This window comes from Variovorax sp. Soil_C_19, from assembly GCF_057657255.1.
The window spans coordinates 1-109,701 of the sequence record NZ_JBDGIV010000016.1 but is presented as its reverse complement, the minus strand read 5'-3'; the positions used below and the strand labels follow the sequence as shown (position 1 = coordinate 109,701).

Sequence of the window (109,701 nt, the reverse complement as noted above, 5' to 3'; positions counted from 1 at the left end):
CAAGGCGCCAAGCGCAAGCTGGACTGATGTCCAGCGAGCATTGGCAACGCCGCATGCGCCCTGTCTCGCGCAACCCTCCGGGCCGCTGCCTGGGACTGCCATGCTGCGTTGCGGGCTCGTTGTGTGGCTCGCCACACGGCCTCGCCCGCGCCTTGCGTGGCAGTCCCAGGCAGCGGCGCGGGGCCATGCCCAAGCCCGGCAGCCTCCTAGGTGAACCCCGCATTCTTGGTCGGGTGCGGGGCTTTGACAATTGCATAGTCCATTGACAGACTGTCAAAGAATTTTTGACAAAATCGGCGCCATGGACCTTCAATCGCTGTCCCTGCTGGTCGAAATCATCGACGCGGGCAACCTCAGCGCCGCGGCGCGGCGGCTCAAGATGAGCCGCGCCAACGTCAGCTACCACCTCAACCAGCTCGAGCGGTCGGTCGGCGCGCAGCTCGTGCGCCGCACCACGCGCCGGGCCGAGCCGACCGAGATCGGGCTGCGGCTCTACCAGCACGGCATCGTGATCCAGGGCGAGCTGCTGGCCGCGCGCGAATCGGTCACCACGCTCGGCCAGGGGCTGCAGGGCCGCGTGCGGCTCAGCGTGCCGAGCGGCTACGGCCAGCTCGTGATGGCCGGCTGGCTGATCGACTTCAAGCGGCAGTACCCGGGCATCGTGCTCGACGTGGTGTTCGAGAACCGCATCGAGGACCTGCTGCGCGACGAGGTCGACATCGCGATCCGCGTGGTGCCCGAGCCGCCGCAGAACCTGGTGGCGCGCGACCTGGGCGCGGTGCGCTACGTGGCCTGCGCCTCGCGCGGCTATGCGGCGGAACATGCGCTGCCGCAGCAGCTCGACGAACTGCAGAGCGCCCCCGTGGTGACGGCAGCCGTCGTCGGGCGGCAGCTGCGCGTGTCGGCCTACCAGAGCCAGGAGCTGGGCGAAGTGCGGCGCGAAGTGGTGCTCGAGCCGACGCTGATCTCGGAAAACTTCCTGTTCCTGCGCCAGGCCATCCTGGCGGGCCTCGGCATCGGGCTGGTTCCCGACTACGTGGTGGCCGACGACATGCGCCGCGGCGACGTGGTCACCACGCTCGACGACTGGCGCCTGTCGCTCTTCGGCACGCAGATGTTCATGCTCTACATGCCGAACCGGCAGCACACGCGCGCGATCCGGACCTTCATCGACTTCATCCTCGCGTGCGTGCGGGTGCCAGGCGAGGAGGCGCCGGCTCAGTCGCAGCGATAGGTCACCTCGGCGCCCGGCGCGCGGGCCGCCGCCTCGGGGTCGAGGTAGCGCATGGGCGCGCCGAAGTTGCGGCAATAGGCCTCGGCGTCCTGGGTGGAGGGCGACTTGAAAACGCCGTCGGCGAGGAAGACCACGCGCGGCGCGGTGCGCGGGGAGGCGCATCCCGCGGCAAGCAGCGCGGCAGCCAGTGCGAGCACGGAGAAGGAAGAGAGGCGGCGCATCGGACACGGCGCATCGCTGCGCATCGGGTGGAAAGAGCCCTGGACTGTAGCGGGCCGCGTGGCGAGCGACCCTGCGCGCAGCCGGTCTTTGTCAACGCCGGCGCCTCGGTGCTGTATATTCATACAGTCTTTTGACGCCCCAAGCCGCCGTGGAACTTCAGCGCAAACTCGCCATCCTTGCCGATGCCGCCAAATACGACGCCTCCTGCGCGTCGAGCGGTTCGCAGCCGCGCGACTCGGTCGGCGGACGCGGCATCGGCTCGACAGAGGGCATGGGCATCTGCCACAGCTACGCGCCCGACGGCCGCTGCATCTCGCTGCTCAAGGTGCTGCTGACCAACCACTGCCAGTACGACTGCCTCTACTGCGTCAACCGCGCCTCGAGCAACGTGCCTCGCGCGCGCTTTCGCATCGACGAGGTGGTGCAGCTCACGCTCGACTTCTACCGGCGCAACTGCATCGAGGGCCTTTTTCTGTCGAGCGGCATCGTCAAGTCGCCCGACCACACGATGGAGCAGGTGGTCGAGGTGGCGCGGGCGCTGCGCGAGGACCACGACTTTCGCGGCTACATCCACCTGAAGACCATTCCCGACGCAAGCGACGAACTTATCGCGCGGGCCGGCCGCTATGCCGACCGGCTCAGCATCAACGTGGAAATGCCGACCACCGAGGGGCTTCAGGCGCTCGCACCCGAGAAGGACGAGAGCGCCATCCGCCGCTCGATGGCGCGGCTGCGGCTTGCGATCGACCACACGCGCGAAGAAGCGCGCCGCGTGGTGCCGATCCGCGTGCTGCCCGGCGCCGCCCCCGTGGCCGCCAAGCCGCCGCCCTTCGCGCCCGCGGGGCAGAGCACCCAGATGATCGTGGGCGCCGATGCCACAGACGACCGCGGCATCCTCGCGACCAGCGCCACGCTGTACGGCGCCTACCGGCTGCGCCGCGTCTACTACTCGGCCTTCAGCCCCATTCCCGATGCGGCGCGCGCGCTGCCGCTCACCGCTCCACCGCTCTTGCGCGAGCACCGGCTCTACCAGGCCGACTGGCTGATGCGCTTCTACGGCTTCGGCCACGAGGAGATCGTGGCGGCGCCCGACGGCCTGCTGCGGCTCGACGTCGATCCCAAGATGGCCTGGGCGCTCGCGCATGCCGAGTGCTTCCCGGTCGACCTGAACCAGGCACCGCGCGAGATGCTGCTGCGCGTGCCCGGGCTCGGCGTCAAGGCCGTCGACCGATTGATGCAGGCACGTCGGGTGCGACGCGTGCGTGCCGAAGACCTGCGGCGGCTCCATGTGCCCGCGCGCAAGGTGCTGCCGTTCGTGGTGGCCGACGGGCATCGGCCGGCGCGCGGCGCTCTCGCGGCGCCGCCGCGCACCGCGGTGCAGGCATCGCTGTTCTAGGGGCCGTGCGATGCAGGCGCTGCTCGACGATCCGGTCGACCTCGACGCATTCCGCCGCAGCGCCCGGCAACTGCTGGCCGCTGGCGTGCCGCCGGGCGAAGTCGAATGGCGTGTGCGCGACGCGGCCGGCGGCGATGGCGGCGGCGGCGCAAGCCAAGGCCTGTTCGGCGAGGCAGACACCATGCTGCCCGCGCCGCCCGCCGTGCCTTCGCATCCCGTGCCGGCCGCCTTCGTCGCGCTCTGCGCCGACGTGGTCCTGCACCGCGACGACCAGCGCTTTGCCTTGCTCTACCGCCTGCTCTGGCGCCTCGCGCACGAACCCGCGCTGCGGCACGATCCACTCGACGCCGACATGATGCGAGCCCAGCGCATGGCCCGGTCGGTGCGGCGCGACATCCACAAGATGCGCGCCTTCGTGCGCTTCACGCGCGTGGCCGACGAGGCCGACGGGCTCGACCGGCATGTGGCGTGGTTCGAGCCCGAGCACCGCATCGTCGAGGCCAATGCGCCGTTCTTCGCGCGCCGCTTCGCGCAGATGCGCTGGGCCATCCTCACGCCCGACCGCTGCGTCGCGTGGGACGGTGCCGCGCTGGCCTTCCGGCCCGGCGCCGACCGGCGCGAAAAGCCCGCGCCCGACGCCGGCGAGCAGCTCTGGCTCACCTACTACGCGCACATCTTCAACCCCGCGCGGCTCAAGCTCGCGGCCATGCGCAACGAGATGCCGCGCCGCTACTGGCACAACCTGCCCGAGGCCGCGCTGATCCAGCCGCTGGCCGACGCCGCCGCGGCGCGCAGCCAGGCCATGATCGATGCACCGGCCACGCCCGTGCGTCGCATCCGCGCGCCCATCGCGCTGCACCTGCGCCCCGCGGAAGGCGTGGCGCCCGCGAGCCTGGCCGAACTGCAGGCCGCCGCGCACGGCTGCCGCGCCTGTCCGATCGGCGCGCTCGCCACGCAGGCCGTGTGCGGTGAAGGCCCGCTCGCGCCGCACCACATGCTGGTCGGCGAGCAGCCCGGCGACCAGGAAGACTTGGCGGGCCGGCCGTTCGTCGGGCCGGCCGGGCAGCTGCTCGACCGCGCGATGGCGCAGATCGGCTGGCCGCGCGACAGCGTGTACCTGGCCAATGCGGTGAAGCACTTCAAGTACGAACTGCGCGGCAAGCGCCGCATCCACAAGACCGCCGGCCAGCGCGAGGCCGAAGCCTGCGCCCATTGGCTCGACCACGAGATCGCGCTGGTGAAGCCGCAGGCACTGGTCGCGCTCGGCGCCACCGCGGCGCGCGCGCTGCTCGGGCGCCCGGTGGCGGTGCAGGCCGAACGCGGCATGTGGCTGCACGAACGCGCCGACGGCCGGCCGGTGTTCGTCACGCTGCATCCCTCGGCACTGCTGCGGCTCGCGGACGGCGAACGCGCCGCCGCCTATGCACGCTGGCGCGACGAATTGGCCGCCGCGCGCGGCACGGTTTCTGCTGCAATGGCGGCATGACGCCTGCCCATGCTTTGCTCGCCATCCGGCCGCTGACCGCCGACGCCTTCTCGCCCTTCGGCACGGTGATCGCCGCGCCGCCCGGCGAAGGCCGGCCCATCAACGGCGGCAGCGCGCAGCGCTTCGACCTCGTGGACGACCTGCAGCTCGACGCCGGCGGCGGCCGGCCGATGCTCGCGCTGTTCCGCGCGCAGGCACGGCGCTTTCCGCACGAGGTCGTTGAACTGGAGCGCCATGCGCTCGGCAGCCAGGCCTTCGTGCCGCTCGGCATGCGGCGCTTCGTGATCGTGGTCGCACGTGCAGGTGCGGCGCCCACGTCGGCGGCCGATCTTTCGGCCTTCGTGACCGATGGGCTGCAGGGCGTGCTGCTCGCACCCGGCACCTGGCACCACGCGCTGCTGGCGCTGGACGCGGGCGACTTCGTGGTGCTGGAGCGCGGCGCCGATGTGCCCGACTGCGACGTCTGCCGCCTGGCCGCGCCGGTGGCGGTTCAGCCGGGCTGAGACGCCGCCGCGATGCGCTCGGCCAGCGCGACCAGCGAGCGGTCCGAGCCTGCGGGGCCGAGCAGCGAAAGGCCCAGCGGCGCGCCGTCGCGCTGCGCGAACGGCATCGACAGCTGCGGAAAGCCGCTGAGGCCCGCGATGCAGAGCATCCGGATCGAGCGGTCGCGGTAGTCCTCCAGGCCGGCCTCGGCCTCGCTGCGCAGTGGCGCGATGTCGGGCATCGTCGGCATCAGCAGCACGCCGTCATGGCCGAGCAGCTCGGCGAGGTGGCTGCGGAAGGCGCTGCGAAACGCACGGCCGGCGACGATCTGCGCATCGGTCACGCCGCGCGACCAGGCAAAGCGCTCCGCCACGCCGGGGCCGAGTGGCGGCGCATGGCGCTCGATCAGCGGCCCGTCGGTGAGCCAGGCCTCATGGCCCTGCACGTAGCGAAAGTTCCAGTACATCGCATCGAAGGAGTCGAGCGCCACGTCGACATGCCGCGCCTCGCCGAGCACGGCCTGCACGCGCGCGGCGGCATCGGCCAGCGCCGCGGCCGCGGCCGGCACCGCGAGCGACCAGACATCGTCGGGACGCAGCAGCCGCACGCGCGCCGGCAGGGCCACCGCATCGGCGCCCAGCAGCACGTCGGCCACGCGCGCGAAGGTGGCGGCGTCGCGCGCGAACCAGCCGCAGGTGTCCAGGCTCGGCGCGAGGTCCATCACCCCCTCGAGGCTCACGCGCCCGTGCGTCGGCCGCAGGCCGTAGAGGCCGCAGTGGTTGGCCGGCGCGCGCACCGAACCGCCGGTGTCGGTGCCCAGCGCGAAGTCGCACAGGCCCCACGACACCGCCGAGGCCGAGCCTGACGACGAGCCGCCCGTGATGCGGTCCTTCGCGGCGCCGTTGATCGGCGCACCGAAATGCGCGTTGTTGCCGTTCATCGAGAACGCGAGCTCGTCGGTCACGGTCTTGCCGACGAAGCGCGCGCCCGCGTCGAGCAGCTTTTGCACCGCGGGCGCGGTGCGTGTCTTGATGCCCGACATCGCGAGCACGATCGGGCTGCCGCCGCCGGTGGGATGGCCGGCCACGTCGAACAGGTCCTTGGCCGCGAAGCTCAGGTCGGCGAGCGCGCCGGTGGCCGCATGCGGCACCGGAACGTCGGGGTAGGGAACGAAGGCGTGGGCGGGGTCGTGCAATGGCATGGTGGTGCAGGTCGGCAGGGTCAGGCTACCAGGGTGGGGGCGATGGCGGCGGCAGCCTCGGTGCGGATGCAGCGCGCGCGGTGGTTCGGTGCCAGCTCGATGGCGGGCGGCTGTGCAATGCGGCAGGCCTCGGCGGCGAGGCTGCAGCGCTCGGCAAAGGCGCAGCCAGGCGGTAGCGCGGAAAGGTCGGGCGGGGCGCCGCCGATGGTCTCGAGCCGCGCGCCGCGCGCGAGCGCGCCATGGGCCCGGCTCTTGAGCAGCGCGATGGTGTACGGGTGGCGCGGCGTGCGGATCAACGCGCGCGCGCTGCCTTCCTCGACGATGCGGCCTGCATACATCACGGCGATGCGGTCGGCCACCTCGACCGCCGCGCCGATGTCGTGCGTGACGAAGATCACCGACAGGCCGAGGTCGCGCTGCAGCTCGCGCAGCAGCAGCAGGATCTGGATCTGCACCGTGGCGTCGAGCGCGGTGGTCGGCTCGTCGGCCAGCAGCAGCTGCGGGTTGCAGGCGAGCGCCAGCGCGATCATCGCGCGCTGGCGCATGCCGCCGGACATCTCGTGCGGATAGGCCGCCAGGCGGCGCTCGGGGCTCGGGATGCGCACGCGCTCGAACAGCGCGAGCGCGCGCCGCTGCGCTTCGGCCGCGGTGACGCCCTTCTCGTGGCGCCGGATCGATTCGACGATCTGCGCACCGACCGAATACACCGGGTCGAGCGCCAGCAGCGGCTCCTGGAAGATCATCGACGCGACCTTGCCGCGGAAATTGTCGAGCTCGCGCGTGGACATCGCGAGCACGTCGCGCCCGGCCACCTGCACCTGGCCGCCGATGCGCGTGCGGCGCTCGGGGTGCAGCCGCAGCAGCGTGCGCAGCGTCACGCTCTTGCCCGAGCCCGATTCGCCGATCAGCGCGACCACTTCGCCGCGGCCCACGTCCAGGCTCACGCCACTCGCGGCATGCACGGGCTTGCGCCCGCCGGTGAAGGTGACGCTGAGGTCACGCAGGCGGACCATCGGCTCGGTGACGGGTGGCGCGGCGTGGTTCATGCGGCCTGCCTTTCTTCGCTTTGTTGCTTCTGAGCCGGCTGCGCCATCGGGTGCCCGCTGCCTGGTTCGTGGACCAGGCAGCTCACTGCATGCCGTGCGCCGGTGGCGATGCGCTCGGGCACCACCTGGCTGCACACCGGCGCCGCGAGTGCGCAGCGCGGATGGAAGCGGCAGCCGCTTGGCGGATCGATCGGGTTCGGCGGGTCGCCCGCGAGCGCGGCGGTCTCGGTGCGGTGGTCGGGGTCCATCGACGGCATCGACGACAGCAGCGCGCGCGTGTAGGGGTGCGCCGGCGCATCGTAGAGCGTCTCGGACGGACCGATCTCGGCGACCTGGCCGAGGTACATCACCATCACGCGGTCGCTCACGTAGCGCACCACGTTCAGGTCGTGGCTGATGAAGACGTAAGTCAGGCCGAACTCGGCCTTCAGGTCGAGCAGCAGGTTGATGACCTGGGCCTCGACCGACTTGTCGAGCGCCGAGACCGCCTCGTCGAGGATCACCATGCGCGGCTGCAGCGCCAGCGCACGCGCGATGTTGACGCGCTGGCGCTGGCCGCCCGACAGCTCGTGCGGATAGCGCTCGGCAAAGCGCCGCGAATCGAGCCCGACGCGCGCGAGCAGGTCGCGTGCGCGCGCCACCGCTTCGCGCCGCGGCAGGCCGTGCACCTGCGGCCCGAAGGCGACGGAGTCCTCGATGGTGAGGCGCGGATTGAGCGAGGCATAGCTGTCCTGGAACACCATCTGCACCTGGCGCCTGAATTCCTTCAGCGGCAGGTCGCGGCCACCGACCTCGCGGCCGTCGAACACCACCTCGCCGCGCGTCGGCGCGATGAGCTGCATCAGCAGGCGCGCCGTGGTCGACTTGCCGCAGCCCGATTCGCCGACCACGCCCAGCGTCTCGCCCTTGTGCACCTCGAAGTCCACGCCGTCCACGGCGCGCACCACGCCGCCGCCGCGGCCGAGCGCGTCCTTCTTGAGCGGGAAGTGCTTGACCAGGCCCGAGATGCTGAGCAGCGGCTGCGCCGGGCCGCCGACGTCGTTCAATGGATTCATGCTCACCCCTTGTTGTCCATCGCCGAGCGCAATCCGTCGGACAGCAGGTTGAAGGAGATCGAGGTGACGAAGATCATCAGACCGGGCAGGGCCGCCACCCACGGCTGCACGTAGATCGCGGTGCGCAGCGTGTTGAGCATCAGCCCCCACTCGGGCTCGGGCGGCTTCACGCCCAGGCCCAGGAACGACAGGCCCGAGGCCAGGATCATCGACACGGCGATCAGGCTCGTGGCGTAGACGAAGATCGGTCCGAGCACATTGCCGAGCACGTGCACCCGCACGATGGTGAAGGGGTTCGCGCCCGAGGCGCGCGCCGCCTCCACGTAGTCGCGCGTGCGCACCTGCGTCGTCACGCTCTCGGCCACGCGCGCGATCTGCGGAATGAACACCACCGTCAGCGAGATCAGCGAATTGACCACGCCCGCGCCCAGCGTGCCCGACAGCGCGATCGCGAGCAGCACCGACGGGAAGGCGTAGAACACGTCGATCGTGCGCATGATCAGCGTGTTGGTGAGACCGCCCGCGTAGCCCGCGACGATGCCGATCACCGTGCCGAGCACGAAGGCGCAGAACACCGGCGTGATGCCGATGAACAGCGACAGCCGGGCGCCCACGATCAGGCGCGAGAGCATGTCGCGCCCCTGTTCGTCGCTGCCGAGCAGCAGCCCCTCGGTGCCGATCGGCTTGAGCCGCTTGAGCATCGAGGAGGCATACGGGTCGGCCGGCGCGAGCCAGGGGCCGAACACCGCCAGCCCGATCAGCAGCAGCACCACCAGCGCGGCACCCATGGCGACCGGATCGCGCACGAAGCGCAGCACCACCGAAGTCCAATAGCCGCGCGAGCGCTGCGGCGGCAGGGGCTCGGCGGCGATGAGGGGAGCGAGAAGGGCGGACATGGCGATGGGTCTTCAGGCCCGCGCAATGCGCGGATCGAGCAGGGTCTGCAGCACGTCGACCAGCAGGTTGAGCACCACGAAGAACAGCGCGAGCACCAGGATGGTTCCCTGCAGCAGCGGCAGGTCGCGCTGGAAGATGGCGGAGTTCAGCAGAAAACCGGTGCCGGGCCAGGAGAACACCGTCTCGATGAGGATCGAGCCGCCGAGCAGGTAGCCGAGCTGCAGGCCCATCACCGCCAGCGCGGTAGGCGCGGCGTTCTTGACCATGTGGCGGAACACGCCGAAGTGCGTGAGGCCCTTGGCGCGCAGGCCGATGATGAACTCCTGGTCGAGGATCTCGGCCACCAGCGCGCGCACCGTGCGCGCGATGATGCCCATCGGGATCACCGACATCGTGAGCGCCGGCAGCACCAGAAACTGCAGGTGCGCCCAGTCCCAGGCCCAGTCGCTCGAGCCGCCCGGGCCGGCGCCCGTGGCGGGCAGCCACATGAGCTGCGACGAGAACACGATGACCATCACCATGCCGAGCCAGTAGTGGGGCACGCTCACGCCGAGCACCGAGAACATCGAGGCTGCGCGGTCGATCCACGAGCCGCGGAAGTAGCCCGCCACGAAGCCGAAGAGCGAACCCAGCACGAAGCCGATGAAGGTGGCCACCACCGCGAGGCGCAGCGTGTTGCCGACGGCGGTGAACACCTCGCCGGCCACCGCGCGGTTGCTCGCGATCGACATGCCCAGGTCGCCGTGCAGCGCGCGCCAGAGCCACATCGCGAACTGCTCGGGCAGCGAGCGGTTGAAGCCGTAGAGCTCGCGCAACTGCGCCTGCAGCTCGGCCGACGCGTCGGGCGGCAGAATCGACACCAGCGGGTCGCCCGGCGCGATGTGCACCAGCAGGAAGCACACCAGCGCCACGCCGACCATGATCGGCAGGGCGTAGACGATGCGGCGCAGCAGGTAGGCGAGCATCGCGCGCTCAGTCCATGGTCATCGTGGCGATGTCGATGAACCAGCTTTTCGGCTGCACCACGTTCTTGACCTTCGCCGACATGGCGCGCGGGCCCACGTCGTGCGCGATCCAGACGAAGGGCGCGTCGTCGACCACGTGCGCATGCAGCTTTGCCAGTGCCGCGTCGCGCGCCTTGTCGTCGAAGCTGGTGCGCGCATCGGCCACGAGCTTGTCGACTTCGGCATTGCCGTAGTAGCCCCAGTTGTTCGACACCGGGGGGAACGCCTTGGTGCTCACGAAGCGCACCATCGCGAAGAACGGGTCCATGGCGGCGAAGCTCACGTTGGTGGCATTGGCGCCGTTGGCCGACGGGTCCTTAGCGCCCTTGCGCCAGTTGGTGAAGAGCGTGTTCCATTCGATCACGTCGAATTCCACGTCGAAGAAGCACTGCTTGAGCGACTGCTGCGCGTACTCGTTCATCGGCAGCGGCTGCATCTGGCCCGAGCCCGAGGCCGAGATCTGCACCTTCACCTTGATCGGCTTGGCGGCCGAGTAGCCGGCCTGCGTCATCAGGGCCTGCGCGGCCTTCACGTCGTAGCGGATGTCGAACTTGGGGTTGCCCCACCACGGATGGCCGGGCGGCACGGTGCCCTTGGGCTCGGCCATCATGCCGCCGAGCAGCTGTTTCATGCCGCCGCGGTCGACGCACAGGTTGGCCGCCTGGCGCACGCGCTTGTCGAGCCAGGGCGAGCCTTCGGCGAACGACAGCTGCCAGGGCCACACGTGCGGCTGCGCATTCGAATAGATCTTGAAGCCGCGCTGCGTGATCTGCGGCATCGCGTCGGGCGCGGGCGCTTCGATCCAGTCGACCTGCCCGCCCAGCAGCGCGGCAGTGCGCGCGTTGGCCTCGGGCATCGGCAGCATGACGACCTTGTCGATCTTGGGCACGCGCTTCGCGTCCCAGTAGGACTTGTTGGCGGCCAGTTCGAGCCGCTCGCGCGCCACGAAGCGCGTGACCCGGAACGGGCCCGAGCCGGCGGGATCGGCGGCGAAGGCCGTCCACGCGGCCCTGGCCTTGTCGGCCGGCGCGGCGCCGCTGGCGGCGTCGAACTTCTTCTGCCAATGGGCCGGGGAGGCCATGAACAGGTTCGACAGGTTGATCGGCAGGAAGGCATCGGGTTCGCTGGTGGTCAGCTCGACCGTCATGTCGTCGATCTTGCGTGCGGTGCGCAGCGTCGGCATGCGAGAAGCGGTCACGCCGACCTGGCTCGCGTCGAACTGCGGCGCGTCCTTGTCGAGCACCTTCTGCACGTTCCAGACCACGGCATCGGCGTTGAAGGCCGAGCCGTCGTGGAACTTGACGCCGGGGCGGAGCTTGAAGACCCAGCGCGTCTTGTCCTTCGCGTCGACGGCCCACGATGTGGCCAGGCCGGGGATCAGCACGCTCGGCGCATCGGCCTTCGACAGGTCCCAGTGCGTGAGCGCGTCGTAGATCGGGATGCCGGTGAATCGGTTGCCCTCGAAGCCCTGGTCGGGCTGGCCCAGCGTGCGCGGAATGTCGGCCGCGGTCATCGCGATGCGCAAGGTCTTCTCCTGCGCCAGCGCCGGCGCGGCGGTGAGGGCCAAGACGGCGAGCGCCGCGCAGGCGACGAGGGACTTCGACGGGATGATCGGGGCGGGGGCGGCACGCTTCACATGGAACTCCGTGGGGTGGGGACGGACATCACAAGCACGACGTGTGCCAGCACGTGCCGCGGGCGGGCCGATGCGACAATTGCCCTCCCATGACCGACACCCTCACCATCACCCGTCCCGACGACTGGCATCTCCACGTGCGCGACGGCGCCGCCCTCGAAGCCGTGGTGCCGCACAGCGCGCGCCAAGTCGGCCGCGCGCTGATCATGCCGAACCTGCGCCCGCCCGTGACGACCGCCGCGCAGGCCGTGGCATACCGCGACCGCATCCGCGCGGCCGTGCCCGCGGGCGCCGCCTTCGAGCCCGTGATGTCGCTCTACCTGACCGACAAGCTGCCGCCCGAAGAGATCGCCCAGGCCGCCGCGGCCGGCGTGCGCGCGCTCAAGCTCTACCCGGCCGGCGCCACCACCAACAGCGATGCCGGCGTGACCGACATTCGCCACACCACCAAGACGCTCGAAGCGATGCAGAAGCACGGCCTGCTGCTGCTGGTGCACGGCGAAGTGACCGACCCGGCGGTCGACCTGTTCGACCGCGAAGCCGTCTTCATCGACCGCGTGATGATCCCGCTCAGGCGCGACTTTCCCGAGCTCAAGGTGGTGTTCGAGCACCTCACCACGAAGGAGGGCGCGCACTACGTGCGCGATGCGGGGCGCTTCACGGCGGCCACGATCACGGCGCACCACCTGCTCTACAACCGCAACGCGATCTTCACCGGCGGCATCCGCCCGCACTACTACTGCCTGCCGGTGCTCAAGCGCGAGACGCACCGCGTCGCGCTGGTCGAAGCCGCTACCAGCGGCAGCGACCGCTTCTTCCTCGGCACCGACAGCGCACCGCATCCGGCGCACCTGAAGGAGCATGCGCTCGGCTGCGCCGGCTGCTACACCGCGCTGACCGCCATCGAGCTCTATGCCGAGGCCTTCGACAACGCGGGCGCGCTCGACAAGCTCGAGGGTTTCGCAAGCTTCCACGGCGCCGACTTCTACGGCCTGCCGCGCAACAGCGACACCATCACGCTGAAGCGCGAAAGCTGGACCGTGCCCGAGACCGTGCCCTACGGCGAGGCCACCCTGAAGCCGCTGCGCGGCGGCGAGACCGTGGCTTGGAGGCTCGCATGACGCCCCCGCTGCGGGTGATGCTGCTGATCGATGCCGACAACGTCTCGGCAGACGTCATCGAGCAGGCCGTGCAGCGCACGCTGGCCGAGTACGGCGCGGTGCATGTGCGCCGCGCCTACTGCAATGCCGAGACGGCACTCAAGCAGCAGGCGCTCTTCAAGCGGCTGTCGGTGCGCCCGATGGTCAATCTCTCGGCCGGCAAGAACAGCACCGACATCGCACTCGCGGTCGACGCGATCGACCTTGCGATGGCCGAGCGGCCCGACGTGGCGGTGCTGGTGTCGTCCGATTCCGATTTCGCGCCGCTCGTGATCCGGCTGCGCGAGAAGGGCTGCCGCGTCTGCGGCCTCGGCCAGCAGGGCAAGACGGGCGACGAGACAGTGGCGGTCTACGACGACTTCACCGACCTGCGGCACCAGGGTGCACCGGTCGCGCCGCGCGCCGCACCGGCGCGCAAGGCGGCGGCGAAGCGTGCGCCCGCAGCCAAGTCCGCCGCCGCGCCGGCAGCAGCGAAGACCGCCGCGGCCAAGGCGCCGGCCAAGACAGCGGCGCGCAAGGTCGCCAAGGCCGCCGCCGCGAAGCCCGCTGCGAAGCAGTCCGCGCAGAAACAGTCCGCGCCGAGGCCGCCGGTGTCCGAAGCCGCCGAGTTCATCCTGCGGGCCGCGCCGGCGTTGCGCAGCGGCGCCGACGTGCCGCTCAACGACGTGGCCCAGGCGCTGCGCGCCGCCGGGCTGCTCGGCAAGCATGGCAGCTCGCTCAAGCTGTTCGACAAGCTCCCCGCAGAGTTCGCCGTTCTGCAGCACCCCGACCGCATCCGCTGGACCGGAGCCGCCGCGCCTTGATGAGCCTGGCGGCGATCGACTGGTCGCAGCCCTGGCTGGCGCCCTATCGCGCCGTCGGCGAGGCAGCGGCGCAGACCGCCGCGGCCGGCGCACCGGTTGCTGACGCACTGCAGCAGTTCGCCACGCCGGGGCGCACGCCCGCCTTCGTCGCGCAGTCGGCGCTGCCGTCGGGCCAGGCGTACGAAGCCCACATCTTCGAAACCCGCACCGTTCCCACGCGCGACAACCTCCACGACTTCTTCAATGGGCTGGTCTGGCTGGCTTTTCCGGAGACCAAGCGCCGCCTCAACGAATTGCAGGCGGCCGAGATCGCCCGCGCCGGCATCGGCGCCACGCGCGGCCCGCTGCGCGACGCGCTGACGCTGTTCGACGAGAACGGTGCGCTGCTCGATGCGCCCAAGCCGCTCTGGGACGCGCTGCTGTCTCGCGACTGGCCCACGCTTTTCGTCGCGCGGCGCGCGCTGTGGTCCGAGGCGCGGCTCGTGGTGTTCGGCCATGCGCTGCTCGAGAAGCTCGTGGCGCCGCGCAAGGCGGCCACGGCGCATGTGCTGTGCGTGCCTCCGGGGCTGGCCGCACACGCCGGGCCGGTGCAGGACGCGGCGCTTGCGTGCAGCCTCGATGCGCAGTGGCTGGCGCGCAAGCCGTTCGCGCCGCTGCCGGTGCTGGGTGTCCCGGGCTGGTGTGCCGATAACGCGGCCGCCGATTTCTACGACGATCCGAAGGTCTTCCGGCAGGGTCCGTAGAACTTTTGCTCCTATCATCGCTCTACCCGCAGCCCGCGGTGCACGCCGTCCGCCAGAACAACCACAAGAATTCGACGGCCGATCCTGCATGGCTTGAAGAGGGCCGCGGGGCCCTCATCTAGGCGGTAGCGTTCCCCCACGGAGAATCCAACTTGAAACGTATTGTTCTGTTCGTCCTGACCAACGTGATGGTCGTTGCGGTGCTCGGCATCGTCGCGAGCCTGCTCGGCGTCAACCGCTATCTCACGGCCAACGGGCTCAATCTGACGGCGCTGCTCGGCTTCGCGCTGATCATGGGCTTTGGCGGCGCGATCATCTCGCTCCTGATCAGCAAGCCCATGGCCAAGTGGACGACCAAGCTGCACATGATCGACAACCCCCAGACGCCCGACGAGGCCTGGATCGTCGGCACGGTGCGCAAGTTCGCCGACAAGGCCGGCATCGGCATGCCCGAGGTCGGCATCTTCGAGGGCGAGCCCAACGCCTTCGCCACCGGCGCGTTCAAGAACTCGTCGCTGGTCGCGGTGTCCACCGGCCTGCTACAGGGCATGACGCGTGAAGAGGTCGAGGCCGTGATCGGCCACGAGGTGGCGCACATCGCCAACGGCGACATGGTCACGATGACGCTGATCCAGGGCGTGATGAACACCTTCGTGGTGTTCCTCTCGCGCGTGATCGGCTACGCGGTCGACAGCTTCCTGCGCCGCGGCGACGACCGTTCGTCGGGCCCCGGCATCGGCTACTACGTGAGCACCATCGTGCTCGACATCTTGCTGGGCTTCGCCGCCGCCATCGTGGTGGCCTGGTTCTCGCGCCAGCGCGAGTTCCGCGCCGACGCCGGCGCCGCCGCGCTCATGGGCAACCGCCAGCCGATGATGAATGCGCTCGCGCGCCTGGGCGGCCTGCCGGCCGGCGAACTGCCCAAGGCCGTCGAGGCCATGGGCATCACGGGCAGCATGGGCAAGCTGTTCGCCACGCACCCGCCAATCGAGGAGCGCATCGCGGCGCTGCAGAACGCGCGCTGAGCGTCCGAGCCTGCAGAAGCCAAAGAAAAGCCGCCACGGGCACACCGTGGCGGCTTTTTTGCTTCTGCGCTGCCGCAGCAGCCTCGATCGAATGCGATCAGCTGGCGACTGCAGGCGCCGCCGGCTGCCGCTCGGTGCGTGCGCGTGCGAGCGTGGCGGTCACTTCCTTGGCGTCCATGCCGTACATCTCGGCGAAGGCCTGCTCGCTGTCGCGTCCACTCGACTCGAAGGCGCGCAGCAGCGCCTCGCGCTTGGCGGCCTGGCGCGCCAGTTCGGCCAGCGCTTCGTCGAGCACGGCATTGGTGTCCTCGTCGCGCGAGCGCACCAGCACGGCATAGGCTTCGCGGTCGAGGCCCGAGGCTTCCACCGCGCGGGCGATGCGGGTCACCAGCTGCGGGCGCAGGTCTTCGCCGGGGTTGCGCTGCGCGCGGCGGCGGTGCAGCTCGAGGATGGCGTGGTGCACATGCTCGGGCGCGACCGGCTCCACCACGTTGCCGTCGAGGTCGTGGCGCGGGTGGCCCGCGGCCACGGCCTCGAGATAGCGCGTGGAGCGCGCATGCAGGCCGAGCCCGACCTTCAACTCGTCCTTCTTGAACACGTCGGCATGCTTGTCGAGCAGGTCCTGGAACACGCCGAGCTTGAGCGGCAGGAAGCGCGCGCCGAACAGGTTCGGATAGAGCTCGAACAGCTTCTCGAGCGCCGGATGCACCTTGCGGCCGCGCGACGCTTGCTGCTGCTGCGGTGGCTGCTGCTTCTGCTGCTGGTTTTGCGGCTGCCCGGACTGCCCGGGGCTGCGTTTCTTTCTCTGCTGCTGGCGCGGCTGCTTCTGCGCCGCGCCGCCGTCGGCTTCCGCCGGCTGCTGGACTTCCTGGATCTGTTCTTCTTGGGGCGTGGCGGTGTCGGTCATCGGTCGGTGGTCAGGTTGTCGGCGGCACAAAAAATAGGGTTCCGCGCATTCAGCGCGGGCGGAACATCTTGAAGAGATTGTCGGCGCTGATCTCGAAATAGTCGGCCGGCCCGCCGCCGCGCAAGATCGGCTGGGCCGCGGCGGTGTCGTAGATGCCGTTCTTCAGCAGGTGCCGTGCGATGTGCACGCCCACCACTTCGCCGAGGACGAGCCAGGTGGGCACCGGCACGCCGTCGGCGCCTTCGAGCTGCAGCAGCTGGGTGAGCCTGCATTCGAACGACACCGGGCTTTCAGCGACGCGCGGCACCGCGATGGTGCGCGATGCCGTGGGCGTGAGGCCGGCGAGCTCGAATTCGTTCACTTCGGGCGGCACGGCGGCGCAGGAGCGGTTCATCTGCTCGGCCAGCGGCCGCGTGGCCAGGTTCCAGCCGAACTCGCGCGTCTGGCGGATGTTGTGCAGGCTGTCCTTGGCGCCGATGCTCGCGAAGCCCACGATCGGCGGCGTGTAGTTGAAGGCGTTGAAGAAGCTGTAGGGCGCGAGGTTGAGCACGCCGTGCTCGTCCTGCGACGAGATCCATCCGATCGGCCGCGGACCGACCATGGCATTGAACGGGTCGTGCGGCAGGCCGTGGCCCTTGGCCGGCTCGTAGAAGTGGAAGTCGTCGCGCGTCATGGTGGCGGTGGTGCTCAGGTTCCGGTCGCGCTGCGCGCCACCGCTTCGGCCACCTTGATGCCGTCGACGCCGGCCGAGAGGATGCCGCCGGCGTAGCTCGCGCCTTCGCCAGCCGGGTAGAGGCCGCGCACGTTGAGGCTCTGGAAGTCGTCGCCGCGCGTGATGCGGATCGGAGACGAGGTGCGCGTCTCGACGCCCGTGAGCACCGCATCGTGCAGGTCGAAGCCCTTGATCTTGCGGCCGAAGGCGGGAAAGGCCTCGCGCATCGCCTCGATGGCATAGGCCGGCAGCGCCTGGTGCAGGTCGGTGGGCGTGACGCCGGGTTTGTACGACGGGGTCACGCTGCCGAGCGCGGTCGACGGCCGGCCGGCGACGAAGTCACCCACCAGCTGGCCTGGTGCGCGGTAGTCGCCGCCGCCGAGCACGAAGGCATTCGATTCGAGTTCGCGCTGCAGTGCGATGCCGGCGAGCGCATCGCCGGGCGCCTCGGGCGTCCAGCCCGGGAAGTCGCGCGGCTCGATGCCGACCACGATGCCCGCGTTGGCATTGCGCTCGTTGCGCGAATACTGGCTCATGCCGTTGGTGACCACGCGGCCCGGCTCGCTCGTGGCGGCCACCACGGTGCCGCCGGGGCACATGCAGAAGCTATAGACCGAGCGGCCGTTGCTGGCGTGGTGCACCAGCTTGTAGTCGGCCGCGCCGAGCAGCGGATGTCCCGCATGGCGGCCCCAGCGCGCGCGGTCGATCAGGCCCTGCGGATGCTCGACGCGAAAGCCGATCGAGAACGGCTTGGCATCGATGTGCACGCCGCGCGCGTGCAGCATTTCGAAGGTGTCGCGCGAACTGTGGCCGAGCGCCATCACCACATGGTCGGCGCGCAGTTCGCTGCGCTGGCCGGTCGTCTGGTCGAGCACGGTCAGGCCGCGAAGCTGCCCGCTCTCGATGTGCACGTCGGTCACGCGCTGTTCGAAGCGGATCTCGCCGCCGAGCGCCACGATCTGCTCGCGGATGTTCTCGACCACCTTCACGAGCTTGAAGGTGCCGATGTGCGGATGCGCGACGTAGAGGATCTCGGGCGGCGCACCGGCCTTCACGAACTCTTCCATCACCTTGCGCCCGAGGAAGCGCGGGTCCTTGATCTGGCTGTAGAGCTTGCCGTCCGAAAAGGTGCCGGCGCCCCCTTCGCCGAACTGCACGTTCGACTCGGGGTTCAGCACGCTCTTGCGCCACAGGCCCCAGGTGTCGCGGGTGCGCTGGCGCACCGTCTTGCCGCGCTCGAGCACGATCGGGCGAAAGCCCATCTTCGCGAGCATCAGCGCGGCAAAAATGCCGCAGGGGCCGAAGCCGATCACCACCGGCCGCGGGGCGCCCTCGGGCGCATGCACCGGCGGCGTGTAGCGCATGTCGGGCGCGCTCTGGATGTGCGGGTTGCCGGCGTGGCGCGCGAGCAGGGCGGCTTCGCCTGCCGCATCGGCCAGCTGCACGTCGCAGATGTAGACCGTGCGCAGGTCGGCCTTGCGTGCATCGAAGCTGCGCTTGTAGACCGTGTGCGAGGCAATGGCTGCGGGTTCGACGCCGAGCGTGCTGGCGACCAGCGCGGGCAGGGCGTCGTCGGCATGGCCGAGCGGGAGTTTGAGTTCGGAGATTCTCAGCATGGCGTGGGGCTTGTGTTTATCAAGCAGACCGCGGATTTTAGAGGGTCGCGCCCCGGCGGGCGTCGACGGGGAATCAAGCCGGGAGAAAACCCTCCACTGAAAGGTAGCGCTCGCCCGTGTCGTAGTTGAAGCCCAGCACCACCGCATCGGGCGCGAGCGAAGGCAGCTTCTGCGCGATGGCCGCGAGCGTCGCGCCCGAGGAGATGCCCACCAGCATGCCTTCCTCGACCGCGCAGCGGCGCGCCATTTCGCGTGCCGGCTCGGCATCGACCTGCAGCACGCCGTCGAGCACCGAGGTGTCGAGGTTCTGCGGGATGAAGCCCGCGCCGATGCCCTGGATCGGATGCGGCGAGGGCTGGCCGCCCGAGATCACCGGCGATGCCACGGGCTCGACCGCGAACACCTGCAGCTTCGGCCACTTCTTCTTGAGCACCTTTGCCACGCCGGTGATGTGGCCACCCGTGCCCACGCCGGTGATCAGCACGTCGATGCCCTCGGGGAAGTCGGCCGCGATCTCTTCGGCCGTGGTGCGCATGTGCACCTCGACATTGGCAGGATTGTTGAACTGCTGCGGCATCCAGGCGCCGGGCGTGCCGGCGACGATTTCCTCGGCCCGCGCGATCGAGGCCTTCATGCCGCCCGCGCGCGGCGTCAGGTCGAAGGTGGCGCCGTAGGCCAGCATCAGGCGGCGGCGCTCCAGCGACATGCTGTCGGGCATCACGAGCACCAGCTTGTAGCCCTTGACAGCCGCGACCATCGCAAGGCCGATGCCGGTGTTGCCCGAGGTCGGCTCGACGATCGTGCCGCCGGGCTTCAGCGCGCCGGATTTCTCGGCTTCTTCCACCATCGCGAGCGCGATGCGGTCCTTGATCGAGCCGCCGGGATTGGCGCGCTCGGACTTGATCCACACCTGCTGCTTCGCCTCGCCGAACAGGCGCTGGATGCGGATGTGCGGCGTGTTGCCGATGGTCTGGAGGATGTTCTGGGCCTTCATTGCTGGATCTCCTTGGAGTAGGACCTGGTGTCGGTTTGGGGACGGTCGACCGCCATTGTGGAACGGTCGGCGGGCGCTGCGAAGGCATGGAGCGATAATCCTTGTGTGAAGCACGCCAGACCGCCGCTGGTGCAAGTGCCGAAAGGCCGCACTGGAGGAACGTCCGGACTGCACAGGACAGCGCAGGAGTTAACGACTCTCCACCGTGAGGTGAGGATCAGAGCAACAGAGACGAGCCGATTCAGTTCGGGTGAAACGGGCAATCTCTGCGCGCAGCAACACCAAGTAGGCCAGTATCGAGGTGGTTCCGCTGAGCTGGCGGGTAGGTGGCATCGAGCCGTCTGGTGACAGGCGGCCCAGAGTAATGGCGGTCACGCCGAGGGCTTCGCAAGAGGCCTTCGGCGCACAGAATCCGGCTTATCGGCGGGCTTCACACTTTCTTTCGCACGGGCGCTCCGAAACGGCGCCCGCGCCCCCTCAGCGGGTGAAGAGCCAGCCGCCCTTGGGCTGGCGCGCCAGTTCGTGGCGCCGCACGGCGCGCTCCTCGCTGTCGTCGCCCACGTAGACGACCTCGAAGCGCAGCCGCTTCGGCGACACCATCTTCCAGTTCTGCATCCGCTTGACGGTCACGCAGGCCGTCCTGTCGTGGTATTGCATGCCCGCCATCGGCCCGCCCTGGAAGCCGGTGCCGTCGAACAGCCGGCCGGGCGCAGCAAAGGGGTTGAGCACGGCGCCGTTGCGCGCGGTGATGCAGCCTTCGGTGCGCACGAACGATTCGATGGTCGGTGCGGCGCTGCGCACCACGCGGGCCACCGCCGGGCTCGGCGGGCTGGCGGCGATCACCTCGCGGATGCGTTCGACCTGCGCCTCGGTGATCGGCGCCAGGCCGCTGGGCGACACCACCGGCGGCGGGGCGGACGACGGCGGATCGCTCGGCGGCAGCAGCGGTGCCACCAGCGGGGCCAGGTAGCTGCAGCCCGCCAACGCCAGCGGCACGGTGCAGGCAAGTGCGGCGCGTCCGGAACCGAACTTCATCCTTGTCTCCTTGGTTGAACGTGTCCTGTCGTCGATGGCGCGCGCGGCCCGCCTTCAGAAGCGCTCGTGCGGCGTGAGATAGCGCCACTGGCCCGGCAGCAGCCCCGCCAGCGGCACACGGCCGATGCGGATGCGCCGCATCGCGAGGATGCGCAGCCCGGCCTGGTCGCACAGGTGCGCGATCTGCCCGGGCTGCGGGCCCTTGATGGCAAAGCGCAGGCCGGTCTGGTCGGGTGCCTGGCGGCCGATGCTCACGCGCGCGGTCGAGCGCTCGAAGCGCGCGAGCTGCTCGGGCGAGACCGCGCCCGCCACGTCGACCATCACCTCGTGCTCGAGGATGCCGGCGTCCTCTTGCAGCTTGCGCTCGATGCGCCATTCCTGCGTGTAGACCACGAGCCCGCTCGCGCCGCTTTCGAGCGGCGTCATGCAGCGCTGCGCGCGCGCGTGCGCGGGCAGGAAGCGCAGGCCCGCGCGCTCGGGCTCGTGGTGGTTGGCCGCCACGAGCAACTGGTGTGCGTTGTCGGTCGGCATGCCCGCGGGCTTGTGCAGCAGCAGCGTGACCGCCACCACCGGCTCGGGCTTGGCGCCGGCTTCGATCTCGACCTGCTGGTGCGGCTGCACGCGCGACTGCGGCAGCAGCGCCGGCACGCCGTCGACGCGCACCGCGCCGTTCTCGATCAAGAGCTCGGCCTCGCGGCGCGAGCAGCCCGCGAGCGCGGCCACGCGCTTGGCAAGGCGGATGCCTTCGTCTTCGTTGCGAGCACCCTTCATGGTGCTGCCGCCGCCGTGCGTTGGCGGATGCGCGCCACATGCGCGGCCAGCGAGCGGGCCGCCACCGGCCACAGGCGTTCGGGCACGTCGTCGTAGGCCAGCGGCAGCCAGTCGTCGGGCGTGCCGTCGGGCAGCTTCTCCATGGCCTGCGCGATCTTGGCCTCGCGCTTCAGCCGGTGCGCCTTGAGCTGCGCGATGGCGCGGCGCGCGCTGCCGATCACGTAGCCGTGCGCGGGCAGGATGAAGTCGATGCCGCCGGCCTCGCAGGCTGCGTCGAGCCGGTCGAGCGAGTCGAGGTAGGCGTTCATGTCGCCGTCGGGCGGATCGACCACCGTGGTGCTGCCGTTGAGGATGTGGTCGCCCGAGAACAGCAGCCCGTCTTCTTCGAGCACCAGGCACAGGTGGTTCGCGGCATGGCCCGGCGTGTGGACCGCGCGCAGCGTATGGGTCACGGCCTCGCCCGTGGCCGAGCTGCCCGACAGCACCAGGCGTTCGCCGTCGGCCAGTTCGCGTTCGGCCACGAAACGCGCCGAGGCGCGCGCGGTGGCTGCCGACGACAGGCCGACGATCGGCGGCCGGGCCTGGCACAGCGCCTGCAGCGGCGCGGCGCCCGGCGAGTGGTCGGCATGCGAATGGGTGCAGACGATCATGCGCACGTCGCCGTGCGTGGCGCGCCACAGGCGCTCGATGTGCGCCGCATCGTTCGGGCCGGGGTCGATCACGATGTAGCCCGTGGCCGCGTCGCCGACGATGTAGCTGTTGGTGCCCGGCCCGGTCATCGCGCTCGGGTTGCCAGCGGTCAGGCGCTGCACGTTGGCGAGCAGCGGCACCGGTCGCTCGTTCTGCCAGTCGAGCGCGTGCAGCAGCTGGCCGTCGGGGCACACCAGCGCGAGTTCGCCGTAGGGCGATTCGTGTTCCATGTAGCGCGTGTCCAGACCGCCGAGCAGGCCGGCGCGCGGGCAGCTGGTCCACAGCGGCCGCTCGGTGCCGCCCTGTGGACCGCAGGCTTCGAGCACCGCATCGACGCTCGCGTAGGCCGCCAGCCGCTGCAGCGTGCGCACGGTCGGAAAGATCATGAAGAAGCTGCCGGCGTCGTGCCGCGCGAGCGCGTCGGCCGGGCGCACCCAGCAGGGCTCGAACTGCTCGCTCTCGTCGGCAGAGGGCGTCTGGCCCTCGGGCATGCGGGCGACCAGGAAAGGCACATCGAAGCGCCGCGGCAGGTCGCGGTCGGTAACCCAGTGCGCCAACGTGAACACCTGGTCGCTCGCGAGCACCAGGCCCCGCTCGGCGCATTGTGCGACGAAGGAAATCGGAGAGGTGGTGCTGCGGTCCATGGCGGCGATGTCCGCGGCGTTTGCGGGCCGGCCGTCGGCATGGCGCGCGAGCAGCACGCCGAGCTCCTCGAAGCCTTCGCGGATGGCCGCGACGGCCTGGGTGAGCTGCAGGTCGGTCTGCGTCGGGCGCCGCGAGGCGATGAGCCCGGCGGCCGCGTCGGCCGGGTCGATCTGCCCGCCCGGGAACACATAGGCTCCCGGTGCGAAGCTGGCGGTGGCGGAGCGGCGTGTCATCAGCACTTCGATGCCGGCCTCGGAATCGCGCAGCAGCAGCACGGTGGCGGCGGCGCGCACGGGCGCGGGCTCGCGTGCGGGGTGGAGTTGTTGTGTGGGGCGAACCATGCGGCGATTATGGAGAGATGCCGCAGCGCGCGTGCGGAGTGCATAAGCTCATGCCGCATCCGGCATGAGCCGCGCGCCACAATTCCGCTTTGCACCGCCCGCCTCGAGGAAAGACAGCCATGATCCATTTTCCCTTCTCGCGCCTGTTGTCCATCGCCCTGTTCGCCACCGCATCGGCCCCCGCGCTGGCCCAGGCCCCCACCGACTGGCCGCAGCAGCCGGTGACGCTGATCATGGGCTTCCCGGCCGGTTCGGGCGTCGACGTGGTGGCCCGCGCGATCCAGGAACCGCTGGCCAGGCAGCTGGGCAAGCAGGTCGTCATCGACTACAAGTCGGGCGCGGCCGGCAACATCGCGAGCGAGTACGTCGCCCATGCCAAGCCCGACGGCTACACGCTCTCGTTCGGCACCGCGGCCACGCACGGCAGCAATGCCGCGCTCTACAAGAAGCTGCCGTTCGACGTGGAGGCCGACTTCGTGCCGGTGGCGCCGGTGCTCGACGTGTCGAACGTGCTCACCATCAATGCCGACGTGATGAACGTGCGCACGTTGAAGGAGTTCGTCGACCTCGTCAAGGCCAACCCCGGCAAGTACAACTATGCGTCCACGGGCAACGGCGCGGGCACGCACATGGCCTTTGCCGAGTTCAATTCGCGCCTCGGCCTGCACATGGTGCACGTGCCCTACAAGGGCGGGCCCGAGGCCATCACCTCGGTGGTGCGCGGCGAGACCTGCTGCATCATGAACCAGGTGCAGACGGTGCTGCCGCACTACAAGGCCGGCAAGGTGCGCCTCCTGGGCGTGACCACGGCCAAGCCGGTGACGGCAGTGAAAGAGGTGCCCACCATCGCTTCCAGCGGCCTCCCGGGCACCCGGGGCTTCGACAGCTCGATCTGGTTCGGCATCTTCGCACCCAAGGGCACCGAGGCGCGCATCGTCGACAAGCTCAATGCCGCGGTGAAGGCCGTGCTCGAGCAGCCCGAGATCCGCGAGCGCTTCGAGGCCCAGGGCAACACGGTGCGCATCGAGTCGCCCGCGCAGTTCAAGAAGACGGTGCACGACAACCGCGTGAAGTGGGCCGAGGTGGCCAAGGCGGCGAACATCAGCATCGATTGAGGCGGGGCTCGGCGGCGGGGCGGTTGCGCCGCGCGGGCAGCGTCATCGCCATGACGCCGGCCACGGTGCAGGCCAGCCCGAGCCATGCGGTGGGCGCGAGCCGCTCGCCCAGGAAGACGACACCGATCGCCACGCCGACCGGCACCCGCAGATAGGCCTGCGCGGCCGTGGCCATCGGCCCCAGCGTGCGGATGAGCCGGAAATAGATCGTGAAGGCCACGGCCGTCGACAGCACCGCCAGTGCGAGCACCGCGAGCACCGACGCGGCGGACGGCACCAGCGTCCAGGGGCGATCGATCGCCAGGCTGGCGGGCAGCAGCATCACCGAGCCGCACAGCAGCGAGCCCGCCGCGGGCACCATCGGGTCGAAGCCCTTGAACACGCGGCCGAACATGGCCGCGCCGCCGTAGCAGATGGCGGCCACCACCAATGCGACCTGCGCGAGCAGCGCGCGCCCGATCCCGCCCAGGGCCTCCGCACCCACGACCAAGCAGATGCCTGCGAGCCCGGCGCCCACGCCCAGCAGACGGCGCAGCGTCGGCGGTTCGGTGCCGCGCAGGCCGAGGCCCAGCAGGAAGATGAAGATCGGCGAGGTCGAGTTGAGGATGGTCGCAAGCCCCGCGTCGACGCTGCGCTCGGCCCAGGCGATGAGCGTGAAGGGCAGCACGCTGTTCAGCACGGCCTGCAGCATGAAGCGGCGCCAGATGGCGGCGTCGCGCGGCAGCCGCACCCCGCGCAGCCGCAGCACCGCGAGCAGCAGCAGCCCCGCCACCAGCGTGCGCGCGGCGATCAGCGTGATGGGCGGGATCGTGGCCACGCCGACCTTGATGAAGGTGTACGAGGCGCCCCAGAGCACGGCAAGCAGCGCGAGAAGCGCCCATTCGGTGGGCAGGTGGGTCAGTGTCTTTTTCATGGTGCACCGATGGTCGCCACCCGGCGCGGCGCACGCTTCGCTCCAGGCCGAAGCGTGCGCGCCGCATGCACCGGGTTGCGCGCGGGTATCCTCGAATTCCCTTGGATGCCGTGAAAGAACCGATCGCCATGCCCTCGCTCCTGCTGCGCCGCGCGCGTCCCGTCGGCCTTGCGCCCGATGTTCCCGTCGATGTGCTCGTGCAGGATGGCCGCATCGCGGCGGTGGGCCCAGCCCTGGCCGCGCCGGCCGGCACGCCCGTCGAGGACGGCGGCGGCGCCTTGCTGCTGCCCGGCCTCGTCGAAAGCCACACCCACCTCGACAAGACGCTCTGGGGCATGGACTGGTACCGCAACGAAGTGGGGTCCCAGCTCACCGACCGGATCGAGAACGAGCGCGCCTTCCGGCATGCGAGCGGGCACGACGCCGCCGTGCAGTCTATGGTGCTGGCCAAGGCCTTTCTCGCGCTCGGCACCACGCGGCTGCGCACGCACGTCGACATCGACACGCAGGCCGGCCTGCGCCACCTCGACGGCACGCTGCGCACGCGCGAGGCGATGCGCGCGGTGCAGCAGATCCAGGTGGTCGCGTTTCCGCAGTCGGGCCTGCTCGGGCGGCCGGGCACGGCCGAACTGCTCGACCAGGCGCTGGCGCGCGGTGCCGACGTGCTCGGCGGGCTCGACCCGTGCGCCATCGATGGCGACCCGGTGCGTTCGCTCGACTTGTTGTTCGGCCTGGCCGAGAAGCACCAGCGCCCGCTCGACATCCACCTGCACGAGCCCGGCGCCATGGGTGCGTTCTCGCTCGACCTGATCCTGCAGCGCACGGCCGCGCTCGGCATGCAGGGCAGGGTGGCGATCAGCCACGGCTTCTGCCTGGGCGACATCGCCGAGCGCGAGCGCGACGCGTTGCTCGCGCGCATGGCCGCGCTGGGCGTGGTGCTGATCACCAGCGCGTCGCCGTCGCGCACCGTGCCGCCGCTCATCGCCTGCCGGCAGGCCGGCGTGACGGTTTGTGGCGGCAACGACGGCATCCGCGACACCTGGTCGCCCTACGGCAGCCCCGACATGCTGGAGCGCGCGATGTTCATCGGCATGCGCTACAACCTGCGCCGCGACGACGAGATCGATGTCGCGCTCGACACCGTCACGCATGCCGGCGCGCGCGGCTGCGGCTTTGCGCACTACGGCCTCGAAGCCGGCTGCCGCGCCGACCTGGTGCTGGTCGATGCCCAGACCGCCGCGCACGCGGTGGTCGCGCGGCCGCTGCGCAGGCTCGTGGTGGCGGGCGGGCGCATCGTGGCGCGCGATGGCGTGCTCGAGGCCGGCGTGGCCGCGCTCTGACCCTCACGGCGGCATGCGCGACGGACTGACCGCCTTCCATTGGTGCGGCGATGCGATCCGCAGCCGCAGCGTGAGCGACGCCGTGCATGTCGGCACGCTCGACGTGCCCGCCCCGCCCGCGCGACTCGTGGCCGACTGGGAACGCGAGATCGCGACGCGCCTCTTTCTCGAGCCCGGCGACGTCGAGCCCCTGCCGCTGGCGCGCGCGCGCATGCGCTGGCCCGACCATGGCCGCTCGGTGCAGGCGATGGCCGACTGGCTCGCCGCGCTCGGCATGCCCGGCGTGCTCGACGGCAGCGCGCTGGCGCTCATGGCCTGCCGCGGCGCCCGGTACCACCACGACGCCGAGCAGTACGGCAGCGCCGTCTTCTGCAACCTCTTCATGAGCGACGACAAGGGGCTCGACGTGCACTTTCCCGACGTCGGCCTGCGCGTGCCGCTGGCCAGGGGCACCGCGCTGGTCTTCGACACCGCGCAGCCCCACGCCGTGGTCCGGCGCGGCAGCAGCGGCTTCGATGCTGCGCACTTCGCGGCGGGGAGTGACGTGACGCAGTGCTTTCTGAGCTGGGAGCTGCCCGTGGCGAACCCCGATGTCGCGCGCGCGCTGCGCATCGCGTTCGACTCCGATCCTGCGGCCGCGGCGCAGTTCGACGAAGCGCAGGTCCGGCAGAACGGCGCCCGCGTTCGCGTGTGCCCGGCCACGGGCCGCTGGCTCACAGCAGCGGGCTGAACCACGCGTGCGGGCGCAGGCATTGACCCCTGCCGAGGCGGGTGAACTAAGGCATGCACTCGATGCGTTCGATGATGCTGTCGCGTGAGCACGGCGCGACGCGGACGACTACCTTTGTTGCAGATCTTGCGCGCCGCGCGGCACGGCCCAGTACATCGATGGATTGAACGGGATTCCACGCGTAGACGCTCCCAGGGCGCCGCCAGAGACTCCGCTTCCCTGAGTGGGGGAGCCATTTTCAAAGGAGTTGACACATGGAAAAAGACAAGCAGTTCACCATCCTCTCGTTCGTCGGCGGCGGCATACGAGGCTTGATGTCGGTCACGATTCTCGAGAAGCTCTACAAGCGATTTCCGGGTCTTATCGAGCACACCGACCTGATTGCCGGATGCTCGACCGGCTCGATCATCACGAGCGAGCTTCTCGCGGGAAAGAAGCCGCAGGACCTGATCGATTTCTTCACCGATCCCAAGGGCGAACTCGGCTTCTACAACGCCATGAGCACCAATCCCAAAGCGCCCGCCTATTCGATCCAGAAGGTCTACGACTCGCAGTTCCTGCTGCACGGCCCGCTGAAGGTGGACGAACTGCAGCGTAAGAAGGCATTGTTCGTGACCTTCAATGTCGGCAAGCTCGAAACCTCCTCCGAGGGCGTCATGACGCCCGTTCCCTGGCAGCCCGTGATGTACACCAACATGATCCCGGGCCACGGCGACGTGGAGATCGCCAAGGCCGCGACCTCGAGCGGCGCCATGCCGGGGCAGCTCGGCTCGTACGAGGGCAACGTCGACGGCGCCTTCTTCAACCACGATCCGACGGTCGCGGCCATCTCGCTGGCCGTGCGCGCCGGGCACAAGCTCGAGAACATCGTGGCGATCACCATCGGCACCGGGCTGATGTACGACTGGATCGCAAGCGACACCGGCGACTGGGGCGCCGACCAGTGGATGAACGGCGTCGCCGATCCGTTCAACAGCACGCCACCCTTTCTCATGAACCAGTCCAAGCCCGGGCCGATCCTCGACATGTGCCTCAACGGCACCTCGACCGAGCTCATGCCGATGCTGGCCGGCATGCTGCTTGGCGACCGCTATGTGAACATCAACCCGCGGCTGCCGTTCTTCATTCCCGAGAACACGACCTACCAGCAGGCCATCGACCTGCTGCAGGAAAAGGGCCGAACCGCCGACACGGCGCGCGCCGAGGCATTGATCGAAGCGTACTGGTGGGACCACCTGCCCGACGGCCCCGTCGAGCAGGTGGCCAGCTCCGGCACCGGGAAGAAGGGCGCTGCTGCTGCAGCAGCAACGGCTGTGCCCCGGGCGGCGTCGGCCGGCAGCTCGGCGAGCACGCTGAACCTCGGGCCGTACTGCATCCAGCACATGAGCGGCAACCAGTACGTACTCGACGTCGACAATGGCAGCACCGACAAGGGCACGCCAGTGATCGGCTTCGGCGCCAAGCCCACGGGAACCGAGAACCAGCAATGGCGCTTCGTTCCGGCAGGGCCCGAGGCACCGGGCTGGTGGTACCTGCAGACGATGATGGGCACCGACTACGTCATGACGCTGCAGCCGCACGCCACGAGCGGGTCGGGGCCCATCGTGATGCAGCCCATCTCGGCGGCCGACGCCGACACGCAGCTGTGGAGCCTGCAGCCGACCGAAGAGCTGGGCTACTGGTACATCCAGAGCAAGTACGGCGCGAGCAACAAGCAGGCGTCCGCGGTCATTGAGCTCGATGGCGATGCCTCGGCCGCGCCGGCGCTCGCCAATCCGATCAGCTTCACCGGATTCGAGACGCAGGCCTGGGGCTTCAAGCCGGTCTAGCGGCAGCCGTCAGGCGGCACAGCGCCGGCGCGCGCCCCTTCAATCCCACGCCGGCGACAGCCCGGCCGGATCGGTCAGGCGCTCGCCGCGCTCGAGCGCCGCGATCTGCGCCATCTCCGGGTCCGTCAGGCGAAGCTGCCGCGCCGCGAGGTTGCTTTCGAGGTTCGCGCGCTTCGTCGACGACGGGATCACCGCATGGCCGAGCTGCATCGCCCACGCCAGCACCACCTGCGCGGTGGTGGCATTGCCGTGCGCCTTCGCGATCGCCCCGATCACCGGGTCGCCGAGCACCTTGCCGTAGGCCAGCGTCATGTACGAGGTGATGTGGATGCCCTGGCTCTGGGCGAAAGCGGCCACCCTGCGGTTCTGCAGGTAGGGATGCAGTTCGATCTGGTTGGTGGCGATCTCCTTGGCGCCCACGGCCGCAATGGCTTCCTTCATGAGCGCGATGTTGAAGTTCGACACGCCGATCAGCCGCGTGAGTCCCTGCGCCCTGGCCTCGGCCAGCGCGCCCATGAACTCGGCGACGGGCACCGCATGGCCCGGAGAGGGCCAGTGGATCAGCGTGAGGTCGACCTGCTCGGTGCGCAGCTTCGCGAGGCTCTGCTTCAGGCTCGGGATCAGCTTGTCGTTGGCGTAGTTGTCGGTCCAGATCTTGGTGGTGATGAAGAGGTCGCCGCGCGGCACGCCGCTTTCCGCGATGGCCTGTCCCACCTCGGCTTCGTTGCCGTAGATCTGCGCGGTGTCGATCGCGCGGTAGCCCAGGTCGAGCCCGTTCTTCACCGAGTCGATCACCACCTGTCCCTTGAGGCGGAAGGTGCCGAGGCCGAAGGCGGGAACCGACGTGCTGTCGGCGGGGTTGGAGGTCTTGGGGTTGGTGGTCGTCATGGTCGCGTTCCTTTGTGCGTTGGAATCAATCAGGAAAGAAAAAAGAAGAAAAGGAATCAGTGGCCCACCGCCACCGGGCCTGCTGCTGCGCGCACCGGAATGCCGGCACGGCGGTCGAGCGTTCCGCTCCACTGCGTGAGCGCCAGCGACACCAGCACCACCAGTGCGCCGATCCATGGCGTGTGCATCAGCCCCAGGTGGGTCACGATCAGCCCGCCGGCCCAGGCCGCACCCGCAATGCCCAGGTTGAAGGCCGCGATGTTCAGTCCCGAGGCCACGTCCACCGCCTGCGGCGTGAAGCGTTCGGCCTGCTTCACCACGTACACCTGCAGCCCCGGCACGTTGCCGAACGCGACCGCGCCCCACATCAGCACCGCGGCCAGCGCGAGCCACTTGTGCGGCGCCGCGAAGTTGAAGACCAGCAGCACCGCGGCGAGCAGCGCGAAGATGATCTTCAGCGCCGGGATCGGCCCCATGCGGTCGGCCAGCCGGCCGCCCCAGATGTTGCCCAGCGCCACCGACACACCGTACACCAGCATCACCCAGCCGACCGCGCCGGCGCTGAATCCCGACACCTCGGTAAGGATCGGCGCGAGGAACGTGAACGGAATGAACGAGCCGCCATAGCCGATCGCCGTCTTGGCATACACCAGCAGCAGCCGCGGCTCCGCCAGCACCCTGGCCTGCTGCGCCAGCGAAGCCGGTGGCGTGTGGCGGATGTTGCCGGGCACGAAGATCCAGCTGCCCACGAAGGCGAGCACGCCGAGCGCCGAGACCGCCAGGAAGGTTTCGCGCCAGCCGAAGTGCTGCCCGATGAAGGTGCCCAGCGGCACGCCCGTGACCAGCGCCACCGTGAGGCCCGTGAACATGACGGCGATCGCGCTCGCGGCCTTGTCCTTCGGCACCAGGCCGGTCGCGATGGTCGAGCCGATCGAGAAGAAGACCCCATGCGCCAGGCCCGTGAGCACGCGCGCAGCGATCAGCGATTCATACCCCGGCGCCTGCCACGCAAGCAGGTTGCCCACGGTGAACAGCGCCATCAGCCCGAGCAGCAGCGCCTTGCGCGGCAGCCGGCCCGTGAGCGCGGTGAGCACCGGCGCGCCGATGGCCACGCCCAGTGCATAGAGGCTGACCAGCAGGCCGGCCGACGGAAGGCCGATGCCGAGGTCGGCAGCGACGGTGGGGAGCAGGCCGACGATGACGAACTCGGTCGTCCCGATGGCGAAGGCGCTCAGGGTGAGCGCGAAAAGGGCAATGGGCATGAGGCACTCCTTCTGTGACAAGGAGGAGTGTGTGACGTTTGTCTTTGCAGAATAAGTAGGTTCCAGGCAGAAGATACTTGCCTGGTGCGCAAGAATTGCGTCGCGCTACGATGCCGTTGCACTCGCAGACACGAAAGAAGGGCAGGCCCATGCAGAACACCCGACAGCAACCACCCACTGGTTTCCTCTCCGACAGCGGGCGCCGCACGGCGAAGTCCCTGGCCGGCGCGGCGCTCCTCGCTGCAGCCGTGTTCCTCGCAGCCTGCCAGACCCAACCCGAATTCCGCCCGCTCACCTCCGAAGTCCCGCCGCCGCCGACCTTCGTGACCGTGCCCGCCGACCCCGGATGCCAGGCCGCCCAGGCGAGTTACGCGCTCGGCCGTCCGGTCGCTCAGCCGCTGCTCGAGGAACTGCTCGCGCGCACCGGGTCGAGCATCGTGCGAACGTCCGCCGCCGGCGAGCCACTGCCGGCGCCGGCCGATCCGAAGCGCCTCAATGTCGATGTCGATGCCCAGGGCCGCATCGCCGCCGCGCGCTGCGGCTGAATCGATAATGCCGCGATGACCTCCAAGACCTCCATCGCGCTCGACTGCTACTACAGCCTTTCGTCCCCGTGGGCCTACCTCGGCGGCCCGCAACTGCAGGACATCGTGCGCCGCCACCATGTGCGGCTCGCGCTCAAGCCCTACGACTTCCAGGTGGTGGTGCCGCAGACCGGCGGCATTCCGCTGAAGACGCGGCCCGAGCCGCGCCGCACGTACCACGCGCTCGAACTGGCGCGCTGGCGCGATTTCCTCGGCATGCCGCTCAACCTCGAGCCGGCCTACTACCCGAAGGGCGCCGCGGTCGACCCGAACTGGAACAAGTACCCGGGCTGGATGGTGATCGCCGCCCAGCTGCAGGGACTCGATGCGCAGCCGCTCTCGCACGCGCTGCTGCGCGCGTTGTGGGCCGAGGAGCGCGACACCTCGCAGGCCGAGGTGCGCATCGCGGTGGCGAACGAAAACGGCTACGACGGCGCCTCGCTGCAGGCGCAGGAGCAGTCGGCCGAAGTGCTCGCGGTGTACCGCGCGAACAGTGCCGAAGCGATCGAGGCGGGCGTGTTTGGCGCGCCGACCTTCATCCTGAACGGCGAGCGCTTCTGGGGGCAGGATCGCCTGGCGTTCCTCGACCGGGCGCTTGACCGCCTGCGCGCGCAGCAGCGGGGCTGATCAGCCCGCCAGCACCGACCGCGGCAGCAGCGCGGGCACGAGCGTGCGGTTCAGCCGCTCGCGCCACCAGCGCAGCGCCTGCCCTTCGGCGCCGGTCTTCCATGCGAGCCAGAACGCCTCGGGTGCGCGCGGTTCCTCGGTCGGCAGCTCGACCAGCGTGCCGCGCGCCAGTTCGCCCGCGATGCAGGCACGCGGAAGGAAGCCGTGGCCCAGGCCGGCGGCCTGGCAGGCGATCTTCGCGGCCATGGTGGGCACGGTGATGCGCGGCTGCCCGGCGAGCAGGCCGACGGTGCGGTCCGACAGCGTGCGCGCGCTGTCGCCCACGACGATCGCATTGCACTCGATCAGGTCGCCGCGCTGCAGCGGGCGCTTGAGCCGCGTGAGCGGATGGCTTGGTGCCACGCAGAACGCAAACTCGAGGCTTCCCACCATCGCCGCCTGGTAGCCGCCGCCCGCGGGGCCCTCGCCCGCGGCGATGACGAGGTCGGCGCGGCCTTCGCGCAGCGCCTCCCAGGTGCCGGTCAGGGCCTCGCAGCCGACGCGCAGCCGCGTGCCGCAGCGCAGCGCCTCGAAGGCGTGGATGTCGCCGATGAGCGATGGCGTGGGAATGATCGAATCGTGCACCAGCCGCAGCTCCGACTCGAAGCCGGTGGCGATCTGCCGCATGCGCGATTCGAGGTCGCTCGCGGCATTGAGCAGCCAGCGGCCCTCCTTGAGCATCTCTTCGCCCGCGGCCGTGAGATGGACGCGCGGGCCGTGGCGCTCGAACAGCCGCATGCCGAGCTGCTCTTCGAGCTTGCCCACGGCGTACGAGATGGTGGACGGCACCTTGTTGAGCCGCGCGGCGGCGGCGGCGAAGGAGCCATGGCGCGCAATGGCGTCGACGACTTCGATGGCTTCGAGGCTGAGCTTGAGCACGCGGGTTCTTTCGAAAAAACCGATGTTCGAAAAATTCGAACAATGACGCAGAAAAATTTCGCCAATCGCCGGCAAAAAGGCATCGATGATCGATTCAACGCCAAGGGAAATGTCTCCCGAAGCGCATTGTGAATCGAATCGAACCTTTGTCCAACTTTTGGAGTATTTGCATGCCGTCCATCCAAGCCACCCCCACCGCCGGCGCCACACTGCTGACCCCCGACGATCACACGCTGGTGATGATCGACTTCCAGTCGCAGATGGCCTTTGCCACGCATTCGATCGACGCGGTGACGCTGCGCAACAACGCGGCGCTGGTGGCGCAGGCGGCGGCGGGCTTCAAGGTGCCGACCATCCTCACGACCGTGGCCGAGAAGAGCTTCTCGGGCCCGATGTTCGGCGAGATCGGCGCCGCCTTCCCCGGCCAGAAGATGCTCGACCGCACCTCGATGAACACCTGGGAAGACGCGGTCGTGATCGACCGCGTGAACGAGATCGGCAAGCCGCGCATCGTGCTGGCGGGCCTGTGGACCAGCGTGTGCATCGTGGGCCCGGCGCTGTCGGCGCTGGACCAGGGCTTCGAGGTGTACGTGATCGCCGACGCCTGCGGCGACGTCTCGGCCGAGGCGCACAACCGCGCGATGGACCGCATGGTGCAGGCTGGTGCACGGCCGATGACCTCGCTGCAATACCTGCTCGAACTGCAGCGCGACTGGGCGCGCGGCGAGACCTACGAGCTCACGACCGGCATCGCCAAAAAGGTGGGCGGCGCCTACGGCATCGGCATCGACTACGCCAAGGCCATGTTCGGCGCCCACGAAGGCTGAATGCGGCGAAGCACATCCAAACGAAAGCACCGGCCATGAAGCCCTACATCGTCTCCCTTGCGCTTGGCCTCCTGGTCGGCGTGATCTACGCGCTGTTCCAGGTGCGCTCGCCGGCGCCGCCGGTGATCGCGCTGGTCGGCCTGCTCGGCATCCTCGTGGGCGAGCAGCTGCCGCCGCTGGTGCGCAGCCTGATGGCCCCGCCGTCCGCGGCCAGTTCGTGGCTGCACCACCAGGTCAAGCCGCACGTGTTCGGCGAGCTGCCCCAGTGCCTGCCGACCGACCCCGCACAGAACGCGAAGGACACCCGCCATGGCTGATGAGAACGCCGCGCCCGACCTGATCCTGCACAACGGCCGCTTCACCACGCTCGACCGTTCCAACCCGGGCGCCGACGCGGTGGCCATCCAGGACGGCCGCTTCGTCCGCGTGGGCCGCGCCGAAGACGTGCTGCCGCTTGCGGCGAGCCGCACCCGCGTGATCGACCTCCAGGGCCGGCGCGTGCTGCCGGGCCTGATCGACAACCACCTGCACATCATCCGTGGTGGCCTCAACTACAACATGGAGCTGCGCTGGGACGGCGTGAAGAGCCTGGCCGATGCGATGGGCATGCTGCGGCGCCAGGTGGCGGTCACGCCGGCACCGCAATGGGTGCGCGTGGTGGGCGGCTTCACCGAGCACCAGTTCGCCGAGAAGCGGCTGCCGACCATCGCCGAACTGAACGCGGTGGCGCCCGACACGCCGGTGTTCATCCTGCACCTGTACGACCGCGCGCTGCTCAATGCGGCGGCACTGCGCGCCGTGGGCTACACCCGGGACACGCCCGCGCCGCCCGGCGGCGAGATCGTGCGCGACGGCCACGGCAACCCGACCGGCCTGCTGCTGGCCAAGCCGAACGCGGCCATCCTCTATGCCACGCTCGCCAAGGGGCCGAAGCTGCCCTTCGACTACCAGCTCAATTCCACGCGCCACTTCATGCGCGAACTCAACCGCCTGGGCGTGACCGGCGCGATCGACGCGGGCGGCGGCAACCAGAACTATCCCGACGACTACGCAGTGATCCAGAAGCTGGCCGACGACGGCCAGCTCACCATCCGCCTGGCCTACAACCTGTTCACGCAGAAGGCCAAGGCAGAGAAGCAGGATTTCCTGAACTGGACCGCGAAGGCCACGTACAAGCAGGGCGACGACTACTTCCGCCACAACGGCGCGGGCGAGATGCTGGTGTTCTCGGCGGCCGACTTCGAGGACTTCCGCGAGCCGCGCCCCGAGCTGGCGCCCGAGATGGAAGGCGAACTCGAAGGCGTGGTGCGCATCCTCGCGCAGAACCGCTGGCCGTGGCGCATGCACGCCACCTACGACGAGACGATCGAGCGCGCGCTCGACGTGTTCGAGAAGGTCGACAAGGACACGCCGCTCGCGGGCCTGAACTGGTTCTTCGACCATGCCGAGACCATCTCCGAGAAGTCGATGGACCGCATCGCCGCGCTCGGCGGCGGCGTGGCGGTGCAGCACCGCATGGCCTACCAGGGCGAATACTTCGTCGAGCGCTACGGCGCCGGCGCGGCCGAGGCGACGCCACCGGTCAAGAAGATGCTCGAGCGCGGCCTCAAGGTCTCGGCCGGCACCGATGCCACGCGCGTCGCCTCGTACAACCCGTGGGTGTCGCTGTCGTGGCTGGTCACGGGCAAGACCGTGGGCGGCATGCAGCTGTACCCGCAGCGCAACTGCCTCGACCGCGAGCAGGCGCTGCGCATGTGGACCGAGAACGTCACCTGGTTCTCCAACGAGGAGGGCAAAAAGGGCCGCATCGAGGCCGGCCAGCTCGCCGACCTCGTGGTGCCCGACCGCGATTTCTTCGCCTGCGCCGAATCGGACATTGCCGACACAACGGCGCTGCTCACGATGGTGGGCGGCAAGGTGGTCTATGGCGCGGGGCCCTTCGCCGCGCTCGACGAAGGCGCACCGCCGCCCGCCATGCCCGACTGGTCGCCCGCGCGGACCTTCGGCGGCTATGCGGGCTGGGCCGATGCGGCCGAGGGCGCGCCGCTGCAGAACGCACTGCACAGGGCGGCCATGGCCTGCGCCTGCGCCAACGACTGCAACGTGCACGGCCACCGGCATGCGACGGCCTGGAGCAGCAAGCTGCCGATCGCCGACCTCAAGAGCTTCTGGGGCGCGCTCGGCTGCGCCTGCTGGGCGGTGTGATGGCCGAAACTCAAAAAGGCGCCTTCGCGCCACTGCGCCAACCCGTCTTCGCAGTGCTCTGGGCCGCCACGGTGCTCGGCAACATCGGCAGCTTCATGCGCGACGTGGCGAGTTCGTGGCTCGTCACCGACCTGTCGGCGAGCCCGACGGCGGTGGCGCTGATCCAGACGGCGGCGACGCTGCCGGTGTTCCTGCTCGCGATCCCGGCGGGCGTGCTCTCGGACATCCTCGACCGCCGGCGCTTCCTGATCTTCGTGCAGCTCGTGCTCGCGGCGGTCAGCGGCACCTTGCTGGTGCTGTCGCACACCGGCGGGCTCACGGTCGAATACCTGATCGCGCTCACGTTCGTGGGCGGCATCGGCGCCGCGCTGATGGGGCCGACCTGGCAGTCGATCGTGCCCGAGCTGGTGCCGCGCGCCGACCTCAAGGGCGCGGTGGCGCTGAACTCGCTGGGCATCAACATCGCGCGCTCGATCGGGCCGGCCGCGGGCGGGCTGATCCTCGCGAGCTTCGGCGCAGCCGCGACCTACGGGCTCGACGTGCTGAGCTATGTGTTCGTGATCGCGGCGCTTCTCTGGTGGAAGCGGCCGGCGGCGGTGGACAGCGGACTGTCCGAGAACTTCCTCGGCGCCTTCCGCGCCGGCCTGCGCTACACGCGCGCCAGCAAGGAACTGCACGTGGTGCTGCTGCGCGCGGCGGTGTTCTTCGTCTTCGCGAGCTCGGTGTGGGCGCTGCTGCCGCTGGTGGCGCGCCAGATGCTCGGCGGCAGCGCGGGCTTCTATGGCGTGCTGCTCGGCGCCGTGGGCGCGGGCGCGATTGGCGGTGCGCTCGTGATGCCGCGGCTGCGGGCCCGGCTCGATGCCGACGGCATGCTGCTGCTGGCGGCACTGCTCGCCGCCGCGGTGATGGGCAGCCTGGTGTTCGCGCCGCCGAAGTGGCTCGCGGTGCTGCTCCTGCTGCTGCTGGGCCTGGGCTGGATCATCGCGCTCACCACCCTCAATGGCGTGGCGCAGTCGATCCTGCCGAACTGGGTGCGCGGGCGCGGGCTCGCGGTGTACCTCACGGTGTTCAATGGGGCGATGGCCGCGGGCAGCCTGGGCTGGGGCCTGGTGGCGCAGCAGGTCGGCGTGCCCGCCACGCTGGTGGCGGGGGCGGTCGGGCTGGTGATCGCAGGGCTGGTGTTCCACCGCGTGAAGCTGCCCACCGGCGAGGCGGACCTGCAGGCGTCGAACCACTGGCCCGAGCCGCTCCTGGCCGAGCCCGTGGCGCATGACCGCGGGCCGGTGATGGTGCAGGTCGAGTACCGCATCCGCAAGGACGACCGCGCGGCGTTCATGGCCGCCATGAAGCGCCTGTCGCTCGAACGCCGCCGCGACGGCGCCTATGCCTGGGGGCTGCACGAACACACGGGCGATCCCGAGCGGATCATGGAATGGTTCCTCGTGGAGTCGTGGGCAGAGCACCTGCGCCAGCACCACCGCGTGTCGCAGGCCGATGCCGACCTGCAGGCCGAGGCGCTGCGCTTCCACATCGGACCGGGGCGGCCCGAGGTGCATCACTTCCTGGCGCTCTGAAAAAACGACGCGCTTCCCGCTTCACCTTTCTTTCATTCTTCTCTCGTATCTTTCATCCACTCCCAAAGGAAAAAACCATGACAACACTGACCCTTCGCGACGGCACCGAGCTCTACTACAAGGACTGGGGCACCGGCCAGCCGATCGTCTTCAGCCACGGCTGGCCGCTGAGCGCCGACATGTGGGACGCGCAGATGCTGTTCTTCGCCGAGCGCGGCTACCGCGCCATCGCGTTCGACCGCCGCGGTTTCGGCCGTTCGAGCCAGCCCTGGACCGGCTACGACTACGACACCTTCGCCGACGACATCGCCGAACTGATCGAGAAGCTCGACCTGAACGACGTGATCCTTGCGGGCTTCTCGATGGGCGGCGGCGACGTCACGCGCTACATCGCGCGCAAGGGCAGCGCGCGCGTGGCGAAGCTCGCGCTGATCAGCGCGGTGACGCCGCTCTTCATGAAGACCGCCGACCATCCGGTGGGCCCCGATGCCTTGCTGTTCGCGGGTATCCGCGCCGGGCTGGCCGCCGACCGGCCGCAGTTCCTCGATGACTTCAGCACGCTGTTCTATGGCACCAACCGTCCCGGCGCAACGGTGTCGCAGGGCGTGTTCAAGCAGACGCTGCAGATCGCGCTGCAGGCGTCGATCAAGGCCACGATCGACTGCGTGACGGCGTTTTCCGAAACCGACTTCCGCCCCGACATGGCGAAGATCGACGTGCCCACGCTCGTGATCCACGGCGACGACGACCAGGTGGTGCCGTTCGAGGCCACCGGCAAGCTGGCGGCCGAGATGATCGCGGGCAGCCAGCTCAAGGTGTATGCCGGCGCGCCGCACGCCACCTGCACCACGCATGCGGCGCAGGTCAACGCCGACCTGCTGGCCTTCATCAAGGGCTGAGCCCGCTCCGCTCGGCCCTTGCGGCGCGAGGGGCGGCGCCGATGGCGATAATCCGCCCATGCGAATCCGCTTTACCAAGATGCAGGGGGCCGGCAACGATTTCGTCGTGCTCGACGAGACGCGCGGCACGCTGGGCCTCAGCGCCGCGCAGTACCGCTTTCTGGCCGACCGCCATTTCGGTGTGGGCGCCGACCAGATCCTGACGGTACGCCCGCCGCCGCAGGGTGCCGAGGGCATCGACTTCGAGTACGTGATCCACAACGCCGACGGCGGCGAGGTGGAGCAGTGCGGCAATGGCGCGCGCTGCTTCATGCGCTTCGTGCGCGAACACCAGCTCACCGACAAGGACGAGGTCCGCGTGCTGACGCTGGCCGGCGTGATTGCGCCGCGCATGGGTGCCGACGGCCGCGTCACGGTCGACATGGGCGCGCCGGTGTTCGAGCCCGAGCGCGTGCCCTTCGATATCGCCGGCCTCGATGCGCAGCCCGACGGCGGCTGGCATACCTGGCACCTGGCGCTCGGCACCCATGCCGACAGCGCCATTGTCCCGGTCGCGGTGCTGTCGATGGGCAACCCGCATGCGGTGCAACTGGTCGACGACGTCGACACCGCACCCGTCGCCGTGCAAGGGCCGCAGATCGAGCACCATCCGCGCTTTCCGCAGCGCGTGAATGCCGGCTTCATGCAGGTGCTGGCCCGCACGCACATCAGGCTGCGCGTGTTCGAGCGCGGCGCCGGCGAGACGCTGGCCTGCGGCACCGGGGCCTGCGCGGCCGTGGTGGCGGGCATCAGGCTCGGACGGCTCGACGCCCGCGTCGACGTGCAGACGCACGGCGGCATCCTCACCATCGAATGGCACGGCGAGGGCCAGCCGGTCCTCATGACCGGGCCGGCCACCACCGTCTTCGAGGGCGACATCGACGTGCCCGAACTGCCATGACCCAGACCACGAACATCGACAACGCCATGAACCCGATCACCGAAGACGACATCGCGAACTACCTGGCGAACACGCCCGACTTCTTCGAGCGGCATGCGCAGCTGCTGGCGCAGGTGCAACTCACCAGCCCGCACGGCAACCGCGCGGTGAGCCTGCAGGAACGCCAGGCCGAGATGCTGCGCGAGAAGATCAAGGCGCTCGAGCATCGGTTGATGGACATGGTGCGCCACGGCACCGAGAACGTGGTGATCGCCGACCGGCTGCAGCGCTGGACCACCGGCCTCCTGACCACGCGAGAGCCGCGCAGCCTGCCCTACCGCATCGCGGTCGACCTGCAGTCGCTGTTCCTGGTGCCGCAGACCGCCATCAAGGTGTGGGATTGCGGTGCCGACTACCTCAACGAAGCCTATGCGCAGTGGGTGAGCGACGACGTGAAGGCGCTCGCCACCTCGCTCACCTCGCCCTATTGCGGGCTCAACTCGGGTTTCGAGGCCGCCAACTGGCTGCCCGAGCCGACCGGGGCGGCCTCGATCGCGCTGATCCCGCTGCGGGCGGACGCCGAGTCGCCGGCCTTCGGGCTGCTGGTGCTGGCCTCGCCCGACGCCCAGCGCTTCAATGCCGAGATGGGCACCGACTTCCTCGAGCGCATCGCCCAGCTGGCCTCGGGCGCGCTGTCGCGGCTGCGGCCTTGAGCGGCCGGCGGCGGTCCTGGCGGGCCGCACGGGCGGTGCTGGCCGCCGCGCTGCTTGCCGGATTGCTGGCCTATCTCGCGATCGCGGGCGCCATCTGGCGGCGCGCCGCCGTGGCGCTCGACCATCCGCCCGCGCAAACGGCCGATGCCGCGCTCGTGCTCGGCAACCGCGCCTACCTGCGCGGCAAGCCCAATCCCTGCCTCACCGGCCGCGTCGATGCCGCCATCGCGCTCGCGCGCGAAGGCCGGGTGCGGCAACTGGTGTTCTCGGGCGGCATCGACAAGGAAGACGGGCGCGTCGAGGCCGAAGTGATGGCGCAGCATGCCCAGGCCCAGGGCCATGCCGGGCCGGTGCTGCTGGAGCCGGCCTCGACCTCGACGCGGCTGAACCTTGCGCTCTCTCGTCCGCTGCTGCGGGACGCGGGCGTGCGCAGCGTGATCGTGGTGTCGGAGCCGTACCACCTCTGGCGCGCCGAGCGGCTGGTGCGCGCGAGCGGCTTCGACCGCGAATTCGACGTGCAGTACGCGGCGGCACGCACGCGCTGCTGGCAGCGCTGGGGCATGCTTTTCAAGGGCGCGTTGCGCGAGCCGCTGGCGGTCGTGAACAATGCACTCCATGGCTACCTCCACTGACCTTGCCGACGTACCCGAAAGCGCCGCAACGCGCTGGACCGAGAAGTACCTCGAACATGTGCGCGTGGAGCGCCGACTGGCGGCGCGCACCGTCGAGCTGTACGCCATTCACCTGCAGGCGCTGAAGGCCAACGCCGCCGAAGCCGGCCTCGCCCTCGACGGGGTGCAGACCGCGCACGTGCGGCGCTGGATGGCGCAGCTGCACGGATCGGGGCGCGAGCCGCGCGGCATCGCGCTGGTGCTCTCGTGCTGGCGCAGCTTCTACCGCTGGCTCGGCAACGAAGGGCTGGTGGGTTTCAACCCGGTCAAGGACGTGCATGCACCCAAGGCCGCGCGGCCGCTGCCCAAGGCGCTGGGGGTCGACGATGCGGTGCAGCTCGCCGAACTCTACGACGCCGAGGCCGATCCGTGGACCGAGGCGCGCGACAGCGCCATCGTCGAGGTGCTCTACGGCTGCGGCCTGCGCGTGAGCGAGCTGACGGGCCTCGACGCACGGGCGAGTGCTACCGCGCGTGGCTGGATCGATCTCGAATCGCGCGAAGCCAATGTGCTCGGCAAGGGCGGCAAGCGGCGGCTGGTGCCGATCGGCGCCAAGGCGGCCGAGGCGGTCGGCGAATGGCTCGCGGTGCGCGGCGACTGCCCGGCGCTCGGGGCTTCGGCGCAGCGCGATCCGGACAGTGCCGCGGCGCTCTTCATCAACAGCCGTGGGGCGCGCATGTCCTCGCAGGCCGTGTGGAAGCTGCTGCGCCAGCGCAGCCTGAAGGCGGGGCTCGCGGCGCCGGTGCATCCGCACATGCTGCGGCATTCGTTCGCAAGCCATGTGCTCCAGTCGAGCAGCGACCTGCGCGCCGTGCAGGAACTGCTGGGCCACGCCAACATCTCGACCACCCAGATCTACACGCGGCTGGATTTCCAGCACCTGGCCAAGGCCTACGACGCGGCGCATCCGCGGGCCCGGGCCAGGGACGACAAAGACGACAACAAGAAAAAACCATGAAAACCCTGCGCCTCAAACCCGGCAAGGAACGCTCGCTGCAGCGCCGCCATCCCTGGATCTTCGAATCGGCGATTGCGCGCGGCGGTGCCGACGCGGGCGAGACGGTGCGCGTCGAATCGCACGAGGGCGCCTTCCTGGCGTGGGCAGCGTTCAGCCCGGTGTCGAAGATCCGCGCGCGGGCCTGGAGCTTCGTGGAAACGCAGCGCATCGATGCGGCCTTCCTGGCGTCGGTGTGCGCACGCGCGGTGGCCGCACGCGGGCTCTTCGACCTGCAGAGCGACGGCGTGCGGCTGGTGCACGGCGAGGCAGATGGCCTGCCGGGCCTGATCGTCGACCGCTACGGCGACACGCTGGTGGCGCAGTTCCTCTCGGCCGGGGTCGAGCGCTGGAAAGCGGCACTGGCCGACGCGCTGCTCGCGGCGACCGGCCTCTCGAAGCTCTACGAACGCTCCGACGCCAGCGGCCGCGAACGCGAGGGCCTGAAGCCCGTCACGGGCTGGCTGCGCGGGGAGGGCGGCACCGAACTCACGATCCGTGAGCATGGCTGGACGCTGTCGCTCGACATCGCAACCGGCCACAAGACCGGCTTCTACCTCGACCAGCGCGACAGCCGGCAGCGCTTTGCCGAACTCGCGCAGCATCGGCGCTTTCGGCGCGTGCTCAATTGCTTTTGCTACACCGGCGGCTTCACGGTGGCGGCGCTCGCGGGGCTGCGCGCGGCCGGCGCGCTCGAGGGCGCCGAACTGGTGTCGGTCGATTCGTCGCTGCCGGCGCTCGACCGGGCGCGCGCGCACCTGGCGCTCAACGGCTTCGGCGACGATGGCGAAGCGCCGGGGCTGAAGGCCGAGTTCCTCGACGCCGACGTGAACAAGGCGCTGCGCGAGTTCATCGAACAGGGGCGCAGCTTCGACGCCATCGTGCTCGATCCGCCCAAGTTCGCACCCACGGTCGCCCATGCCGAGCGCGCGGCGCGCGCCTACAAGGACATCAATCGGCTCGCGCTCAAGCTGCTCGAGCCGGGCGGCGTGCTGCTCACGTTTTCTTGTTCGGGCGGCATCAGTGCCGATCTGTTCCACAAGATCGTGGCTTCCGCCGGCATCGATGCGCAAGTCGATGGCTACATCAGCGAGCGGCTCGGCGCGGCGCCCGACCACCCGATGACCATCGAATTCCCTGAAGGCGAGTACCTCAAGGGGCTGGTGGTGGTGAGAAAGCGCAACTGAGTGGCATTGGCTAAACTGCCGGCCAGTTCTTCCTTCCCCGTTTTTTCCCGCTTTCGGAGCACACCATGGCCCTCATTCCCGCCACCATCCTCACCGGCTTCCTCGGCTCGGGCAAGACCACGCTGCTCAAGCGCATCCTGACCGAAGCCCACGGCCAGAAGATCGCGGTCATCGAGAACGAGTTCGGCGAGGAGAACATCGACAGCGACATCCTGGTGACCGAATCGAAAGAGCAGATCATTCAGATGAGCAACGGCTGCGTCTGCTGCACGATCCGCGAAGACCTGCGCGAGGCGCTGCAGCTGCTGGCCGCCAAGAAGCGCAAGGGCCTGCTCGACTTCGACCGCGTGGTGATCGAGACCACGGGCCTTGCCGACCCCGGACCGGTGGCGCAGACCTTCTTCATGGACGACGAGATCGCCGAGAGCTACCTGCTCGACTCGATTCTGACGCTGGTCGATGCCAAGCATGCGCCGCAGCAGCTCAACGACCGCCAGGAAGCGCGGCGCCAGGTCGGCTTTGCCGACCAGATCTTCATCAGCAAGAGCGACCTCGTGAGCGCCGAGGAAACCGATGCGCTGATCCACCGCCTGAAGCACATGAACCCGCGCGCGCCGCAGAAGAAGGTGCATTTCGGCGAGGTGCCGCTGGCCGACGTGTTCGACCTGCGCGGCTTCAACCTGAACGCCAAGCTCGACATTGACCCCGATTTCCTCAGCGCCGACGAGCACGACCACGACCACCACGATCACGACCACGCGCATGGCGAGCACTGCGACCATCCCTCGCACAAGCACGAGGGACACGGCCATCACCACCATGTGGACGACGACGTGAAGAGCTTCGTCTACAGGTCCGACCGGGCCTTCGATCCGGCCCGGCTCGAGGACTTCCTGGGCGCCATCGTCAACATCTACGGCCCGCGCATGCTGCGCTACAAGGGCGTGCTGCACATGAAGGGCACCGAGCGCAAGGTGATCTTCCAGGGCGTGCACCAGCTGATGGGCAGCGATCTCGGCCCCGAATGGGGCAAGGACGAGGCGCGCCAGAGCCGCATGGTGTTCATCGGCATCGAGCTGCCGCGCGAGATCCTCGAGCAGGGTCTCGAGCAGTGCCTCGTGTGACGGGGCTCAGTTCCCCGGGCGGGCGCCCATCGGCTTGCCGTTGAGCTTCAGGCTGCCTTCGCTGAACTCGATGCGGCCCGTGACGTCGGCGCCGTCGCGCTGAACGAAGCCCTTTTCCTCGCCCTGTGCGACCAGCCCGGCCACCAGCTCGGGCGGCGGCATCTGGCCGCTTCCGGCGCCGGTGGCGGCCACCTGCTCGATCCACTGCATGGGCAGCCGCGCACTGGCCTTGAGCACGCCGCGCTTCATCAGCAGCATCTGGCCTGGTGCCGCAAGGTCTTCGTCGGTGACGCCGGCGAGGCCCACCGAATAGCTGAGTTCGCCGCGCTGGCCGTCGATCTCGACGCGCAGTGTGTCGAGCCCGAATTCGGGCCCGTGCCGGGCCATGGCCTTGAGGTCCGGGCCCAGCTGGTCGACGAGCGCCTTCATCGCAGCCTGCGAAGCCTTGGCGCCGCCCTTGCCGCAGCCGTTGACGGCGGCCGACTGCATCCAGGCGTCGGCCAGTTTCCTGTAGCCCGCGGCGTGGATGCGGCGCGCGCCGCTCGCCATCTCGAAGCCGGTGATCTTCGTGTCGCCGACCTGGCCGGTGCCCTTGAGGCTGCCGTTCGAGGCGTAGAGGCCGTCCTGGAGGGTGGCTTCGCCGGCGAGCGCGATGTCCTGCAGCAACACGGCCGGCAGCGCCTTGCCGGCCGCGCCGAGGCCCTTGGGCGCGGCGAACTCGAGGCGTTCGAGGCGGCCCTCGGTCTTGCCGGTGGCGAGCATCCAGCCCGCGCTCGGGTCCATGTCGGCCTTGCCGGTCAGCCTGCCCATCTTGAGGGTCGCGCCGGTGCGGGCATCGACCACGTCCATGCCCGGCATCGCGAGTTCGTAGCGCACATGGGTGCGCGCGCCGTTCACCTCGATGCGCGCTTGCGCGCCCTGCCAGGCGACGCTGGCCTTGCCTTGCTCGTTCAGCGTGACGGGCGCCACGGTCAGGTCGCTGGTGTAGGCGCCATCGAACGCGACGCGGGTGTGCGCCGTCAGCGGCTTGGCCTTGCCGAAGATCTTCTCGGCCTGGGCCTGGCCCTTCACATCGAACACCAGTTCGCTGTCGATGGTCGCGGCCGCCAGCGTGCCACCGGCCAGCGGGCCATGGCGGATGGTGTCGCGAAAGGTGATGCGCATCGCCTTGAGGGGCATCGGGCCGGCATCTTCTGCGGCCTCCTCGTCGGCCGGCTCGGCAGCGGCCACCGCGGGCACTTGCGCCGCGGCATCGGCGGCGCAGCCGATCTCGAGCGTGACGGTGCTCACGGCGCCCAGGAAACCGCGCTCGTAGCTGCGATCGACCACGCGGACCAGCGCGGTCTGCTTCGGCAGTTCGTCCAGGGCGGCGTCGTAGCGCGACCTGATCGTCGAACCGGCCCACCAGGTGGTTCCTCCGTAGGCGAGGGCGATGGCGGCAGCCAGCATGCCCAGAACTGCTTTTTTGCTCAAGATGGCTTCTCTTTTGTAGGAATGACGGGTCGACCGCCCCGACCTTTTTTGTGGTTGGCGGTCTTTGTTGCCCCTCCGGCAACGCCGCGGATGCTACCGGAGCGAGCGGACGTGCATATCCCACTTCCGTTCTAGTTCTCTATACAATCGCGCGCCTGCTCCGGGAGCCGCCTTCGTCCGATCGACGAATCGTGGCGGCCGGTACGGGGCGCCGCAGGTTGACGGCGGGCTTTAGGGGGTATAACCCCGGGGTTCGTCACTGCGGGCACTCCGACGACGGAGCCCACGCGGCCTGAATGAAAGGCCGCAGCCGCTCCCCTCGGGAGAGCACCCAGTGAAAGCGCGTTCCAGTTCGTTCAAGGAGCCAGTCACCGTGAAGAATCCCGCCGCCAAGGCCACGCCAGCAACCAAGCCCGCCGTCAAGAAAGCGGTGGCTGCCAAGGCGGCTGTACCTGCGGCAAAGAAGGTTTCTTCCGCTGCGAAAGCTCCAGCCACCAAACCGGAAAGCGCTCCCAAGAAGCGAGCAACGCCAGCGGCCGAAGCCGCCACCGTTGCAAAGAAGTCTGCCAAGTCCGCGAGTCCCGCCCCCGCCAAGAGCGCGGCAAAGACCCGGGCCGCGGAACCATCGCCATCCAAAACCGTCGGCCGCTCTGCTGCCGCTCCTTCTGCCTCTTCGATCCCCATGAAAAAAACGGCCGCCGCCTCCGCTTCCTCGTCCGCCACGGCGACTCCTTCGATGCCCACCCAGGCCGCAGCACCCGCACCCGCCAAGGGTGGCCGCGTGTCCCGGCTGTCGCAGCTCACCGTGCCCTCCATGCCGCAATCGGTGGCTTCCACCGCGGCCAAGTCCTCTTTCTCCCAGGCGCCATCGACCGCGCTGGTGCCGCCGCCGCCCGTGTCCGTCAAGAAAGACCCGAAGCTCGCGAACAACTGGAAGACCAAGACGGCCGCCGAACTGACCGACGCCGAAGTGATCGCGATGCCCGACGCCGAGTACATGAACGACAAGCAGATGGCGTTCTTCCGCCTGAAGCTGGTCGAGCTCAAGCGCGGCATCCTCGAGAACGCAGGCGAGACCACCGAGCACCTGCGTGAAGACACGGTGGTTGTGCCCGACCCGGCCGACCGCGCGACGATCGAGGAAGAGCATGCGCTCGAACTGCGCACGCGCGACCGCGAGCGCAAGCTGCTCAAGAAGATCGAGCAGTCGATCCAGCGCATCGACGCCGGCGACTACGGCTATTGCGACGAGACCGGCGAGCCCATCGGCGTCGGTCGGCTGCTGGCGCGGCCGACGGCCACGCTGTCTCTCGAGGCGCAGCAGCGCCGCGAACTCAAGCAGAAGATGTTCGGGGACTGAGCAGCAAGCTGCTCGCCCCGGAACGCCCGCCGATGCCAAAGGAAGAGTCGGGCCGCCTTTTCTCGAAGGTGGCGAAGTTCGTCCGCAACCCGCTCAAGGACTGGTCGGAACTGGACTCGACCGCCACGGCCGATTCCACGCTGCCCGATGCGGCCTACAGCCGCGAAATGCTCAAGGAGATGATCGAGCGGCGCCAGCGCAACGACTTCGTGCGCCGGCGCGAGTTCGACATGCTGCGCAAGCTGCGCCAGCGCGAAGCGGCCGCCCATGCCTTCGAAGGCACGGTCACGCCGTCGTCCTTCAACATCAACAGCACCACCACGGAGAAGTCCGAGGGGCGCGCGCTCACGCTCAAGAAGATCGACGAGATCGAAGAGCAGATGTCGCAGCAGTGGTGGAAGGGCCGCGGCCCCAATGGCGAGGTGCTGGTCAATCCGCCGCCCGACGGCGGCGCCGAGACCCTGCCGCCGCCGCAGGATCCGGCCGAGCTGGCGAGGCTGCTCGCGCCCACGGTGCCTGCGCCGCCGCCCGAGGCTGCGCCTGTTGCCTTGCCCCCGGTCGTGGCACCGCCGCCGTCCGCGCTGCCGGCGCACGACGACGCGCTCAAGGAGGCCGTGATTCGCTTCTCGCACGGCGACGACGCGGGCGCCGAAGCCATCCTGCTGCAGGCGCTGTCCGCCGACAGCGCCGCGGGCGACGGCAGCCATGCCCAGGCGGCATTCGAGCGCGACGATGCGCGCTGGCGGGCGCTGTTCGACCTGTACCGTGCCACCGGCGAGGCCGCGCGCTTTGCCGCGGCCCGCATGCGCTACGCGCAGCGCATGAAGCGCATGGGCCCCGACTGGGTGCCGCTCGACGAACTGGCGCGCAACGTCAGGGCCGTGGCCGCGAGCGAGTTTGCCGAACTGGCGCCCGCGGGCGCCGACTGGGTCTGCCCGGCGCGCCTGGCGCGTGAAGGGCTGATGCAGCTCACGCGGGCCTTGTCGCAGGCCGGTGCGGTCTGGACGCTCGACTGGCGGGCGTTGAGCGCCATCGAGGCCGATGCCGCCGCGCCACTGCGCGTGCTGTTCAATCACTGGGCCGATTCTCCGGTGCAGCTGCGTTTCGTCGGTGCGGCGAAGCTGCAGGCCGTGCTCGCCGAGGCCGCACCCGGCAACGAGCGCCGGACGTCTGACCTCTGGTGGCAACTGCACATGGCCGCGCTGCGCATGATGAACATGCCCGACGACTTCGAGCTGGTGGCGCTCAACTACTGCATCACCTATGAAGTCTCGCCACCGGCGTGGCAAGACCCGAAGGGCACCTGCGTGCTGCTGGCCCCGCCGGCCGTGACGTCGCCGAGTTCGGTGTGGTCGCTGCTTTCCAGCGGCGAATCCGAGAGCTTTCCGTCGACCGACAGCGGCTTTGCGGCGCTGGCCGGCGACCTGCGCGGCGAGGCGCATTCGAGCCTCCAGCGGCTCGATGCGGAACTGCACGGCAGCACCGCGCCCACGATCTCGTGCGCCGCCCTGCTGCGCATGGACCTGAGCGCGGCCGGCACGCTGCTGGCCTGGGTGCGGGCGCGCGATGCACGCGGCGAGCGGGTCCAGTTCGTAGACGCCCACCGGCTCGTCGCGGGCCTGTTCGACCTGGTCGGGATCGCCGACCACGCCACCGTCGCCATCCGCAAAAACTGAGTTCCGGGCCTGAAGCGGTGCGGGGCTTGCATTGGTCGGCCGCGTCCCCAGATGGCTTCGATGGAACAGTTTCACGGCACCACCATCGTGAGCGTGCGCCGCAAGACTCCCCAGGGCGACCAGGTCGCCATTGGCGGGGACGGGCAGGTCACACTCGGCAACATCGTCATCAAGGGCACCGCGCGCAAAGTGCGGCGGCTCTACCACGGCAAGGTGCTCGCGGGCTTTGCCGGCGCCACGGCCGACGCCTTCACGCTCTTCGAGCGCTTCGAGGCCAAGCTCGAGAAGCACCAGGGACACCTGACGCGCGCCGCGGTCGAGCTCACCAAAGACTGGCGCACCGACCGCGTGCTGCGCAAGCTCGAGGCCATGCTGGCCGTCGCCGACGCCACCACCTCGCTGATCATCACCGGCAACGGCGACGTGCTGGAGCCGCAGGACGGCGTGATCGCCATCGGCTCAGGCGGCGCGTTCGCGCAGTCGGCCGCCAAGGCGCTGATCGAGAACACCGAGCTCACGGCAGAGCAAATTGTTAAGAAATCGCTGGAGATCGCCGGCGAAATCTGCATTTACACGAACATGAACCACACGGTGGAAGCGCTCTGACCATGTCCATGACGCCCCAGGAAATCGTCTCCGAGCTCGACAACCACATCGTCGGCCAGCCGGCGGCCAAGCGCGCCGTCGCGATTGCGCTGCGCAACCGCTGGCGCCGCCAGCAGGTCGAGGAGAAGCTGCGCGTGGAGATCACGCCCAAGAACATCCTCATGATCGGCCCCACCGGCGTGGGCAAGACCGAGATCGCACGCCGCCTCGCGCGTCTCGCGGATGCGCCCTTCATCAAGGTGGAGGCCACCAAGTTCACCGAGGTGGGCTATGTCGGCAAGGACGTCGACTCGATCATCCGCGACCTGGCCGAGATCGCAGTAAAACAGACGCGCGAAGCCGAGAGCGCCAAGGTGCGCGCGCGCGCCGAGGACGCGGCCGAGGAGCGCATCCTCGACGTGCTGCTGCCGCCCGCGCGCGGCGCCGACGGTGCCACGCCGCAGCTGGAGGGCCCGAACCCCACGCGCCAGGCCTTCCGCAAGAAGCTGCGCGAGCACCAGCTCGACGACAAGGAGATCGAGATCGACCTGGCCGAGGCGCGCGCGCCGCTCGAGATCATGGGCCCGGCGGGCATGGAGGAAATGACCGAGCAGCTGCGCGGCATGTTCGGCCAGCTCGGGGGCGGCAAGCGCAAGACGCGCAAGCTCAAGATCGCCGAGGCGATGCGCCTGCTGATCGACGAGGAAGCCGCCAAGCTCGTCAACGAGGACGAGATCCGCGCGCAGGCCATCACCAACGCCGAGCAGAACGGCATCGTCTTCATCGACGAGATCGACAAGGTCGCCACGCGCAGCGAGGCGCAGGGCTCCGACGTGTCGCGCCAGGGCGTGCAGCGCGACCTGCTGCCGCTGGTCGAAGGCACGGCCGTAACCACCAAGTACGGCGTTGTGCGCACCGATCACATGCTGTTCATCGCGAGCGGCGCGTTCCACCTGAGCAAGCCGAGCGACCTGATCCCCGAACTGCAGGGGCGCTTCCCGATCCGCGTGGAACTGCAGTCGCTTTCGGTGGCCGATTTCGAGAGCATCCTCACGCAGACCCGCGCCTCGCTCGTGAAGCAGTACCAGGCGCTGCTCGCGACCGAAGGCGTGACGCTCGACTTCACGACCGAAGGCGTGACCCGGCTCGCGACCATCGCTTTCGAGGTCAACGAGCGCACCGAGAACATCGGCGCGCGCCGCCTTTCGACCGTGATGGAGCGGCTGCTGGATGAGGTAAGCTTCGACGCGGCCCGCATCGAAGGTCAGACGATCCACATCGATGCCGCCTATGTCGACCAGCGCCTGGCTGCGCTGAGCCAAGACGAAGATCTTTCCCGCTTCATTCTCTGAAGCCGCCTCGCGGCCCTGTAACGGGGCCGCGCTTCACGCATCACATTCACTGCGTGAGCTAAGTGCTTAATTTTCAACGAAATTCACCGGTTTCCCTGTTTGGAAACCGGTGCTAAGTCGTTGATTCCATTACAAAAAAAGCCTCGACCGCCCGTTGCGCCTGAAGTGTTTCCTGCTACAGTGCAAAAAAGTGCAGTTAAGTGGGAAAAAGTGCGGGTGGTGCCTCTTCCAGGTGCCACGGTGCTCCCAAACAGGGGTTCTCGGTCGTGTTTCAAGGCGCTTCATCGCTCAGTCTGGATGCCAAGGGGCGGCTCTCCGTGCCGACCCGGCATCGTGACGTCCTGAGCGCCACGGCGAGCGGCCAGCTCACGATAACCAAGCACCCGCACGGCTGCCTCATGGTGTTCCCCCGTCCCGAATGGGAGAAGTTCCGCGAGCGCATCGCCGCGCTGCCGATGTCGGCGCAGTGGTGGAAGCGCGTCTTCCTCGGCAACGCGATGGACGTCGAGATGGACGGCACCGGCCGCATCCTCGTCTCGCCCGAACTGCGCGCGGCCACCGGCATCACGCGCGAGACGCTGCTGCTGGGCATGGGCAACCACTTCGAGCTCTGGGACAAGGCCACGTACGAGGCCAAGGAGGCCGAGGCCACCCAGGGCGATATGCCCGATGTGTTCCAGGACTTCGCGTTCTGAGGGCTCCCGTGAACACGCCATGGACCCATACGACCGTCTTGCTGGACGAAGCGGTGCAAGCCCTTCTTTCAGGGGCCGCTGCGGCCACAGGCACCTACGTGGATGCGACCTTCGGGCGCGGAGGGCATGCGCGCGCGATCCTCGCGCGGCTCGCGCCGGAAGGCAGGCTGATCGCATTCGACAAGGATGCAGAAGCGGTGGCCGAAGCAGCGCGCATCTCCGATGCGCGTTTTTCCATCCGCCACCAGGGATTCCGCGCGCTGGGCGAATTGCCCGAGGCCAGCATCGCGGGTGTGCTGATGGACCTGGGCGTGAGTTCGCCGCAAATCGACAACCCGGTGCGCGGCTTCAGTTTTCGTTTCGACGGCCCGCTCGACATGCGCATGGACACCACGCGCGGCGAGAGCGTGGCCGAATGGCTGGCAACGGCCGAACTTCAGCAGATTGCAGAGGTGATCCGTGACTATGGCGAAGAACGGTTTGCTGTTCAGATTGCAAAGGCGATTGTTGCTCGCCGACAAGAACGGGGCGCAATTTCAACCACCACCGAACTGGCCGAGCTCGTGGCTGGCACGGTCAAAACCCGCGAGCAGGGCCAGAACCCTGCAACGCGCACATTTCAGGCTTTTCGGATTTTCATCAACGCCGAGCTTGAAGAGCTGCAACAGGCGCTAGAGGCGAGCCTCTCGGTGCTGCAGCCCGGTGGCCGGCTCGCGGTGATCAGCTTCCATTCGCTCGAAGACCGCATCGTGAAGCAGTTCATCGCGCGGCATTCGAAGGAGGTCTACGACCGCCGTGCGCCGTTTGCCGCACCCCGGGCGATGAAGCTGCGCGCGCTCGAGCGCATCAAGCCCTCGGCCGAAGAGGTGAGCGGCAACCCGCGCTCGCGCAGCGCGATCCTGCGCGTGGCCGAACGCACCGAGCTCCCATGACGCGCCCCCACGCTCATCGCTTCGCGTATCGCTGCCCCCCAAGGGGGCGCTCAGTGCCCTTCGGGCGGCCGGGCGGGCACTGACATGGCCCGCCTCAACCTGCTCCTGCTGCTCGCCGTGGTCGCCTCGGCGCTGTTCCTCGTGCACACGCAGTACCAGTCGCGCCAGCTCTACACCGAGCTCCACCGGGCCCAGCAGGAGGCGCGGCGGCTCGAGCTCGACCATGACCGCCTGCAGGTGGAGAAGCGTGCGCAGGCCACGCCGCTGCGCGTGGAGAAGCTCGCCAAGGAGCAGCTCCAGATGCGCACCACCACGCCGGCCATCACGCAGTACGTGCGGCCCGACGGCACGGTGATCCCGGCCGTGGTGGCGCCGCCGCCCGCGCCGCCCGAGCCCCGCCCGGGCGCGAGGGGTGCGCGATGAGCCGTCGCAGCGTCCGCTACACCACCAGTCCCTTGCTCGCGAGCAAGACGCCGGTCTGGCGCAGCAAGTTCATCGTCGCGAGCATCGCGTTCGGCTTCCTCGTGCTGGCGGGCCGCGCCGCGTACGTGCAGGTGTTCAACAACAGCTTCTTCCAGCGCCAGGGCGAGGTCCGCTTCGCCCGCACGCTCGAGCTGCCGGCCAACCGTGGCCGCATCCTCGACCGCAATGGCCTGATCCTCGCGTCGAGCGTGGTGGCGCCAAGCATCTGGGCCATTCCGGAAGACATCGAGCGCGACGATCCCGAAGTGCGTGCCAAGCTCCGCCAGGTGGCCAAGCTGCTCGAGATGTCGCAGAAGGAGTTCGACAAGAAGCTCGAGGACGAGGACAAGACCTTCGTCTGGATCAAGCGCCAGGTCGACGCGCCGATCGCCAAGCAGATCGCCGCTCTCGACATCAAGGGGCTGTACCAGCGCAAGGCGTACAAGCGCGAATATCCCGAAGGCGAGGCCGCGGCGCACGTGGTGGGCTTCACGAACGTCGAGGACAACGGCCAGGAAGGCATCGAGCTCGCCTTCAACAAGGAGCTCGCCGGCAAGGAGGGCTCGCGCCGCGTCATCAAGGACCGCCTGGGCCGCGTGGTCGAGGGCGTGGGCGAGCAGGTGCCGCCGGTCGACGGCAAGGACATCCAGCTCAGCGTCGACAGCAAGGTCCAGTTCTTCGCCTACCAGAAGCTGCGCGACGCGGTGACCGCGCGCAAGGCCAAGGCCGGCAGCGTGGTGGTGCTGGACGCCGTCACGGGCGAAGTGCTGGCCCTGGCCAATTATCCGAGCTACGTGCCCGACAAGCGCCAGAACCTCACGGGCGAGCAGCTGCGCAACCGCGCGCTCACCGACACCTTCGAGCCGGGCTCGACGATGAAGCCGATCACGGTCGCCATGGCGCTGGAGGCGGGTCGCATCAAGCCTTCGACCTTGATCGAGACCGGCCCGGGCCGCTACCAGATCGGTGGCTTCACCATCAGCGACACGCACAACTACGGCACGCTCACCGTCGAGGGCGTGATCCAGAAGTCGAGCAACGTGGGCGCGCTCAAGATCGCGCAGAAGATGACACCCCACGAGATGTGGGACACCTACACCGCACTCGGCTACGGGCAGAAACCGCAGATTCGGTTCCCGGGCGCGGTGAGCGGGCGGCTGCGGCCCTGGAAGACCTGGAAGCCGGTCGAGCAGGCGACCATGGCCTATGGCTACGGCCTGTCGGCGTCGCTGTTTCAAATGACGCATTCGTACACCGCGTTCGCGCACGACGGCGCCATCATCCCGGTCACCATCCTGAAGAATTCCGAGCCGCCCGTCGGCGTGCGGGTGTTCTCGGCGGCGAATGCGCAGGCGGTTCGCAAGATGCTGCAGATGGCCACCGGCCCGGGCGGCACCGGCACGCGCGCGCAGACCGTCGGCTATTCGGTCGGCGGCAAGTCGGGCACCGCGCACAAGCAGGTCGGCAAGGGCTATGCGAGCAACAAGTACCGGGCGTGGTTCACCGGCATGGCGCCGATCGACAAGCCGCGCATCATCGTCGGCGTGATGATCGACGAGCCGAGCGACGGCCAGTACTACGGCGGCCTGGCTGCCGCGCCCGTCTTCAGCGAAGTCGTGCAGCAGACGCTGCGCATGATGAACGTTCCGCCCGACCTCGCGGTCAAACCGCTGGTGGTGACCGAAGGCGTCGCCGAGAGCTTCTGAGCATGCTGACATTCACATCCCCCCTCATCGCCGCGCAATGGCTCAAGCAGCGCGTGCAGGGTGTGCTGCATGCCGACAGCCGACCGGTGGGCGCGGGCGACGGTTTCATCGCCTGGCCCGGCGCGGCCACCGACGGGCGCAGGCACGTGGCGACAGCGCTCGCGCAGGGCGCGGTGGCCTGCCTCGTCGAGCACGAGGGCGTGGAAGCCTTCGGTTTCGACGAAGGCGGGTTCGGCGACCGCGTCGCGAGCTACCCGGGGCTCAAGGCGGCCACCGGCCCGATTGCCGCGGCCTTCCACGACAACCCCTCGGCCGCGCTCGAGGTGCTGGCCGTGACCGGCACCAACGGCAAGACCTCGACCGCGTGGTGGCTGGCCGAAGCGCTGGGCACGCTGGCCGTGCCCGGCGGCGTGCGCGCACCGCGGCTCGACGGCACGCTCGAGCGCGCGGTGCCGTCGCCCTGCGCGGTCATGGGCACGCTCGGCATCGGCGTGCCGCCGGCTGTCGTCTACACCGGGCTCACCACGCCCGATCCGGTGATGCTGCAGCGCGAACTCCGCGCACTGGTCGACCGCGGTTTCGGCGCCTGCGCCATCGAGGCCTCGTCGATCGGCATTGCCGAGCGGCGCCTCGACGGCCTGCGCATTGCGGTGGCGGTGTTCACCAATTTCACCCAGGACCATCTCGACTACCACGGCAGCATGGAAGCCTACTGGGAGGCCAAGGCCGAGTTGTTCCGTTGGCCGGGCCTGCGTGCCGCGGTCGTCAACATCGACGACGTGCACGGCGCGAGCCTGTGCGCGAACCTGATCGACGGCGGCATCGGCGCGCTCGACGTGTGGACCGTCTCGGCCGCGGGCAAGCCGGCACGGCTGATGGCGCGCGACGTCGCGCACGGCGCACAGGGCCTCGAGTTCTCGGTGGTCGAGCAGGGCAGCGACGGCGTCGAACACCTGGCGACCGGCCTGATCGGCCAGTACAACGTAGCCAACCTGCTGGGCGTGCTCGGCACGCTGCGCGCGCTGGGCCTCTCGCTCGCGCAGGCGGTGGCTGCCTGCGCCGGCCTCACGAGCGTGCCGGGCCGCATGGAGCGCGTGCGCTTCGACGGCGGCCATGCACCGCTCGCGGTGGTCGACTACGCCCACACGCCCGACGCCCTCGACAAGGCGCTCGCCGGCCTGCGCCCGCTCGCACAGCAGCGCGGCGGCGCGCTCTGGTGCGTGTTCGGCTGCGGCGGCGACCGCGATGCCGTCAAGCGGCCGATGATGGCGGCCGTGGCCGAGCGCCAGTCCGACCACGTCGTCGTGACCAGCGACAACCCGCGCAGCGAAAGCCCCGACGCGATCATCAGCCAGGTGCTGCTCGGCCTGTCGCGCCCCGAGGCGGCCCGGGTGCAGCCCGACCGCGCGGCCGCGATCGCCGATGCCATCGCCGAGGCCGCGCCGCACGACGTGGTGCTGCTCGCCGGCAAGGGCCACGAGGCCTGGCAGGAGATCGCCGGCCAGCGCATTCCGTTCTCCGACCGCAGCCACGCGCTCGACGCGCTCGCGCAGCGAGGAGCCGTACGATGAGCGCCGCACCAGTGAGCGCAACCACGCCCCTGATGCTCACGCTGGCGCAGGCGCAGCAATGGATGCCCGGTGCGCGCCTCGTCGGCGACGGCGCCACCACGGTGGCGCGCGTGCACACCGACACCCGCACCCTCGCCGAGGGCGACCTGTTCGTGGCGCTCAAGGGCGAGCGCTTCGACGCCAACGACTTTCTTGTCGACGCCAAGGCCGGCGGCGCCGTGGCCGCCATCGCGCACCACGGCCTCGAAGCCGCGGGCCTCGCCGGCCTCGAAGTGCCCGACACGCTCGCTGCACTGGGCGCCCTGGCGGCGCGCTGGCGGGCGCAGTTCGAACTGCCGCTCATCGCCGTGACCGGCAGCAACGGCAAGACCACGGTCACGCAGATGATCGCCGCGATCCTGGTCGCGTTCCGCGGCGAGCGCGCGCTCGCGACGGCGGGCAACTTCAACAACGAGATCGGGGTTCCCCTGACGTTGCTGCGCCTGCGCGCATCGCACCAGCATGCGGTGGTCGAACTCGGCATGAACCATCCGGGCGAGATCGCGCGCCTCGCGGCCATGGCGCGCCCGACGATCGCGCTGGTCAACAACGCGCAGCGCGAGCACCTCGAATTCATGGCCACGGTCGAGGCCGTGGCGCGCGAGAACGGTGCCGTGTTCGCGGCGCTGCCCGCCGACGGCACCGCGGTGTTCCCGCATGCCGATCCCTTCTCGGGTCTCTGGACCGACATGGCGCACGACGGTGCGGCACGCCGCTGCATGTGTTTCGGCGAAGCGCCGGAGGCCGACGTCTCGCTCGCGGCCGCCGAATGGCGCCAGGGCGCCTGGCAGGTCCGCGTCCGCACGCCGCTCGGCGAACTTGACGCACGCTTGCGGATCGCCGGCCGGCACAACGTGGTCAATGCGCTCGCGGCCACCGCCTGTGCGCTCGCGGGCGGCGTGCCGCTCGACGCCATCGCCGCGGGCCTGTCGGCCTTCGATCCCGTGAAAGGCCGCTCGCGCGCCTGCGCGGTCGTGCTGGCCGACGGGCATTCGCTCACGCTGGTGGACGACAGCTACAACGCCAACCCCGACTCGGTGCGCGCCGCGATCGACGTGCTCGCGGCGCTGCCCGGCCCGCGCCTGCTGGTGCTCGGCGACATGGGCGAGGTCGGCGACCGCGCGGCCGAGTTCCATGCCGAGGTGGGCGACTGGGCGCGCCAGCGCGGCATCGAGGCCGTCTATGCGCTCGGCGCCGACAGCGCGCACAGCATCGCGGCGTTCGGTGGCAACGGCGATGCCGGCCGGCACTTCGCCGACGCCGATGCGCTCGACGCCGCGGTGCGCGCACGCCTGCCACAGGTGGCGAGCGTGCTCGTGAAAGGCTCGCGCTTCATGAAGATGGAGCGCGTGGTCCGCACCATTGAACAAGCGGCTGCGCTGGCGCCCGCAACGACAACAACAACGACACAAGGAGGCCGGTCATGACGCATGCACCTGGCGACACCCCATGCTGATGAGCCTGGCCCAATGGCTGCAGACGATCTCGCCCGAGTTCGGGTTCCTGCGCATCTTCCAGTACCTGACGTTCCGCGCGCTCATGGCGGCGCTGACCGCGTTGGTGGTCGGCCTGGTGGCCGGCCCCTTCGTGATCCGGCGCCTCACCGCGCTCAAGATCGGTCAGCCGGTGCGCGGCTACGGCATGGAGACGCACCTCACCAAGAGCGGCACGCCCACCATGGGCGGCGTGCTGGTGCTGTTCGCGATCGCCTTCGCCACGCTGCTGTGGTTCGACCTCTCGAACCGCTTCGTCTGGATCGTGCTGTGGGTCACGATGGGCTTCGGCGCCATTGGCTGGGTCGACGACTGGCGCAAGGTGGTGCGCAAGGACCCCGAGGGCATGCGCTCGCGCGAGAAGTACTTCTGGCAGTCGGTGGTCGGCCTGTTCGCGGGCATCTACCTGCTGTTCAGCATTTCGGAAAGCTCCAACTGGCGCGTGCTGCAGCTGTTCTTCGCCTGGGTGCAGTCGGGCTTCGCGCTCGACTTTCCGCCCAAGATCAACCTGCTCGTGCCCTTCTTCAAGGAAGTGAGCTACCCCCTCGGCGGCATCGGTTTCGTGATCCTCACCTACCTGGTGATCGTGGGCGCGAGCAATGCGGTCAACCTGACCGACGGCCTCGACGGGCTCGCAATCATGCCGGTGGTGATGGTCGGCTCGGCCTTGGGCGTGTTCGCCTATGTCACCGGCAGCGCGGTCTATTCGAAGTACCTGCTGTTTCCGAGCATCCCGGGCTCGGGCGAGCTGCTGGTGTTCTGCTCGGCCATGGCGGGCGCGGGCCTCGCGTTCCTCTGGTTCAACACCCATCCGGCGCAGGTCTTCATGGGCGACGTGGGCGCGCTGGCACTCGGCGGCGCGCTCGGCACCATCGCGGTCATCGTGCGCCAGGAGATCGTGTTCTTCGTGATGGGCGGCATCTTCGTGGTCGAGGCGATCTCGGTGATGGCGCAGGTCGCCTACTTCAAATACACCAAGAAGCGCTTCGGCGAAGGCCGCCGCGTGCTCAAGATGGCGCCGCTGCACCATCACTTCGAGAAGAGCGGATGGCGCGAGACGCAGGTGGTGGTGCGGTTCTGGATCATCACGATGCTGCTGTGCCTCGTGGGCCTTTCCACGCTGAAGCTGCGCTGAGCACAGACATAGACAGATGCGGCACCTGAAAGACCTCCCCGTCCTGATCCTCGGCCTCGGCGCGTCCGGGCTGGCGATGGCGCGCTGGTGCGCGCGCCACGGCGGCGTCGTGACCGTGGCCGATACGCGCGAAGCGCCGCCGGCGCTCGCTGCGCTGAAGGCCGAACTGCCCGATGTGGCTTTCGTCGGTGGGCCGTTCTCGGCTGCACTGATCGACGGCACGCCGATCCGCGCGGTGTACCGCTCGCCGGGCCTGGCGCCCGCGACCATCGCGCCGGTGCTCGGTGCCGCAAGGGCCGTGGGCCTCGCCGTCGGCGGCGAGCTCGACCTGTTCGCGCGCGCGCTGCAGGACCTGCGCACGATCGAACTGGCCGTGCCCGAGGTGGAGCCGCAAGCCGATGGCGCGCCGCCGATCGAGGTGCCGCCCGAAGTGGCCGCGGCGCAGATCGAGATCGCACTCGAGGCCGCAGCGCCGGAAGCCGCGCCCGAGCAGCCCGAGGCTGCCGCGCTGACCGAAGCCGAAGACGAACCCGACGCCGAACCGCCCGCCGAGGTACAGCCCGAGACGGCGGTTCCCGCGCTCGCCGAGACGATGCCGCGCGATCCCTCGCTGAGCATTCCCGCTGAACCGCCCGAACAACCGGCGGCCGAGATGCCCGAGGCGCCTCCTGCTGCCACTGCGCCGCCGCCGGCCACCGGCAAGGCCTACGTGCCAACAGCCGCCAAGGAAGCCGCCGAATTCGTCGCGAAGCTCGCCGAATTCGCCGCCGCCAACCCGGCATCGGCCGCGGTCGAGGAAGAGCCGACGCCGCAGTTGCCGCTGGTGCCCATCGAGGAGCCGCCTGCGCCCAAGGGCTACACGCCCGCGGTGCTCGCGGTCACCGGCACCAACGGTAAGACCACCGTCACAGCGCTCACTGGGCAACTGGTCGAGCGCGCGGGCCGGACCGTGGCCGTGGCCGGCAACATCGGCCCGACGCTGCTCGACACGCTGAGCGCGCACATCGATGCCGAGACGCTGCCCGACGTGTGGGTGCTCGAGCTCTCGAGCTTCCAGCTCGACGGCGTGCAGGATTTCGAGCCCACGGCGGCGACGGTGCTCAACCTCACGCAGGACCACCTCGACTGGCATGGCGACATGAAGGCCTATGCCGGCGCCAAGGGGCGCATCTTCGGCGCGAAGGGCCTGATGATCCTCAACCGCGACGACGAAGGCGCGATGGCGATGCTGCCCGCGCCCGTGAAGGCGAAGCTGCAGCGCCCGCAGGTGCGCACGCACGTGACCTTCGGCGCGGGAATGCCGCAGCGCCCCGGCGACTACGGCATCGAGCGGCTCAACGGGATGACCTGGTTGGTGCGTGCGCTCGAGGCCGATGAGACGCAGAAGCGCAAGCGCGGCGCGGTGGTCGAGGAAGAAATCTTCGTGCAGCGCCTGATGCCGGCCGACGCGCTGCGCATCCGCGGTCGCCACAACGCACTGAATGCGCTCGCCGCGCTCGCGCTCGCGAGTGCGGCGGGTTGCCCGCTCGGACCGATGCTCTACGGCCTGCGCGAGTACCGCGGCGAGCCGCACCGGGTCGAGCCGATCGCGCTGGTCGACGACGTCGAGTACTTCGACGACAGCAAGGGCACCAACGTTGGCGCCACCGTGGCTGCGCTGAGCGGCCTCGGCGAAGAGCGGCGCGTGGTGGCCATTCTCGGCGGCGAGGGCAAGGGGCAGGACTTCGAGCCGCTCGCAGCCCCGGTTGCCCGGTACGCGCGCGCCGTGGTGCTCATCGGCCGCGATGCGCCGCTGATCGCCGAGGCACTGGCGTCGACCGGCGTGTCGCTGATGCAGGCCGGCTCGATGCAAGAGGCCGTGAAGCTCGCCGCCGCGCGCGCCAACCCTGGCGACGCCGTGCTGCTGTCACCGGCCTGTGCGAGCTTCGACATGTTCCGCGACTACGCGCACCGTGCCGAGGTGTTCCGTGAGGCCGTCGAGGCACTCGCCGGCGGCGCCCCGGCCAACGACGACGACGCCGGCTTTCCGGCTGGAGACCCCGCATGACCGCCCCCGCCGCCGGCGCCACGCCCAACGCAGGCACCAGCCGTTTCGGCGGCTGGTTCCGCCGCGCGCGCACCGGCATCGATTCGCTGCCGGTGCACCTGCCGGTGCGCCTCGGCGGCGCGGGCATCGCGCAGACCAAGGCGGTGCCGGTGCGCGTGATGGGCTTCGACCAGGCGCTGGTCTGGGTCATCGTGGCGCTGCTCACCTGGGGCCTGGTGATGGTCTATTCGGCCTCCATCGCGCTGCCCGACAACCCGCGCTTCGTGCGCGCGGGCTATGGCCCGGCGTATTTCCTCACGCGCCATGCGGCCTCGGTTGCATTGGCGTGCATCGCGGCGCTGCTGGCCTTCCAGGTGCCGATGAAGACCTGGGAGCGCGCTGCGCCCTGGCTCTTCGTGGCCTCGCTGCTGCTGCTGGTGGCGGTGCTCATTCCGCACATCGGCATCAACGTGAACGGCGCGCGGCGCTGGCTGCCGCTGGGCTTCATGCGCTTCCAACCTTCCGAACTCGCCAAGCTCGCCATGGTGCTCTATGCCGCCAGCTACATGGTGCGCAAGATGGAGATCAAGGAGCGCTTCTTCCGCGCCGTGCTGCCGATGGGCATCGCCGTGGTGGTAGTCGGCATGCTCGTGATGGCCGAGCCGGACATGGGCGCCTTCATGGTGATCGCGGTGATCGCGATGGGCATCCTGTTCCTGGGCGGCGTGAATGCGCGCATGTTCTTCCTGATCGCGGCGCTCGTGGTCGTGGCTTTCGGCACTATCGTCGCGTCGAGCCCGTGGCGCCGCGAACGGATCTTCGCCTACCTCGATCCATGGAGCGAAGAGCACGCGCTGGGCAAGGGCTACCAGCTCTCGCATTCGCTGATCGCCATCGGGCGCGGCGAGATCTTCGGCGTGGGCCTGGGCGGCAGCGTCGAGAAGCTGCACTGGCTGCCCGAGGCGCACACCGACTTCCTGCTCGCCGTGATCGGCGAGGAGTTCGGCCTGGTCGGCGTGCTGCTGATCATCGGCCTGTTCCTCTGGCTCACGCGCCGCATCATGCACATCGGCCGCCAGTCGATCGCGCTCGACCGCGTGTTCTCGGGCCTCGTGGCACAGGGCGTGGGCGTGTGGATCGGCTTCCAGGCCTTCATCAACATGGGCGTGAACCTCGGCGCGCTGCCGACCAAGGGCCTGACCCTGCCGCTGATGAGCTTCGGTGGCTCGGCGATCCTGATGAACATGGCGGCGCTGGCGATCGTCTTGCGGATCGACTATGAAAACCGCGTTCTCATGCGCGGAGGCCGCGTATGAGAACGCGGTTTCGCCAAAACCGAGTCAGCGCGAAGCGCTGCGGCGCGGCAGCGCCGTTGATGCGCGGAGGCCGCGTATGACGCGCACCGCACTCGTCATGGCCGGCGGTACCGGCGGCCACATCTTCCCGGGGCTGGCGGTGGCCGAGGCGCTGCGCGAGCGCGGCTGGCGCGTGCACTGGCTCGGCGCGCCGGGCAGCATGGAAGAACGGCTGGTGCCGCCGCGCGGCTTCGTCTTCGAGCCGGTGCAGTTCGGCGGTGTGCGCGGCAAGGGTCCGCTCACGCTGTTCCTGCTGCCGCTCAAGCTGCTGCGTGCGTTCTGGCAGAGCTTCGGCGTGGTGCGCCGCGTGAAGCCCGACGTGGTGGTGGGCCTGGGCGGCTACATCACCTTTCCGGGCGGCATGATGGGCGTGCTGCTCAACAAGCCGCTGGTACTGCACGAGCAGAACTCGGTCGCGGGTCTTGCCAACAAGGTGCTGGCGGGCGTGGCCGACCGGGTGTTCACGGCCTTTCCCGACGTGCTCAAGAAGGCGCAGTGGATCGGCAACCCGCTGCGCGGGGCCTTCACCTCGCAGCCCGAGCCGGCCGCGCGCTTCGCAGGCCGCAGCGGCCCGCTGAAGGTGCTGGTGGTCGGCGGCAGCCTCGGCGCCAAGGCGCTGAATGCGGTCGTGCCGAAGGCGCTCGCGCGCATCGAGCCCGGCACGCGACCGCGCGTGCTGCACCAGAGCGGCGCCAAGCAGATCGACGAACTGCGCGCCAACTACGCCGTGGCCGGCGTCGAAGGCGAACTCACGCCGTTCATCGAAGATACCGCACAGGCCTATGCCGACGCCGACATCATCGTCGCGCGCGCCGGGGCCAGCACGGTCACCGAAATCGCGGCCGTCGGCGCAGCAGCGCTGTTCGTGCCTTTCCCCTCGGCGGTCGACGACCACCAGACCACCAACGCGCGTTTCCTCGTCGACGCGGGCGGCGGCTGGCTGGTGCAGCAGACCGACCTCACACCTGAATTGCTGGCTGACTTGCTACAGAAGACACAACGAACCGAACTGATCGATCGCGCCCAGAAAGCCAAGAGCATGCGAAAGACCGAGGCCGTCGAAGCGATGGTCCGCGCCTGCGAGGAGCTCGCGAAATGAAGCACGCCATTCGCCACATCCACTTCGTCGGCATCGGCGGCTCGGGCATGAGCGGCATCGCCGAGGTGCTGCTGAACCTGGGCTACACGATCACGGGTTCCGACCTCGCCGACAGCGCCACGCTGCGCCGGCTCGCGGGGCTGGGCATCGGCACCTTCGTTGGCCACGCGGCCGCGCACATCGACGGCGCTGATGCGGTGGTGACCTCGACCGCGGTGCAGTCCGACAACCCCGAGGTGCTGGCCGCGCGCGAGAAGCGCATTCCGGTGGTGCCGCGCGCGCTCATGCTCGCCGAGCTGATGCGCCTGAAGCAGGGCATCGCGATCGCCGGCACGCACGGCAAGACGACCACGACCAGCCTGGTGGCGAGCGTGCTCGAGGCCGCGGGGCTCGACCCGACTTTCGTGATCGGCGGTCGGCTCAACAGCGCCGGTGCCAACGCACAGCTCGGCAGCGGCGACTACATCGTGGTGGAAGCCGACGAGTCGGACGCCTCGTTCCTGAACCTGCTGCCGGTGATGGCAGTGGTCACGAACATCGACGCCGACCACATGGAGACCTACGGGCACGATTTCGCGAACCTCAAGAAGGCCTTCGTCGACTTCCTGCACCGCATGCCGTTCTACGGCGTGGCGATCCTGTGCACCGACGATCCCGCGGTGCGCGACATCGTGGCCGAAGTGACCTGCCCGGTCACCAGCTACGGCTTCGGCGAGGATGCGCAGGTGCGCGCGGTCGACGTGCGCGCGGTCGGGGGCCAGATGCACTTCACGGCCCAGCGGCGCAACGGCGTCACGCTGCCCGACCTGCCCATCGTGCTGAACCTGCCGGGCGAGCACAACGTGCGCAATGCACTCTCGGTGATCGCGGTGGCGGTCGAGCTCGGCATTCCCGACGAAGCGGTGCAGCGAGGCCTCTCGGGCTTCAAGGGCGTGGGGCGCCGCTTCCAGAGCTATGGCGACCTGGCCGTGCAGGGGCCGTCGGCCGGCAGCTTCACGCTGATCGACGACTACGGCCACCATCCGGTCGAGATGGCCGCCACGCTGGCGGCCGCGCGCGGCGCATTCCCGGGGCGCCGGCTGGTGCTGGCGTTCCAGCCGCACCGCTACACCCGAACGCGCGACTGCTTCGAGGATTTCGTCAAGGTCATCGGCAATGCCGACGCGGTCCTGCTCGGCGAGGTGTACGCCGCGGGCGAGGCGCCGATCGTGGCCGCCGACGGCCGCTCGCTGGCGCGCGCGCTGCGCGTGGCCGGCAAGGTGGAGCCGGTGTTCGTCGACGACATCGCGGCCATGCCCCAGGCCATTCTCGACAACGCCCGTGCCGGCGACGTGGTGCTGTGCATGGGCGCGGGTTCGATCGGCGCCGTGCCAGGCAAGGTGGCCGAGATGGCAACTGCGGCCGGGGCGCCGCCAACAGCGCGCACCGCGCGCGAGGGAGAGGCATCGTGAGCCTTCAGGATCCAGCGCAATTCGGCAAGGTGGCCGTGCTGTTCGGCGGCAGTTCTGCCGAGCGCGAAATCTCGCTGCTGTCGGGCCAGGGCGTGCTCGAGGCGCTGCGCGCACGCGGCGTCGATGCGCGGGCGTTCGACCCCGCCGAGCGCGATCTGGTCGAACTCCGGCGCGAGAACTTCGCGCGCTGCTTCATCGCGCTGCATGGCCGCCACGGCGAGGACGGCACGGTGCAGGGCGCGCTCGAGCTGCTCGGCATTCCCTACACCGGCTCCGGCGTGATGGCTTCGAGCGTGGCGATGGACAAGGTCATGACCAAGCGCATCTGGCAGGCCGATGGACTGCCGACGCCGAAATACGTGCGCCTCGCATTCGACCAGCAGGGCCGCGAGCAGGTCCGCGCGGTGCCCGATGTGCTGGGGTTGCCGCTCATCGTGAAGCCGCCGCGCGAGGGCTCGTCGATCGGCGTGACCAAGGTCGAGGGCTATTCCCAGATGCAGGATGCCGTGGCGCTGTCGGCCCGCTACGACGCCGACGTGCTGTGCGAGGAATTCATCGAGGGCGAGGAAGTGACCTGCGCCGTGCTCGGCAGCGGGCTCGATGCGCATGCACTGCCGGTGGTGCGCATCGCCGCACCCGAAGGCGCCTACGACTACCAGAACAAGTACTTCACCGACGACGTGAAGTACCACTGCCCGAGCGGGCTGCCCGAGGCCGAAGAGCGCGAGATCCAGCGCATCACGCTGGCAGCCTACCGCACGCTCGGCTGCCGCGGCTGGGGCCGCGCCGACGTGATGATCCGCGCGAGCGACCGCAAGCCCTTCCTGCTCGAGATGAACACCTCGCCCGGCATGACCAGCCATTCGTTGGTGCCGATGTCGGCGCGTGCGTCGGGCATCGCCTACGAAGACCTGTGCGTGCGCGTGCTGGCTTCGGCCACGCTCGATGCGAGCGGGGGGAACCCGTAGCCATGGCAGACAGCATCCAGGCGCCCTTCGACGTCAAGCTCATGAACATCGTCTCGACCATTGCGTTCGCGGCGGTGGGTCTCATGCTGCTTGCCGCCGGCGCCTGGTGGGTGCTGCGCCAGCCGTTCTTCCCGATCGGCGGCATCAAGGTCGACGGCGACGTGACGCACAACAACGCGGTGACGTTGCGCGCCAACGTCGCGCCGCAGCTCTCGGGCAACTTCTTTACCGTCGACCTGTCGCGCGCGCGCACGGCCTTCGAGACGGTGCCGTGGGTCCGCAAGGCCGTGGTGCGGCGCGAGTTCCCCGACCGCCTGCGCGTGACCCTGACCGAGCAGGTGCCGGTGGGCACCTGGGGCGACGAGGCCGGATCGAAGCTGATCAATGGCTTTGGCGAGGTGTTCGACGCCAACGTGGCCGAGGTCGACGAACGGCTGCCGCGGCTCGATGGACCGATCGAGCAGGCGGGGCAGGTGCTGGGCATGTACCGCGTGATCGCACCGCTGTTCGCGCCCTATGACGTCGGCGTGGCGGAACTCAGGCTGTCGAGCCGGGGCAGCTGGAAGGCGGTGCTCGACACCGGCGCGCAGATCGAGCTGGGGCGCGGCAATGCCGAGGAGGTCACGACCCGCGCGCAGCGCTTCCTGACGACCGTGACGCAGGTCGCGGCCCAATACCAGCGCACGCCGGCCGACGTCGAGGCGGCCGACCTGCGCCACAACGACGCGTATGCGCTGCGTCTGCGCGGAGTCACCACCGTCGTGGCCGACCCCAAGACGAAGAAGAAATAGACAGAGCGAATACCGAGGACATCATTCAATGCCCAAAGAATACAAAGACCTGGTTGTCGGACTCGACATCGGAACCGCCAAAGTGATGGTGGTCGTGGCCGAGGTGCTGGCCGGCGGCGCGCTCAAGCTCGCGGGGCTGGGCATTGCGCCCAGCAACGGGCTGAAGCGCGGCGTGGTGGTGAACATCGACGCCACGGTGCAGAGCATCCAGCAGGCGCTGAAGGAGGCCGAGTTCATGGCCGACTGCAAGATCAGCCGCGTCTACACCGGCATCACCGGCAGCCACATCCGCGGCATCAATTCGAGTGGCATGGTCGCGGTGAAGGACAAGGAGGTCACGCCGGCCGATGTGGCCCGCGTGGTCGAGACCGCGCGCGCCATCAACATCTCGAGCGACCAGCGCCTCCTGCTCGTGGAGCCGCAGGAGTTCGTGATCGACGGCCAGGACGTGAAGGAGCCGATCGGCATGAGCGGCATGCGGCTCGAGGCCAAGGTGCACATCGTGACCGGCGCGCAGAGCGCGGCCGAGAACATCATCAAGTGCGTGCGCCGCTGCGGCCTCGAGGTCGACCAGCTGATGCTGAACCCGCTGGCCTCGAGCCAGGCGGTGCTGACCGAAGACGAGCGCGAGCTCGGCGTGGTGCTGGTCGACATCGGCGCGGGCACCACCGACGTCGCGATCTTCACCAACGGCGCGATCCGCCACACGGCCGTGATCCCGATCGCGGGCGACCTGATCACGAGCGACATCGCGATGGCCCTGCGCACGCCGACCAAGGACGCGGAAGACATCAAGGTCGAGCACGGCTATGCCAAGCAGCTGCTTGCCGACCCCGACACGCAGGTCGAGGTGCCTGGCCTGGGCGACCGCGGCCCGCGCATGCTGAGCAAGCAGGCGCTGGCCGGCGTGATCGAGCCGCGCATCGAGGAGATCTTCTCGCTCGTGCAGCAGGTGGTGCGCGAGTCGGGCTACGAAGAGGTGCTGTCTTCGGGCGTGGTGCTCACGGGCGGCAGCGCGGTGATGCCGGGCATGGTCGAACTCGGCGAGGACATCTTCCTGAAACCCGTGCGACGCGGCATCCCGAAGTACTCGAGCGCGCTGTCGGACATGGTCGCGCAGCCCCGCGCCGCCACCGTGATGGGCCTGCTCGAAGAAGCGCGCTTCGCACGCATGCGCGGCTTCAAGGTCGCGCAGAAGAACGGATCCGTAAAGACTGCGTTCGGACGTTTCAAGGACTTCATCGTGGGGAACTTCTGACCATGAACCACTCCCCACTCTGGCTCGCACGCGGAAGTCCGCCGTTGCATTTCAACGAGCGATGGCGGCGCACCGGTCCACCACCTCGACGACGGTCGCGTTGATCTCGTCAGGACACCAGAAAAAATTCACAGATACACAACGGCAACTGCAAATTCAAGGAGTTAGAAATGGCCATCGAAATGATCGAAGTCGAAGAATTCAACCAAGGCACTCAGATCAAGGTGATCGGTGTGGGCGGCGGCGGCGGCAATGCGGTCGCGCACATGATGGAGCGTGGCGTGCAGGGCGTTCAGTTCGTCTGCGCCAACACCGACGCGCAGGCGCTCCAGCGCAGCAACGCGCACAAGATCATCCAGCTCGGCGTCAGCGGCCTGGGTGCGGGCAGCAAGCCCGAGAAGGGCCGTGATGCGGCCGAGGCTGCGGTGGACGACATCCGCGCAGCCATCGACGGTGCGCACATGCTCTTCATCACGGCCGGCATGGGCGGCGGCACCGGCACCGGCGCGGCTCCCGTGATCGCGCGCGTCGCGAAGGAAATGGGCATCCTGACCGTCGGCGTCGTGACCAAGCCCTTCGACTGGGAGGGCGGGCGCCGCATGACCAACGCCGACACCGGCCTGGCCGAGCTCGAAGCGAACGTCGATTCGCTGATCGTGGTGCTCAACGAGAAGCTGCTCGACGTGCTGGGCGAGGACATCACGCAGGAAGAGGCCTTCGCGCATGCCAACGACGTGCTCAAGAACGCGGTCGGCGGCATCTCGGAAATCATCAACGAGTACGGCGGCGTGAACGTCGACTTCGAAGACGTTCGCACCGTGATGGGCGAACCGGGCAAGGCGATGATGGGCACGGCCGCCGCGGCCGGCCCCGACCGCGCGCGCATCGCTGCCGAGCAGGCCGTGGCCTGCCCGCTGCTCGAAGGCATCGACCTGTCGGGTGCCAAGGGCGTGCTGGTGCTGGTGACCGCATCGAAGGGTTCGCTCAAGCTCAACGAGTCCAAGCTCGCGATGAACACCATCCGCGCCTATGCCTCGCCGGACGCGCACGTCATCTACGGCGCCGCCTACGACGAAAGCCTGGGCGACCAGATGCGCGTGACCGTGGTGGCCACCGGCCTGTCGCGCGCCGACGCACGCCGCCAGGCACCGACGCTCGAAGTCATCCGCACCGGCACCGACAACATCCCGTTCAACGTGCCCACCGTGGGCGGCACGGGCCACGCCGGCATGGGCCAGCCGAACTACGACGGCATGGCCGTGCCGAGCGTCTGGCGCACCAACCGCACCATGGCCGCGGCCAAGGTGGACGCGCTCTCGTCGGGCGGCATGGACGATTTCGAGATCCCGGCCTTCCTGCGTCGCCAGGCCGACTGACAATGCCTCGCCCCTTCGGGGGCGAGCGCATACAACCTATGTCTATCGGTGCCATAGCGAAGGGCATGGCCCGCCCTCGCCGTGGCGCGCCTAAAATCCTGGGCGTGCTGCAACAACGAACCCTCAAGTCGATCAGCCGCGCCGTGGGCGTGGGGCTTCACAGCGGCCAGCGCGTGGAGCTGACGCTGCGGCCGGCGCCGGCCGACACCGGCATCGTCTTCAGGCGCGTCGACCTGCCCGAGCCGGTCGATATCCGCATGACCGCCGAGGCGGTGACCGACACGCGGCTCGCCTCCACCGTGTCGACCGGCGGCGCGAAGGTGCAGACCGTCGAGCACCTGATGTCGGCCTGCGCGGGCCTGGGCATCGACAACCTCTACATCGACATCACGGCCGACGAAGTGCCGATCCTCGACGGGTCGGCCTCGTCGTTCGTGTTCCTGCTGCAGAGCGCGGGCATCGAGTTGCAGAAGGCGCCGCGCCATTTCATCCGCGTGACCCGCAAGGTCGAGGTGCGCGAAGGCGAGGGCGCCAACGAGAAGTGGGCGAGCCTGGAGCCGTACCACGGCTACAAGCTGAGCTTCGAGATCGACTTCGACCACCGCGTGGTCAACTCGACCGGCCAGCGCGTCGAGTTCGATCTCGGCACCGGTTCCTACAGCCGCGACATCGCGCGCGCGCGCACCTTCGGCTTCACCAAGGAAGTCGAGTACATGCGCAGCAAGGGCCTTGCGCTCGGTGGCGGGCTCGACAACGCCATCGTCATGGACGACACCAAGGTGCTCAATGCGGGCGGGCTGCGCTACGACGACGAGTTCGTGAAGCACAAGATCCTCGATGCCATGGGCGACCTGTACATCATCGGCAAGCCGCTGCTCGCGGCCTACAAGGCGTTCCGCTCGGGCCATGCGCTCAACAACAAGCTGCTGCGCGAGCTGCTCGCCAACGAGGACGCCTACGAGGTCGTGACCTTCGAGGACGAGAAGCGCGCACCGCGCGGCTTCGGCGAAGTGGCGCGGGCCTGGTAGGCCGGCCGCGTTCAACCCATGCTTCTGTTTCGCTGGGCCATCCTGTTTCTGCTGCTGGTGGCGGGCGTGAGCTTTGCCTTCTATGCGGGCACCGGGCAGGTCAAGTACCGGCGCTTCGGGTGGATCGTCCTGAAGTGGACGCTGCTTGCCGCGCTGGGCTTCTTCGCGGTGCTGATCGCCGAGCGCGTCGCCTGATCGATTATCTCGAGCGTCCTTGTCGGTAGGCGCTCGCGTGCGTCGTCGACAGCTGCGCGGCCTCGGCCAGCCGTGCCATCGAGCGCCCCACCTGTGCATGCGTGATCGCGATGCCCAGCGCATCGGCGGCATCGGCGCCGGGCAGCCCCGGCAGTTCGAGCAGGCGCTTGACCATTTCCTGCACCTGCGCCTTGGCCGCCTGGCCATGGCCGGCCACGGCCTTCTTCATCTGCAGCGCCGTGTATTCGGCCACCGAGAGGTTGCTGTTCACGAGCGAAGTCACGCAGGCGCCGCGTGCCTGACCGAGCAGCAGCGTCGATTGCGGGTTGACGTTGACGAAGATGATCTCGACCGCCGAGGCGTCGGGCTGGTAGCGCGCCGCGATCTCCGCCACGCCGTCGAACAGCACCTTGAGCCGTGCCGGCAGGTTGCCGCTGCCGAGATGGCGCGTGCTGATGGTGCCGCTCGCCACGTAGCGCAGCGCATGGCCGTCCGCATCGACCACGCCGAAGCCGGTGGTGAGGAGGCCGGGGTCGATGCCGAGGATGCGCATGTCAATGGCGCCCTTTCAGGCGTTGAAGTACCAGCGAATGGAGTGGAAGAAGATCGGCGCGGCGAAGCACAGCGCGTCGACACGGTCCAGCAGGCCGTTCGCGCCCGTCACGCCGACGCCCTTTTTGCCCCAGTTGGGAATGCCGCGGTCGCGCTTGAGCGCCTTCATCACGAGGTGGCCCATCGATCCCGCGATGCAGGCGATGACGGACACCGCGAGCGCCTGTCCGAACTTGAACGGCGTGATGAAGGAGAACAACGCGCCCGCGAGGCTTGCCACCGCGATGCCGATGCCCCAGCTGGTCCAGTTGAAGCTGCGGCTCACGTTGGGCGCGAAGGGTGGGCGCTGCGTGCGGCGCGAGATCACGTGCTGCACCAGCACCGAGGTCTGCACCACGAACACCAGGAAGAACACGAGGAAGGCGCTCTTGCCCTCGTAGCCCGGAAAGCTCAGCAGCAGCAACGCCGGAACATGGCTCATGCCGTAGACGCAGACCATGATGCCCCACTGCAGCTTGGCATTGCGCTCGAGGAAATGGCTCGGGTCGTCGGCCAGCGCGCTCGCGACAGGAATCGCGAAGAAGACGTACACCGGGATGAAGACCGTGAACAGGTCGAAGCGCGCAGTGGCGACGAGCCAGAACTGGATCGGCAGCACCACGAAGAAGGCCAGGATGAGGCTGCGGTGGTCGCCGCGCCGGGTGGGCGAGAGCGTGATGAACTCACGCAGCGCAAAGAAGGCGATGAGCGCGAACAGCACCGTGGCGACCGTCTCGCCGAGCGCCCAGCCGATCCAGAACACCACCGCCATGAACCAGGTGGTGCCGAGCAGCTTGCGGTAGTGCGCAAGCCCGGCCTGCCAGGCGGCGTCGTGCACCGGATTGCGGCGCTCTTTGAAGCTCAGAAGGAAGGCCGCGGTGCTCACCACCACGAGCAACCCGAAGACGATGAGGAAGAGAGCGGCGACCTGCTGGGTCGGGTCGAGGCTGCGCAGGAACTGATTCATGGCGGGCTGCTGATGCTCAAACGTCGCGCAGCGCGATCACCGCGGCGCGCGCGCGGTCGAGGAAGGGGCGGCGCTCTTCGCCGGGCTCCACGTGCAGCGGCGCGCCGAAGGTGACCGAGCAGAGGATCGGTACCGGCACGATCTCGCCCTTGGGCATGACGCGCTGCACGTTGTCGATCCAGGCGGGCACGAGCACCACCTCGGGAAACATCGTCGCGAGGGTGTAGAGGCCCGATTTGAACTTTTGCGGCTCGCCCGTGTGCCCGCGCGTTCCCTCGGGAAAGATGATGATCGAGTCGCCGCTCTTGAGTGCCTCGATGAGTGGCGAGAGCGGGGCGAGCGGATCGGGTGCGGGCACCGCATCGCCCGGCGCATCGCCCGCCGCGGTGGCCACGGGTTCGGCCAGCAGAGCCCCGGCCGGCGCGCTGGCAGCGCGCTCCACGTAGACCGCGTTGAAGACCTCGGTCGTGATCCAGCGCTTGACCGGCGTGTTGGCCCAGTAGTCGCGCGCCGCGATTGGCCGCGTGATGCTGCGCAGCTCTTCGGGCAGCGCGGCCCAGATCATCACGAGATCGGCGTGGCTCTGGTGGTTGGCGAAATAGATGCGCTGCTCGGCCTTGGGCGGGCAGCCGTACCAGCGCGCCTGGGCCCCGGTGAGCAAGCGCACCACGCCCAACAGCAACCATCCCACGAGCTTCGCCAGCATCACGCGATGATACGGGCCATGCGATGGCGTTTCGATCCTGTTTCACTGGCCGGGGCCGCAGCCCTGCTCGTCGTGCTTTTGTTGCTCGCCACGGTGGGTGCGCGCTGGGGCTGGGTGCGCAGCTTCCTGGGCGACGTGCTCGCGGTGGCCTGGGTGTACCTGCTGCTCAAGGCCTTCGTCGGTGCGCGGGTGCTGCCGCTCGCGTTCGCTGCGTTCGGCGTGGGACTGCTGGTCGAGCTGGGCCAGTATCTGGCTGCGGCATGGCAGCTGCAGATTCCCAACCGCGCGCTGCGCATCGTGCTCGGTGCCACGGCCGACATGTGGGACGTGCTGGCGTATGCGATCGGCTTCGCCGCGGTGCTCGCGGCGGAGCGCCTGGCCGGCGCGTTCAGGGCAGCTCGGCCGCCGGCATCCGCGCCATGATGGTCGAGGCGCGGCTGCTCAGGTAGCCCGATCCGAGCCGGCGCTCGAAGAACTTGGGGCTCGGCAGCATCACGGCGAGGCGGGCCGATTCGGCCGCACTCAGCCGCGCTGCGGGCTTCTTGAAGTAGTACTGCGCCGCGGCCTCGGCACCGAACAGGCCTTCACCCCATTCGACGTTGTTGAGGTAGATCTCGAGGATGCGCTCCTTGTCGAGCAGCGCCTCGAGCGTCATCGCGAGGACCAGTTCCTGGCCCTTGCGCAGCAGCGTGCGCTCGCCCGAGAGCAGCAGGTTCTTGGCCAGCTGCTGGGTGATGGTCGAGCCGCCACGCAGTTGCACCGGCCGCACCGGCTTGCCGCGCGCACGGGCCCGCGCGGCCCGCTTGGCGGCGAGTTCCTCGGCCTTGGCATTGCGCTGCCGCGCGCGCTCGATGGCTTCCCATTCGACGCCGTTGTGGTCGATGAAGTCGGCGTCCTCGCTCGCGATCACCGCGCGCTTGAGGTTGTCGCTGATCTCCGCATAGGGCACCCACTCCTGGCGCCAGGCGCCCTTGCTGCCTTGTGCGAGCGCGAGCTGCCAAGCCTCGGAGCGCTGGAACGTGGTGCTCTGCGGATCGACGACCACCATCGCCGCGATGCGCAGCACGAAGAAAATCTCGAGCGCCACGCCCGCGACCACGAGACACGCGAGCAAGCGGAAGAAGGCTTTCATCCGAGCTCTGCGCGCAGTTCGGCGAGAACCTGCGCGGCCGGCGGGCGCACCCCGCGCCACAACGCGAAAGCCTCGGCCGCCTGTTCGACCAGCATGCCGAGCCCGTCGCGACCGACGGCGCCGTGCGCTTCGGCCCAGGCCATGAAGCCCGCGGCCGCCGGCCCGTACATCAGGTCGACGGCCAGCGCCCCGGGGCGCAGCACTTCGGCGCGCACCGGCACCGCATCGCCCGCAAGGCTCGAGGCGGTGGCATTGACCACGACGTCGAAGTCGCCCGGCACCGCGTCGAGCGGCCAGGCTTCGAGCGCCGCGCCGTGGCCGAGCGCGAGCGCCGCATGGCGCTGCACCAGCGCCATGGCGCGGCCCATGGTGCGGTTGGCGACCACCAGGCGCGACACGCCGGCGTCGAGCAGCGGTCCGAGCACGCCCGCGGCCGCGCCGCCCGCGCCGATCAGGAGCACCGCCCGCCCTGCGAGCGGCACCGCCGCGTTCTGCACGATGTCGTTGACTAGGCCGATGCCGTCGGTGTTGTCGGCATGGATGCTGCCGTCTTCGTCGAAGCGCAGCGTGTTCACCGCCTGCGCGAGCACCGCTCGCTCGCTCGTGTGCTGCGCCAGCGTGGCGGCATCGAACTTGAACGGCACGGTGACGTTGCAGCCGCGCGCCACGTCGCCGCGCTCGGCGGCCTCGCGCCGGAAGGCGGCAACGCCCTCGGCGAAGGCGCCGACCGGCACCAGCCGGCGACCATAGTCGAGCTGCTGTGCGCAGAGTTCGGCAAAGCGGGCGTGGATGCGGGGCGAGCGGCTGTGCTCGACGGGGTTGCCCATGACGCAGTACAGGTCCATGGCGTGGCGCTTCGTTGTGGCTGTTGTGGTTGCTGCTATTGCGACGAGAGCTCGATCGTCTCGTCGCGCGTGAACTTGAAGCGTGACTGCAGCACGATCTGGTCGGTCTGCCGGCGCATTGCATCGGTGAACTTGCCGAAGTTGCCGATGCTGTGCACGATGGCCTTCGCGCGGCGGTCGAGCGTGGTGTCGCCCGAGCTTTCGTCGACCACGGTGTCGAGCAGCTTGCCGTCGTGGTTGATGGTGATGGTCATCTTGAGCTCGCCGTAGAGCTTCTTGCCGGCGGCCGTGGGAAAGTTCTCGGTGCCCCGCACCTCGATGCGGCGGCGCAGCGTGTCGACATAGGTTGCGTACGCTACCTCGCGGGTCGAGGGGCTCAGGTAGCGCTTCTTGGGCCGCGCGTTCTCTTCGTTCACCCGCCGCTCGATCTCGGCCAGCAGCGCCACGAGCTGGCGGCGCTTTTCTTCTTGCGCGACCGATTCCTTCGGGTTGCCCGAGGCGCGCGGGTCGGGCGCGGGCATGGCGGCCAGGTCGCGCTTGAGCTGGGTGAGCAGCTGCATCTGCTGCGCCTGCATGGCCTCCATCTGGCGGCGCGCCTCTTCCATCGAATCGCCCACGGCGGTGAAGCTCGAGGGCGGCAGCGGGCTGGTGGCGCGCCCGCGTTCGAGGTCGCCACCGCCCGCGAGCGTGGCCTGCGCCATCACACGTGCAGAGGGGTCGGGCTTGTCGTTGGTCTTGCTGTTGACGAGGATCACCTCGAGCGGCGTCTCGCTGAAGGCCCGGTTGAACGCCTCGGGATCGACGAAGCGCACCGCCAACAGCGCTGCATGCGCGATGACCGATACGCCGAGCGCGATCTGCAGCGTACTCAGGTCCTTCAGGTTCATCGACGCTCCTCCACGCTCATTGGCGCACCCTTGGCGCTGCGCGCCTTTCCGCCAAGCGGGAGCGAGCTTGCTTGGGGCGGCCCGGCGCGGCGCTCATGCAGGCGTGTTCTCGGGCGGGGCCTGCTCGCCGTCGGCCAGGTCGACCGCGATGGCGATCGGGCCGGCCACCTCTGGCGCATCGTCGTCGCTGGCTTCTTCTTCCGTTGCCGCGGCATCGCCCTCCGGGGCATCGAGGCGCTCGAGCACCGTGCCGTGCACGTCGAGCGCGATCTCATCGATCTCGCCGAGCTTCACACGCACTCGCGCGCCGCGCTCCTGCTGGCCCGCGACGGGAAACACCAGCGGCAGCGTGTCGGCGCGCACCAGCGCACCGTTCGGAATGTCCTTGATGACGGTCGCCACGACCTCGGTGATGCCCTGCTGCTCGATGTACTTGAGCGTCCAGAAGCGCTCCATGCCGCCCTGGTAGGCGTTGTAGGTCGCATAGGCCGCGTCGAAGCCCGACAGGATCGAGAACAGGTCGGCATCCTTGGGCTTGAACGGCGCCGCGAGCGCGGCAGTGTTGCCGTGGCGCGCGGCCGCGATGATCTGCCACTGGTTCACCAGGTCGGTGTAGCGGCGCAGCGGCGAGGTGCTCCAGGCGTAGCTCTTCACGCCCAGCCCCGCATGCGGGAGGGCCCGCGTGCCCATGCGCACCTTGATGCCCGGCGCCAGGCTGGCCTGGCTGCGGTAGAGCCCGGGCACGCCGAGCTCGCCGAGCCAGCCGCCCCATGTGCTGTTGGCCAGGATCATGGCCTCGGACACGATCAGGTCGAGCGGCGCGCCGCGCTGGCGCGTGGTGATCTGCACCTGTTCGCTGCCGTCCGGCTCGCCGTCGTTGCCCACGAGGCGGAAGTTGTAGTCGGGCCGGTTGAAGTTCTCGGGCTTGCCGCGCACCACTTCGCGCTGCGCCTTGAGCTGCTTGGCAAGGCGGAACAGGAACGAGAGCGGCCCGCGCAGCCGGGTCGCGGCCTCGGCCTCGGGCACATCGCCGGGCACGAAGGACGGGTCCTCCAGCCAGGGCTGCGTGACCACGCCGTCGAGCTGGTCGTGCCGCAGGTTGGCCACGATGGCGACGCGCTCGAGCCGGGTCTCGGTCGATTGCAGTTCGAGCGTGGCTTCGTCGAACCTCGCGTAGAGCGACACCGCGGGCCGCTCGCCGCCTTCGAGCAGCGTGTAGGCATTGACCACCTCGTCCGGCAGCATGGTGATCTTGTAGCCCGGCATGTAGACGGTGGACATGCGCGTGCGCGCCACCTGGTCGATGGCGCCGCCCGGCGCGAGCGCGAGCCCGGGCGCAGCGATGTGGATGCCGACCGTGACGGTGCCGCTGCCGAGGCCCTGCACCGAGAGTGCATCGTCGATCTCGGTGGTCTGCGAATCGTCGATCGAGAACGCCTGCACGCCGTCGGCCAGCGGCAGGTCGTCGGCGATGGCCGGCGCGGCCAGCGGCGGGAAGCCGGTGCCCTTGGGAAAATTCTCGAACAGGAAGCGGCGCCAGTGGAACTGGTAGGGCGAGTCGATCGCGCCGGCGCTTGCCAGCAGCTCGAGCGGCGGGCGCTGCGTGGCGCGCGCAGCGTCGACGACGGCCTTGTATTCGGGCGCGTTCTTGTCGGGCTTGAAGAGGATCTTGTAGAGCTGCTCGCGGATCGGCGGCGGGCAGACGCCCTCGGCCAGCTGGCCGGCCCATTCGACGATCTGCGCCTGCACGACCTTCTTCTTCTCGATGGCGGCGAGCGCCTGCTGCAATATCTCGGCCGGCGCCTTCTTGAAGCGGCCCTTGCCCGCGCGGCGGAAGTAGTGCGGCGCCTCGAACAGCGCGAACAGCGCCGCGGCCTGCTGCGCGAGCGTGGGCTTGTCGCTGAAGTACTCGGACGCGAGCTCCGCGAAAGCGAACTCGCCCTCGGGCGCGAACTCCCAGGCCAGGTCGAGGTCCATCGCGGCGGCCAGCGCGCGGGCTTCGGCGATCAGCTCGGCCGGTGCCGGCTTCTCGAAACGAAGCACGATGTTGGCGCCCTTGACCTTGACGCGCTTGCCGGTGTCGAGCTCGACCTGCGCCGATGCTTCGGCCTCCGCGAGCACGCGGCCGCCGAGGTACTTGCCGGCTTCTTCAAACAATACGAACATCCGGCGATTGTCCCATGCGCAGGGGCGCGATCCTGGCTGCACAGGCCGTGGCGGCGCCCCGCAGGCGCCGGCGCGGCTACACCGGATTGATGAAGGCCATCACCTCGTCGAGGTGGCTCGCCGCGAAATCCGACAGCGCATGGTCGCCGCCCTCGATCAGCTTGATGTTGCTGTCGGGATAGCGCGCCGAGCTCTCGTGCCAGTCGAGTGCCTCGTCGCCCTTGGCGATGATCGCGAGCACGCGCTCGGGGCGGGTCAGTGCGCCGACCTCCATGGTGCGCAGTTCCTGGATGTACTCGGGCTTGAAATAGAAGTGCTCCGCCGGATCGTGCCAGTGGGTCTGGTCGCCGATGTAGCGTTCGAGGTCGCGCGCAGGATGCACGGCCGGGTTGAGCAGCACGGCGCGGCAGCGCGTCATGCCCGCGACGTAGGTGGCATAGAAGCCGCCCAGCGACGAGCCCACCACCGCCATCGACTTTCGCGGCCAGTCCGCGATGCCCTTCATCACCAGGTCGATGGCCTCGCGCGGGGACGGCGGCAACTGAGGGCACCACCACTGCAGGTTGGGGTGCGCCTGCGCCACGCGCTGCGCCATCAGCCGCGCCTTGGTGGAACGCGGCGAGGAACGGAAGCCGTGCAGGTACAGGAGGTGGGTGGTTTGCGGGTCCATGCGAGGCAGGGCTGAAGTTGGAACGTTCGACGCGGATCGGGTTGAAGGCGCAGATTGATTTTGCATGAGGTGCGTTGTTCCGAAACGGCTGTCTCGCGTGCAAAGTGCACGAAGCTGCGGGTGAATGGCAGTGGTTGTCCGAGCAGCTTGTACGCCCGATCGGCGTGTCCGGATTCGGAATCGGCTACGGTCGAATTCGAAAGTATTCAGTCTTGCGATCCAAGGGCCGTGGATGAGGCGCCAGGGCTGGTCGCGGGGCGAGTGTCGTGGCCTCGAAGTGGCCCCCGCATCCCATGAAAACGGGAGGCCGCCGTGACATTCTGCTCAGTTCTGCGGCTTATGCTCGGGGCCATGAACATTGAGGCCATGCATGCCGGAAAGACGCACCGCTGGGGTGTGTTCGTCGTCGAGGACGACAGCCGCGCGCGTGCCTTCTTCGAGGCCAGCGTGCAACGCAGCGCCAGCCTGTTCTGGCTCGGGAGCGCTGGCACGGTGCGCGAGGCCCTGGCCTGGCTGGCCGACACGGACACCATTCCCGACGTGCTGCTGGTCGACCTGGGCATGCCTGACGGCAGCGGGCTGGATGTGATCCGCCACGCGGTGGCGCGCTTCCCCGGCTGCGAGCCGCTGGTGATTTCGGTCTTCGGCGACGAAGAGAACGTGCTTTCGAGCATCGAGGCCGGCGCCGTCGGCTACATCCACAAGGATGCCGCACCGGAGGACATCGCGCAGACCATCGTCGAGATGAAGGCCGGCGCGTCGCCGATCTCGCCGATGATCGCGCGCCGGGTGCTGGCCAAGTACCGCAGCCTCCAGGCGGCCGGCGCGGTGCCCGTCGTGGTGCCCGAGGCGGCGGCCGAGCAGGGCGCACCCGGCCTTCTCTCCGTCCGCGAGCATGAGGTGCTGACGCTGATCTCCCGCGGTTTCTCCTACGCCGAGATCGCGCGGCTCAAGGGGCTCAGCGTCCACACGGTGCAGACGCACATCAAGAACCTGTACGGCAAGCTGGCGGTGCACTCGAAGAGCGAAGCCGTATTCGAAGCTACGCGCCTCGGCCTGCTGTCCCACCCGGGGTGACACGCGTGCGTTGGCGCATGTTCGGAAAGCCGGACCGCGCATGGCTGGCGCTGTGGCTCTGGTGCGCGGTCGCGCTGATGATGGCCCCGCACGCCATGTCGTCGACCGCGGCGGCGGAGGGCGTGATCGAACTTCGCCGCGGCAGCGTCGAGACGACCGTCGACGGCCTCACCCGCAGCGCGCCGCTGGAGCTGCCCTACAACTGGGACCGGCAGCATGCCGGGCGTCCGGGCCATGCCACTTTCGACTTGCCGCTCACGCTGGCGGCCGAGCCGCAATCGTCCTGGGGCATCTTCATTCCGCGCGTGGGCAACGTCTTCGAGGTCCGGCTCAACGGCATGCTGTTGCAGGCCCAGGGCGACCTCGCCCGCGGCAATGGGCCCGACCACGGAAGGGCGCCGGTCTACGTCCCCGTGGCCAGGCGCCTGCTGAAGGCCGGCGACAACCACCTGCAGGTGCGCATCCGCGCGGACAGCGCGCGCAGCGCGGGGCTTTCGCGCGTGGCCATCGGACCTGCGGCGGCGGTTCAGGGCAGCCTCTACGAGCCGGCCTTCGCCTGGCGCTTCACCGGGACCGTGCTGCTCTGTGCGTTTGCCGCGCTGGTCGGCCTCGTCGCACTGGCCCTGTGGCTCACGCAAGCCGAAACGGGCACCGGCGACGGAAGCGGAAAGCGCCGCGACGGTGTCTATTTCTGGGCGGCGGCGGCCGAATTCTGCTGGGCCCTGCAGGTGGCGGGTGGCCTGGTCGCCGAGCCGCCACTTTCTTGGCCGGCCTGGGGTGTGCTGATGGCAACGTGCCGTGCGGTGTGGGTGGCCTGCGCGCTGATGTTCTGCGGGCATTTCGCGGGCTGGTATGGCCGGCCGCGCCTGCGCTGGGTGGCCTGGGGTGCGGCGGGCGTGGTGGCAGGAACGTTCGCGGCGAGCAGCCTCTCGCTCTCCCGGGAGGAGCCATCTTGGCTGACCGGCTGGGTCGGGCTGGTCATCGGATGCGTGGGGCTGTTCGTCTGCGCCTTTGCGGTCTCGCTGGCAAAGCGGCCGAACCTGGAGCGGCTGCTGATGGCAGGTGGCGCCCTGGCCGCCCTGGGCTTCGCCTTGCGCGACTGGCTCGTGCTGCGCCTGGGCGGCGGCTATGGCGAGATCCCCTGGGTGCGTTATTCGACCGTGTTCCTCGGCATGGCGCTGCTGATGATCGTGCTGCGGCGCTTTCACGTGGCCAGTGCCCAGGCACGGAACTCGGTCGCCAGGCTGGGCGAGCAGGTGGCGCAGCGCGAGCGCGAGCTCGCCACCACCTACGCCGCACTGGAGCAGGTGGCGCGCGCCCAGGCACGCACCCAGGAGCGCGAGCTGATCCTGCGCGACATGCATGACGGCGTCGGCTCGCGCATCAGCCTGGCCATCCGGCAGCTCCAGTCCGGCCAGACGAATTCGGCCGAGCTGCTGCGCACGTTGCGCGATTCGCTCGACCAGCTCAAGCTGTCGATCGACTCCATCCACATGCCGCCGGGCGACATCGGCGCCCTGCTGGCGGCGCTGCGCTACCGGCTGGAACCGCGCCTGGCTTCCGCCGGCCTCGGCTTCGAATGGGCGGTGGACGACCTGCCCGTGCTCGAGCGGCTGGACGTTCACGCGATGCGGCAGCTGCAGTTCCTGCTGTTCGAGGCCATCTCGAACGTGATGCAGCACGCCCAGGCGACGACGCTGCGCCTCGAGGCCGAATCGGCGGCCGGCGCCGTGCGGCTGCGCGTGATCGACGACGGGAAGGGTTTCGATGCTGCCGTGGTGCCGCGAGCACTGGACGAACGCGCCGCCGGCGTTGGCGCCTCCCTGGGGGTCGAAAGCCGACCGGGGCGCACGGTCGTTCAGGTCCAAATCCACTGAGCCGCCGTGTCTGGCGCGGATAATCCGCCCCCATGTCTGCCGTGTTCAACCAGCCCTCCCTGGCGCGCCGCGTCGCGCCCATCTTCCAGGGCTTCGACGGCTTCCTGGCCTTCGCCGTGCTGCTGCTGGCCTTCGCCGGGCTGCTGACCATGTACTCCTCGGGCTTCGACCATGGCTCGCGTTTTGCCGACCACGGCCGCAACATGCTGCTGGCGGGCTTCATCATGTTCGTCGTGGCCCAGGTGCCGCCGCAGCGGCTCATGTGGTTTGCGGTGCCGCTCTATGCCGCCGGCGTGGCGCTGCTGATCGCGGTGGCGCTCTTCGGCATCACCAAGAAAGGGGCCACGCGCTGGATCAACGTCGGGGTGGTGATCCAACCCAGCGAGATCCTCAAGATCGCGATGCCGCTGATGCTGGCCTGGTGGTTCCAGCGCCGCGAAGGGCAGTTGCGGCCACTCGACTTCGTCGTGGCCACGGTGCTGCTCGCGGTGCCGGTGGGGCTGATCATGAAGCAGCCCGACCTCGGCACCTCGCTGCTGGTGCTCGCGGCCGGGCTCGCAGTGATCTTCTTCGCGGGCCTGCCGTGGAAGCTGATCGTGCCGCCGGTCGCGGTGGGTGTGGTGGCGGTGACCCTGCTCGTGGGCTTCGAGTCGCAGCTGTGCGCCGAGGGGGTGGACTGGCACGTGCTGCACAACTACCAGAAGCAGCGCGTGTGCACGCTGCTCGACCCCACCAAGGATCCGCTCGGCAAGGGCTTCCACATCATCCAGGGCATGATCGCGATCGGCTCGGGCGGGCTCGGCGGCAAGGGTTTCATGCAGGGCACCCAGACGCACCTGGAGTTCATTCCCGAGCGCACCACCGACTTCATCTTCGCGGCCTACTCCGAGGAGTTCGGCCTGTTCGGCAACCTCGCGCTGATAGCGGCGTTCATCCTGCTGATCTTCCGCGGGCTTGCGATCGCGGCCAGTGCCACCACCCTGTTCTCGCGGCTGCTCGCGGGCGCGGTCACGATGATCTTCTTCACTTACGCCTTCGTGAACATGGGCATGGTGAGCGGCATCCTGCCGGTGGTGGGCGTGCCGCTGCCGTTCATCAGCTATGGCGGCACGGCCATGGTCACGCTCGGGCTGGGGCTCGGCATCCTGATGTCGATCGCGCGGGCCAGGAAACCGGCCCAGAGCTAGGCGCCGCCCGGCATCATTCAGCCGCCAGGAAGCGCTCGGCCAGCAGCACCCAGTACGCACCGCCGAGCGCGACGTTGTCGTCGTTGAAGTCGTAGCCCGGGTTGTGGACCATGCAGGCCCCGGCGCTGTCGCCGTCGCCGTTGCCGATCAGCAGGTAGCTGCCCGGCACCTGCTCGAGCATGAACGCGAAGTCCTCGCTGCCGGTGAGCGGCGGGCCCTGCAGCGTCACGCGCTCGGCGCCCACCAGTTCGAGCGCCACCTGGCGCGCAAACTCGGTCTCGGCCGGCGTGTTGACCAGCACCGCGTAGCCCTTGCGCCATTCGATCGCGGCCTTGCAGCCGAAGCTCTCGGCCTGCGCGGCAATGACCGCCTTGACGCGCTTTTCGAGCAGCGCGCGCACCTCGCGGTCGAGCGCACGCACGCTGATCTCGAGCGTCGCACTGGCCGGGATCACGTTGTTGGCCTTGCCGGCGTGGATGGCGCCTACCGTCACCACGCCCATCTCCAGCGGGGCGACGTTGCGCGACACCACGCTCTGCAGCGCCATGACGATGCTGGCGGCCGCCACCACCGGGTCGGCCGTGCGGTGCGGCATGGCGCCGTGTCCGCCCACGCCTTCGATCACCACCGTGGCGTAGTCGGACGACGCCATGGCGGCGCCTTCGCGCAGCGAGAAGCGGCCTTGCGGCAGGCCCGGCATGTTGTGCATGGCAAACACGGCGTCGCACGGGAATTGGTCGAACAGGCCGTCGTCGATCATGCGGACCGCGCCGCCGCCGCCTTCCTCGGCCGGCTGGAAGATCACGTGCAGCGTGCCCGAGAAGCGCCCGCGCGTGGCCAGGTGGTGCGCCGCGGCCAGCAGCATCGCTGTGTGGCCGTCGTGGCCGCAGGCATGCATCACGCCATGGTGGCAACTGGCGTACGGCAGGCCCGTGGCCTCGTCGATCGGCAGCGCGTCCATGTCGGCCCGGATGCCCAGGCGCCGCGTTCCGTTGCCGCGCACCAGGCGCCCCACCAGGCCGGTGCCGCCCAGCCCCTGGGTCACCTCGTAGCCCCAGGCCTGCAGCTTTTCGGCGACCAGCGCGGCCGTGCGGTGTTCGCCGAAGGCCAGTTCGGGGTGGCGGTGGATGTCGCGGCGGATGCCGATGAATTCACCGGCGTGTTGCTGCAGGTCCTCGAGCAGGGTGCTCATGCGTTCTACCTCTTGTGTATCGATCATTGGGGCTGCAGGTTGATCGATTTTGCGATCTCCCTGTAGCGGGCGGTCTCGCTCTCGAAGAACTTCTGCGCTTCGGCCAGCGACATGGGCGCCGAGGCCAGCTGCGTCTGCGCCGCGAGCTGCGAACGTACGCCGGCATTGGCCAGCGTGGCGCCGATGGCCTTGTGCAGGCGCTGCACCACCTCTTCGGGCGTCTTGCGGGGCACCATGAAGCCGCTCCAGGTCTTGTAGTCGAAGTCCTTGAGCTCCTTGCTCTCGCTCGTCGCGGGCACGTTCTTCAGCAGTTCCGAGCGCTGCGCGCCCAGTTGCCCGATCACTTTGAGCCGGCCCTGCTCGGCCAAGGCCCCCATGGCGGCGCTGTAGACCAGCACCGCGAAGTCGACCTGGCCGCCGCCGATGTCCTGCAGCAGCGGCGCGTTGCCCTTGTAGGGCGCGTGGTTGAGCTTGATGCCGGTCTGCAGCTGCGCCTTCTCGAGCAGCAGGTGGTAGAGCGAGCCGATGCCCACGCTGCCGTAGCTCAGCGGCTGCTGCGGCGACTTGCGCGCCAGCGAGATGAGCTCGTCGACGCTGTTGGCCGGCAGGTCCTTGCGTGCCACGAACACCATCACCGCATCGGCCACCGGCGCCACCAAGCGGAAGTCCTCGGCCCGGAGCTTCACGGCCGCGTTGGCCAGCGGCGAGAGGATCACCTCGTTGGGCGAGCCCTGGAAGACATAGTAGCCGTCCGCCGGCGCGGAAAGCACCTTCTGCGCCGCGATCGCGCCGCTGGCGCCGCCGAGGTTCTCGACCATCACCTGCTGCCCGAGCGCCTGGCCGAGTGGCACGGTGAAGATGCGCGCCGTGGCATCGGACGGCCCGCCTGCAGGGTACGGAACCATCAGGCTGACCGGTTTGGCGGGATAGGGCTGCTGCGCGAGCGCCGCAGCGCCCGTGGCCGTCAGCACGCCGCAGGCAAGCAGGTCTCGCCGGCGAAGGAACAAGGACGTCGTCATGTGTCGCTTTCCGTGGGTTGGGATGCGCGCGATGGCGCAGGAGAAGAAGGGCGCCGGCGCATCGTAGGCACGGGAAAGTGCGCAGTCCAATGCATTGTTCTATGTACTAGCATGAGTTGAACTCATTACTAACGTCCATGACCCTGGTGCAGCTTCGCCACCTGATCTCGCTGGCCGCCACCGGCTCCTTCAGCGCCTCGGCCGAGGCGCTGCACCTCACGCAGCCCGCGCTCAGCCGCAGCATCCGTGCGCTCGAGGACGAACTGGGCCTGCCGCTGTTCGATCGGCTGGGGCGACGCAACGAGCTCACGCCCTTCGGCAAGCAGGTGCTCGAGCGGGCGCGGCAACTGGTGTTCGATGCCGACGAGCTGCACGGCAGCGGCCGCCTCGTCGGCGGGGCCGAAGGCGGCGAACTGCGCGTGGGCATGGGGTCGGGCCCCGGCGCGATGCTCATGACACCCTTGCTGATGCGCATGGCCGAGCGCCATCCGAAGGTCCGCGTGGTCGTGGCCCGCGGCCACACCGACCTGCTGCTGCAGGCGCTGCGCGCGCGCACACTCGACGCGCTGGTGGTGGATGCGCTGTCGCTCAGGCCGGCGCCCGACCTGAAGCTCGACACCGTGCGCGAGATGCGCGGCGTGTTCCTGTGTCGGCCCGGCCACCCGCTCGTGCGCAGGCGCCAGGGCGTCCGCTTCGCCGACGTGCAGCGCTATCCCATCGCCTCGACGCCGCTGAGCGACCAGGTAGCGGCGGCCCTGGTCGAGGCCTACGGGCCCGAGGCGCATCCGTCGTCCTGCGTCACCCTGCAGTGCGAGGAACTCCACAGCCTGGTCGAGGTGGCACGCAACAGCGACGCCGTGCTGCTCGCCATCCGCGCCGCAGCGCCCGAACTGCGCGAGCTCGACATGCGCCCCGCGCTCGCGCGCGTGGCGCGCTTCGCCGTGGTGACGCTCGCGCGGCGCACCGAGGCGCCGGCCCTGCCGATCCTGCGCGCGCTGGCCGACGAGCTGCTGCGCGACTGAGCCGGGACGCACACCCCGGCCCTTGGCCGCGTGCGGACACCGTGTGCGAGCAATAATCAGACAATGATTTCCCGCGAACCCACCATCGAGCGCCTCGCCACGGCGCAGCAGCTCCTCCTCACGCCGTTCGGCCTCGACGAATCGCACCTGGGCAAGGCCCTGGCGGAGATCAAGGCGCACCGCGTGGACGATGCCGACCTGTACTTCCAGTACACGCGCAGTGAGGGCTGGAGCCTCGAGGAGGGCATCGTCAAGACCGGCAGCTTCAGCATCGACCAGGGTGTCGGCGTGCGTGCGGTCAGCGGCGAGAAGACGGCGTTCGCCTATTCGGACGACATCTCGGAGGCGTCGCTGCTCGATGCGGCGCGCACCGTCCGGTCCATTTCGTCGGCGGGCCGCAGCGCCCGCGTGAAGACGGCGGCCCGCAAGATCGCCCCGAGCCGATCGCTCTATGGCGGCATTGATCCCATCGCCACGCTCGACAGCACGGCCAAGGTCCAGTTGCTCGAGAAGGCCGAGAAGCTCGCGCGCTCGCGCGATCCGCGCGTGGCCCAGGTCATGGCCGGCCTCGCGAGCGAATACGACGTGGTGCTCGTGGCGCGCGCCGACGGCACGCTCGCGGCCGACGTGCGGCCCCTCGTGCGCCTGTCGGTCACGGTGATCGCCGAGCAGAACGGCCGCCGCGAAATGGGTTCCGGCGGCGGCGGCGGGCGCTTCGGCCTGGCGTATTTCGACGACGAGAAGATTGCCGAATATGTCGACCAGGCCGTGAAGGCTGCGCTGACCAACCTCGACGCCCGCCCGGCGCCCGCCGGCGAGTTGACCGTGGTGCTCGGCGCGGGCTGGCCCGGCATCCTGCTGCACGAAGCCATCGGCCACGGGCTGGAGGGCGACTTCAATCGCAAGGGCTCGAGCGCGTTCGCGGGCCGCATCGGCCAACGCGTTGCGGCCAAGGGCGTGACGGTGCTCGACGACGGCACCATCGCCGACCGCCGCGGTTCGCTCAACGTCGACGATGAAGGCAATGCCAGCCAGCGCAACGTGCTCATCGAGGACGGCATCCTCAAGGGCTACATCCAGGATTCGCTCAATGCGCGCCTCATGAAGGTCAAGCCCACGGGCAACGGCCGCCGCGAGAGCTACGCGCACGTGCCGATGCCGCGCATGACCAACACCTACATGCTCGGCGGCGACAAGGACCCGAAGGAAATCGTCGCCAGCATCAAGAAAGGTCTCTACGCCACCAACTTCGGCGGCGGCCAGGTCGACATCACCAGCGGCAAGTTCGTCTTCTCGGCCAGCGAGGCCTACTGGGTCGAGAACGGCAAGATCCAGTATCCGGTCAAGGGCGCGACCATCGTGGGCAACGGCCCCGACGCACTCACCCGGGTGACCATGATCGGCAACGACATGGCGCTCGATTCGGGCGTGGGCACCTGCGGCAAGGAAGGCCAGAGCGTGCCCGTCGGCGTCGGCCAGCCGACGCTGCGCATCGATGGCCTGACCGTCGGCGGAACGGCGTAGAACTTTCGACTTCTGATAATTTTTGCTTGCAATTGTTAAGCTCCAGCACTTTTGCTGACTGAAGGAGCTTTTCGATGAGGATCAGGATCAATTCGTCCGCGGCGCTGTGGGCCGCGGCTGCTGCAGTGGTGATGGCGACGGCGGGTTGCGCCTCGCGCGGCGGTTCGGCCGAGAGCCAGGCGGCGGCACCTGCGGCCGCTCCCGCGGCGGCCCGTGGCGGTGCCAAGGCCGGCATGGATGCCCGCGGCAACGTGGTCGACTCTTCGAAGGTCGAGGCCGGCAGTGGACGCACGGTCAAGGGCCTGAACGGCTACGAAGGCGAGATCACCGGCAATCCGGCACGCAACAGCAGGTTCGCGCGCCTGCAGATCGGCATGAGCGCCAAGCAAGTCACCGACATCGCCGGCCAGCCGACTGACCAGGGCGCCTACATGACGGGCAAGGCCTGGATTCCGTTCTATTTCGGCGGCGATCGGCATCGTTTCGAGATGACCTACAAGGGCCAGGGCCGCCTGATCTTCGCGGGCGGCGGCATGGGCGATTTCAGCAGCGGCAACCTGATCTGGATCATCCACAACGCCAACGAATCGGGCTACCGGTAAAACAACACCGACCCGGCCACGCGGCCGGGTGTCTATTTTCCGTGCTACATTCGGCCCACATGTCCGCCCTCCGCGCTTATTTCTTTGCCTACTTTTGGTTCCCGGTTTCCGGCGGACGAGAGGCGAGCGCGTAAAACGCAAACGAACACCCTCCGAAACCGCCGGTGCCTTCCAAGGCCCCGGCGGTTTTTTTATGCCCTGAAGATATTCACAACAAGGAACCAACATGAGCACGAACACTGCCCCGGCCAGCGACAGCTGGTATGCGAACGTCGAAAAGACCAGCAAGACCGACGACGAACGCATCAAGGACATCAACGTGCTGCCCCCTCCCGAACACCTGATCCGCTTCTTCCCGATTCGCGGGACGCCGGTCGAAACGCTGATCGACGGCACGCGCCGCAACATCCACAACATCATGGCGGGCAAGGACGACCGGCTGCTGGTCATCATGGGGCCCTGCTCGATTCACGATCCGGCCGCCGCGCTCGACTACGCGCGCCGCCTCAAGCAGGAGCGCGAGAAGTACGCCGACTCGCTCGAGATCGTGATGCGTGTGTACTTCGAGAAGCCGCGCACCACCGTCGGCTGGAAGGGCCTGATCAACGACCCGTACCTCGACGAAAGCTACCGCATCGACGAGGGCCTGCGCATCGCGCGCCAGCTGCTCATCGACATCAACCGGCTCGGCCTGCCCGCGGGCAGCGAGTTCCTCGACGTGATCTCGCCGCAATACATCGGCGACCTGATCGCCTGGGGCGCCATCGGCGCACGCACCACCGAAAGCCAGGTGCACCGCGAGCTCGCCTCGGGCCTGTCGGCGCCGATCGGCTTCAAGAACGGCACCGACGGCAACATCCGCATCGCCACCGACGCGATCCAGGCGGCCGCCCGCGGCCATCACTTCCTCTCGGTGCACAAGAACGGCCAGGTGGCGATCGTGCAGACCAACGGGAACCGCGACTGCCACGTGATCCTGCGCGGCGGCAAGGCGCCGAACTACGACGCGGCGAGCGTCGCGGCCGCCTGCAAGGACCTCGAGGCCGCCAAGCTGCCGCCGACGCTGATGGTCGACTGCAGCCATGCCAACAGTTCCAAGCAGCACCAGAAGCAGATCGACGTGGCGAAGGACATCGCGGCGCAGATCGCCAGTGGTTCGAAGTGCGTCTTCGGCGTGATGGTCGAGAGCCATCTGCAGCCCGGCGCGCAGAAGTTCACGCCCGGCAAGGACCAGATCGCCGGCCTCGAATACGGCCAGAGCATCACCGATGCCTGCCTCGGCTGGGACGATTCGGTACAGGTGCTCGACACGCTGTCGCGCGCCGTGAAGCAGCGCCGCGGCTAGGGCCTGTTCACCTATTTACGGCGACCCCGTAAATAGGGTGAACAGGCCCTAGTCGCTCAGATCAGCGCCGCGAGCTCGGTCCAGTGATGGCGGATGGCGGCGGCCTCGTCGCCGTCGGGCGCCATCAACGAGAAGTCGGCGAAATCGAAGCCCGGGCCGACCATGCAGGCGACCAGCGCGTAGTCGCCTGACGAATGGCTTTCGATCGGCCGCGCGGCCTGCCATTGGCCCGCGGGCACCACGTGCTGGGGCCGCGTGCCGTGCACGTCGACCGGCCCGAGCCGCACATGGGCCGGCGCGGTGCGCAGTGCGGCGTCGCAGGTCCACAGCGCCAGCGGCACGCCCTCGAGATGCACCCACACTTCGTCGGACAGTACCCGGTGCCAGCGCGAATGCTGGCCGGCCTCGAGCAGGAAATAAATGCTGGTGAGCGCGCCGCGGGCCGCGCGGCCATCGGCGGGGCTCACCTGCGCGGCGGAACGGAACACCTCCCGGTACCAGCCGCCTTCGGGATGGGGCTGCAGGCCCAGCGTGTCGATCAGTTGTTTGGCGCGCGCGGTCATGGTGAATCCTCAGCCGGCGCTGCCGCGCAGGGCCTGCAGCAGCTTGTCGTGCACGCCGCCGAAGCCGCCGTTGCTCATGCAGACGATGTGGTCGCCTGGCCGCGCAGCGGCAACCAGTTGGGCCACCAGCGCGCCGACGTCGCCGGCCACGCGGGCGCTCTCGCCCATGGGGGCCAGCGCGGCGGCCGCGTCCCAGTCGAGCCCGGCGGTGTGGCAGAACGACAGGTCGGCCGACGCGAGGCTCCACGGCAGCTGCGCCGCCATCACACCAAGCTTCATCGTGTTGCTGCGCGGCTCGAAGGCCGCGAGGATGCGCTCGTTGTTCCGGCCGGCGTCGTCGAGCTTCTTGCGCAGCCCGTCGAGCGTGGTGCGGATCGCGGTGGGGTGGTGGGCAAAATCGTCGTAGACCGCGATCGCGCCGCCCGCGCGTTCGACCGTGCCGCGCAGCTCCATGCGCCGGCGCACGTTGCGGAAGCTGCCGAGCGCGCGGGCCGCGTCGGCCGGCGCCACGCCGACGTGCTCGGCGGCCACGATCGCCGCGAGTGCGTTCATCTGGTTGTGCAGGCCCGACAACGCCCATTCGACGCGGCCGACTTTCTCGCCCCGGTGCAGCACGTCGAAGGCGTCGTGCGTGCCGCGCGCCTGCCATTGCGCTTCGGCGCCTTCGCCGCCGAAGCGCGCGAGTTCGCTCCAGCAGCCCTGTGCGAGCACGCGCTCCAGGCTGTCCTCGGTGGCGTTCACCACCAGCCGGCCGGTCGCGGGGACCGTGCGCACCAGGTGATGGAACTGGCGCTCGATGGTCGCGAGGTCGTCGAAGATGTCGGCGTGGTCGAACTCGAGATTGTTGAGGATCGCAGTGCGCGGACGGTAATGGACGAACTTGCTGCGCTTGTCGAAGAAGGCGGTGTCGTACTCGTCGGCCTCGATCACGAAGGCCGGTCCCTCGCCCAGCCGGGCTGACACGCCGAAGTCGAGCGGAACCCCGCCGACCAGGAAGCCCGGCGCCTTGCCGCCCTGTTCGAGCACCCAGGCCAGCATCGAGGTCGTGGTGGTCTTGCCGTGGGTGCCGGCCACCGCGAGCACATGCCGCCCGAGCAGCACATGCTCCGCCAGCCACTGCGGCCCGCTGGTGTAGGCCTTGCCGGCATCGAGGATGGCTTCCATCAGCGGAAACTTGGGCGAGCCGTCGGCGAGCCGCGCGCGCGACACCACGTTGCCGACCACGAACATGTCGGGTGCCAGCGCCAGCTGGTCGGCACCGAAGCCTTCGATCAGGTCGATGCCCAGCGCGCGAAGCTGGTCGCTCATCGGCGGGTACACGCCGGCATCGCAGCCCGTGACCCGGTGGCCCGCCTCGCGCGCCAACGCGGCCAATCCGCCCATGAACGTGCCGCAAATGCCAAGAATGTGAATGTGCATCGACCGATTCTAGGAGGGTGCACCGGGCCATCCTTTGCGGGCAAAATGCCCCGATGGACACGTCCAAGCGTGAGATCGCCGCGGCAGCCGCCCGCCTCGTCGTCGAGGAGGGGCTCGAATACGGGCCCGCGAAGCGTCGCGCCGTGCGCGTGCTGGGCCTGCCGTCGCGCACGGCGCTGCCCAACAATGACGAGGTCGAAGCGGAAGTCCGCGACTACATCGCGCTGTACTGCGCCGACACCCAGCCGCAGGAACTGCAGGCGCTGCGCCAGCTCGCGCTCGAATGGATGGAACGCATGGCCGTATTCCGCCCGCACCTGGGTGGCGCGGTGTGGCACGGCACGGCCACGCGGCTGTCAGACATTTATATTCAGTTGTTCTGCGATGATTCGAAGTCGGCCGAGATCGCGCTGATCGATCACCATGTGGACTACGAACCCCGCATGGTGACCGGCTTCCATGGCGAGCAGGTCGAGGCCTTGAGCGTGCATGCCGCGAGCCGCCCGCTCGGCGAGGAGATCGGCGTGCACCTGCTGGTCTACGACCTCGACGACCTGCGCGGCGCGCTGCGGCCCGACGCACAGGGCCGCACGCCGCGCGGCGACCTGGCCGCACTGCGCCGGCTGATTGAAAAAGAAAAGGACACATGAATGACTTCTTCGCCCACACGGCGCGGCCTGCTCTACGGCGGCGTGGCGGTTGCGGCCGCTGCGGCGGGCCTGGGCGGCGCATGGTGGCGCGAGCAGCGCAACGCGCCGCGCGGTGAGACGCTCGCGCCGGACTTCTGGGCCCAGCGCTTCGAGCAACCTGGCGGCGGCGAACTGCAGTTTTCGAGCCTTCGCGGCAAGCCGCTGCTGCTCAATTTTTGGGCCACATGGTGTCCCCCGTGCGTTGAAGAAATGCCGATGATCGACGGCTTTTTTCAAGATCATGCCGCTAATGGATGGCAAGTTGTCGGTTTGGCGATCGATCAGCCGAGTTCCGTACGCAAGTTCCTGCAGAAGACGCCTGTCTCGTATCCGATTGGGCTGGCGGGCCTCCAAGGCACCGAACTCGTCAAAAGCTTGGGCAACACGGCGGGCGGACTGCCCTTCACGCTGGTCCTCGGCGGCGACGGCACCGTGGCCGCCCGTAAAATGGGCCAGCTCGAGGCGGCCGACCTGGACGCTTGGCGACGTGAACTCGTTCACGGTTAGAATCAGATACACACTCCCGGCATTCGCCGCTGTTCGCTGAAAATCAACGATTTTTGGCAAAGTTACTTCCGAATCCCGACAAAGTCGGCACTGGAGCCTCATGGATCTGCGCAAACTCAAGACACTGATCGACCTGGTGTCTGAATCCAATATTTCCGAGCTGGAAATCACCGAAACCGAAGGCAAGGTTCGCATCGTCAAGGGCGGCGGCGCCGCGCCGGTGCAGTACGTGCAGACCCTGGCGGCTGCGCCCGCCGCCGCACCGGTGGCCGGTGGCGTTCCCGCCATCACCCCCGCGCCGGCGCCTGCCGCCGAGGCCGCGCCCGCCGGGCACGTCGTCAAGTCGCCGATGGTCGGCACCTTCTACCGCGCGTCGAGCCCGGGCGCACCGGCCTTCGTCGAAGTCGGCAGCAAGGTCAACGAGGGTGACACGGTCTGCATCATCGAAGCGATGAAGATCCTCAACGAAATCGAGGCGGACAAGTCCGGCACGATCACCCAGATCCTCGGCGAAAACGGCCAGGCGGTCGAATACGGTCAGCCGCTGTTCATCATCGAGTGACCATGTTCAAGAAGATCCTGGTCGCCAACCGCGGCGAGATCGCGCTGCGCATCCAGCGCGCGTGCAGCGAAATGGGCATCAAGGCCGTGATGGTCTATTCCGAGGCCGACCGCGACGCCAAGTACGTCAAGCTTGCGCAGGAGGCCGTGTGCATCGGCCCGGCGCCCTCGGGACAGAGCTACCTCAACATGCCGGCCATCATCTCGGCCGCCGAGGTGACCGATGCCGAAGCCATCCACCCCGGCTACGGCTTCCTTAGCGAGAACGCCAATTTCGCCGAGCGCGTGGAGCAGAGCGGATTCCAGTTCATCGGCCCGACGCCCGACAACATCCGCACGATGGGCGACAAGGTCTCGGCCAAGCAGACCATGATCAAGGCCGGCGTGCCTTGCGTGCCCGGCTCCGAAGGCGAGCTGTCCGACGACGCGGCCACCAACAAGCGCATCGCGCGGGCCATCGGCTACCCGGTGATCATCAAGGCGGCAGGCGGCGGCGGTGGCCGTGGCATGCGCGTGGTGCACACCGAGGCGGCGCTGGTCAATGCGATCCAGATGACCAAGGCCGAGGCGGGCGCCGCGTTCAGCAATCCGGCCGTCTACATGGAGAAGTTTCTCCAGAACCCGCGCCACATCGAGATCCAGGTGCTGGCCGACAAGCACAAGAACGCGGTCTACCTCGGCGAACGCGACTGCTCCATGCAGCGGCGCCACCAGAAGGTGATCGAGGAGTCGCCCGCGCCGGGCATTCCGCGCAAGCTGATCGAGAAGATCGGCGAGCGTTGCGCGGCAGCCTGCAAGAAGATCGGCTACCGTGGCGCCGGCACCTTCGAGTTCCTCTACGAGAACGGCGAGTTCTACTTCATCGAGATGAACACCCGCGTGCAGGTGGAGCATCCGGTGACCGAGGCCACGACCGGCATCGACATCGTGAAGACGCAGATCATGGTGGCGGCGGGCGAGAAGCTGCCGTTCACGCAGCGCCAGATCGAGATGCGCGGCCATGCCATCGAATGCCGCATCAATGCCGAGGACGCCTGGAAGTTCACGCCCTCGCCGGGTCGCATCACGATGTGGCATCCGCCCGGCGGTCCTGGTGTGCGCGTCGATTCGCATGCGTACACCAACTACTTCGTGCCGCCGAACTACGATTCGATGATCGGCAAGATCATCGTCTACGGCGACACGCGCGAGCAGGCCATGGCGCGCATGCGCACCGCGCTCAATGAAACCGTGATCGAAGGCATCCAGACCAACATCCCGCTGCACCGCGAGCTGATGGTCGATGCCAAGTTCATGAGCGGCGGCACCAACATCCACTACCTCGAAGAGTGGCTCGCAGCGCACAAGCGCTGAGCCACCACTGCCCGACGCCATGTTCGAACTTCGCCTGATGGCGCCGGAAGACAAGGTCGAGCTGCTTGGCGATGCGCTCGAGGCGCTCGATGCGCTGAGCGTCTCGGTCGAAGACGCCGACGCGCAGACCGATGCCGAGCAGGCGCTGTTCGGCGAGCCCGGCATGCCGCCGCCCAAGGAAGGCTGGCTGCGCTCGCGCGTGATTGCGTTGTTCCCCGACGAGGTCGCCGCCAAGGAAGCCGCGTCGGTGCTCGCGCTGCAGGACTTCTTCGAAGGCTGCGCCATGCTCGGCGTGGCGCCCGTGCCCGAGCAGGATTGGGTGCGGCTGACGCAGTCGCAGTTCGCGCCGGTCGAGATCACGCCCGATTTCTGGATCGTGCCGACCTGGCACGAGCCGCCCGCGCAGGCGCGGCAGGTGATCCGGCTCGATCCGGGGCTTGCATTCGGCACCGGCACCCATCCCACCACGCGCATGTGCCTGCGCTGGATCGCGGGGCAGGGCGCCTTCGCGGGTCGGCGCGTGCTCGACTACGGCTGCGGTTCGGGCATCCTCGCGATCGGCACCGCGAAGTTCGGCGCGCGCGACATCGTTGCCGTCGACATCGACGAAGCCGCGGTGTCGTCGACGCTGCTCAATGCCGAGGCCAACCGCGTGCAACTCAAGGCCGGCCTGCCCGATGCGGCCAAGGGCCTGTACGGCGTGGTGCTCGCGAACATCCTCGCCACGCCGCTCAAGCTGCTCGCGCCGCTGCTGCGCGGCCATGTGGCGGCGGGCGGATCGCTGGTGTTGGCCGGCATCCTCGAGCGCCAGGCCGACGAGCTCAAGGAGGCCTACGCGCCCTACGCCGCGCTCGAGGTCAGCGACAGCGAGGACGGCTGGATCCTCATGACGGCGCGCTGCTGACGGCGCGTCCGCGACGAAGGGGCAACCCTACAATCGCCCCGTCATGAGCCTTGCCACGCGCTGCCCTTCCTGCACCACCACCTTCAAGGTGGTGCGCGACCAGCTTCGCATCTCCGATGGCTGGGTGCGCTGTGGCCGCTGCAGCCATGTGTTCGACGCCACGCTCGAACTGCACGAGATGGCGGACGGGCCAGCGGCCGTCGCACCGTCGCCCGCGGCGGTAGCGGCCGCACCCATGCCGACAGCGCCTTCGCATGCCGAGCGGGAGGAGCCCGAGTTCGTCGACGACGAAGCGGAGGGCCGCGAGACGCCGCCAGCGGCGACGCCCGAAGTCGATGACGAAGTCGAAACCGATGACGAAGCCGAGGTGACCGCGCCCGCGGTTTCACTTCCAGCGCACGGTATCGCCCCCGACGCGCTGTGGTCGGACTTCGAAGTCAACACACCCGAATCCGAATGGCGGCCGCCGCCGAGTTCGCTACCGCCGTTTCCGAACATCGACCTGGACCTCGCGGCGGCGCCGGCGACATCTCCAGCACCGCCGCCGCCGCTGCCCTTGCCCGCGCTGCGCCTCGAGGCGCGCGAGCTCGCCGAGTCGGCCCGCGGCGACGAGGAAGAAGCGCACGAACCTTCCCCCGACCGCGACCGGGCTCAGCTGGACAAGGTCTTGCGGCGGACGCGCATCAAGTCGGACGGGATCGCGCATGCCCGGGAGCGCGAAGAAGAACGCGCGGCCGACAAACTGGCGACGACTTCGTCGATGGTGCGCCAGGCGAGCGAACCCGAGCTTGATGCATCCGCACCGCGGCCGTTTCGCACCGACGATGCACCCGATTCCGAACCGCTCGCGCTCTTCGAGAACGAGCGCACCAAGCGCCAGCCCTCGCCGATCTGGCAGCGCCCGGCCGTGCGGCGGTCGTTCTGGCTGCTGGTGGTGCTGGCCGTGCTGCTGCTCGCCGCGCAGGTGCTGCGCCACGAGCGCGATGCGATCGTCGCGCGCCAGCCGGGCCTGCGGCCGGCGCTCGCCGCGCTGTGCCGCTGGAGCGGTTGCGAACTCACGGCGCTGCGCCGGATCGGCGACATCGTGATCGAAGGCGCCGCGTTCACGCGCGAGAAGTCCGGCGGCGGCGACTACCGGCTCAGCTTCACCTTGCGCAATGGCGCCGCCGTGCCGCTCGCCATGCCGGCCATCGAACTTTCGCTGCTCGACACGCAGGAGCGCGCCGTGGTGCGCCGCGTGCTCACTGCGGCCGACTACGGCGCGCCCGCGGTGCTTGCGGCGCGCACCGACCATGCGGCATCGCTGCCGCTGAGCCTGTCGGCGCCCGAAGGCACGACGTTGCCGCCGATCGCGGGCTACCGCGTGGAAGCGTTCTACCCTTGAGCAGGTCCGCACGCGCGTTTTATTCTTCTTCTTCGATCCACCTTCCTTCTCCTCTCCATTCAACGGGCTCACCCATGGCAGCAGTGATTTGCGGTTCCCTCGCGTTCGACACCATCATGACCTTCGAGGGCCGGTTCGCCGACCAGATCCTTCCGGACCAGTTGCACATCCTCAATGTGTCGTTCCTGGTGCCCGGCCTCCGGCGCGACTTCGGCGGCTGCGCCGGCAACATCGCCTACAGCCTCAATGCGCTCGGCGGCACGGCGCTGCCCATGGCCACGCTCGGCAGCGATGGCGCCGACTACCTCGAGCGCATGCGCTCGCTGGGCATCAGCACCGAGTTCGTACGTCAGCTCGACGACACCTTCACCGCGCAGGCGATGATCATGAACGACGTCGACAACAACCAGATCACGGCCTTCCATCCCGGCGCGATGCAGCAGGCGCACCTCACGAAGGTCAGCGCGCGCGAGGACATCCGGGTCGGCATCATCGCGCCCGATGGCCGCGAGGCGATGCTGCAGCATGCGGAGCAGTTTGCTGCGGCCGGCATTCCGTTCGTATTCGATCCGGGCCAGGGCCTGCCCATGTTCGACGGCGAGGCGCTCCGGCGCTTCATTGCGCTGGCGAGCTGGGTCGTGGTCAACGACTACGAAGGCAAGATGCTGTCGCAGCGCACCGGCTGGAGCCTGGCCGAGATCTCGAAGCATGTGCGTGGCCTTGTCGTCACGCTGGCCGCCGAAGGCTGCGAGGTCTGGACCGATGGCGAGCGCGAGCATGTGCCGGGCGTGACGCCGACGGCCGTGGTCGAGCCCACGGGCTGCGGCGATGCATGGCGCGGCGCGCTGCTGTTCGGGCTCGAGAAGGAATGGCCGCTCGCGCAGTGTGCGGCGCTCGGCAACCGCGTCGGCGCGCTCAAGATCGCCCAGCGCGGACCGCAGAACTACCAGGTCGACCGCAAGGCGCTGGGCCTCTGATCCGGTCCTTTCCCGGCGCACCATGAAAAAAGCCCGACACCGTGAGGTGCCGGGCTTTTGCCTTCAAGGCCGCTGAAAGAACTCAGGGCTTGCTGGCCGTCGGAAACGGCCAGGCTGCCTGCGGGTTCAGCGTGGTCTGCGCAGCAGGCGCAGGCGCCGCAGCGGGCGCTGCCTTGGCGGCCTTCTTTGCAGCCGGCTTCTTGGCCGCAGCGGCAGGCTTGGCAGCGGGCTTTTTCGCGGCTTTCTTGGCCGCAGCCTTTTTCGCAGGCGCCTTCTTGGCGGCGGCCTTCTTCGCAGGGGCCTTCTTGGCAGCGGCCTTCTTCGCCGGCGCCTTCTTTGCAGCCGCCTTCTTGGCAGGCGCCTTCTTCGCAGCGGCCTTCTTGGCCGGTGCTGCCTTCTTGGCTGCGGCCTTCTTCGCCGGTGCTGCCTTCTTGGCTGCTACCTTCTTCGCAGGCGCCTTCTTGGCGGCGACCTTCTTGGCAGCGACCTTCTTGGCCGGAGCCTTCTTCGCCGCTACTTTCTTCGCCGCTACCTTCTTGGCCGGAGCCTTCTTCGCTGCGACCTTCTTGGCCGGAGCCTTCTTTGCTGCGGCTTTCTTAGCCGGCGCTTTTTTTGCAGTTGCCATTTCTGTTTTCTCCTTGATCAAGTTGAAAAAATCAACCTATTGAAGCACTCCGCGCACGTTGGTAGCGCAAAGTGATCCATGGGGTTGGAGTCTGAGCTCCAGCACCATGAACACCTGAGCCCTCGTCCATGCCGCGCTCTTTGGCGCGGTCGGTGGCATGGGCAATTCTTGAATTCATCGATTCTTGTTGTCGGAAAGCTTCAATCCCACGAGAGCGCGCCGCCCGACTGGTATTCGATGACGCGGGTCTCGAAGAAATTGCGTTCTTTCTTCAGGTCAATCATTTCGCTCATCCAGGGGAACGGGTTTTCCTCGTTCGGGAAGAGCGTTTCGAGGCCGATCTGCTGTGCACGCCGGTTGGCGATGTACCGCAGGTAGCCCTTGAACATGGAGGCATTCATGCCGAGCACACCGCGCGGCATGGTGTCTTCGGCGTATTTGTATTCGAGCTCGACGGCCTTGAGGAACAGCGCCTTGATCTCGGCCTTGAACTCGGCGGTCCAGAGGCCGGGGTTCTCGAGCTTGAGCTGGTTGATCAGGTCGATGCCGAAATTGCAGTGCATCGATTCGTCGCGCAGGATGTACTGGTACTGCTCGGCGGCGCCGGTCATCTTGTTCTGGCGGCCCAGCGCAAGGATCTGCGTGAAGCCGACGTAGAAGAAGAGGCCTTCCATCAGGCAGGCGAACACGATCAGCGACTTGAGCAGCGTCTGGTCGGTTTCGTGCGTGCCGGTCTTGAAGTGCGGGTCGCTGATGGCTTCGATGAACGGGAGCAGGAACTGGTCCTTCTCGCGGATCGACTGCACTTCGTTGTAGGCGTTGAAGATCTCGCTCTCGTCGAGGCCGAGCGACTCGACGATGTACTGGTACGCGTGCGTGTGGATCGCTTCCTCGAAGGCCTGGCGCAGCAGGAACTGGCGGCATTCGGGGGCCGTGATGTGGCGGTAGGTGCCCAGCACAATGTTGTTCGCGGCCAGCGAGTCGGCGGTCACGAAGAAGCCGAGGTTGCGCTTGACGATGCGACGCTCGTCTTCGGTCAGGCCGTTCGGGTCTTTCCACAACGCGATGTCGCGCGTCATGTTCACTTCCTGCGGCATCCAGTGGTTGGCGCAGGTGGCGAGGTATTTTTCCCAGGCCCACTTGTACTTGAACGGCACCAGCTGGTTGACGTCGGTCTGGCCGTTGATGATGCGCTTGTCGGAAGCCTTGACGCGCTGCGTGGCAACGGGTGCTGCAGGCTGCAGGGCAGAAGACGAAGTCGGAGCATCCACCGCTCGGCCCGCGGACACGCCGCTGGTCGATGGTTGGTACTGCTGCAATCCTTGTTGCATATCCTTTGGCAAGGAGGGCTTGACTTCTTCGTCCCAGGTCAACATAGAAAAATCCAATGCTCAATTATCGGAGCAACGATGTGAGTTGCAAAGTGCTCGCCCACGTCGCGCTCCATTTATGTGGTTGTTATGTTGCTCCCATGCATCGTGCGATGTCAGTCGATGCCGTGATCGACTGAGGGTTCGCAACGCGCTGCATGGGCCTCGCTGATTTCAACGACGCGTCACTGGCACGCTTCGCACGTCGGATCATCGACGCCGCAGAACGCAATGTCGGTGGCCGGCATCGCACTCATCTGCGCCTTCGCTGCAGCGGCCGCGGCTTCGAGTGCGCTCATGCCCGAGCCTGCATCGCTGCTGCCCGACGACACTGCGTTGAGTCGGCCCGATTGCACGGTGGACTTCTCGGCATGCGTCGCGCTCTGCGTGCGCAGGTAGTAGGTGGTCTTGAGGCCACGCAGCCATGCGAGCTTGTAGGTGTCGTCGAGCTTCTTGCCCGATGCGCCGGCCATGTAGATGTTGAGCGACTGCGCCTGGTCGATCCATTTCTGGCGGCGCGCAGCGGCCTCGACGAGCCACGTGGTCTCGACTTCGAACGCGGTGGCGTAGAGCGCCTTCACGTCCTGCGGCACGCGGTCGATGGGACGCAGCGAGCCGTCGAAGTGCTTCAGGTCCATGACCATCACGTCGTCCCACAGGCCCAGGCGCTTGAGGTCGCGCACCAGGTAGTGGTTGATCACGGTGAACTCGCCCGACAGGTTCGACTTGACCGACAGATTGCCGAAGCAGGGTTCGATCGAGGCGTCGACGCCGATGATGTTCGAGATCGTCGCGGTCGGGGCGATCGCCACGCAGTTGGAGTTGCGCATGCCGTCGGCCTTGATCTTGGCGCGCAGCGCGTCCCAGTCGAGGGTGGACGAGCGGTCGACCTCGACGTAGCCGCCGCGGGCCTGCTCCAGCAGGTCGAGCGAGTCGATCGGCAGGATGCCCTTGTCCCACAGCGAGCCCTTGTAGCTCGAGTACTTGCCGCGCTCGCGGGCCAGATCGGTCGAGGCCCAGTAGGCGTGGTAGCAGATCGCTTCCATCGATTCGTCGGCGAACTGCACGGCTTCCTGCGAGGCGTAGGGGATGCGCAGTTCGTACAGCGCGTCCTGGAATCCCATCAGGCCGAGGCCGACCGGACGGTGGCGCAGGTTCGAGTCGCGCGCCTTCTTCACGGCGTAGTAGTTGATGTCGATCACGTTGTCGAGCATGCGCATCGCGGTCGAGATCGTCTTCTTGAGCTTTTCCTGGTCGACCTTGCCGTCCTTCAGGTGCTGCAGCAGGTTCACCGAACCCAGGTTGCAGACGGCCGTTTCGGTGTCGCTGGTGTTCAGCGTGATCTCGGTGCACAGGTTCGACGAGTGCACCACGCCGGCGTGCTGCTGCGGCGAGCGAACATTGCAGGCGTCCTTGAACGTGATCCAGGGATGGCCGGTCTCGAACAGCATCGTGAGCATCTTGCGCCACAGGTCGGAGGCCTGGATGGTGCGCGAGGGCTTGATCTCGCCGCGCGCGGCTTTTTCTTCGTAGGCGACATACGCCTTCTCGAAAGCGGCACCGAACAGGTCGTGCAGGTCGGGTACGTTGGAAGGCGAGAACAGCGTCCAGGTGCCCTTTTCCATCACGCGGCGCATGAACAGGTCGGGAATCCAGTTGGCGGTGTTCATGTCGTGCGTGCGGCGGCGGTCGTCGCCGGTGTTCTTGCGCAGCTCCAGGAACTCCTCGATGTCGAGGTGCCAGGTTTCGAGGTACGTGCAGACGGCGCCCTTGCGCTTGCCGCCCTGGTTCACGGCCACGGCCGTGTCGTTCACCACCTTGAGGAAGGGAACCACGCCCTGCGATTCGCCGTTGGTGCCCTTGATGTGGCTGCCGAGCGCGCGCACGCGGGTCCAGTCGTTGCCCAGGCCGCCCGCGAACTTCGAGAGCAGGGCGTTTTCCTTGATCGACTCGTAGATGCCGTCGAGGTCGTCGGGCACGGTCGTCAGGTAGCAGCTCGACAGCTGCGAGCGCAGCGTGCCGGCATTGAAGAGGGTGGGCGTGCTCGACATGAAGTCGAACGACGACAGCACTTCGTAGAACTCGATGGCGCGGGCTTCGCGGTCGATTTCGCCGAGCGAGAGGCCCATGGCCACGCGCATGAAGAAGGCCTGCGGCAGCTCGATGCGGCTCTTGCGCACGTGCAGGAAGTAGCGGTCGTACAGGGTCTGCAGGCCGAGGTAGTCGAACTGGTTGTCGCGCTCGGCCTTGAGCGCCGCGCCCAGGCGGGGCAGGTCGTACTGGAGCAGCTTCTCGTCGAGCAGTTCGTTCTCGACGCCCTTCTTGATGAACTGCGGGAAGTAGTCGGCGTAGGTCTGCGCGCGCTCGGCGGGCATGACTTCGCGGCCGATGATTTCCTTGAAGATCGTGTGCAGCAGCAGGCGGGCGGTCGCGAAGGTGTAGTCGGGGTCCTTCTCGATCAGCGTGCGGGCGGCCAGGATCGAGGCCTTGTAGACCTCGTCGAGCGGCACGCCGTCGTACAGGTTGCGCATCGTCTCGGCGACGATCGGCTGGGCCGTGATGCTGTCGCCCAGGTTTTCGCAGGCCGATTCGATCAGGCCCTTGAGCTCGTTCAGGTCGAGCGCAACGCGCTCGCCGTTGTCCAGCACGTGCAGCGTCGGTGCGGCGGGGGCTTCCTGTTCGCCTTGCTTGGAGCGCTCTTGCGTGCGGCGCTCGCGGTAGAGCACGTAGGCCCGCGCGATCTCGTGGTGGCCGCCGCGCATCAGGCCGAGCTCGACCTGGTCCTGCACGTCCTCGATGTGGAAGGTGCCGCCGCCCGGGCGCGAGCGCACCATGGCGCGGATCACGCCCTGCGTGAGCGTGTCCACCGTTTCGCGCACGCTCGCCGAGGCCGCGCCCTGGGTGCCGTGCACCGCCAGGAAGGCCTTCATCATCGCGATCGCGATCTTGTTCGGCTCGAAGGGCACCACGGCGCCGTTGCGGCGAATGATCTGGTAGTGCGCGAGGCTCTGGCTCGTCGGCGAGCCGGCCGTGTCTTGCGGCTGCTGCGACGGCGTGGAAGGAACGGCGCGCGGAGTCGATGGGGTGTTCAGGGATGTTTGCATTCGCTTCCTCTCGGTTGGCAATTCTTGTTGGGTGGCAGCGTCTGGGCCGGGCATTGCGCCGGGGCAGGTGGCTGGACGGAACACACTATATCTGGGGTGTGAGGGGGCTACAACCCACTAGATGTAGCGTTTTCCATCGGATACATGCGGGTCGTTTTTTGGCTCGCACGGTGACACGGCCATTTGTGCCCCATGAACATTGGTTCATGGTGTCGCAACCCGCGTGGAACGGGGCCTGCAGGCCGATTTGGGCTTGCAGGGCGCATGGTTGCTGCATGCGGCGTTTGCAATATTGTCCCAGTCCGGCGGCGCGCGGGGCGCATCGCGTTGCGCGACGTGATTGAAAAAATTAGCGACCCATCACCTGCGCGGGGAACATTTTTGCAGGCCAGCCGAGCCAACCGCGCAACAACGGCCAGTCGAAGCCCGCGCCCGGGTCGTGTTTGCGGCCAGGCGCGATGTGCTCGTGGCCGGCGATGTGCGCGATCGGAAACTGCTGTGCGATCGCGGCGCAGAGGCCGGCCAGCGTTTCGTACTGGGCTTCTTCGAACGCTTGGCCCTCGAGGCCTTCGAGCTCGATGCCGATCGAGTCGTCGTTGCAGTTGGCGCGCCCGCGCCAGGTCGACACGCCGGCGTGCCAGGCGCGGTCGTCGCAGCTCACGAACTGCCAGAGCTCGCCGTTGCGCCGCACATAGAAATGCGACGACACCTCGAGCCCGCGGATCGACTGGAAATACGGGTGCGCGTCCCAGTCGAGCTGGTTCGCAAAGAGCTGCTGCACGGCCTCGCCGCCGTACTCGCCCGGCGGCAGGCTGATCGAATGCAGCACGACGAGGTCGGTCTGCGCGCCCGCGGGCCGCGGCCCGAAGTTCGGCGAGCGCAGCATCCGCGCGAAGCGGTACCAGCCGGCCTCCCAGAGGCGCTGCTGCGCGGCGGCGCCGTCCTGCGTTTCAGTCGTCGACATGGTTCGCGGCGCTTTCGTCGCCGCTCGGCGTGGTGATGCCGAGCCGCGCGATGCGGTAGCGGATCTGGCGCAGGCTCATGCCGAGCCGTGCGGCCGCCGCGGTGCGGTTGAAGCCGCTCTCGTGCAGCGCACGCACGAGGATTTCGCGCTCCTGCTGGTCGAGGTAGGCCTGCAGGTCGGAGGGCAGGGGCGGCGGCGCCGGCCGGGGCTGGGCGATTGGCGCCGGCGCAGGGCGCGTCTGCTCGTCGGGTTGTTCGGGCGCCGCCACGGAAGGCGTGGCAGGTGTGGCCGCGACTGCCTCCGCCGGCGCATGGCCCGGCCCCATCAGGTCGAGATGCAGCTCGTCGCCGTCGTTGAGCGCCACCGCCCGGTGCAGCAGGTTCTCGAGTTCGCGCACGTTGCCCGCAAGCGGATGCTGCGCGAGCCGGCGCAGCAGTTCGTCCGAGAGGTGCGGCACCGGCAGCCCGCCGTCGTGCGCGATGCGCGCGAGCAGCGCCTTGCACAGCGCCGGCAGGTCTTCGCGCCGTTCGCGCAGCGCGGGCACGGCGATCTCGATGACATTGAGCCGGTAGAACAGGTCCTGGCGGAAGCGCCCGGCCTGCACCTCGGCATGCAGATCCTTGTGCGTGGCGCTGACGATGCGGACGTCGACCGCATCTTCCTGCGTGGAGCCGATCGAGCGCACGCTGCGCTCCTGGATCGCGCGCAGCAGCTTGGACTGCATTGCGAGCGGCAGGTCGCCGATCTCGTCGAGGAACAGCGTGCCGCCGCGGGCGGCCTGGAAGTAGCCGTCGCGGTCCTGCGACGAGCCGGTGTACGAGCCCTTGCGGGCGCCGAAGAATTCGGCCTCGAGCAGGTTCTCGGGAATGGCGCCGCAATTGACCGCCACGAAGGGCCCGTCGCTGCGCTGGCTGCAGGCGTGCACCGCGCGCGCCACGAGCTCCTTGCCGGTGCCCGATTCGCCGCGCACCAGCACTGGCGCCATGCCGCGCGCCACCTTGGCGATGCGCGACTTCACGCGCCGCATCGGCTCGGAATCGCCGACCAGCCGATCGAGCGCCGCGGCGCCGTTCACCGGAATGGCTGGCACGTCGGCCCGCTCGCCGAAGCCTGCGGGCGCAATCGGCGCCGCCCTGGCCGGCGTGGCCTGCTGCGCCTGCACGGCGGAGGCGACCACCGCTCGGAACTGCTTGAGGTCGACCGGCTTGGTCAGGTAGTCGAAGGCGCCGGCCTTGAGCGCCTCGACCGCGTTCTCTGCGGAGCCATAGGCCGTCATCACCACGCAGCGCTCGCTGCGGTGGTTCTTCTGGATGCGCTGGATGATCTCCATGCCCTGCCCGTCGGGCAGCCGCATGTCGGTGATCACCGCGTCGAACTGCGCGGCCTCGAGGTGCTGCCAGGCTTCGGAGACGCTGCCGGCCGCCTCGACGCGGTAGCCCTCGCGCAGCAAGGTCAGTTCATAGAGCGTGCGCAGGTCGGGCTCGTCGTCGATGACCAGGATGTTGCCCGGACGCTGCGCGGAAGAAGGGGTCGTGCTCACGGCGCTATTGTGTCAGCCGGTTTTCGCTCGGCGCGAACCGCACGAAGAATTCGTTGCCCTCCGGGCCGCCCGCGACGAGCGAGCGGCGCTCGTAGCCGATGGTCGCGCCGTGGCGCCGGCACAGCTCGCGGCACAGAAAGAGGCCAAGCCCGCTCGAGCGGCTCTCGGAAGAAAAGAAGGGCTCGAACAGGTGGCGCTGCACCGCGGGCTCGAGCGGCGCGCCGTCGCTCCACACCAGCAGGGTCGGCAGCCCGGCGCCGCCGCGCTGAAGGGTGGTGACCACCTGGATCGAGCCGTCGCTGCTGCCGGCGTAGCGTGCGGCGTTGTCGAGCAGGTTCACGAGCAGGCGGCGCAGGTGCTCGACGTCGAAGCGCACTTCGCTCTCGCCGGCGTCGAGCGCGATCTGCACGCCCTGGCGCTGCGTCTGGCGCACCCATTCCTCGGCCAGCGCGCGCACCGCGGGATCGAGCACCACCTGCTCGCCGAGCGAAAGCACGCGCTGCTGGCGCGCCCGTGATACGTCGAGCACGTCGTCCACGATGCGCGCGAGCCGCTGCGCGTTGTGCTGCACCATGCTCGTCAGCTTGCGGTGGGCGGGATCGGTCAGGTCTTCGTTGAGCAGCGCGCTGGCCTGGGTGATCGCGGCCAGCGGATTGCGGATCTCGTGGGCCACGGCCGCCGACATGCGGCCCATCGCAGCCAGCTTCTCGGTGCGGATGCGTGCCTCGAGTTCGCGCAGGTCCTGCAGGAACATCACGCAGAGGCTTTCGACGCGCCGGTCGCTCGTCGGCGTGAGCCGCGTGCGCACGCGCACCTCGCGCGCGGCGCCGCGCGCCTGCGCCACCGGGATCTCTTCGCTCTGCGGTGCGCGCCGCGCGAAGGTCTGGCGTGCGAGCGCCGCGAGCGCATGCCAGGCGGGCTGGGCGTGCAGCGCGAACGGCAGCCCGAGCTTGGCCAGGCCCTGGCCGAGGATCGCGTCGGCCGCCGGGTTGGCCGCATGCACCAGGCCTTCGGCGTCGATCACCAGCACGCCCTCGCTGAGCGTCTCGATCACGAGGTCGTTGACCTGCGCCTGCATCTGCGCACTGCTGCGGTTGCGCTGGGCCGTCGCTTCTTCGCGCGCCAGGCGGCGCGCCAGCTCGTGGGCGAGCAGCGCCACCACGAACAGGCCGGTGCCGGTGAGCGCCGCCTGCACGAAGCGGTTCGATGGGTCGCCGGGCTCCTGCAGCCAGTGCCAGCCCGCGTCGGCCAGCAGCAGCAGCGTGACGGCGGAGGTGGTGCCCAGGCCCACGGTGACGGTTCCGAGCACGGCGCTCATGAGCACCGGCAGCGCGAACAGCGGCGTGTAGTTGATGTTGCCGCCCTGCAGAACCTGGAGCGCGGTGAAGGTGCCGAGGTCGATGCCGATCGTGAGGAACCACACCGCCGCGAAGGCGCGGATCGGCGGGGTGAAGCGGACGTAGCGTGCGCTGACCCAGGTGACGACGAGGTAGCCCGCCGACAGGGCCACGGCCAGCGGCTGCATCGCCTGGCCGAGCGCGAGAGCCACCCCCTGCAGCAGCACCAGCACCACCGCCACGAAGCAGCGCGCCGCCATGAAGCCGCGCCAGAGCCGCAGCAGCGCGGCGCTCTGGCTATGCTGTATTTCGAGCCCGCCCCAATCGGTGACGGGCTCGCCTCGCGGCCTCGGCGCTGCGGTCACTGGTGCACCCTTCGCGCTGCGCGCTTTCCCGCCAGGCGGGAGCGAGCTTGCTTGGGGCGGCCCGGCGCTGCGCTCATGGGCGCACCTTCAGCCGCGCTCGGCGGCCTGGCGGTGCGCGGCGCTGCAGTAGGCCGCCTCGCCCGTGCCGCCGATGGCGTCCGCGGCCGGCAGGTGCAGGCCGCAGTGGGCGCAGCGCAGCATGGCTTTCGGGGTGGCCGGCGCGGCGCCGGGCCGTTTGGCGCGCGCCGCCTGCTCGCGCCGGGTGTCGCGCATTTCCTCGCGGCGGTTCTTGCGCCAGAGCCAGATCGCCACCGCGATCACCGCGAAAACGAGCAGGTACTTCATGCCGTGCCGCGCGCCAGAACCACTTCGAGCACGAAGCGCGAACCCACGTAGGCCAGCAGCAGCAGCGCCGTGCCCGCATACAGCACGCGCCGCGCGGTTCGCCCGCGCCAGCCGAAGCGTGCGCGCCCGCCGAGCAGCACCGCGAAGCTGAGCCAGGCGAGCACCGAGAACACGGTCTTGTGGTCCCATTTCCAGCCGCGCACGGCGGCGCCGTAGAGCGTTTCGCTGAACAGCAGGCCCGCGAGCAGCGTCGCCGACAGCAGCACGAAGCCGGCCGCGACGAAGCGGAAGGTCAGCCGTTCGAGCGTGAGCAGCGGCACCCCGCCCTGTGGCTCGGCGGCCAGCCGAATCTGCTTTTCGGCGCGCGTGATCAGCCACGCATGGACCACGGCGGCGCCGAACAGGCCGTACGAGGCGATGCCGAGCGCGAGGTGCAGCGGCAGCCACGGCGAAGCGGCGACATGCAGCGGCGTGCCCGGGAACAGCACCGCCAGGAGCACGGCGGCCGCGCCCAGCCAGGCCAGCGCGCGCCGCACCTTGAGCTGCGGGTACATGCTGCTTTCGACCGCATAGACGGTGAGCACCAGCCAGGCGGTGACGGAGAGCGCCGGCGCGAAGCCGAAGCGCGGCTCGCTGCCGACCAGTCCGTAGCCCAGCACGGCGGCGTGCAGCAGCCAGGCGAGGCCGAGCGCCCATTGCGTGCCGCGGCGGCTCAGCCGGGCACCCGCGGCGGCGGCAGAACCATAGGCCGCCGCAGTGGCGATGCCCAGCGCCACGGCGAGTGGGGAGGGGATCGCTAAAATCATGGCTGGAGTTTATCTCCCCCCGGCTTGCACGCTGCGTACCGCAGCGCCAACGCGGCCGATCCAGTTCACGACTTCCCAATGCCCGCCGCAGCGGGCAACAAGGCATCCCGCTCATGGCCACCGCCCTCACCGAAAAATTCTCCCGCCTCGTCAAGACGATGAGCGGCCAGGCGCGCATCACCGAAAGCAACGTGCAGGACATGCTGCGCGAGGTGCGCATGGCGCTGCTCGAAGCCGACGTGGCGCTGCCGGTGGTGCGGGATTTCGTCGCCCGCGTGAAGGACAAGGCGCTCGGCCAGGAGGTGCTGGGCTCGCTCAAGCCCGGCCAGGCCCTGGTCGGCATCGTCAACCGCGAACTCGCCGCCACCATGGGCGAGGGCATCTCCGACATCAACCTCGTGGCCCAGCCGCCCGCGGTGATCCTCATGGCGGGCCTGCAGGGCGCCGGCAAGACCACCACCACCGCCAAGCTCGCGAAGCACCTGATCGAGAAGCGCAAGAAGAAGGTGCTCACCGTGTCGGGCGACGTCTACCGGCCGGCCGCCATCGAGCAGCTCAAGATGGTGACGAAGCAGGCGGGCGCGGAATGGTTCCCAAGCACGCCCGAGCAGAAGCCGCTCGACATCGCCCGCGCGGCGCTCGACCATGCCAAGCGGCATTTCTTCGACGTGCTGCTGGTCGACACGGCCGGCCGCCTTGCGATCGACGAAGTGCTGATGAACGAGATCCAGCAGCTGCACGGCGCGCTCGACCCGGTCGAGACGCTCTTCGTGGTCGACGCCATGCAGGGCCAGGACGCGATCAACACCGCCAAGGCCTTCAAGGAGGCGCTGCCGCTCACCGGCATCATCCTGACCAAGACCGACGGTGACTCCCGCGGTGGCGCGGCGCTGTCGGTGCGCCAGGTCACGGGCGTGCCGATCAAGTTTGCCGGCACCAGCGAGAAGATCGACGGCCTCGAGGTGTTCGACGCCGAGCGCCATGCGGGGCGCATCCTCGGCATGGGCGACATCGTGGCGCTGGTCGAGCAGGTCACGGCCGGCGTCGACGTGGCGGCGGCGCAGAAGCTCGCGGCCAAGGTCAAGAGCGGCGCGGGCTTCGACCTGAACGACTTTCTGGGCCAGCTCCAGCAGATGAAGCAGATGGGCGGCCTCTCCAGCCTGATGGACAAGCTGCCGCAGCAGATGGCCGCCAAGGCCAGCGAGGCCGACATGACCCGCGCCGAGCGCGACATCCGCCGCAAGGAAGGCATCATCCAGAGCATGACGCCGCTGGAGCGCCGCAAGCCCGAACTGCTCAAGGCCACGCGCAAGCGCCGCATCGCGGCCGGCGCGGGCGTGCAGGTTCAGGAAGTGAACCGCCTGCTCAACGAGTTCGAGCAGATGCAGGGCATGATGAAGAAAATGAAGGGCGGCGGCCTCATGAAGATGATGAAGAAGATGGGCGGCATGAAGGGCATGGGCGGGATGCCCGGCATGGGCGGAGGTGGCGGCAAGCTGCCGTTCTGATTCCGCGCCGGTTCGTTCGCTGCGCCCATGAAAAAAGCCGGCCACAGGCAGTCTGTGTAAATAGTCGGCGTTGAGTCCGCGAGAAGTGCCCTCCAGGCGTTGTCTGGAGGGCATTTTTCATTGG

101 protein-coding genes and 1 other RNA gene are annotated in these 109,701 nt (G+C 68.8%); 63 read left to right on the top strand and 39 right to left on the bottom strand.

The features are described from left to right. Positions 1-301: 301 nt before the first annotated feature. Entirely contained in the window at positions 302-1,234 is a 933-nt protein-coding gene (locus AC3A6R_RS23650) for a LysR family transcriptional regulator (RefSeq protein ID WP_487865767.1), read from the top strand. Here the strand turns inward: AC3A6R_RS23650 and AC3A6R_RS23645 are convergent. Continuing rightward, positions 1,219-1,455 carry a hypothetical protein gene (locus AC3A6R_RS23645; protein WP_487865766.1) on the bottom strand — a complete coding sequence of 79 codons (237 nt, stop codon included), beginning with the start codon at positions 1,453-1,455 and terminating at the stop codon, positions 1,219-1,221. The genes AC3A6R_RS23650 and AC3A6R_RS23645 overlap by 16 nt on opposite strands. Positions 1,456-1,604: 149 nt before the next feature. On the opposite strand from AC3A6R_RS23645, the gene AC3A6R_RS23640 reads away from it, so the two are divergent. Genes AC3A6R_RS23640 through AC3A6R_RS23630 form a run of 3 tightly spaced genes read left to right on the top strand, consistent with a single transcriptional unit; the run spans position 1,605 to position 4,841 of the window. Beyond that, positions 1,605-2,852, top strand: a complete 1,248-nt coding sequence (locus AC3A6R_RS23640; RefSeq protein WP_487865765.1) for a putative DNA modification/repair radical SAM protein — start codon at positions 1,605-1,607, stop codon at positions 2,850-2,852. Between the two features lie 10 nt (positions 2,853-2,862). Then, positions 2,863-4,338 (top strand): UdgX family uracil-DNA binding protein, encoded by a 1,476-nt coding sequence (locus AC3A6R_RS23635; protein WP_487865764.1) that lies wholly within the window; start codon positions 2,863-2,865, stop codon positions 4,336-4,338. Next, positions 4,335-4,841, top strand: a complete 507-nt coding sequence (locus tag AC3A6R_RS23630; RefSeq protein WP_487865763.1) for an ureidoglycolate lyase — start codon at positions 4,335-4,337, stop codon at positions 4,839-4,841. The genes AC3A6R_RS23635 and AC3A6R_RS23630 overlap by 4 nt, the downstream gene beginning before the upstream one ends. Here AC3A6R_RS23630 and AC3A6R_RS23625 read toward each other — a convergent pair. From AC3A6R_RS23625 to AC3A6R_RS23600, 6 genes are read right to left on the bottom strand one after another with little or no spacing between them, the layout of a single operon-like run. Next, complete coding sequence (locus AC3A6R_RS23625; protein ID WP_487865762.1) at positions 4,829-6,022, bottom strand: amidase; 1,194 nt, start codon at positions 6,020-6,022, stop codon at positions 4,829-4,831. The two genes, AC3A6R_RS23630 and AC3A6R_RS23625, sit on opposite strands and share 13 nt — an antisense overlap. A gap of 20 nt (positions 6,023-6,042) precedes the next feature. Continuing rightward, positions 6,043-7,035, bottom strand: a complete 993-nt coding sequence (locus AC3A6R_RS23620; RefSeq protein WP_487865771.1) for an ABC transporter ATP-binding protein — start codon at positions 7,033-7,035, stop codon at positions 6,043-6,045. A gap of 29 nt (positions 7,036-7,064) precedes the next feature. After that, positions 7,065-8,123 carry an ABC transporter ATP-binding protein gene (locus AC3A6R_RS23615; protein WP_487865761.1) on the bottom strand — a complete coding sequence of 353 codons (1,059 nt, stop codon included), beginning with the start codon at positions 8,121-8,123 and terminating at the stop codon, positions 7,065-7,067. Positions 8,124-8,125: 2 nt separating this feature from the next. Next, positions 8,126-9,019, bottom strand: a complete 894-nt coding sequence (locus tag AC3A6R_RS23610; RefSeq protein WP_487861751.1) for an ABC transporter permease — start codon at positions 9,017-9,019, stop codon at positions 8,126-8,128. A 12-nt stretch (positions 9,020-9,031) separates the two neighbouring features. Then, positions 9,032-9,985, bottom strand: coding sequence for an ABC transporter permease (locus tag AC3A6R_RS23605; protein ID WP_487861750.1), 954 nt, complete (start codon positions 9,983-9,985; stop codon positions 9,032-9,034). A 7-nt stretch (positions 9,986-9,992) separates the two neighbouring features. Then, complete coding sequence (locus AC3A6R_RS23600) at positions 9,993-11,660, bottom strand: ABC transporter substrate-binding protein (protein WP_487865760.1); 1,668 nt, start codon at positions 11,658-11,660, stop codon at positions 9,993-9,995. A gap of 89 nt (positions 11,661-11,749) precedes the next feature. Between AC3A6R_RS23600 and pyrC the strand changes: the two genes are divergently transcribed. The 4 genes from pyrC to htpX all read left to right on the top strand — a co-directional run bounded on the left by pyrC (position 11,750) and on the right by htpX (position 15,391). Continuing rightward, complete coding sequence (pyrC, locus tag AC3A6R_RS23595) at positions 11,750-12,781, top strand: dihydroorotase (protein ID WP_487865759.1); 1,032 nt, start codon at positions 11,750-11,752, stop codon at positions 12,779-12,781. After that, positions 12,778-13,623, top strand: coding sequence for an NYN domain-containing protein (locus tag AC3A6R_RS23590; protein WP_487865758.1), 846 nt, complete (start codon positions 12,778-12,780; stop codon positions 13,621-13,623). The genes pyrC and AC3A6R_RS23590 overlap by 4 nt, the downstream gene beginning before the upstream one ends. Beyond that, complete coding sequence (locus AC3A6R_RS23585) at positions 13,623-14,366, top strand: DUF3025 domain-containing protein (protein WP_487865770.1); 744 nt, start codon at positions 13,623-13,625, stop codon at positions 14,364-14,366. The genes AC3A6R_RS23590 and AC3A6R_RS23585 overlap by 1 nt, the downstream gene beginning before the upstream one ends. Positions 14,367-14,518: 152 nt before the next feature. After that, positions 14,519-15,391 carry a protease HtpX gene (gene htpX, locus AC3A6R_RS23580; protein ID WP_487865757.1) on the top strand — a complete coding sequence of 291 codons (873 nt, stop codon included), beginning with the start codon at positions 14,519-14,521 and terminating at the stop codon, positions 15,389-15,391. A gap of 97 nt (positions 15,392-15,488) precedes the next feature. Here htpX and AC3A6R_RS23575 read toward each other — a convergent pair whose 3' ends face one another. The 4 genes from AC3A6R_RS23575 to cysK all read right to left on the bottom strand — a co-directional run bounded on the left by AC3A6R_RS23575 (position 15,489) and on the right by cysK (position 19,620). Further along, a complete protein-coding gene (locus AC3A6R_RS23575) occupies positions 15,489-16,298 on the bottom strand; it encodes a ProQ/FINO family protein (protein WP_487865756.1) in 810 nt (269 codons plus the stop codon). A gap of 49 nt (positions 16,299-16,347) precedes the next feature. Further along, entirely contained in the window at positions 16,348-16,971 is a 624-nt protein-coding gene (locus tag AC3A6R_RS23570; protein WP_487865755.1) for a flavin reductase family protein, read from the bottom strand. A gap of 14 nt (positions 16,972-16,985) precedes the next feature. Beyond that, positions 16,986-18,626: an NAD(P)/FAD-dependent oxidoreductase gene (locus AC3A6R_RS23565; protein WP_487865754.1), complete on the bottom strand. Its 1,641-nt coding sequence runs from the start codon at positions 18,624-18,626 to the stop codon at positions 16,986-16,988. Positions 18,627-18,699: 73 nt separating this feature from the next. Further along, positions 18,700-19,620, bottom strand: coding sequence for a cysteine synthase A (cysK, locus tag AC3A6R_RS23560; RefSeq protein WP_487865753.1), 921 nt, complete (start codon positions 19,618-19,620; stop codon positions 18,700-18,702). Between the two features lie 107 nt (positions 19,621-19,727). Here cysK and rnpB point away from each other — a divergent pair. Beyond that, positions 19,728-20,056: RNase P RNA component class A (gene rnpB, locus AC3A6R_RS23555), an RNA gene on the top strand. A gap of 41 nt (positions 20,057-20,097) precedes the next feature. Here rnpB and AC3A6R_RS23550 read toward each other — a convergent pair. The 3 genes from AC3A6R_RS23550 to AC3A6R_RS23540 are packed head-to-tail and all read right to left on the bottom strand — an operon-like array spanning position 20,098 to position 23,102. Beyond that, positions 20,098-20,655, bottom strand: coding sequence for a hypothetical protein (locus AC3A6R_RS23550; protein ID WP_487865752.1), 558 nt, complete (start codon positions 20,653-20,655; stop codon positions 20,098-20,100). A gap of 54 nt (positions 20,656-20,709) precedes the next feature. After that, positions 20,710-21,426: an RNA pseudouridine synthase gene (locus AC3A6R_RS23545; protein WP_487865751.1), complete on the bottom strand. Its 717-nt coding sequence runs from the start codon at positions 21,424-21,426 to the stop codon at positions 20,710-20,712. Further along, positions 21,423-23,102, bottom strand: coding sequence for an MBL fold metallo-hydrolase (locus AC3A6R_RS23540; protein ID WP_487865750.1), 1,680 nt, complete (start codon positions 23,100-23,102; stop codon positions 21,423-21,425). The genes AC3A6R_RS23545 and AC3A6R_RS23540 overlap by 4 nt, the downstream gene beginning before the upstream one ends. Before the next feature lie 119 nt (positions 23,103-23,221). Between AC3A6R_RS23540 and AC3A6R_RS23535 the strand changes: the two genes are divergently transcribed. Next, positions 23,222-24,217 (top strand): Bug family tripartite tricarboxylate transporter substrate binding protein, encoded by a 996-nt coding sequence (locus AC3A6R_RS23535; protein ID WP_487865749.1) that lies wholly within the window; start codon positions 23,222-23,224, stop codon positions 24,215-24,217. Here the strand turns inward: AC3A6R_RS23535 and AC3A6R_RS23530 are convergent. Further along, complete coding sequence (locus AC3A6R_RS23530; protein WP_487865748.1) at positions 24,204-25,130, bottom strand: DMT family transporter; 927 nt, start codon at positions 25,128-25,130, stop codon at positions 24,204-24,206. The two genes, AC3A6R_RS23535 and AC3A6R_RS23530, sit on opposite strands and share 14 nt — an antisense overlap. Before the next feature lie 128 nt (positions 25,131-25,258). Between AC3A6R_RS23530 and AC3A6R_RS23525 the strand changes: the two genes are divergently transcribed. From AC3A6R_RS23525 to AC3A6R_RS23515, 3 genes are all read left to right on the top strand, one after another. Then, complete coding sequence (locus tag AC3A6R_RS23525) at positions 25,259-26,470, top strand: amidohydrolase family protein (RefSeq protein WP_487865769.1); 1,212 nt, start codon at positions 25,259-25,261, stop codon at positions 26,468-26,470. Between the two features lie 13 nt (positions 26,471-26,483). Continuing rightward, positions 26,484-27,200, top strand: coding sequence for a hypothetical protein (locus AC3A6R_RS23520; RefSeq protein ID WP_487865747.1), 717 nt, complete (start codon positions 26,484-26,486; stop codon positions 27,198-27,200). Between the two features lie 254 nt (positions 27,201-27,454). Then, a complete protein-coding gene (locus AC3A6R_RS23515) occupies positions 27,455-29,029 on the top strand; it encodes a patatin-like phospholipase family protein (RefSeq protein WP_487865746.1) in 1,575 nt (524 codons plus the stop codon). Between the two features lie 39 nt (positions 29,030-29,068). On the opposite strand, the gene dkgB is transcribed toward AC3A6R_RS23515, so the two are convergent. After that, positions 29,069-29,917 carry a 2,5-didehydrogluconate reductase DkgB gene (gene dkgB / locus AC3A6R_RS23510; protein WP_487865745.1) on the bottom strand — a complete coding sequence of 283 codons (849 nt, stop codon included), beginning with the start codon at positions 29,915-29,917 and terminating at the stop codon, positions 29,069-29,071. A 56-nt stretch (positions 29,918-29,973) separates the two neighbouring features. Further along, positions 29,974-31,179 carry an MFS transporter gene (locus AC3A6R_RS23505; protein ID WP_487861731.1) on the bottom strand — a complete coding sequence of 402 codons (1,206 nt, stop codon included), beginning with the start codon at positions 31,177-31,179 and terminating at the stop codon, positions 29,974-29,976. Positions 31,180-31,328: 149 nt separating this feature from the next. On the opposite strand from AC3A6R_RS23505, the gene AC3A6R_RS23500 reads away from it, so the two are divergent. Next, positions 31,329-31,724, top strand: a complete 396-nt coding sequence (locus AC3A6R_RS23500) for an I78 family peptidase inhibitor (RefSeq protein ID WP_487865744.1) — start codon at positions 31,329-31,331, stop codon at positions 31,722-31,724. A 15-nt stretch (positions 31,725-31,739) separates the two neighbouring features. Continuing rightward, entirely contained in the window at positions 31,740-32,390 is a 651-nt protein-coding gene (locus AC3A6R_RS23495) for a DsbA family protein (protein ID WP_487865743.1), read from the top strand. Here AC3A6R_RS23495 and AC3A6R_RS23490 read toward each other — a convergent pair whose 3' ends face one another. Then, on the bottom strand, positions 32,391-33,308 hold the full coding sequence (locus tag AC3A6R_RS23490) for a LysR family transcriptional regulator (RefSeq protein ID WP_487865742.1): 918 nt from the start codon (positions 33,306-33,308) through the stop codon (positions 32,391-32,393). Positions 33,309-33,478: 170 nt separating this feature from the next. On the opposite strand from AC3A6R_RS23490, the gene AC3A6R_RS23485 reads away from it, so the two are divergent. The 11 genes from AC3A6R_RS23485 to AC3A6R_RS23435 all read left to right on the top strand — a co-directional run bounded on the left by AC3A6R_RS23485 (position 33,479) and on the right by AC3A6R_RS23435 (position 44,421). Next, complete coding sequence (locus tag AC3A6R_RS23485; RefSeq protein ID WP_487865741.1) at positions 33,479-34,135, top strand: hydrolase; 657 nt, start codon at positions 33,479-33,481, stop codon at positions 34,133-34,135. A gap of 35 nt (positions 34,136-34,170) precedes the next feature. After that, positions 34,171-34,452 carry a XapX domain-containing protein gene (locus AC3A6R_RS23480; RefSeq protein WP_487865740.1) on the top strand — a complete coding sequence of 94 codons (282 nt, stop codon included), beginning with the start codon at positions 34,171-34,173 and terminating at the stop codon, positions 34,450-34,452. After that, on the top strand, positions 34,445-36,340 hold the full coding sequence (locus AC3A6R_RS23475; RefSeq protein ID WP_487861725.1) for an amidohydrolase: 1,896 nt from the start codon (positions 34,445-34,447) through the stop codon (positions 36,338-36,340). The genes AC3A6R_RS23480 and AC3A6R_RS23475 overlap by 8 nt, the downstream gene beginning before the upstream one ends. After that, entirely contained in the window at positions 36,340-37,914 is a 1,575-nt protein-coding gene (locus tag AC3A6R_RS23470) for an MFS transporter (RefSeq protein ID WP_487865739.1), read from the top strand. Before AC3A6R_RS23475 ends, AC3A6R_RS23470 begins: the two co-directional genes overlap by 1 nt. A 77-nt stretch (positions 37,915-37,991) precedes the next feature. After that, a complete protein-coding gene (locus AC3A6R_RS23465) occupies positions 37,992-38,813 on the top strand; it encodes an alpha/beta fold hydrolase (RefSeq protein ID WP_487865738.1) in 822 nt (273 codons plus the stop codon). A 58-nt stretch (positions 38,814-38,871) separates the two neighbouring features. After that, a complete protein-coding gene (gene dapF / locus AC3A6R_RS23460; RefSeq protein WP_487865737.1) occupies positions 38,872-39,753 on the top strand; it encodes a diaminopimelate epimerase in 882 nt (293 codons plus the stop codon). Beyond that, positions 39,750-40,445 (top strand): DUF484 family protein, encoded by a 696-nt coding sequence (locus AC3A6R_RS23455; protein WP_487865736.1) that lies wholly within the window; start codon positions 39,750-39,752, stop codon positions 40,443-40,445. Before dapF ends, AC3A6R_RS23455 begins: the two co-directional genes overlap by 4 nt. Next, positions 40,442-41,077 (top strand): YdcF family protein, encoded by a 636-nt coding sequence (locus AC3A6R_RS23450; protein WP_487861720.1) that lies wholly within the window; start codon positions 40,442-40,444, stop codon positions 41,075-41,077. Before AC3A6R_RS23455 ends, AC3A6R_RS23450 begins: the two co-directional genes overlap by 4 nt. After that, a complete protein-coding gene (locus AC3A6R_RS23445) occupies positions 41,061-42,074 on the top strand; it encodes a tyrosine recombinase XerC (RefSeq protein ID WP_487865735.1) in 1,014 nt (337 codons plus the stop codon). The genes AC3A6R_RS23450 and AC3A6R_RS23445 overlap by 17 nt, the downstream gene beginning before the upstream one ends. After that, entirely contained in the window at positions 42,071-43,297 is a 1,227-nt protein-coding gene (locus AC3A6R_RS23440) for a class I SAM-dependent rRNA methyltransferase (RefSeq protein WP_487865734.1), read from the top strand. The genes AC3A6R_RS23445 and AC3A6R_RS23440 overlap by 4 nt, the downstream gene beginning before the upstream one ends. 65 nt (positions 43,298-43,362) lie before the next feature. Beyond that, on the top strand, positions 43,363-44,421 hold the full coding sequence (locus AC3A6R_RS23435; protein WP_487861717.1) for a CobW family GTP-binding protein: 1,059 nt from the start codon (positions 43,363-43,365) through the stop codon (positions 44,419-44,421). Between the two features lie 6 nt (positions 44,422-44,427). On the opposite strand, the gene AC3A6R_RS23430 is transcribed toward AC3A6R_RS23435, so the two are convergent. After that, positions 44,428-45,894, bottom strand: coding sequence for a YdgA family protein (locus AC3A6R_RS23430; protein ID WP_487865733.1), 1,467 nt, complete (start codon positions 45,892-45,894; stop codon positions 44,428-44,430). Positions 45,895-46,324: 430 nt separating this feature from the next. On the opposite strand from AC3A6R_RS23430, the gene dksA reads away from it, so the two are divergent. From dksA to AC3A6R_RS23325, 21 genes are all read left to right on the top strand, one after another. Beyond that, positions 46,325-47,254 (top strand): RNA polymerase-binding protein DksA, encoded by a 930-nt coding sequence (dksA, locus tag AC3A6R_RS23425; RefSeq protein WP_487861890.1) that lies wholly within the window; start codon positions 46,325-46,327, stop codon positions 47,252-47,254. A 32-nt stretch (positions 47,255-47,286) separates the two neighbouring features. Then, positions 47,287-48,930 (top strand): STAS domain-containing protein, encoded by a 1,644-nt coding sequence (locus AC3A6R_RS23420; RefSeq protein ID WP_487865732.1) that lies wholly within the window; start codon positions 47,287-47,289, stop codon positions 48,928-48,930. A 60-nt stretch (positions 48,931-48,990) separates the two neighbouring features. Continuing rightward, on the top strand, positions 48,991-49,536 hold the full coding sequence (gene hslV, locus AC3A6R_RS23415; protein WP_487861714.1) for an ATP-dependent protease subunit HslV: 546 nt from the start codon (positions 48,991-48,993) through the stop codon (positions 49,534-49,536). A gap of 2 nt (positions 49,537-49,538) precedes the next feature. Next, positions 49,539-50,867: an ATP-dependent protease ATPase subunit HslU gene (gene hslU / locus AC3A6R_RS23410; protein WP_487861713.1), complete on the top strand. Its 1,329-nt coding sequence runs from the start codon at positions 49,539-49,541 to the stop codon at positions 50,865-50,867. A 266-nt stretch (positions 50,868-51,133) separates the two neighbouring features. After that, positions 51,134-51,562 carry a division/cell wall cluster transcriptional repressor MraZ gene (gene mraZ, locus AC3A6R_RS23405; protein ID WP_487865731.1) on the top strand — a complete coding sequence of 143 codons (429 nt, stop codon included), beginning with the start codon at positions 51,134-51,136 and terminating at the stop codon, positions 51,560-51,562. Between the two features lie 8 nt (positions 51,563-51,570). Beyond that, positions 51,571-52,494 (top strand): 16S rRNA (cytosine(1402)-N(4))-methyltransferase RsmH, encoded by a 924-nt coding sequence (rsmH, locus tag AC3A6R_RS23400; RefSeq protein ID WP_487865730.1) that lies wholly within the window; start codon positions 51,571-51,573, stop codon positions 52,492-52,494. 84 nt (positions 52,495-52,578) lie between these two features. After that, entirely contained in the window at positions 52,579-52,917 is a 339-nt protein-coding gene (gene ftsL, locus AC3A6R_RS23395) for a cell division protein FtsL (RefSeq protein WP_487861711.1), read from the top strand. Continuing rightward, positions 52,914-54,662, top strand: a complete 1,749-nt coding sequence (locus tag AC3A6R_RS23390; RefSeq protein ID WP_487861710.1) for a peptidoglycan D,D-transpeptidase FtsI family protein — start codon at positions 52,914-52,916, stop codon at positions 54,660-54,662. The genes ftsL and AC3A6R_RS23390 overlap by 4 nt, the downstream gene beginning before the upstream one ends. 2 nt (positions 54,663-54,664) lie before the next feature. Next, positions 54,665-56,233: a UDP-N-acetylmuramoyl-L-alanyl-D-glutamate--2,6-diaminopimelate ligase gene (locus AC3A6R_RS23385; protein ID WP_487865729.1), complete on the top strand. Its 1,569-nt coding sequence runs from the start codon at positions 54,665-54,667 to the stop codon at positions 56,231-56,233. Next, positions 56,230-57,699, top strand: coding sequence for a UDP-N-acetylmuramoyl-tripeptide--D-alanyl-D-alanine ligase (locus AC3A6R_RS23380; protein WP_487865728.1), 1,470 nt, complete (start codon positions 56,230-56,232; stop codon positions 57,697-57,699). The genes AC3A6R_RS23385 and AC3A6R_RS23380 overlap by 4 nt, the downstream gene beginning before the upstream one ends. 22 nt (positions 57,700-57,721) lie before the next feature. Further along, positions 57,722-58,900, top strand: coding sequence for a phospho-N-acetylmuramoyl-pentapeptide-transferase (mraY, locus tag AC3A6R_RS23375; RefSeq protein ID WP_487861707.1), 1,179 nt, complete (start codon positions 57,722-57,724; stop codon positions 58,898-58,900). A gap of 16 nt (positions 58,901-58,916) precedes the next feature. Beyond that, on the top strand, positions 58,917-60,947 hold the full coding sequence (gene murD / locus AC3A6R_RS23370; RefSeq protein ID WP_487865727.1) for a UDP-N-acetylmuramoyl-L-alanine--D-glutamate ligase: 2,031 nt from the start codon (positions 58,917-58,919) through the stop codon (positions 60,945-60,947). Beyond that, positions 60,944-62,242 (top strand): putative lipid II flippase FtsW, encoded by a 1,299-nt coding sequence (gene ftsW, locus AC3A6R_RS23365; protein ID WP_487865726.1) that lies wholly within the window; start codon positions 60,944-60,946, stop codon positions 62,240-62,242. Before murD ends, ftsW begins: the two co-directional genes overlap by 4 nt. Before the next feature lie 76 nt (positions 62,243-62,318). Then, the gene (gene murG / locus AC3A6R_RS23360) at positions 62,319-63,380 is read left to right on the top strand and encodes an undecaprenyldiphospho-muramoylpentapeptide beta-N-acetylglucosaminyltransferase (protein WP_487865725.1); all 1,062 of its coding nucleotides are present in this window, start codon (positions 62,319-62,321) and stop codon (positions 63,378-63,380) included. Next, positions 63,377-64,831 (top strand): UDP-N-acetylmuramate--L-alanine ligase, encoded by a 1,455-nt coding sequence (gene murC, locus AC3A6R_RS23355; RefSeq protein ID WP_487861703.1) that lies wholly within the window; start codon positions 63,377-63,379, stop codon positions 64,829-64,831. The genes murG and murC overlap by 4 nt, the downstream gene beginning before the upstream one ends. Next, on the top strand, positions 64,828-65,799 hold the full coding sequence (locus tag AC3A6R_RS23350; RefSeq protein WP_487865724.1) for a D-alanine--D-alanine ligase: 972 nt from the start codon (positions 64,828-64,830) through the stop codon (positions 65,797-65,799). Before murC ends, AC3A6R_RS23350 begins: the two co-directional genes overlap by 4 nt. A 2-nt stretch (positions 65,800-65,801) precedes the next feature. Then, positions 65,802-66,590 carry a cell division protein FtsQ/DivIB gene (locus tag AC3A6R_RS23345; protein ID WP_487861701.1) on the top strand — a complete coding sequence of 263 codons (789 nt, stop codon included), beginning with the start codon at positions 65,802-65,804 and terminating at the stop codon, positions 66,588-66,590. A 28-nt stretch (positions 66,591-66,618) separates the two neighbouring features. Next, a complete protein-coding gene (gene ftsA, locus AC3A6R_RS23340; RefSeq protein ID WP_487865723.1) occupies positions 66,619-67,848 on the top strand; it encodes a cell division protein FtsA in 1,230 nt (409 codons plus the stop codon). Between the two features lie 170 nt (positions 67,849-68,018). Next, positions 68,019-69,224, top strand: coding sequence for a cell division protein FtsZ (gene ftsZ, locus AC3A6R_RS23335; protein ID WP_487861699.1), 1,206 nt, complete (start codon positions 68,019-68,021; stop codon positions 69,222-69,224). 104 nt (positions 69,225-69,328) lie between these two features. Continuing rightward, positions 69,329-70,252: a UDP-3-O-acyl-N-acetylglucosamine deacetylase gene (lpxC, locus tag AC3A6R_RS23330; protein ID WP_487861698.1), complete on the top strand. Its 924-nt coding sequence runs from the start codon at positions 69,329-69,331 to the stop codon at positions 70,250-70,252. An 18-nt stretch (positions 70,253-70,270) separates the two neighbouring features. Further along, positions 70,271-70,447, top strand: a complete 177-nt coding sequence (locus AC3A6R_RS23325; protein ID WP_487861697.1) for a hypothetical protein — start codon at positions 70,271-70,273, stop codon at positions 70,445-70,447. 4 nt (positions 70,448-70,451) lie between these two features. Here the strand turns inward: AC3A6R_RS23325 and ruvC are convergent, their stop codons facing one another. From ruvC to AC3A6R_RS23310, 3 genes are read right to left on the bottom strand one after another with little or no spacing between them, the layout of a single operon-like run. Then, positions 70,452-71,000, bottom strand: a complete 549-nt coding sequence (gene ruvC / locus AC3A6R_RS23320) for a crossover junction endodeoxyribonuclease RuvC (protein WP_487861696.1) — start codon at positions 70,998-71,000, stop codon at positions 70,452-70,454. 15 nt (positions 71,001-71,015) lie between these two features. Further along, positions 71,016-72,005: a phosphatidate cytidylyltransferase gene (locus tag AC3A6R_RS23315; protein ID WP_487865722.1), complete on the bottom strand. Its 990-nt coding sequence runs from the start codon at positions 72,003-72,005 to the stop codon at positions 71,016-71,018. 16 nt (positions 72,006-72,021) lie between these two features. Next, positions 72,022-72,711: a lysophospholipid acyltransferase family protein gene (locus tag AC3A6R_RS23310; RefSeq protein WP_487865721.1), complete on the bottom strand. Its 690-nt coding sequence runs from the start codon at positions 72,709-72,711 to the stop codon at positions 72,022-72,024. 6 nt (positions 72,712-72,717) lie between these two features. On the opposite strand from AC3A6R_RS23310, the gene AC3A6R_RS23305 reads away from it, so the two are divergent. Beyond that, on the top strand, positions 72,718-73,134 hold the full coding sequence (locus AC3A6R_RS23305) for a ribosomal maturation YjgA family protein (protein ID WP_487865720.1): 417 nt from the start codon (positions 72,718-72,720) through the stop codon (positions 73,132-73,134). Here AC3A6R_RS23305 and mtgA read toward each other — a convergent pair. The 5 genes from mtgA to AC3A6R_RS23280 form a co-directional block, all read right to left on the bottom strand. Then, complete coding sequence (gene mtgA, locus AC3A6R_RS23300; RefSeq protein WP_487865719.1) at positions 73,100-73,843, bottom strand: monofunctional biosynthetic peptidoglycan transglycosylase; 744 nt, start codon at positions 73,841-73,843, stop codon at positions 73,100-73,102. The two genes, AC3A6R_RS23305 and mtgA, sit on opposite strands and share 35 nt — an antisense overlap. Then, on the bottom strand, positions 73,840-74,688 hold the full coding sequence (gene aroE / locus AC3A6R_RS23295) for a shikimate dehydrogenase (protein ID WP_487865718.1): 849 nt from the start codon (positions 74,686-74,688) through the stop codon (positions 73,840-73,842). Before aroE ends, mtgA begins: the two co-directional genes overlap by 4 nt. 35 nt (positions 74,689-74,723) lie before the next feature. Continuing rightward, a complete protein-coding gene (locus AC3A6R_RS23290; protein ID WP_487861690.1) occupies positions 74,724-75,575 on the bottom strand; it encodes an energy transducer TonB in 852 nt (283 codons plus the stop codon). A gap of 93 nt (positions 75,576-75,668) precedes the next feature. After that, positions 75,669-77,741, bottom strand: a complete 2,073-nt coding sequence (locus AC3A6R_RS23285) for a ribonuclease catalytic domain-containing protein (RefSeq protein WP_487865717.1) — start codon at positions 77,739-77,741, stop codon at positions 75,669-75,671. 76 nt (positions 77,742-77,817) lie between these two features. Next, complete coding sequence (locus AC3A6R_RS23280; RefSeq protein WP_487861688.1) at positions 77,818-78,411, bottom strand: YqiA/YcfP family alpha/beta fold hydrolase; 594 nt, start codon at positions 78,409-78,411, stop codon at positions 77,818-77,820. 339 nt (positions 78,412-78,750) lie between these two features. On the opposite strand from AC3A6R_RS23280, the gene AC3A6R_RS23275 reads away from it, so the two are divergent. From AC3A6R_RS23275 to rodA, 3 genes are read left to right on the top strand one after another with little or no spacing between them, the layout of a single operon-like run. Beyond that, a complete protein-coding gene (locus tag AC3A6R_RS23275) occupies positions 78,751-79,488 on the top strand; it encodes a response regulator (RefSeq protein WP_487865768.1) in 738 nt (245 codons plus the stop codon). Positions 79,489-79,505: 17 nt separating this feature from the next. Continuing rightward, positions 79,506-81,365, top strand: coding sequence for a sensor histidine kinase (locus tag AC3A6R_RS23270; RefSeq protein ID WP_487865716.1), 1,860 nt, complete (start codon positions 79,506-79,508; stop codon positions 81,363-81,365). 32 nt (positions 81,366-81,397) lie between these two features. Further along, positions 81,398-82,552 (top strand): rod shape-determining protein RodA, encoded by a 1,155-nt coding sequence (gene rodA, locus AC3A6R_RS23265; protein WP_487861686.1) that lies wholly within the window; start codon positions 81,398-81,400, stop codon positions 82,550-82,552. 13 nt (positions 82,553-82,565) lie between these two features. On the opposite strand, the gene AC3A6R_RS23260 is transcribed toward rodA, so the two are convergent. Continuing rightward, positions 82,566-83,744, bottom strand: coding sequence for a M20 aminoacylase family protein (locus AC3A6R_RS23260; protein WP_487861685.1), 1,179 nt, complete (start codon positions 83,742-83,744; stop codon positions 82,566-82,568). Positions 83,745-83,767: 23 nt separating this feature from the next. Continuing rightward, the gene (locus tag AC3A6R_RS23255) at positions 83,768-84,763 is read right to left on the bottom strand and encodes a tripartite tricarboxylate transporter substrate binding protein (protein WP_487865715.1); all 996 of its coding nucleotides are present in this window, start codon (positions 84,761-84,763) and stop codon (positions 83,768-83,770) included. A gap of 137 nt (positions 84,764-84,900) precedes the next feature. On the opposite strand from AC3A6R_RS23255, the gene AC3A6R_RS23250 reads away from it, so the two are divergent. The 4 genes from AC3A6R_RS23250 (at position 84,901) to AC3A6R_RS23235 (ending at position 89,256) form a co-directional block, all read left to right on the top strand. Beyond that, the gene (locus tag AC3A6R_RS23250) at positions 84,901-85,785 is read left to right on the top strand and encodes a LysR family transcriptional regulator (RefSeq protein ID WP_487861683.1); all 885 of its coding nucleotides are present in this window, start codon (positions 84,901-84,903) and stop codon (positions 85,783-85,785) included. Positions 85,786-85,848: 63 nt separating this feature from the next. Beyond that, the gene (gene tldD / locus AC3A6R_RS23245; RefSeq protein ID WP_487861682.1) at positions 85,849-87,309 is read left to right on the top strand and encodes a metalloprotease TldD; all 1,461 of its coding nucleotides are present in this window, start codon (positions 85,849-85,851) and stop codon (positions 87,307-87,309) included. 74 nt (positions 87,310-87,383) lie between these two features. Then, positions 87,384-87,911, top strand: coding sequence for a PH domain-containing protein (locus AC3A6R_RS23240; RefSeq protein WP_487861681.1), 528 nt, complete (start codon positions 87,384-87,386; stop codon positions 87,909-87,911). Positions 87,912-88,137: 226 nt separating this feature from the next. Further along, on the top strand, positions 88,138-89,256 hold the full coding sequence (locus tag AC3A6R_RS23235; protein WP_487861680.1) for a 3-deoxy-7-phosphoheptulonate synthase: 1,119 nt from the start codon (positions 88,138-88,140) through the stop codon (positions 89,254-89,256). Between the two features lie 56 nt (positions 89,257-89,312). On the opposite strand, the gene AC3A6R_RS23230 is transcribed toward AC3A6R_RS23235, so the two are convergent. Both AC3A6R_RS23230 and mpl read right to left on the bottom strand, forming a co-directional pair. Further along, positions 89,313-89,819 carry a cupin domain-containing protein gene (locus tag AC3A6R_RS23230; RefSeq protein WP_487865714.1) on the bottom strand — a complete coding sequence of 169 codons (507 nt, stop codon included), beginning with the start codon at positions 89,817-89,819 and terminating at the stop codon, positions 89,313-89,315. Positions 89,820-89,828: 9 nt separating this feature from the next. Continuing rightward, entirely contained in the window at positions 89,829-91,238 is a 1,410-nt protein-coding gene (gene mpl, locus AC3A6R_RS23225; protein WP_487865713.1) for a UDP-N-acetylmuramate:L-alanyl-gamma-D-glutamyl-meso-diaminopimelate ligase, read from the bottom strand. A 53-nt stretch (positions 91,239-91,291) separates the two neighbouring features. Between mpl and AC3A6R_RS23220 the strand changes: the two genes are divergently transcribed. The 7 genes from AC3A6R_RS23220 to AC3A6R_RS23190 all read left to right on the top strand — a co-directional run bounded on the left by AC3A6R_RS23220 (position 91,292) and on the right by AC3A6R_RS23190 (position 97,613). Further along, the gene (locus AC3A6R_RS23220) at positions 91,292-91,888 is read left to right on the top strand and encodes a hypothetical protein (protein WP_487865712.1); all 597 of its coding nucleotides are present in this window, start codon (positions 91,292-91,294) and stop codon (positions 91,886-91,888) included. Continuing rightward, positions 91,889-92,434, top strand: a complete 546-nt coding sequence (locus AC3A6R_RS23215) for a TlpA family protein disulfide reductase (protein WP_487861676.1) — start codon at positions 91,889-91,891, stop codon at positions 92,432-92,434. Positions 92,435-92,534: 100 nt separating this feature from the next. Beyond that, a complete protein-coding gene (accB, locus tag AC3A6R_RS23210; RefSeq protein ID WP_487865711.1) occupies positions 92,535-92,996 on the top strand; it encodes an acetyl-CoA carboxylase biotin carboxyl carrier protein in 462 nt (153 codons plus the stop codon). Positions 92,997-92,998: 2 nt separating this feature from the next. Further along, a complete protein-coding gene (gene accC / locus AC3A6R_RS23205; protein ID WP_487861674.1) occupies positions 92,999-94,348 on the top strand; it encodes an acetyl-CoA carboxylase biotin carboxylase subunit in 1,350 nt (449 codons plus the stop codon). A gap of 19 nt (positions 94,349-94,367) precedes the next feature. After that, positions 94,368-95,252 carry a 50S ribosomal protein L11 methyltransferase gene (gene prmA / locus AC3A6R_RS23200; RefSeq protein WP_487865710.1) on the top strand — a complete coding sequence of 295 codons (885 nt, stop codon included), beginning with the start codon at positions 94,368-94,370 and terminating at the stop codon, positions 95,250-95,252. Between the two features lie 43 nt (positions 95,253-95,295). After that, positions 95,296-96,636, top strand: coding sequence for a zinc-ribbon and DUF3426 domain-containing protein (locus AC3A6R_RS23195; RefSeq protein WP_487865709.1), 1,341 nt, complete (start codon positions 95,296-95,298; stop codon positions 96,634-96,636). 74 nt (positions 96,637-96,710) lie between these two features. After that, positions 96,711-97,613 carry a carbohydrate kinase family protein gene (locus AC3A6R_RS23190; RefSeq protein ID WP_487865708.1) on the top strand — a complete coding sequence of 301 codons (903 nt, stop codon included), beginning with the start codon at positions 96,711-96,713 and terminating at the stop codon, positions 97,611-97,613. An 82-nt stretch (positions 97,614-97,695) separates the two neighbouring features. On the opposite strand, the gene AC3A6R_RS23185 is transcribed toward AC3A6R_RS23190, so the two are convergent. The 8 genes from AC3A6R_RS23185 to AC3A6R_RS23150 all read right to left on the bottom strand — a co-directional run bounded on the left by AC3A6R_RS23185 (position 97,696) and on the right by AC3A6R_RS23150 (position 108,069). Continuing rightward, positions 97,696-98,238, bottom strand: coding sequence for a histone H1-like DNA-binding protein (locus AC3A6R_RS23185; protein ID WP_487861670.1), 543 nt, complete (start codon positions 98,236-98,238; stop codon positions 97,696-97,698). Positions 98,239-98,438: 200 nt separating this feature from the next. Continuing rightward, complete coding sequence (locus AC3A6R_RS23180; protein WP_487861669.1) at positions 98,439-99,614, bottom strand: ribonucleotide-diphosphate reductase subunit beta; 1,176 nt, start codon at positions 99,612-99,614, stop codon at positions 98,439-98,441. Between the two features lie 179 nt (positions 99,615-99,793). Beyond that, complete coding sequence (locus AC3A6R_RS23175) at positions 99,794-102,712, bottom strand: ribonucleoside-diphosphate reductase subunit alpha (protein WP_487865707.1); 2,919 nt, start codon at positions 102,710-102,712, stop codon at positions 99,794-99,796. A 349-nt stretch (positions 102,713-103,061) separates the two neighbouring features. After that, the gene (gene ampD / locus AC3A6R_RS23170) at positions 103,062-103,676 is read right to left on the bottom strand and encodes a 1,6-anhydro-N-acetylmuramyl-L-alanine amidase AmpD (RefSeq protein WP_487865706.1); all 615 of its coding nucleotides are present in this window, start codon (positions 103,674-103,676) and stop codon (positions 103,062-103,064) included. Further along, complete coding sequence (locus tag AC3A6R_RS23165) at positions 103,663-105,216, bottom strand: sigma-54-dependent transcriptional regulator (RefSeq protein ID WP_487861666.1); 1,554 nt, start codon at positions 105,214-105,216, stop codon at positions 103,663-103,665. The genes ampD and AC3A6R_RS23165 overlap by 14 nt, the downstream gene beginning before the upstream one ends. A 4-nt stretch (positions 105,217-105,220) precedes the next feature. After that, positions 105,221-106,918, bottom strand: a complete 1,698-nt coding sequence (locus tag AC3A6R_RS23160; protein ID WP_487865705.1) for a two-component system sensor histidine kinase NtrB — start codon at positions 106,916-106,918, stop codon at positions 105,221-105,223. Between the two features lie 87 nt (positions 106,919-107,005). After that, on the bottom strand, positions 107,006-107,263 hold the full coding sequence (locus AC3A6R_RS23155) for a PP0621 family protein (RefSeq protein WP_487861664.1): 258 nt from the start codon (positions 107,261-107,263) through the stop codon (positions 107,006-107,008). After that, positions 107,260-108,069, bottom strand: coding sequence for a cytochrome C assembly family protein (locus tag AC3A6R_RS23150; RefSeq protein WP_487861663.1), 810 nt, complete (start codon positions 108,067-108,069; stop codon positions 107,260-107,262). Before AC3A6R_RS23150 ends, AC3A6R_RS23155 begins: the two co-directional genes overlap by 4 nt. A gap of 113 nt (positions 108,070-108,182) precedes the next feature. Here AC3A6R_RS23150 and ffh point away from each other — a divergent pair, with 113 nt between their 5' ends. After that, positions 108,183-109,577 carry a signal recognition particle protein gene (ffh, locus tag AC3A6R_RS23145; RefSeq protein ID WP_487861662.1) on the top strand — a complete coding sequence of 465 codons (1,395 nt, stop codon included), beginning with the start codon at positions 108,183-108,185 and terminating at the stop codon, positions 109,575-109,577. The last annotated feature ends 124 nt before the right edge of the window (positions 109,578-109,701 follow it).

Coding starts and splice junctions, on each gene's coding strand:
- AC3A6R_RS23315 (WP_487865722.1), bottom strand. CDS start 72,005: ATGAATCAGTTCCTGCGCAGCCTCGACCCGACCCAGCAGGTCGCCGCT.
- AC3A6R_RS23635 (WP_487865764.1), top strand. CDS start 2,863: ATGCAGGCGCTGCTCGACGATCCGGTCGACCTCGACGCATTCCGCCGC.
- ffh (WP_487861662.1), top strand. CDS start 108,183: ATGGCCACCGCCCTCACCGAAAAATTCTCCCGCCTCGTCAAGACGATG.
- pyrC (WP_487865759.1), top strand. CDS start 11,750: ATGACCGACACCCTCACCATCACCCGTCCCGACGACTGGCATCTCCAC.
- AC3A6R_RS23155 (WP_487861664.1), bottom strand. CDS start 107,263: ATGAAGTACCTGCTCGTTTTCGCGGTGATCGCGGTGGCGATCTGGCTC.
- AC3A6R_RS23380 (WP_487865728.1), top strand. CDS start 56,230: ATGAGCGCCGCACCAGTGAGCGCAACCACGCCCCTGATGCTCACGCTG.
- AC3A6R_RS23190 (WP_487865708.1), top strand. CDS start 96,711: ATGGCAGCAGTGATTTGCGGTTCCCTCGCGTTCGACACCATCATGACC.
- AC3A6R_RS23525 (WP_487865769.1), top strand. CDS start 25,259: ATGCCCTCGCTCCTGCTGCGCCGCGCGCGTCCCGTCGGCCTTGCGCCC.
- AC3A6R_RS23550 (WP_487865752.1), bottom strand. CDS start 20,655: ATGAAGTTCGGTTCCGGACGCGCCGCACTTGCCTGCACCGTGCCGCTG.
- AC3A6R_RS23150 (WP_487861663.1), bottom strand. CDS start 108,069: ATGATTTTAGCGATCCCCTCCCCACTCGCCGTGGCGCTGGGCATCGCC.
- AC3A6R_RS23250 (WP_487861683.1), top strand. CDS start 84,901: ATGACCCTGGTGCAGCTTCGCCACCTGATCTCGCTGGCCGCCACCGGC.
- AC3A6R_RS23445 (WP_487865735.1), top strand. CDS start 41,061: ATGGCTACCTCCACTGACCTTGCCGACGTACCCGAAAGCGCCGCAACG.
- accC (WP_487861674.1), top strand. CDS start 92,999: ATGTTCAAGAAGATCCTGGTCGCCAACCGCGGCGAGATCGCGCTGCGC.
- AC3A6R_RS23515 (WP_487865746.1), top strand. CDS start 27,455: ATGGAAAAAGACAAGCAGTTCACCATCCTCTCGTTCGTCGGCGGCGGC.
- AC3A6R_RS23280 (WP_487861688.1), bottom strand. CDS start 78,411: ATGGACCCGCAAACCACCCACCTCCTGTACCTGCACGGCTTCCGTTCC.
- rodA (WP_487861686.1), top strand. CDS start 81,398: ATGTCTGCCGTGTTCAACCAGCCCTCCCTGGCGCGCCGCGTCGCGCCC.
- murC (WP_487861703.1), top strand. CDS start 63,377: ATGAAGCACGCCATTCGCCACATCCACTTCGTCGGCATCGGCGGCTCG.
- AC3A6R_RS23305 (WP_487865720.1), top strand. CDS start 72,718: ATGATACGGGCCATGCGATGGCGTTTCGATCCTGTTTCACTGGCCGGG.
- AC3A6R_RS23310 (WP_487865721.1), bottom strand. CDS start 72,711: ATGCTGGCGAAGCTCGTGGGATGGTTGCTGTTGGGCGTGGTGCGCTTG.
- AC3A6R_RS23420 (WP_487865732.1), top strand. CDS start 47,287: ATGCCAAAGGAAGAGTCGGGCCGCCTTTTCTCGAAGGTGGCGAAGTTC.
- hslU (WP_487861713.1), top strand. CDS start 49,539: ATGTCCATGACGCCCCAGGAAATCGTCTCCGAGCTCGACAACCACATC.
- murG (WP_487865725.1), top strand. CDS start 62,319: ATGACGCGCACCGCACTCGTCATGGCCGGCGGTACCGGCGGCCACATC.
- AC3A6R_RS23230 (WP_487865714.1), bottom strand. CDS start 89,819: ATGACCGCGCGCGCCAAACAACTGATCGACACGCTGGGCCTGCAGCCC.
- AC3A6R_RS23565 (WP_487865754.1), bottom strand. CDS start 18,626: ATGCTGAGAATCTCCGAACTCAAACTCCCGCTCGGCCATGCCGACGAC.
- AC3A6R_RS23590 (WP_487865758.1), top strand. CDS start 12,778: ATGACGCCCCCGCTGCGGGTGATGCTGCTGATCGATGCCGACAACGTC.
- aroE (WP_487865718.1), bottom strand. CDS start 74,688: ATGGACCTGTACTGCGTCATGGGCAACCCCGTCGAGCACAGCCGCTCG.
- AC3A6R_RS23195 (WP_487865709.1), top strand. CDS start 95,296: ATGAGCCTTGCCACGCGCTGCCCTTCCTGCACCACCACCTTCAAGGTG.
- AC3A6R_RS23570 (WP_487865755.1), bottom strand. CDS start 16,971: ATGACGCGCGACGACTTCCACTTCTACGAGCCGGCCAAGGGCCACGGC.
- AC3A6R_RS23480 (WP_487865740.1), top strand. CDS start 34,171: ATGAAGCCCTACATCGTCTCCCTTGCGCTTGGCCTCCTGGTCGGCGTG.
- AC3A6R_RS23520 (WP_487865747.1), top strand. CDS start 26,484: ATGCGCGACGGACTGACCGCCTTCCATTGGTGCGGCGATGCGATCCGC.
- AC3A6R_RS23545 (WP_487865751.1), bottom strand. CDS start 21,426: ATGAAGGGTGCTCGCAACGAAGACGAAGGCATCCGCCTTGCCAAGCGC.
- AC3A6R_RS23610 (WP_487861751.1), bottom strand. CDS start 9,019: ATGTCCGCCCTTCTCGCTCCCCTCATCGCCGCCGAGCCCCTGCCGCCG.
- mtgA (WP_487865719.1), bottom strand. CDS start 73,843: ATGAAAGCCTTCTTCCGCTTGCTCGCGTGTCTCGTGGTCGCGGGCGTG.
- AC3A6R_RS23495 (WP_487865743.1), top strand. CDS start 31,740: ATGACCTCCAAGACCTCCATCGCGCTCGACTGCTACTACAGCCTTTCG.
- AC3A6R_RS23435 (WP_487861717.1), top strand. CDS start 43,363: ATGGCCCTCATTCCCGCCACCATCCTCACCGGCTTCCTCGGCTCGGGC.
- cysK (WP_487865753.1), bottom strand. CDS start 19,620: ATGAAGGCCCAGAACATCCTCCAGACCATCGGCAACACGCCGCACATC.
- ftsA (WP_487865723.1), top strand. CDS start 66,619: ATGCCCAAAGAATACAAAGACCTGGTTGTCGGACTCGACATCGGAACC.
- ftsL (WP_487861711.1), top strand. CDS start 52,579: ATGGCCCGCCTCAACCTGCTCCTGCTGCTCGCCGTGGTCGCCTCGGCG.
- tldD (WP_487861682.1), top strand. CDS start 85,849: ATGATTTCCCGCGAACCCACCATCGAGCGCCTCGCCACGGCGCAGCAG.
- dapF (WP_487865737.1), top strand. CDS start 38,872: ATGCGAATCCGCTTTACCAAGATGCAGGGGGCCGGCAACGATTTCGTC.
- AC3A6R_RS23180 (WP_487861669.1), bottom strand. CDS start 99,614: ATGTTGACCTGGGACGAAGAAGTCAAGCCCTCCTTGCCAAAGGATATG.
- AC3A6R_RS23220 (WP_487865712.1), top strand. CDS start 91,292: ATGGACACGTCCAAGCGTGAGATCGCCGCGGCAGCCGCCCGCCTCGTC.
- AC3A6R_RS23475 (WP_487861725.1), top strand. CDS start 34,445: ATGGCTGATGAGAACGCCGCGCCCGACCTGATCCTGCACAACGGCCGC.
- AC3A6R_RS23620 (WP_487865771.1), bottom strand. CDS start 7,035: ATGGTCCGCCTGCGTGACCTCAGCGTCACCTTCACCGGCGGGCGCAAG.
- AC3A6R_RS23630 (WP_487865763.1), top strand. CDS start 4,335: ATGACGCCTGCCCATGCTTTGCTCGCCATCCGGCCGCTGACCGCCGAC.
- AC3A6R_RS23285 (WP_487865717.1), bottom strand. CDS start 77,741: ATGTTCGTATTGTTTGAAGAAGCCGGCAAGTACCTCGGCGGCCGCGTG.
- ampD (WP_487865706.1), bottom strand. CDS start 103,676: ATGTCGACGACTGAAACGCAGGACGGCGCCGCCGCGCAGCAGCGCCTC.
- ruvC (WP_487861696.1), bottom strand. CDS start 71,000: ATGCGCATCCTCGGCATCGACCCCGGCCTCCTCACCACCGGCTTCGGC.
- dkgB (WP_487865745.1), bottom strand. CDS start 29,917: ATGACGACCACCAACCCCAAGACCTCCAACCCCGCCGACAGCACGTCG.
- AC3A6R_RS23235 (WP_487861680.1), top strand. CDS start 88,138: ATGAGCACGAACACTGCCCCGGCCAGCGACAGCTGGTATGCGAACGTC.
- AC3A6R_RS23455 (WP_487865736.1), top strand. CDS start 39,750: ATGACCCAGACCACGAACATCGACAACGCCATGAACCCGATCACCGAA.
- AC3A6R_RS23260 (WP_487861685.1), bottom strand. CDS start 83,744: ATGAGCACCCTGCTCGAGGACCTGCAGCAACACGCCGGTGAATTCATC.
- AC3A6R_RS23485 (WP_487865741.1), top strand. CDS start 33,479: ATGCCGTCCATCCAAGCCACCCCCACCGCCGGCGCCACACTGCTGACC.
- prmA (WP_487865710.1), top strand. CDS start 94,368: ATGTTCGAACTTCGCCTGATGGCGCCGGAAGACAAGGTCGAGCTGCTT.
- AC3A6R_RS23465 (WP_487865738.1), top strand. CDS start 37,992: ATGACAACACTGACCCTTCGCGACGGCACCGAGCTCTACTACAAGGAC.
- AC3A6R_RS23175 (WP_487865707.1), bottom strand. CDS start 102,712: ATGCAAACATCCCTGAACACCCCATCGACTCCGCGCGCCGTTCCTTCC.
- AC3A6R_RS23255 (WP_487865715.1), bottom strand. CDS start 84,763: ATGACGACGTCCTTGTTCCTTCGCCGGCGAGACCTGCTTGCCTGCGGC.
- hslV (WP_487861714.1), top strand. CDS start 48,991: ATGGAACAGTTTCACGGCACCACCATCGTGAGCGTGCGCCGCAAGACT.
- ftsW (WP_487865726.1), top strand. CDS start 60,944: ATGACCGCCCCCGCCGCCGGCGCCACGCCCAACGCAGGCACCAGCCGT.
- AC3A6R_RS23275 (WP_487865768.1), top strand. CDS start 78,751: ATGCTCGGGGCCATGAACATTGAGGCCATGCATGCCGGAAAGACGCAC.
- AC3A6R_RS23440 (WP_487865734.1), top strand. CDS start 42,071: ATGAAAACCCTGCGCCTCAAACCCGGCAAGGAACGCTCGCTGCAGCGC.
- AC3A6R_RS23575 (WP_487865756.1), bottom strand. CDS start 16,298: ATGACCGACACCGCCACGCCCCAAGAAGAACAGATCCAGGAAGTCCAG.
- AC3A6R_RS23325 (WP_487861697.1), top strand. CDS start 70,271: ATGCTTCTGTTTCGCTGGGCCATCCTGTTTCTGCTGCTGGTGGCGGGC.
- AC3A6R_RS23645 (WP_487865766.1), bottom strand. CDS start 1,455: ATGCGCCGCCTCTCTTCCTTCTCCGTGCTCGCACTGGCTGCCGCGCTG.
- AC3A6R_RS23290 (WP_487861690.1), bottom strand. CDS start 75,575: ATGAACCTGAAGGACCTGAGTACGCTGCAGATCGCGCTCGGCGTATCG.
- AC3A6R_RS23650 (WP_487865767.1), top strand. CDS start 302: ATGGACCTTCAATCGCTGTCCCTGCTGGTCGAAATCATCGACGCGGGC.
- AC3A6R_RS23505 (WP_487861731.1), bottom strand. CDS start 31,179: ATGCCCATTGCCCTTTTCGCGCTCACCCTGAGCGCCTTCGCCATCGGG.
- AC3A6R_RS23215 (WP_487861676.1), top strand. CDS start 91,889: ATGACTTCTTCGCCCACACGGCGCGGCCTGCTCTACGGCGGCGTGGCG.
- AC3A6R_RS23625 (WP_487865762.1), bottom strand. CDS start 6,022: ATGCCATTGCACGACCCCGCCCACGCCTTCGTTCCCTACCCCGACGTT.
- AC3A6R_RS23605 (WP_487861750.1), bottom strand. CDS start 9,985: ATGCTCGCCTACCTGCTGCGCCGCATCGTCTACGCCCTGCCGATCATG.
- AC3A6R_RS23535 (WP_487865749.1), top strand. CDS start 23,222: ATGATCCATTTTCCCTTCTCGCGCCTGTTGTCCATCGCCCTGTTCGCC.
- AC3A6R_RS23185 (WP_487861670.1), bottom strand. CDS start 98,238: ATGGCAACTGCAAAAAAAGCGCCGGCTAAGAAAGCCGCAGCAAAGAAG.
- AC3A6R_RS23540 (WP_487865750.1), bottom strand. CDS start 23,102: ATGGTTCGCCCCACACAACAACTCCACCCCGCACGCGAGCCCGCGCCC.
- AC3A6R_RS23615 (WP_487865761.1), bottom strand. CDS start 8,123: ATGAATCCATTGAACGACGTCGGCGGCCCGGCGCAGCCGCTGCTCAGC.
- murD (WP_487865727.1), top strand. CDS start 58,917: ATGCGGCACCTGAAAGACCTCCCCGTCCTGATCCTCGGCCTCGGCGCG.
- AC3A6R_RS23585 (WP_487865770.1), top strand. CDS start 13,623: ATGAGCCTGGCGGCGATCGACTGGTCGCAGCCCTGGCTGGCGCCCTAT.
- accB (WP_487865711.1), top strand. CDS start 92,535: ATGGATCTGCGCAAACTCAAGACACTGATCGACCTGGTGTCTGAATCC.
- mpl (WP_487865713.1), bottom strand. CDS start 91,238: ATGCACATTCACATTCTTGGCATTTGCGGCACGTTCATGGGCGGATTG.
- AC3A6R_RS23270 (WP_487865716.1), top strand. CDS start 79,506: ATGTTCGGAAAGCCGGACCGCGCATGGCTGGCGCTGTGGCTCTGGTGC.
- AC3A6R_RS23390 (WP_487861710.1), top strand. CDS start 52,914: ATGAGCCGTCGCAGCGTCCGCTACACCACCAGTCCCTTGCTCGCGAGC.
- AC3A6R_RS23530 (WP_487865748.1), bottom strand. CDS start 25,130: ATGAAAAAGACACTGACCCACCTGCCCACCGAATGGGCGCTTCTCGCG.
- AC3A6R_RS23385 (WP_487865729.1), top strand. CDS start 54,665: ATGCTGACATTCACATCCCCCCTCATCGCCGCGCAATGGCTCAAGCAG.
- ftsZ (WP_487861699.1), top strand. CDS start 68,019: ATGGCCATCGAAATGATCGAAGTCGAAGAATTCAACCAAGGCACTCAG.
- AC3A6R_RS23240 (WP_487861681.1), top strand. CDS start 87,384: ATGAGGATCAGGATCAATTCGTCCGCGGCGCTGTGGGCCGCGGCTGCT.
- AC3A6R_RS23345 (WP_487861701.1), top strand. CDS start 65,802: ATGGCAGACAGCATCCAGGCGCCCTTCGACGTCAAGCTCATGAACATC.
- mraY (WP_487861707.1), top strand. CDS start 57,722: ATGCTGATGAGCCTGGCCCAATGGCTGCAGACGATCTCGCCCGAGTTC.
- AC3A6R_RS23470 (WP_487865739.1), top strand. CDS start 36,340: ATGGCCGAAACTCAAAAAGGCGCCTTCGCGCCACTGCGCCAACCCGTC.
- AC3A6R_RS23500 (WP_487865744.1), top strand. CDS start 31,329: ATGCAGAACACCCGACAGCAACCACCCACTGGTTTCCTCTCCGACAGC.